Consider the following 115,343-nt stretch of genomic DNA (forward strand, 5'->3'; position numbering starts at 1 on the left):
GCTGGTCCTTGAGCACCTTGAGCACCCGTAGCGCCAGTAGCACCCGCTGGCCCTTGAACACCTTGAGCACCCGTAGCGCCAGTAGCACCTGCTGGTCCTTGAATACCTTGAAGCCCTTGAGGTCCAGTAGCGCCAGTAGCGCCAGTAGCACCAGTAGCACCAGTAGCACCAGTAGCACCAGTAGCACCTGTTGCTCCTCCGCCTCCAAGGCAACCTGATCCGTATTGAACTAGGATAGTTTGGATTTCTGTTATGAGTCTAACTAGTTTGTCGATCGTACAACAATCTACTTTGAATAACTTAGCGATATACAATAAATAATTAAGCAAGCTTTGTAGCTCAACGTATAATGCTCCACATGAGAAAGGTGTTGTTCTTAAAATAGTTAATAAATTAGCAATAATAGAATTTCCAATTTGTTTTTGTGCTGGGGATAAATCTAAGCAATTGAGGAATTTTTGTAAGTTATTTAGGGCAGCGATTAAGTTATCTATATTATTTTGAGAAGGGTTTTGAAAGACAGCTTGAATAGCTTGGCCAAGAGCTTGAAGAAGTCTAACGAATTCTGTAAGTTCGGACTTAGAGATGTTAATATAACTACAAGCTCTTACTTCGCAACAATCATTACCATAAAATACTTTTCCTTTATTTTTATTGTTCATCTTTTCATTCCTTTCTTTCATAGAATCAATAGTCATTACTATATATTAAAATGAAATTTATACTAAATTCGTAATGGACAAACTACCATTTATAAAAAAATAAGGAATTGGCCCACTTAGCAAAAAGTAAGTAAGGTATAGAAGGATTTATATAACGTAAAGAAGAAAAGTTCAACATAAAAAACTGCATGTCAATTGTTGAAGGATTAACAATTGGCATGCAGTTCGTGGATTGGATTTTATTTGTATTGATTTAATCTTTCAAGGGCTGTTTTAGGTAAGATTGGAATTGAAATAGTAAAAGTTGTACCATTTTCATTACTAGTCATTTTTAATGTACCGTTATGATTTTGAATGATTTTTTTCGTTACTGACAAGCCGAGCCCTGTACCGGAATCTTTTGTTGAGAAGAATGGATCAAAGATATATTCTTGAATGGCTCGTGGAATACCAGTTCCATTATCAGTGAAAGTAATACGGACAAAATTATCAAGGCGGTAACTAGCGATTTGTATAGAAAGTTTTTTTTCGCTTTGAGCATCGACAGCGTTCTGGAATAAGTTTAAAAAAACTTGTACAAGTTCATGATGATCAATATGAACTAATATATCATCTAATTCGGTAGAAAAATTATAATCAATTGAAATGTTATGTAAAAAGACTTCACTAGCTAATAACTGTTGAATATACTCACGTAAAAATGTATTAATGGGAAAGGGTTCTCTTTTAAATTCACGTGTTTTTGAAATAGATAAAAATTTTGTAATGATACTATTTGCGCGATCTAATTCAGGAATAAGTAAGTTTTTAAATAGTTCTTTATTAGATGGAGAAACATTTTCTTGTAAAAATTGTAAATATCCTCGTACGGTTGTAAGAGGATTACGTACTTCATGTGCAATACCAGCCGCGATTCGCCCTGCTAACGAAAATTTTTCTGCATCACGTTCTGTATTTAAATAATGAAAGACACTAATAACTCTAAAAATCTCTCCGTTATAATCACGAATAATTCGGTTATTTAAAATGCCATAGTTTTTGTCTAAAACTTCTTCATTGTATATTTCTGTGCCTGTTCTTAATGTTTCTAGAGCTTTAATTTTTTCTTCAGGCAATTTTAGTAATTGTTGAATTGGTTTTCCAATTATATCATTTCGTACTACACCAAAATCATCTGCAGCAGCTTGATTACATAAAGTTATATTTCCTTTATTATCAACAAAGGTTACATGATGTGAAAAAGCATCAAAAATATGAACAAAGTATGTTTCAAGTTGTTTAAATAAAAATAATGAGTCGCAAGTAAGTTGAAAATCGGCCTCTTTATTTTCTTTTTGTATGTTTTGAATGGAATGAGTCGATCTCGTTTTCTTTATTTGTAAACCAATATGTGAATTTTTATATGTGAAATGGTGTGGTAATTGATTTACAAGTTCTTCATAAAAACGTACTTTATTTTCTAGTTCTTCTATTCGTTTTTCATGAGATATAATATCATCGTTTGGAAGCATAAATAACCCCTCAATTTAAAAATTCTTCCATCTAGTATATCATATTTTTATACGGATACTCTTAAAGAAGAGACTACTTAATAAAATTGATTGGTCGAAGTGTTCAGTAATTGAGTAGAATGGATAGAAGGTGAAGTTAAAAAGGGAGGAATATATTTGCTTTTCATTGGAGTAACAGGGTGGGGAGATCATGATTCTTTATATATAGACGCCTATGAAAATAGAAATAAATTACGAACATATAGTGAGTATTTTCCTATTGTAGAAGTGGACAGTTCATTTTATGCGATGCAACCTGCACGAAACTATATAAAATGGGCAATGGAAACACCGAAAGATTTTTCTTTTATAGTAAAAGCATATCAAGGAATGACAGGACATATGAAAGGTGAAATTCCTTTTTCTACGTTCGATGAGATGTTTGATGTATATAAACAATCTATTCTTCCTTTAATTGAAGCTAGTAAATTAAAAACAATTTTATTTCAATATCCGCCATGGTTTGATTGCAAAAAGAAAAATGTAGATTTTCTTCGATATACGAAAGAAAAAATGGAAGGTTTACCATGTGCAATAGAATTTCGAAATCAAACATGGTTTTATCCAGAAATGAGAGATAAGACGTTACAGTTTCTAGAACAGGAGAAATGGATTCATACAATTTGTGATGAACCACAGGCTGGGATAGGTTCTGTGCCACTCGTGTTAGAGGTTACGAATTCAGACATGGCATTAATACGTTTTCACGGTCGAAATGTTCATGGTTGGCTTGATAAAGGGGAAAATTGGAGAGCGGTTCGCTGTTTATATCGCTACAACAATAAAGAACTGGAAGAATGGGTTGAACGATTAGAGCAATTAAAAAAGAAAACAAAGGATATATACGTACTGTTTAACAACAATTCAGGTGGGGATGCAGCAGATAATGCGAAACAGCTTATGAAAATGATGAACATTACATATGGTGAGCCGAAGCCGGAGCAATTAAATTTTTTTGAATGGTAATAAACAAGAAAGGCACTGTACAAACAGGGGGAATGTACAGTGCCTTTCTATATGAAAAAGAGGGGTAACAATGTTACTGAGCGTTTGGTTGATTCATCAATTGTTGGCTTCATAATAAATGATAATGGTTATCATTATCATTGTCAATGGTTTTTCTAAAAATATATAAAAAACTTGTATATTTTAAATAGAGATAAAAAAAGAACAGCGATTAATGCTGTTCTTTTCCATTGACGAATTGTTGTAAATCAAAAGGAGTTATCGCTTGGATAAATTCTTTTGAGATAAGTGTTTGAACGAGAGTGCTCTCAGAGATAGAAGCACCTGTTTTCTTTTCATAAGCTTGTTTTAATAAATCAAGTTTTTCAGCCGTTTCTTTTGGTAATTCAATTGTAAGTGTGTTCATAATTTCTCCCCCTTATTATTAGAGTACCACTACAGTATAGGAGAGACAAGAAAAGAGAATATGAAATATAAAAAAGGTTACCAAATTTTCAAATGGTAACCTTTTTTATGTATAAGAGTTATTAAGCAATACCGATATACTTTAAAGTTTTTGATGGAGTACTGTGATCAAAGAAGTGTTGTAAAAACGCAATATCAACACCTGATTTGTATGCACAATAACCCCAAGTTTTTCGAAGTGTATGTGAGCTAATCCCTTCTAATCCAACTTCTTTTGCAGCTTTGTTTAAAATGTACCATGCATGTTGTCTCGTAATAGATTTTGTTCCTTTTTGAGATTTTAGCAATGGTTCATTACGTTTCCAAGTTTTACGTTCTTTCATGTAGTCTTCGATTGCGTGCTGTAAGTCTTCATTTACAGCAAACCATTTATGTTTCTTCACTTTTTCATTGTAAAATAAAATGGAATGGCGAACATTTTCATTTTCATCGATTACATCACTAACTTTTAATTGTAAGATTTCACTTACTTTTAAGCCAGAATTTACAGCTAATACGAATAATAAGCCATCACGTTTCGAAGATTGTAAAAGTATATTTTTGATAGTTTCTAATTGTTTTTCATTTTGAATAGGTTGTCCTGCTTGTTTCATTTCACGCACTCTCCTCTTTTATATGTGTAAAGGAAAGGATTAACTTGTTTCTTACTATAAAGGGAGAGTGTGAATTTCATGTGAACTCCTAGTGAAATTAAGACAAATTATTTGACTTCTTTTACTTTTTGTAAATTGAAATAGAATACAACACTGTTAGTCGTATTATACACACCGTACTCGGCATGATGAAGGTCTAAAATGTTTTTTACGATAGATAATCCAAGACCGGTACCTCCAGTGTGACGGCTACGTGATGCATCTAGACGATAGAAGCGATCCCAAATTTTTTCAAGACTTTCTTCAGGGATAGGGTTTCCTGTATTTTCGATTTCGACTTTTACGGTATCTTCTGCTTCTATAATGGAGACTTGTATCTTTTCTCCATCTGGCGTATAACGGATTGCATTACTTAGTAAGTTCACAACTACTTGCTCAATGCGACTGCGATTTGCTTTAACAAGTATAGAAGGGTCTGCATCGATGTTCACTTGTAAATGTTTTTCTTCCATGCTAAATAATAATTTTGTGTAGACTTGTTGCGTTAATTCACCGATTGAGAACGTCGTCATATCTAGTTTGTAAGTACCAGATTCCAACTTTGCTAATTCTAACATTTCAACAATCAGCCTGTTCATATTTTCTGTTTCTTCTAAAATAACATCAGTATAATACGAAGTATCCTTACTAACACCATCCTTAATTCCTTCTGCAAAACTTCTAATTACACTTAGCGGTGTTTTTAATTCGTGTGATACGCCAGAAATGAATTCTTTTCTTGTTTTTTCTAATTGACGTTCACGTTCAATATCTTGTTGTAACTTTGTATTAGCAACATTTAATCGATCGATTCGATCTTTTAAATTTACAGATAATGTATTGATACTGCCAGAAAGCCCCCCAATTTCATCGTCAGCTGTAACAGGTAATTTCTCGCTGAAATCAAAATTAGCCATTTTTTTTGTAACACGATTTATTTTAATTAATGGCTTAACAATGATTTTTGAGTAGTAGAAGGATAACAAAATAATTACGAGAAACACGATGATTAAGGCATAGACATAATAATCTTTTAAAACGAGCATTGCTTCATTAACAGGCTGCAAAGATGCTATCGCAAAAGCATATTCTGTAATCCTTCCATTTTCTATAATAGGTTTTACAAAGATACTATTTTTTATATTTTCTCCGCCATCTAATATGAAAGTACTTAATTGGTTCGAGTTAGAAGTGCCCTCTCTAATCATATCTGCAAAATATTGAACGGCTTGTAATGTTTCAATATCATTTGCAAGACGAACCTCAGCTTTGGATGGGAGCTGTAACTTAGTTATAACACCTGTAAAGATGATTCGAGTTGTAGATTTGTATCGGCTTGCAAGTCTGTTCTTAGAAGGGTTACCATTAATTGACTGAAAATCCGAATAGAAATGTTCGTTCTGCCATTGATTATAATTCGTTCCTAATTTTTGTGGTGTGATTATATTATTCTCTTGTACGACTCCATCAACATTGATTATTACATCTTTTTTTAAACCTAAATTTTCGAATTTATTATATTCTTCTGGTGTTAAAAGATTATTGAGTGGAATGGAATACTGTTTATTATTGTTGGGATTAAATACATCGATATAGTAATTGTTATCACTTTTAATAATACCGTTAGAATCCAAAAACTGCATATCTGCATTTGTTTTATCATGAAATTCTTGTTTTAGTTTTCTAACCTGCTCATAACTTTTATCACTTTTATCATAATTATCTACGAATTTTTCAAAAGCAGTTTGGACTGTTTTTACTTTTTTATTAATATAAAATTTCTCTAAAAATAGAGATTGTCCTAGGAAAAAAAGTAGGAATATGATTGTAAATAAAGTGGATGTTAATAAAAATAGTTTAAAGACGATACTTCTGTTTTTCACTGCGTCACCTCTTATGAGAAATACTGTAAATGATTTCTTTATTATAACAAACGTTACAAGAAAGTAGAGGGGAGAAATCTGTCTCTTTATAAAGTAGTTATTTATAAAAAGTCACATAAAAAGAACTCGCCAGACGTATGACAAGTTCTTTAGTGTATTATTGTTGAATTGCTGCATCTAAAGCGATTTCAATCATTTCGTTAAATGTAGTTTGACGCTCTTCAGATGTAGTTTCTTCGCCGGTGAAGATGTGATCGCTAACTGTTAATACAGATAATGCATTTACACCGTATTTTGCTGCTAATGTGTAAAGAGCAGTTGTTTCCATTTCTACTGCTAATACACCGTAATCTCCAAGTTTTTTAACCATGTCCATGCTTTCACGATAAAACACATCTGCTGTTAAAACGTTACCGACACGAACGTGTAATCCTTTTTCAGTTCCAGCATCATAAGCTTTCTTTAAAAGGTCAAAGTTTGCAGCTGGTGCAAAATCAAATCCTGGGAATGTTAAACGGTTCATATTAGAATCAGTACAAGCCGTCATTGCGATAATAACATCACGAACTTTTACATCTTTTTGAATTGCACCGCAAGTTCCAACGCGAATTAAATTTTTAACGCCGTAGCTTTGGATTAATTCGTTTACATAAATAGAAATAGAAGGAACACCCATACCTGTACCTTGAACAGATACACGTTTTCCTTTATAAGTTCCAGTGAAACCTAACATACCACGCACATTATTATAGCAAGTAACGTCCTCTAGAAATGTTTCAGCGATATATTTTGCACGTAATGGATCACCAGGTAATAGAATAGATTCAGCGATTTCGCCTTGTTTTGCTTCGATATGTACACTCATAAAAAAGTCCTCCTTATAATGTATTGATAGAAATCAATATCATTTGCATTATACACTACGAATCCTTTCAATTAAAATCTTTTTATTATTTGTAATATGTACAAAATAGGAGGATTTCATAAATCATAATCTAGAATATATATCTTAAGAAGTTTTGTATGAATAGAGACAATAAAAATGGTAGGTGATGTTTTGAAAAATCTTGTCATTGGGCTTATTGCGTTAGTACTTATTGTGGCAGGAGGATTTTACATAAAAAAATATCAAGAAAACGAAGAGACTGTAGGAGATGTTCAGGAAGTAAAGTGGGATGTTTCAAATGGAAAGGGAAATGAGAAAGTAGATATTGTATTTCAGTTGTTAAACAACAAGAATAATGAAATTCGTGGTGTAAATGATCAAATGAGGGCAGTGATTGTAGATGGACAGTTAAAAAACATACAACAAATTAAACCCACATTTGCAGGGAACGGGTCATATAAGTTATCTTCCAAAATAGCGAAAGACGAAGAATATACAATATTTTTATACGAAGACAAAAATAAGTCCGTAGAGTCATTCGCTAGGAAAGATTTTGGTAGAACGAAAGAGGAGAACAATAAGAAAAAAGTGAAATTTCCAATCGACAGTGTACTTACAAAAAAAATAGGAGAGTATGAAGTTTCTCTTTTATTTGGCGCATTACATCCGAATGAACCAGTTACGTTAACATTTCAGTTTCAAGCGAAAAAGGGTGGAAAATTGAAATTACATTCAGAGAGAGGGGAAGTAGAGTCACTCTATATAGTGGATGAAACGAAGGAGAACTTTTTATACGCTATGCCTGTAGATACGGATGAGCAATTACAATACCGGATTACATTTCCTGCCGAGGGCACGTATAAAATGTGGGGGAATTTCTATATAAATGGTAAGAAGTATGAAAAAGAATTTATTGTACAAGTTCAAAAAAGAAAAAACAGCTAAGAATTTAGCTGTTTTTTCTTTTTCCTATTAATTTTGTTACAGAGAGCATTGTAATTGGTAAAGAATGATTCTTCCTAAATGCTAAATATTTACCGCTCCATGCTGGTTTATATTTTTCTTTAAAATGTCGTAATCCGCTGAAACTATACGTATAGCGAACATTATTAAAGATCGCAGCAGCCACTCGTTCAGACCAGAAAGACTGTGTGGATAAACCAACATTTGAAAGTGGTGCCATACCAATATTAAAGGAGTGGTATTCATTTTCTTTTGCCCACTGGAATAAGTGGATGAAAATTGCGTCCATAATGCCGCTAGGCGCATCTGGGTAATATCGCATTAAATCGACAGATAATGATCCGTTTTGATATACGGGCATGAATGTTGTGAATGCAATGATTTTTCCATCCGCATCAGATAATGTTGCGATAGGAGCGCGACTAATATATTCACGATCGAAGTATCCGAGTGAAAAACCTTTCTCTTTTTTTCCACCAAGCCATGCATCTGAAACTTTTCTTAACTCTTCATATAATTCGTCGGAGAAAGGTGGCTCATGAATAGAGAATGTATAGCCTTCTCTTTCAAAACGGTTGAAAGTAGCTCGCATGCCAGCGCGTTTCTTTCCTGTTATTGTAAAGGTATTTAAATCAACAACAGCTTCTTCACCAAGCTTAAAGAAGTTATAACCAAAATCGTGGTATAAACTCATCCATTTACTTTCAATTTGATAGAATACACAAATGTATCCAAATCGATCAGCCTCAGCTAAAAACTCTTGCAATACAGTACGATAGGAGGAAGGGTCTCCAATTGGATCACCTAGTACAATAAGTCGTTTTCCAGTTATTGAGAAGAGAATGAGTGCTTTTCCATCACTACTGAAAAAGAACTGTTTATCTCCTAAAAAACCTAAATGACTAAGTACATTTCCACCATGTTCATCTAAGAAGTTTTGTAATCGTTTATCATTAGCTGGTTGCCCGGGAAATTCATTTCGATAACGATTTGCAATGAGTGAACCAATTAGTAAAAAAGTAGGAACAAAAAAGGCAGCTGCTAATGCACTTCGTTTCACTTGTGTAATATTACGAACGACAAAATCAGGTTTGAAAGCTTCTTTTGCACCTGCAAATAAAATACCTAAGTTTTTATATAAATATAACGTTACAAGTAGGAATATAAAAACTTTTACGATATCGGAAAGTGAGACTTCCATTTTCTCACGTACAAACCTTTTACGAAGCATATACAATACGGCGAGTACGATTAATAAAATAAAAGTTTCTTCAACATCAATTCCTTTTAGTGTGTTAAAAATAGCCGCTCCAATTAAAGAAACAATCGTCATATAATAAGAACGTTTTGTTCCGTAATATATCCCCCGCGAAAGAATGAGGAGGAGAATACCGAATGTTAGCGATAAGCTAAAAGAAAATTGAATAAGATGTTTTGGAGCTAGAATATGTAAGGCGTGTGCCCGATTTATACTTGTTGGTAGAATGGTTGATAAAATAACCATTAAGCCAGCAAATACTGTTAAAGCAGCAGATGCCCAAGAACCTAACTTTCCTAGAAAGTCACGCTGCAAAGTCCATATAACACCAGTTGTCTCTAATGCAGGCGCAATAAAAGGTTTATCTTCAAACTTTTTAATGGCTACTCCTGTCATTTCAAAAGCTGCAAAAATGAGACCAAGGCAGAAGGGCAAGATGTAATAGACGAGACGATATAATAACATAGCAGGGAGTAAAACACCTGTATCGATGCCGTATTGCCCAAGCCCAGTTAAGAAGACAAGATCAAATGATCCAAGGCCACCAGGAACAAGACTAACGACACCAGCTAAAGCAGCAATAACATATACGCCTAAAAACTTTTGGAATTCGATTTCAATGCCAAATAATAGTAATATGACGTACATAACAATACCAGCAGATACCCATTCGACTAATGAAACTAATGAGTATAAAACAGTTGGGTTTTTCTCCTCTTCTTCTTGTTCCTCTGTTTGCGTCGCTTTTCTATTTTTTAATTTAGAAAATCCGATATATATAGGGACGAAAAGAGCGAAGAAGATAAGAACAGGCCATAGCCATGGTTTTTCATGCAGAATAAATCTCGTGTCTAATATTCCGATAAGACCAAGAAATGAAAGAATGGCTAATCCATTAATAAAGGCAGTTGTCATCCAAGCGATACTTTTAATAAGTTTTCCATTTTCTTTTATATATGGACGATAAAGCATTGTGCGTACGCCGGCCCCAACAAGACCACCAAACCCGATAAATCCATTTAAAGTATTAGCAATCCACGAGATACGGAAAATCTTTTGGACAGGGATATCAGCTTTTAAGTAACGAAGCATAACATAGTCATAAAAGAACATTGTTGATACAGCGAATGCACCAAGTGTAATTGCTAAAAAGACTCCTCCGGTTGGAATGTTTTTAATTGTATCAATCGCTTCTAAAAAAGAAATGCCCGCTAGTTCTTTTTTTGCTTGAAAGAATACAATTGTTAATACAACAAATGGGAAGATAATTTTCCCGATTTGTAAGAAACGTTTCCATGAAAACGACATAAATACAACTCTCCTTGTATAAGAAAACTGAGACAATAATATTATTATGACAAACTTCAAGAAAAATAAAAAGGTAAAATCCTGTATAGGCGAGCTATTTTTTATATAGGTATATTTAAAGGAATATTTTGTTTATCAGAAAATTAAGTTAGAATAAAATGAAAGAAAGGGGAGGGGAGTATATGATTATAAAAAGTTACGTAGGGTATGAGTTAGAAAAAGCGAAACCTAATACATCAGAAGATTTTTTTAACAGATCTGAAGTGACATATATATTAAATGATAAAGAGAAAACTTTTTCGGTTTTATACGTTCGATATTTTGAAGAAGTTTTACAAGAAATTAATCCTTTTGAAGGAAATCCAGTGTATAAAGTAGAAGAACAAAACATATATTTGCGCGATATTGTAGCGATATGTTGTTTAGTGAAAGACAGGGAGCTTCGTGCGCAAAAACGTTTGTATTTAAATAATATGGAAGAATTCCAACAATATTTTGATGAGGGAACGGTGTCGAAAGTACAAGAAATATTAACTGAATTACATAAAAATAAAAGAGTAGAAATAGCGTGAAATGGCAAAGGAGAGAGAAAAAATGTCTAATTTGATGGTTGAAAATCAAACAGAACAAGTTTCTATATTTTTAGAAGATGCTATTAATTTGATAACCAATTATGTGAATTATCATACGTTACCTTCTTTATTAGAGGAAACACCAGCAGGGAATGAGCGATATTATAAAGGGTTATTAGCATCAATGAGACGACTTCTCGTTTTTTGCGAAGAAGGACAGGATGCATGTCTTGTTTTGTTGAATAGTCAGCCATTTCGAAAAACAGCAGCTGAAAAAATTTTATATAAGATTTACCATCAAGTAATTGCAGAGTTTTTTTCACCGAAGAGTGATCATTGGTATGAAAATAGTCGGTCTGCATATACAGGGAAAAATTCTATCGTTTTTCAACAAACACCACCTGTATCTTTAGAGCAAGTGATGAAGAGTTTAGAAGGTAAATTTCAATTGATGCGTGAAGAACTAGAATATTATGAGACCGATTATCAGACAAAGATGTTACACAAATATTGATTGAGGAAAAGAAGCTAAGGTGACTTAGCTTCTTTTCCTTTTGTACAGTTATATAAGGGATTTTCATTGAATATAGTTAAGTGGATAGCATTAGGGAGGTGCAACATGAATCAACCAGGTGTATTTACAGATTACTTTCATGAAGTAGAAAATTGGTGTGAAAGTGTTCTTCACGTATTAGATAGCCGTGCAATGGAAGTGTATGATGTCCATATGCTTGCTTATAAAATTCAGACGTTATTAGAGCGTATGAAAGAGCATGAGTATGAAACAGATGCAGAGTTTATGTATGAAATAAGCGATGATGTAGAACATATTCAGCATCACTTGCAGGAAGTATTTATGCAAGAAGAAGAATATGAATTATATGAAAGAGGGGATAGTGAACGAGCTGTCCCAATTGGAGGACATACACTCCCGCCATTACCTTATCCGTATAATGCATTAGAACCGTATATTTCTAAAGAAATTATGATATTACATCATGATAAACATCATCGGAGTTACGTGGAAGGGTTAAATAAAGCAGAGAAGATGATGGAAGAAGCGAGAAAAACAAATAAATTTGATTTAATTAAGCATTGGGAAAGGGAAGCGGCTTTTCATGGGTCAGGTCATTACTTACACACGATATTTTGGAATAACATGAAAAAAGACGGTGGTGGAAGTCCAAGAGGAGCTTTTTCACAACAAATTGAAAAAGATTTTGGGAGCTTTTTACGTTTTCAAAAACATTTTACAGAAGCGGCCTCTAAAGTAGAAGGTTCAGGCTGGGCAATTCTCGTTTGGGTGCCCCGGTCTGGAAGGTTAGAAATTTTGCAAAGTACACTTCATCAATTATTTACACAATGGGATACGATACCGCTCCTTGTACTAGATGTCTGGGAACATGCGTATTATTTACAATACCAAAATCGAAAAGATGAATATATTAAAAACTGGTGGAATGTTGTAAATTGGCCTGATGTAGAAAAAAGGTTTGAAACTGCGAAACAAATTGAATGGACACCATATTAGACGCAAATTCTCTGCGTCTTTTTTAATGGAAGTAGAAGGAAGATTTCGTTCATATTTTAAAAGGCCAAGCATACACTTGTACAAAAAGTGCCAAAAGGACGTGGGGGGAAATATGAGACGAATTTGTATAATCATTACGCTTCTTATGATGTATGCAAGCGTTATGCCGATTCCTACATATGCAAAGATGAACAGCAATGTCAGTGCTCGAAATGCTGTATTAATGGAGCAACAGTCTGGTCGAGTATTATACGGAAAAGCAGAACATGAGCCTCAAAAAATTGCTAGTATAACAAAAATTATGACCGCTTTGTTAGCTGCTCAATCAGGGAAGATGAAAGAAATGGTATCAGTTAGTAATGAAGCGGTGAGGGTGGAAGGATCGGCAATCTATTTAAAGCCTGGACAAAAAGTGAAGTTAGAAGATTTAGTATACGGACTCATGCTTAGATCTGGTAATGACGCAGCGCAAGTAATTGCTGAAAGTGTGGGTGGGAGTATAGATGGATTCGTATATTTAATGAATCAAAAAGCGAAAGAAATTGGAATGAAAGATACGCACTTCTCAAACCCCCATGGCTTAGATGGAGATGGATCACATTATTCATCGGCTTACGATATGGCATTATTAACGAAATATGCAATGGGAAACGAGACATTTAAGAAAATTTTCGGAACTAAAACGTATAAATCAGATTCTTGGGATTACCCGTGGAAAAATAAACATAAGCTGGTAACGTCTTATTATGAATTTGCAACAGGAGGAAAAACAGGCTTTACGAAGAAAGCTGGGCGAACGCTTGTGACAACGGCATCAAAAGGTGGACTAGATTTAATTGTCGTAACTTTGAGTGCTTCTAGTGATTGGGATGATCATATGAATTTGTTTGATAAAGGTTTTGAACGTTTTAAACAAACGAAAGTTTTAGGACAAGGAGCAATTGCTGAAATAAATGAAAAGAAGTATGCCAACCATGTTTATACGAAAAATAGTTTTTCCGTGCCGTTAACTGAAGAGGAAAGAAAGAACGTATTATTAAAAGTTGAACTCGATAAAAGTATAAAGCTTGAGGATGGAGTAAAGGTTGGAAAGACAGATGTTTATGTTGGCAATGAGAAAGTTGGGGAACGGAATTTATTTTATAGTAAACGGAAGTTAGTAGCTACAACAGGACTTTACTGGAATAATGTGAAAGAAATTTTTTCTTACATGATAGGTGTTGGGAACGATGGTTAATCTCGTATGGGTAGCGATGGCTGTCATTGGGATTGTATACGCCATGATAAATGGAACGATGGAAGAAGTGAATAAAGCTGTATTTGACGGAGCAAAAGATGCGGTAACGATTTGTATAGGACTTATTAGTGTTTTAGTATTTTGGCTCGGTTTAATGAAAATTGCAGAGGAAGCCGGATTGTTAAAAAAATTAGTTACACTTTTTATGCCGATAGTAAAAAGGTTGTTTCCAGAAATACCAAAGGATCATCCGTCCATGGGATTTATTCTATCAAATATGATGGCAAACTTTTTTGGTCTAGGTAATGCAGCAACCCCTCTTGGCATTAAAGCGATGGAACAACTGAAAGAGTTAAATGGAGGAAAGGATTCGGCGAGCCGTTCTATGGTGACGTTTCTAGCATTAAATACATCAGCTATTACATTAATTCCTACGACAGTCATTTCGATTCGAATGACGTATGAATCAGCGAATCCTACTGAAATTGTTGGGGTAACATTTATTGCACAAGTACTTTCTATGATTGGAGCAATTTGGATTGACCGCTATTTTTACCGAAGAAGGAGTAGAAAGGGGCGGAAAAAATGAGTATTGTAAATACAATTTCCTTATGGGTAATCCCTTGTGTAATTGGTTTTATCCTTTTATATGGCACGATAAAGAAAGTGCCGACGTATGAATCGTTCGTTGAGGGAGGAAAAGAAGGGATTCAAATTGCAATTTCTATCTTACCATTTATGGTTGGAATGCTCGTGTCTATTTCTATATTCCGGTCTTCAGGTGCGTTAGACGCAATGATATCGGTAATGAAGCCAATGTTAGATTTAATCCATGTTCCAGCAGAAATTGTACCATTAGCACTTATACGCCCTATTTCAGGCTCTGCTGGTTTAAGTATTACGACCGATTTAATTGCTACATATGGGCCAGATTCTTTTATTGGGAGATTGGCTTCTACGATGCAAGGGAGCACAGATACGACTTTCTATATTTTAACTGTATATTTTGGAGCGGTTGGGATTAGAAAAATGGGGGATGCACTAAAAGTAGGACTTTTTGCAGATTTAATCGGGATTATATGCTCAATTGTATTCGTTTCTTTATTGTTTCAGTAATACTATTCATTTTTTACACTATTTCGCTTATAATACGTATACGACCACTATTAAGGTGTAGAGCTTAATAGTGGTTTTTTTATGTGGTGTTTTTGACAAAATGATGAACTTTTATTGTGAGAAATATGAAAAATATGGACAATAATAAAGGGTAAAAACATGATTTGACCTTTATATGTTTATTATCATCGCAATGTTGTTTAAGTAAGATGAAGCGAATAGCCGTAAAGCGTATGCGGTTGCCAAGTCTTTCTAATGTAAGGTAAGATAAATTCGAGGTGAAAAAAAGAAATGGAACGATTACAAAAAGTGATTGCGCAAGCAGGTATTGCATCGAGAAGAAAGGCTGAGGAATTAATTCAGCAAGGAAAAGTGAAAGTTAATGGGAAAATAGTGAAGGAGTTAGGGACAAAAGTAACTCCTCAAGATAAAGTAGAAGTAAATAACATCCCTCTTGAAAAAGAAGAACCTGTTTATTTTTTACTATATAAACCAACTGGCGTAATTTCAAGTGTATCAGATGATAAAGGAAGAAGTGTTGTAACGGACTTTTTCCCGGAAATTACACAACGTTTATTCCCAATCGGACGCTTAGATTATGATACGTCTGGCGTATTATTAATGACAAACGATGGGGACTTCGCAAACGTATTAATGCATCCTAGATATAAAGTTGAAAAAACGTATGTTGCAAAAATAAAAGGTCCATTAACAGGTGAGAAAATTCGCATGTTAGAACGCGGTGTTACGTTAGAAGACGGTAAAACAGCACCAGCACGTGTGAAAATTATTTCTTGGGACAAGCGTAAAGAGATGGCTATTGTACAATTAACAATTCATGAAGGACGTAATCGTCAAGTACGTCGTATGTTTGAAGCGTTAGACTGTAAAGTAGTGAAATTAAAACGTGAACGTTATGCTTTCTTAGAAGTAGGAAGCCTGCGACCTGGTGATGCGAGAGAATTGACACCACATGAGGTGAAACAATTACGCGCACTTGCTTCTACAAAGCCAAGATAAGCTATAGAGTTAAAAATTCACCAGTGGAGTGCTCTGCTGGTGATTTATTCATACAACATTTACAGAAGATAATACATAACATGTACCGAGGAGAGGTAATATGAAGAAAAATCGCTTATTATTTCGCGTTACTATTCTACTCATTTTATGTGGTGCTGTAGGATTTACCCTTTATCAAGGATTCTTTGCTAATAAAGAGAAAATGCAAATCGGAAAAGAAGCACCTAACTTTGTTGTGACGGATTTAGAAGGGAAGAAAATTGAACTAAAAGATTTAAAGGGAAAAGGTGTATTTTTAAACTTTTGGGGCACGTGGTGTAAACCTTGTGAAAAAGAAATGCCTTATATGAATGAATTATATCCAAAGTATAAAGAAAAAGGCGTTGAAATCATAGCGTTAGATGCAGATGAAACGGATATTGCAGTAAAGAACTTTGTGAACCAATATGGTTTGAAATTCCCAGTTGCCATTGATAAAGGACAAAAGATTATAGGAACATATGGCGTAGGTCCATTACCGACAAGTTTTTTGATTGATAAAGATGGAAAAGTAGTGGAGCAAATTATAGGGGAACAAACGAAAGAACAGTTAGAAGGGTATTTAAAGAAAATTACTCCGTAATAAAGAAAGCCTTTACATAAGAGGTGCGTGTCTGTAGCGCCTCTGGTTTAAAAATTCTGAGTATTGCGGTAACTTGAGGTTAGAATATACAATAGTACATATAGATACAGGGGCGGTGAGAGTGTTGAAAGAAATTAAATGTGAATGTGGACATGTTAATCCGATAGGAACCGTTTTTTGTGAAGCTTGCGGGAAACCATTTGAAAGCAATGAAAATACAAAACTATTGGATATGCGCTATGAGGGGAGTGCACGGAGATCTCTCACGCAGACAAAAACGATAGTCGATAAAATTTGGAGTTTTTTCTCTTCTGTAAAAGTGGGTGTATGGCTAATCGTAATAACTTTAGCTGCATCAGCGATAGGAACTATTTTTCCGCAAGAAATGTACATAACTCCAGGGATTGCACCAGCTGAATATTATAAACAAGAATACGGATTTTTAGGACAATTATACTATCAATTAGGGTTTAATAATTTATACGGTTCATGGTGGTATATGATTTTGATTGCTTCTATCGGTATTTCTCTTGTGATATGTAGTTTAGACCGCGTTATTCCACTTTATAAAGCTTTAAAAAAGCAAGGCGTAAAAAGACATCCTAGCTTTTTAAAGAGACAGAGATTATATGGGACTGGTACACCGCAAGATGGTGACCTGGAAAGAGTGCAAAAGAATTTAAAGAAAAGAAACTATAACGTGAAAGTGGAAGACGGAAACGTTTTAGCAGAAAAGGGACGCTTCTCGCGTTGGGGTCCATATGTGAATCATATCGGTCTTATTATCTTTTTATTCGGTGCGATGCTTCGTTTTTTACCGAGTATGTACGTAGACGAAGCACTTTGGTTACGTGACGGTGAAACGAAAGAAATACCAGGGACGGATGGACAATACTACTTAAAAAACGAAAAATTTATAAAAGAAGTTTATGATAAAAGTAAGGACAAGGAAGTTTTTGAGGAAGCGATTGATCGTGTAGGCGATAAAATGATTGCGAAAAACTTCCAAACGAATGCCGTATTATATAAAGCAGTAGGAGAAAATATAGCAGGACAAAAACCGAAATTAGAAAAAGTAAAAGAAGCGGAAATTCGAGTGAATGAACCACTGAAATTTGATCAATTTGCAGTGTATCAAGTGGATTATAAAGAAAGTGAATTTAAAAGTATGTCCTTTCACTTGCAAAATAAAGAAAATAATCAAAAGTGGGGACCGATTAAAGTAGATTTAACGAACCCTAAGGAAAAATATGATTTAGGAAATAGTTATTCTTTAGAACTATTAAGCTATTTTCCTGATTTTTATTTTGATGAGAATGGAAAACCAAATACAAAAACGAAATTACCAAACAATCCTGCATTTGTATTTAAAATGTTTACACCTGAAACGCCAGATGGTGAAGTGAGTTTTGTTGGTATTCAGCAAAATATAGAACCAGATGGGAATAACAAATATAAAATGTCCTTCGCAGGTGTGGAAATGCAAAATGCAACAGCACTTACTGTAAGAAAAGATTTAACGCTTTGGATTCTCGGCATTGGAGGATTTATATTTATGGTTGGTGTCATTCAAGGTATGTATTGGAATCATCGCCGTATTTGGATACAACGTGTTAATGATGAATGGTGGATTGCAGGGCATACAAATAAAAATTGGTTCGGTTTAAAGAAAGATATTGAAAGAGTAATAGAAGGTACAGCAATTCCACAGCCAAATGATAAAGTAATTGATAAAAAAATTAGTTAAGGTGGGGAAACGATATGGTGCAAATAAGTAGTAACTTTCTCTTTACCGCATTTATTTTATATTTAATTGCGACTCTATTTTTTGGGGGAGCCATTAAAGAAAAGGGTCATAAATGGGCAAATGTAGGAATAACGATTACAATTTTAGGGTTTATAGCACAAACAGTATATTTTGTTACAAGGTGGATTGCATCAGGGCATGCGCCAGTTAGTAACTTTTTTGAATTCGGTACATTTTTCGGCATGATGCTTGTAGGAGCATTTATTGTCATGTATTTTATGTACCGTGTAAGTATAATCGGACTATTTGCATTACCAGTTGCGCTTTTATTAATTGCCTATGCAAGTATGTTTCCGAGGGAAATATCTCCGCTCATTCCATCTTTAAAAAGTAATTGGTTACATATTCACGTGACGACTGCAGCAGCAGGACAAGCAATCTTAGCGATTAGTTTTATTACGGGCGTTATGTATTTATTGAAAAATGTAGATCAATCAACGAGAAGCAAACGTACATTTTGGTTAGAAACGGTCGTATTCACGCTTGTTTGTACGGTTGGGTTTATTGGAGTGACAACGGTATTTTCTAGTATGAAATATGAAGCGAAGTTTCAATGGATTGATAAAAATGAACAACAACTGGAAATGAAGTACAATCTTCCGGCCTTAGTTGGACCGCATGAAGGGAAGTTACTGACAGAAAATAAATTAGAACCGGCAGTTGAAGTTCCAGCGATTGTAAATGCGAAAAAATTAAATACTGTTATTTGGTCAGTGTTAGTAGGAACGTTACTGTATATTGTATTAAGACTTGTTTTACGGAAGCGAGTATCGGCGGCACTTCAGCCGTTAGTAAAGAATACGAATAGTGATCTACTAGATGAAATCGGATATCGATCTATTGCAATTGGATTCCCAGTTTTCACATTAGGTGCATTAATTTTTGCGATGATTTGGGCACAAATAGCGTGGACACGTTTTTGGGGCTGGGATCCAAAAGAGGTTTGGGCACTTATCACTTGGCTCTTTTATGCAGCAGTATTACATTTACGCCTATCAAAAGGATGGCATGGAGAGAAATCAGCTTGGCTTGCAGTAATTGGTTTTGCAATAATTATGTTTAACTTTATTGTAGTAAACTTAATTATTGCCGGTTTACATTCATATGCATAGAGAAATAAAATAGGAGAGTGCATGTCACTTTCCTATTTTATTTTTGTCAACTTTTCTTCTTTTTTGAGAAAAACATGACAAAGTAGCGGTTGATTTTGTAAAATGATGTCGAGGACATTATATGCTGTTCAAAAAAAATACATAGTTTTGGAAAAAAATTGAACAAAATTTATTATTCTTGTGAAGCATAATATGGGAAGTGAAACATTTAGAAGATTGCTTAAATAAACGAGAATAGCGCAACATAATAGTTAAAGAAGGGTAGGTGTGAACCGCTGAGGTGAGAGTGCGCAGCGGGTAGAGATGGAAAATGAATCAAGAATTTTAATTGTAGATGATGAGGATCGCATTCGTCGTTTATTGAAAATGTACTTAGAAAGAGAACAATATACGATTGAAGAAGCAGATAATGGTGATACAGCTTTAGAAATGGCGTTGCAAAATGATTACGATTTAATCTTATTAGATCTTATGATGCCTGGTAAAGATGGCATTGAAGTATGTAAAGGGGTTCGTGAGAAGAAAGCGACACCAATTATTATGCTGACAGCAAAAGGTGAAGAAGTAAATAGAGTACAAGGATTTGAAGTTGGAACAGATGATTATATTGTAAAGCCATTTAGTCCACGTGAGGTCGTACTACGTGTGAAAGCGGTATTACGCCGTGCTGTACCAACAACATTCTTTACACAAGATACAACGACAAAAGATGTTACTGTATTCCCGCACTTAACAATTGATAACGATGCACACCGTGTTACTGCAGATGGTAATGAAGTAAACTTAACGCCGAAAGAATATGAGTTACTATTATTTTTAGCGAAAGCTCCTGATAAAGTATTCGATCGTGAGCAACTGTTAAAAGAAGTATGGCAATATGAATTCTTCGGAGATTTACGTACAGTTGATACACATGTAAAACGTTTACGTGAGAAGTTAAGCAAAAAATCACCAGATGCAGCGAAAATGATTGTTACTGTTTGGGGTGTAGGTTACAAATTTGAGGTTGTGAACGACTGATGCTTTGGAGAAGTGTAGTAGGGAAGTTATGGATGACCATATTACTTCTCGTTTCGTTCGTGCTTGGATTTGTTGCGATTTTACTTTCACAGTTTTTTAGAACATACTATGTTGATATGAGTGAAGCTAGGCTTCAAAAAGTCGCAACAAGTGTTTCAGAGTTAATTGAAGAAGGTGCCGATGTAAAAACGATTGAGAATATCGCTTACAAATTCTCTGATCCACTTTCAAGGATTATTATTGTAGAAGATGGTAAAGAAATTTCTTCTTCACCGAAACAAGAAGGATTAGTCACTCTTACAATGGATGACTTAAAAGAAGATAAAGAATTAGCGGCTGTGTTTACAGACAAAAAAGAAATTAAGAATAACATTAGAAAAGCGTCTAATAGTAGGAAGAATAAAAACACCGAAAATGATATTATGATCGTCGGAAAACCAGTGCAATCAAAAAATCAAAGTGCAGTGTTCGTATATGAATCTTTACAAGTACCGATAAAAGGTATGGAAAGAACGACTGATTTTATTTTCTTATCGGCTGGAATTGCGATTATATTAACAACTTTCTTTGCGTTCTTCTTATCTACTCGAATTACAGCACCACTTCGTAAAATGCGTGAGGTTGCTTTTGAAGTGTCGCGTGGGAAGTTTGATGCGAAAGCTCCTATGGTATCTCAGGATGAGATTGGTGAGCTTGCAACGGCCTTAAATCAAATGGGAAAACAGTTGAAGTTTAATATGAACGCCTTGCAACAAGAGAAAGAACAGTTAGCTAGTATTTTAAGTAGTATGGCAGATGGGGTTATTACATTAAATCAAGAAGGTGAAGTTGTAGTAATCAATCCGCCGGCCGAACATTTCTTACAAGTTTGGCAAGAAGAAAAAGAGATAGAGCTAAGTAAAAAACTACCTTCTGAACTTGTGGAACTATTCCATCTTGTTGTAGAAAGTGAACAACAACAAGTTGTTGAAATTAATTTACAAAAAGGGAACTATGTAGTTCTTATGACGCCGCTTTACAATCAAACGAAAATTCGTGGAGCTGTAGCGGTACTGCGAGATATGACGGAAGAACGCCGTCTTGAAAAGATGCGTCAAGACTTTATTGCGAATGTATCGCATGAACTTCGTACACCAATGGTAATGCTGCAAGGGTATAGTGAAGCGATTTTAGATGATATTGTGCAAACGAAAGAAGAAATTAATGAGTTTGTTCAAATCATTTATGATGAATCCGTTCGTTTAGGTAAACTTGTAAATGAATTATTAGATTTAGCACGCATGGAAAGTGGTAATGTAGAGTTACATATAGGTGAAGTTGATATTCATCCTTTCGTTGAAAAAATAGGTCGTAAATTCCAAGGGATTGCAAAGGATAAAGAGGTCGCGTTAACGGTTGATTTCAAAGATCCAATTGAACAATACCCGTTTGATGCAGATCGTATGGAACAAGTATTGACGAATTTAATTGATAACGCAATACGTCATACAAACGCAGGCGGACATGTAACGCTTGTAATTGATACGAAAAATAATGGCCTCATTTTTGAAGTACAAGATTCGGGTGCAGGCATTCCAGAAGAGGATATTCCATTTTTATTTGATCGTTTCTATAAAGCTGATAAAGCAAGAACACGTGGGAAAAAGGGTGGAACAGGACTCGGGCTTGCGATTGCGAAAAATATTGTGCAAGGCCATGATGGTAAAATTTCTGTATCAAGTGTTGTTGGAGAAGGAACTACATTTTCTGTCTATTTACCGAATCGTATAATTTAGATATGTGTTTTTAAAGTTGATAATGAATAAAGTTCTGCTGTTTTTTATTTTTTTGTAAACTCAATTAAATAAAGAATGGTAGAACTTTTTTCTATGTTGCTCGAATAAAGAATAACAAGAGAGGTGCTGTGAAGAAATGAAATTATATACAAAAACAGGAGATAAAGGAACGACAAGTGTAATAGGCGGTAGGGTTGATAAAGATGATATCCGTGTGGAAGCGTATGGAACAATAGACGAGGCGAATTCTCATATCGGATATGCAATGACTAAGCTTCAAGGCGGGACTTATAGAGATATTTACAATGAGCTCGAAAATATTCAACATGAGCTATTTGATTGCGGAGGAGACTTGGCAATAGTGGAACAAAAAATTCCTTATAAGGTGACAATTGAGATGGTTGAAAGCTTAGAAAGAAAGATTGATTTGTATATAGAAGAAGCCCCGCCATTAGAACGCTTTATTTTGCCAGGAGGTAGCGAGGCGGCGGCTACTATTCATATTGCACGTACTGTTGTAAGGAGAGCAGAACGCTCTATAGTATCATTGCAAAAAGAAGTGAAAATAAATGAAGTTGTCTTAAAGTATGTAAATAGATTATCTGATTATTTGTTTGCAATAGCTCGAGTAATAAATGCTCGATTACAAGTGAAAGATGTGGAGTATAACCGTAGTGCATTAGTTTTTCGTGATAAGAAAGAGAAGGAAGTGGAGTAATTCACTTTCTTTTTTTTTGTATACTTTTTTCTGTAATATACCAAAATAGAGAAGGTATGGTGGTAATTAGAAAACGGAGGATGTATATGAAAGTTTTAAAATGCGGCGTCATGCTATTGAGTATACTGTTTGTATCTCAATTACATGTTTATGCAGAAGAAAATCGATGGACATGGCCTGTTGAAGGTCAGATAAGTGATTATTTTGGGACAAGGCATGGAAAACACTATGGTATTGATGTAGCTGCGCCAATTGGAACGCCTGTGGCAGCTATCCAAGATGGTAAGGTAACGAGGTCTTATTATTCGAGTAGTTATGGAAATGTTGTATTTATTAAACACGGAGAATATGAGGCTGTATATGCACATTTAAATAAGAGATATGTGGGACAAGGAGATTATATTTCAAAAGGAGAAAAAATTGGAGAAGTAGGGAACACGGGAGAATCGCGAGGTGCACACTTACATCTAGAACTTCATCAAGGAAGATGGACGATGGCGAAAAAGAATGCGATGAACCCATTGCTTGTTTTAAGTGAACAAAGAAATGAAGTTGTTTCTTCGTCATTATATGTCGTACAAAAAGGGGATACTTTAGTTAGTATTGCACGGAAATTTAGTATGACACTTAAGGAAATTAAAGAAAAAAATGGATTGCAGCAAGAGCTAATTTATCCTAATCAACAATTATATGTTAAGTAAAGGAAACGTCTCAAAAATTAAACTTTGAACAAATTTATGTTCTTCTTAAATAATGTTCAATGTAAATGAAATTATATGGGCGCTTTTGCTAGAACTATTGAGTGAATCAGAGCATCTATATCTAAAAGAAAACCGTCCCAAAGTTTATTTTGGGACGGCTTCTTTTACCAAAAAATAAAGACACATATAAATCCAGAAATAGCTAAATAGCTATACAAGTAAAAAACTTTTGTTCTTGTTTTCTCTTTTGTTCGAAACAGTACGATAGTCGGTTCAATTAAACCGATTGTCAAACAAAGTAGGCCAAGAAGCATACAACCAATCGAAATAGAATACAGGGCGATTTGTGGTGCTTGAAATGGAATCATCCATTTTAATAAAAATGCAATAAGTGCAGTGTAACAAATACTACCGATGTATTTATTCAGTGGTGTATTAGAACGAAAACCAGGAAGTTTTTTTAAGAAAGAGCGGGAAACAACTTCTGTTTGTAAAGATGTATGCTCTTCAATAATTTTTTGAGCTTCTTTTCCTTTTTGAAAAAGAGATAAGATCCAATTTCGCTCACCCTGAAAAATAAATTGAGAAGTTGTCAAATAGTGATCAATCTTCACTTTATTCCAACTCTTCCACGGATGACGCTCACACAATTTTAATTTACTTTCTGTTTTTTTATCATACTGATAAATACTTATGCCATCTTCATCGAAAGTAGCATAGTATGTCTCATTTGAGAATGTGCCTAAATCAATTGGGCAGTAGAAAAGTAATTCTTTTTTTAAGTAAAAGTATTCTTTTCTTAAGTTTTTTTTCATTGCTTCTCGAATAGAATGTCTCTTTTCTTTTTTCATGACATTTCCTCCATAACTCAGAAAATGTTCTTATCTTAACAATTCAATATCTTATCACTTTTAATTATATATGACTAGGTAATCCAAAAGAGAAATGCCGAATAATAAAAAAATATGGATTGTATTGTAAAATATCTCGCAATTTATTTGTTGTTATGAAAAATAAATAACTAATTTTAAATAAGTTACAATTTTTTAGTTCACAATGTTATGAGGTTGTTGTATAATGAAGGGGAAAATAGAATATCGGTCTATCTTCGGGGCAGGGTGAAAATCCCGACCGGCGGTGATGAACTATTTATGATTTTGTTCTAAGCCCGCGAGCCGTTAAGGCAGGATTTGGTGTGATTCCAAAGCCGACAGTATAGTCTGGATGGGAGAAGATGGAGGTTCAAGCGTTCAAAAAAGATATGGATTTGAACGTCTGTTTGATGTGCCTTAAATTCTCCCTTTGTGTAAAACACAAAGGGTTTTTTCGTTCTATGAAAAAACAGGCATAGCAGAACCTTTCCACTTTCCATGAGATGATCGATGGAAAAGGAGAGAGAAAGATGAAACAAAAAAACAGTGTAGTGCAGATGGTGAGTGTAGCGATGCTAAGTAGTATTGCATATTTACTAATGATGTTGGATTTCCCGTTCCCAGGGCTTCCGCCATTTTTGAAAATTGATTTTAGTGATGTACCAGCTTTAATTGCAGCAATTATCTTTGGACCAGTAGCAGGAGTGATTGTAGAGGCGATAAAGAACATTTTACATTACGGGATTCAAGGGAGTTTAACGGGAGTACCAGTTGGAGAAATTGCAAACTTTATTGCAGGATGTTTATTTATTGGACCAGCAGCTTTCTTATTTAGAAAGTATCGTACTGTGAAGAGTTTAACTACAGGATTAATGCTAGGGACAATTACAATGGCACTTATTATGAGTGTATTAAACTACATCATCATATTCCCGGCTTACACTTGGTTTTTAAATTCACCGGCTATGTCTAGCGAAACCATAAAAACAACGGTTGTAACGGCAATCTTACCATTTAATTTAATTAAAGGGATTGTTGTAACAATTGTATTTGTAGCATTATTCTCACGCCTGAAAGTATGGGTGTTTGCAAAAATGAAAAATGCATAATATATATTAAAACCATTAGTAGTGTGAAACTACTAATGGTTTTTTATTAAGGAAAATAAAATTTAGATACAAAAAATGCCCCTCATCAATATGAGGGGCATTTTTTGAAGTTAATAAAAGACTATTCGAATTTTAAAGCGTCTCCGTCGAATGATTCGTCAGCAACTTTAATTGAGTCAGTTGGACAGCCTTCGAATGCATCCATCATATCTTCAATTAATACATCTGGAATTTCAACGATACCTTGGTTATCATCTAATGTTACAAATGCAATACCTTCATCATCATAGTCATAAATGTCTGGTGCAGCAGCGCCACAAGCACCACATGCAATACAAGTATCTTTATCAACGATTGTATATTTTGCCATCTTTTTTCCCTCCTGATAATATGTATGTGAAAAGCTCGCCATAAAAATTATAACCTTATTGTAAAACGGTTTGTAAAACTTTTCAACATAAAATTATAATGATAATGCTTATCAATTAGAGTGTCAACTTATTTTTGAATTATGTCATAAGATTTTCAAAATACGTAAATATGATTTCGTTTGATACAATAGACTATATACAAGTATATAGTTCTTATATGATAAGTTTAATGAGCGACAGTAGATAGTGTAATTGTACTGAAAAGAATGAAGTTAAGATTGGAAGGTGGAAGCGGTCATGCAAATACAATATACTTTGTTGCATTGTTTAAAACAATTGAATGGTGAGAGAACCGTTTCTTCTATTTATTATTTACTAAAGGGCAAACGTTCTTCGCAAACTTTACAAGATGGAAATATGTTCCGAATTTCATTTTTGTTCGGAATATATAAATCATTGAATAGAAATGACTATGATGGTGAAGTTGCAAAGTTGTTGCAAGCGGATTTTATTCAAGAAATACATGAAAATACATATGTGTTAACACCTACGGGTAAAATGCAGTTACATAAATGGGAGGAAGTTTATGCTTTTCCAGCACATTTGCATGGTTTACATTACGGTGAATTAGGTGAAACATTTTGGAAAAGATTATCATTGATTATTCAAACCATATCCAATTTACAACAGAATAATACGAGGTTTATTCCAATTCAGCAAGATACAGAAATAATGATGTGGGTGAAACGTTTTCTAACAGGAAGGCCATATAAGAGAAGTGAGTTGGCGAGAAAACTATGGACGGAAGTACAGAATCTTTTAGAAAAGAGTAATGCGATAGAAGCGACGATTGTAACATATCGATTAACGGGTTATGAACGTATTGGTTGTACATTGCAACAATTAGCAGAAATTACGAAACAAGATATATTCAGGGTGTATTTTTTATTTTGGGGTACAATGCATTTCTTTATACAAGAAGTTCGTGATAAAGAAAATGAATTTCCACTATTAGCTGAAATTATATCTTATCCAAATGAGAGAGCTGAATTATTTAGTTTATCCACGAAAAAAACATATAATTTTTGGAGGCAAGGACGTTCTTTAGAAGAAATAGCGACGATTCGGAATTTAAAGGTTGCAACGATAGAAGATCATTTTGTTGAAATTGCTTTGCGAGAAAAAGATTTTTCTATTGAAATGTTTATGGAAAAAGAAAAGATAGACAAAGTAATAAAAGTAATTGAAGCATTGCAAACGCGGAAGTTACGTGTTTTGAAACAAGCGGTTGGAGAAGATATTTCTTATTTTGAAGTTCGTCTTGTATTAGCGCGGATGGAGGGTGTAAATGAAACTTGAAGAATATTTATATAAGTGGTTTGGATATTCTGAATTTCGTCCAGGTCAAAAAGGAGTAATTACAGATTTATTAGAAGGAAAAGATGTGATAGCAATGCTTCCGACTGGAAGAGGGAAATCTATGTGCTATCAGTTTCCAGGGCTTATGCGAGAAGGAACAGTGCTTGTTGTATCACCGTTATTATCTTTAATGGAAGATCAAGTGACACAATTAAAGTATGTTGTGAAAAACCGAGTAATAGCATTTAATAGTTTTCGGACATTAAATGAAAAAAGAGAAGCGATGAAAAAATTATCTTCATATAAATTTATTTTTGTTTCACCAGAGATGTTACAGTCGGAGTTATTAATTAGGGAATTGAAGAAAATTCATATTTCATTATTTGTTGTTGATGAGGCTCATTGTATTTCTCAATGGGGTTATGATTTTAGACCGGACTATAAAAGACTAAATGTAGTTATTAAAAATATTGGTTCTCCTACAGTATTAGCATTGACAGCCACAGCGACAAAAGGGGTACTGCAGGATATCGCAGATAGTTTAAATTTAAAGGGTGCTGCGGAACATGTATACTCTATTGACCGTCCTAATATTGCAATGGATGTGCAATTTGTAGAGACGATAGAAGAAAAGAAAGAGACGCTTTTAGAGCAGGTGATGTATTTACAAGGGCCGGGGATTGTATATTGCTCAAGTAGAGCGTGGACAGAAAGGTTAACGGAATACTTGAGAGGGAAAGGTGTTACTGGTGTAGCTTTTTATCATGGTGGTATGGAACATGAAGAGCGTATGTTAATTCAACAGCAGTTTATGAACGATCAATTGCAACTTGTAATATGTACAAGTGCATTTGGTATGGGGGTAAATAAGGCGAATACGCGATATATTATTCATTTTCATTATCCAACTAATATAGCTTCTTACTTACAAGAAATCGGAAGAGCTGGAAGAGATGGCGAACCGAGTATAGCTATTTTATTATGTAGTCCGTTGGATCATGATTTACCAATTTCAATCATTGAGGATGAATTGCCAAGTAAGTCACAAATACAATTTTTATTTTCTTTACTACAAGAAAGAATGTTTCAAACGAAAGAATTACCAATAGAAGATGTAGAAGAAATTTGTTATAATGCAGCAAGATTTAATGAGCAATATTGGCGTTTCGTTCGTTATCATCTCGAACAGGTTGGAATTATACAACAACGAAGATTATTATTAGAAGGTTTGTCAGATGAAATCATGAACCGATTAATAGCTGAAGTAGAAATAAGGTTGCGTAATAAATATAGTGAGCTAGAAAATATGAAGTCATGGATACAAGTTAAAGGATGTAGACGTGAATATGTGCTGCAACAGTTCGGTTATAGGAAAGAGCAAGAGTTAATTAATTGCTGCGATTATTGCGGTATTACAAAAGAAGATTATAAAAAAAGACGAGCGCAACAATCGGATTTCGACTATAATTGGGAAACAGAGTTACAAAAGCTTTTCGGCCTAGAAAAGATGGAGGAATGATGAACATTCAAAGGCATAATGTTGAAGATATGAGTCCGCAGGAAATAAGGCTGAATCTATATATAACACAGTTAATTATTATCGGTATTGGCTGTTTACTGGCATATATATTATTTCAAGATGTAAAAGAAGTCTTTAATTTATGGAAATGGGAACCAGTATCTATACTTATTATAGGTGGTTTGTTAGCGATTGGTATTGTGTTATTAGATTATGTTGCAATGCGAGTGTTTCCGGAGTCTTGGTTTGATGATGGTGGTATTAACGATAAGATGTTTCGAGGAATGTCCGTTCTGCATTTACTCGTTATTACGTTCTTAATTGGTTTTGCAGAAGAGTTTTTATTTAGAGGTGTAGTGCAGACTCATTTTGGAATTGTAATTGCGAGCTTCGTATTTGCAGTGTTACATATTCGTTATATAACAAAGCCATTTTTGTTTTGTTTCGTCTGTTTCATTAGTTTTGTCTTTGGTTATGTATTTGAATGGACAGGAAATTTGTTTATAACAATCTTTGCACACTTTCTTGTTGATTTTATAATGGGACTCCAATTAAGAAAATAAATGGAAGGTGGTGGTGAACAACATGAGGAAACGAATTCCTGATTTTGAAGAGGAATTAGAAGTTGAGCGAGTGGAAGAAAAAGAAAGTTTACCGCCGCGTAGTGAAATTCATAGAAATAAAGAGAAAAAACAAAAGTTTAAAATAAATCACATTTTCGTCCGGGTTTTAACATTTCTATTCATTCTGCTGCCAATTAGTATTTTGTGGTACACGGATAAATATATTCAGGTGAAGGGTGATAGTAATAATGCCGGAAAAAGTGCGTTTGAAGTAATCTTCTTTGATTCAGCTAAATCTGAGTCGCAGAAACAGTCTGAAAAAGTAATAACGCATACTGTGAAAGAGGGAGAAACTTTAGAAAGTATAGCGAAGCAATATTTTTCAGATGGAAATGGAATTGAAGTAATTAAAAAGTATAATAACTTGCAAGAAGATGAAGTGAGTGCAGGTCAAGAATTAAAAATTCCGATAAAAGATAAGTCCACAAAGCAAGAAAGCTAGTGAGTTAAGCGATCACAGTTTGTTATAAAAGCCTAGGATTATCTTTATGAGGAGGGGAGTCAAAAATATGATATGGATTATATTATTCAGTACTCTCATAGGCATGGGGATTTTATTACTTCTTGTGATGTATAAAGAAGCGATGCGTAATAAGGTGTTGGAACATACTTTAGTATTTAAAGAATTTCCGAAAAGTTTTCAAAAAGTAAATGTGTTTTTTATTTCTGATATTCATAGAAGAGTCATTTCGAATTTGTTAATTGAACAAGTAAAAGGAAAAGTAGATATTGTAATTATCGGAGGAGATTTAGCAGAGAAAGGTGTCTCTTTATCAAAAATCTCTGCGAATATTCAAAAGTTAAGAGAGATAGGTCCTGTATATTTTGTGTGGGGAAACAATGATTATGAGATAGAATATCATGAATTAGATGCGTTATTATTAGAAAATAACGTAAAAGTTTTAGATAATACAAGAGTGGTATTTGAGTCTGAATTAGGAGAGAAAATTTGTTTGCTCGGTATCGATGATGTTGGATTGCACCGTGATCGTCTAGATTTGGCATTGGCGGATTGTAAAGAAGATGGTTTTCGTATCCTAGTTAGTCACAACCCTGATATAATAAAAAAAATGTCTGGAAATGAACAGATTTCACTTGTGTTAAGTGGACATACGCATGGAGGACAAATCCGATTATTCCCATCTAAAAAATATTTAAAAGGTGGCGTATATAACCATTTGAATACGATTCTCTTTGTTAGTAATGGGTACGGAACAACATTGATACCACTTCGTTTCCGAGCACCTGCTCAAACACATATCATTACATTGTGCGGAGGGAAATGATGCCAACTCTTAGTGGGAAATATAATATAAAAGCTGTTTCGAATATAATTGGAGTTCAGCCGAGCACGCTTCGTGCATGGGAAAGACGATATCAAATTATTGCCCCAAAGCGAAATCAAGCTGGGCATCGTTTATATACAGAAGAGCATATTCAAATTTTAAAATGGTTAATGGAAAAAGTTTCCTCCGGCATGATGATTGGACAAGCAGTTCAGTTATTAGAAGAGAATCGTTTGCCGAGTACAGTTCAAAAAGAGATACATTTCGATAAAGAAGTTGTTTTAGTGGACGATTTGCTACAAGCTTTGTTAAAATTTGATGAAATTACAATTGCTGCATTATTAAACGAAGCTTTTAGTATATATTCAACAGAAAAGGTTGTTGCCAGTATCGTTCTTCGAGTGACAGACAAATTATTAACGTCAAAAAATAATAATGAGATTTCAATGGTGCAATTCCAATATGCACTATCATTTTTACAAACGCGTCTAGGGATGGTGTATCACAATGCCTCAATGTTTTCCTCTTTACACAAAGTTATTGTGTTAGAAAAGAATGCATTGAAAGGATTTATTTTTTCAACTTATTTACGCTTAAAAGGATATGAGGCGATATATATTAGGACAAGCTTAGCTGAAGATGGTATGTTGTCAGCGGTAGAGGAAATACAGCCGAAATATGTATTTGTATCTTTTGCTGACGAACAAGATATGAAAAAGACGATGAACTTTATAAATTTATTACAAGAAAAAAGGGAATCTCTTTCTGTTGGATTTATCGGAAAGCTAGGCGTTCTAAACCAGTTGGACATTGAAACAATCTTAATTGGTGATACGAAAGAAGAATGGGATGAATGGTTAAAAATATCGGAATAGTTGTTCGAAAAGAACCATCTATTTTCTATTTCATATAATAAAATTAGATGCATTGGTTACGTAGGGAGGGTATGAGATGAGGCTGGAACGATTAAATTACAATAAGATAAAAATTTTTCTAACATTTGATGATTTATCTGAACGAGGATTAACGAAAGAAGATTTATGGAGAAATGCGCCGAAAGTACAGCAATTATTTCGTGATATGATGCAAGAAGCAAATAAGGAATTAGGATTTGAAGCAGATGGTCCGATTGCAGTTGAAGTGTTTTCTCTACAAGCACAAGGGATGGTTGTAATTGTAACGAAAGAAAATCAAGAAATGGATACAGATGATGAGTTCCGTGACGAGTTTATTGAAATGCAAGTGACTCTAGATGAAAGTGAGCATATATTATATGAGTTTGCTACGCTAGATGACGTAATTAACCTGTCGAATCGCTTATATAACCTTGGTGTAACTGGCGGAAAGCTATATACGTGGGATGAGCGCTTCTATCTTTGGGTGGAAGAAGAGGAACAAATTCAATTGTTAAAGGCGGATTTTATAGCTATTTTAGCGGAATACGGTAATCCGTCTACAGCAACCATTTATCGCATCATGGAGTACGGTAAAGAATTAATGGATGTTAACGCGATAGAACAAATACACAATTACTTTGTGAAAAAACAAAACCTCAGCTAATACAACAAAGCTGAGGTTTTGTTTTTATTTGGATAAGGGAAGGGAGGATTGTAAATACTCGAACATACTTTTTGAAAATAAAATATGCAGTTTTATGGGAGTATGGTTGATGAAAATAAAAAACATTTAAATATTTAAGTATTTTACTTTTCTAAAAGTAATAAAAGGACTATAATAATAGTGAAAACGCTTGCAACATAAAATAGTTTGTATATATTTGTTAGCGTTTTCTATTGCATTCCAAATTTAAGGGTGTATACTAGGCAATGAAGGTTTACTAAACAAGTGAAATTACAGGGGGTTTACTTACTATGGTAGCCGAAAAGGGAACTCAAACAAAAACACAACAACAAAGGGAACAACATTTTGAACTATTGAATTCAACACAAATTGTTATTAGTGAAGCGTTAGAAAAATTGGGTTATCCAAACGAAGTATATGAATTATTAAAAGAACCAATTCGTATGATGACAGTGAAAATACCAGTTCGTATGGATGACGGGACTGTTAAAATATTTACAGGATATCGTGCACAACATAATGATGCTGTTGGTCCAACGAAAGGTGGAATTCGCTTCCATCCGAATGTAACAGAAAATGAAGTGAAAGCACTTTCAATCTGGATGAGTTTAAAATGTGGTATTGTTGATTTACCATATGGTGGAGGTAAGGGTGGAATTATCTGTGATCCACGTGAAATGTCATTCCGTGAGTTAGAAAGATTAAGCCGCGGTTATGTACGAGCAATTAGCCAAATCGTAGGTCCGACGAAAGATATTCCAGCTCCAGATGTATTCACAAACTCTCAAATTATGGCATGGATGATGGATGAGTATAGCCGTATTGATGAATTTAATTCACCAGGATTTATTACAGGTAAACCGCTTGTATTAGGTGGATCACATGGACGTGAAACAGCAACAGCGAAAGGTGTAACAATTTGTATTCGCGAAGCTGCGAAAAAACGTGGCATTGATATTAAGGGTGCACGCGTTGTTGTTCAAGGATTCGGTAATGCTGGTAGCTTCTTAGCTAAATTTATGCATGATGCAGGTGCGAAAGTTATTGCAATCTCAGATGCTTACGGCGCGTTACATGATCCAAACGGATTAGATATTGATTATTTATTAGACCGTCGTGATAGCTTCGGTACAGTAACAAAGCTATTTAACAATACAATTTCAAACAAAGAATTGTTAGAGCTTGATTGCGATATTTTAGTTCCAGCTGCAATTGAGAACCAAATTACAGAAGAAAATGCTAATGATATTAAAGCGAAAATCGTTGTTGAAGCTGCAAATGGTCCAACAACATTAGAAGCGACTAAAATTTTAACAGATCGCGGAATTTTACTTGTTCCAGACGTGTTAGCAAGTGCTGGTGGTGTAACAGTATCTTACTTTGAGTGGGTACAAAATAACCAAGGTTACTACTGGACTGAAGAAGAAGTAGAACAACGTTTAGAAAAAGTAATGGTAAGATCATTTGATTCTATTTATGAAACAGCACAAGTTCGTAAAGTGAACATGCGCTTAGCGGCGTACATGGTTGGTGTTCGTAAAATGGCTGAAGCAAGCCGCTTCAGAGGTTGGGTATAAAATATTATATCTTGAGAAAACGTGATTTCCTTTCGAGGAAATCACGTTTTTTTGTTGAAATATTGAATGAGGTATTGTATATGGAGAATGAAATGCTGGAACGAGTAGAACAATTAGAAGAAAAGGTTAAGAGGTTAGAGGGAGAACTTGCAAGAACGATGAAAGCTCGAAAAATAAGTATCGTTCGGATGTTCGGGGAAGCGCTACTGTTTTTGAGATTTGGTGTGGTTGTAGTAGGGTCGATTATTGCCGTTGTAATCTCAATTTTTACTTGGATTGCTGAAAAATAAAATAAAAACAAAAAAGAACGCTTGTTCTATACGAACAAACGTGCTATACTCTCCTTAGATAAACAAAACGGAAATGATTTTAAGGAGAGATAAATGATGAAAATGACAGTAGACCAAAGATTTATGATGCCAGCAGATGTTGTAGAGCGAGTGGAAGTATTACGAAACAAACAAAGCAAGCGTGGCACATTATTACAATCGGTAAATAAATTTTTCGGTTTAGATACGAAAGAAGATTGTGTTTGGTTTTACGGTTTTTATGGAGTGGCTGTAAGTATCTTGTTGTTTATGGTGTTCACTTCAAATATTTTCGATTTTCTCTTCGCGTAAGAAATATGCGATAAGGACATTGTTACCGAATACATATATAAGGAAGTAAGGTAACCTTCTAGAGCGGGAGTTGGTAGCAATGGCAATGTTTCCTATAGAGCGCAACTATATTGGATATGGAAGTTCACGACCAGGGATTCCTCTGACTAAAGTTAGATTTATTGTAAGCCATGATACGGGGAATCCTGGAAGCAATGCGATAGGAAATCGAGATTACTTTAATGAATTACAACCGAAAGCTTCGGCGCATACATTTATAGATGATAAAACAATATTGGAGATTATTCCTATAAATGAAGTTGCGTATCATGTTCGATATGGTGTGCCGACGGATAATGACTTATATGGCTATGACGCGAATAAGGCGGCCATTGGAGTGGAACTTTGTTATGGCGGTGATGTTAACTTTTGGGAAGCATATAATCGTTTTACATGGTATCATGCGTATTTATGCCAAAACTTTGGCTTAAATCCGAAAAAAGATATCGTGTCACATAAAACGCTTGATCCAGCTAGAAAGATTGATCCTGAGAATGTATTAGGGAAACAAGGTATTAAATTTCAGCAGTTTTTAGCAGATGTCTATCGGATGTACGTTTCGTTTAGATGACAAATATATGAAAAATGAATACAATAAAGATAGGTGCCTACTGCTGTAAGTAGGTTTTTTCTTGTTTTTATAAATAGTGTATTGGTAGAAGACTAGGAGTGGACGAGTATGCAGAAAGAAACAGTTATTATAATCGGAGGCGGTCCGTGCGGATTAGCGGCTGCAATTTCGTTGCAAAAGGTTGGGATAAATCCGTTAGTAATTGAAAAAGGAAACATTGTAAATGCCATTTATAATTATCCAACTCATCAAACATTTTTCTCTTCGAGTGAAAAATTAGAAATTGGTGATGTAGCTTTTATTACAGAAAATCGTAAGCCAGTTCGAAATCAAGCGCTTGCGTATTATCGTGAAGTAGTAAAACGTAAATCTGTACGTGTAAATGCTTTTGAGCGAGTGGAGAAAGTTCAAAAAGATGGAGAAGTTTTTCAGGTTGAGACGACAAAGCGTGACGGAAGTAAAGAAATATATATAGCGAAATATATTGTTGTAGCAACTGGATATTATGATAATCCAAATTATATGAATGTTCCAGGTGAGGAATTGAAGAAAGTAGCTCACTATTTTAAAGAGGGGCATCCTTATTTTGATCGAGATGTAGTAGTTATAGGTGGGAAAAACTCGAGTGTAGATGCCGCGTTAGAACTTGTTAAATCTGGTGCACGTGTAACGGTACTGTATCGTGGAAGTGAGTATTCACCAAGCATAAAGCCTTGGATTTTGCCGGAATTTGAGGCGTTAGTACGAAATGGTACAATTCAAATGCATTTTGGGGCTCATGTGAAAGAAATTACTGAGCATACATTAACGTTTACAGTTGATGGTGAAGCTTTTACAATCAAAAACAATTTTGTATTTGCGATGACTGGTTATCATCCTGATCATAGCTTCTTAACGAAGATGGGTGTTCAGATTGATGAAGAAACAGGACGTCCAATTTATACAGAGGATAGAATGGAAACGAATGCTGAAAATATTTTCATTGCAGGTGTCATTGCTGCTGGAAATAATGCAAATGAAATATTTATCGAGAACGGTAGATTTCATGGAGATGCGATTGCGCAAACCATTGCATTAAGAGAAAAATAAAAAGGAGCTGTCGGGAAAACCTCGACAGCTTCTTTTTATTCGTGCATAAACATATTTTGAATGGATTCATGAGAATTTGTATTCTCTAATGCAACAAGCAATTTAATGCGTGCTTTTTGTGCATTTAAGCCGTATGTGAATACAATGCCCATATCTTTTAAGTGTTTACCGCCACCTTCATACGAATATACGTCTTGAACGATACCGTTGAAACAGCGAGAAACTAATACGACAGGAATACCTTTATGTAATAATCTTTCTAGGCTAGGTAGTGTTCTCGGAGGGAGATTACCTTGTCCAAGAGCTTCGATAACAATGCCGTCTACAGGAAGATTTTCGATTGCTGCTAATAATGTATCATCCATGCCAGCATATGCTTTTAGAACAACTACATTTTTAGACACTTTGTTTATCGTATATGTTTCGTGATGTACTAAAGCGTGATGGAAGACAACGCCGCGTTTTGTTACCATTCCAATTGGTCCGTATTGTGGGCTTTGGAATGTTGCGACATTACTTGTATGTGTTTTCGTTACATTTGTAGCGCAATGAATTTCGTCATTTAATACGACTAAAACACCTTTTTCTGCAGCTTCATCACAACTAGCAACTTTTACAGCTGATAAGAAGTTATATAGACCATCAGCACCTAACTCATTGCTAGAGCGCATTGCACCTGTCACTACGATCGGAATAGTTGCTTGTACTGTTAAATCTAAGAAATAAGCTGTTTCTTCTAATGTATCCGTGCCATGCGTAATGACTACGCCATGAATGTTGTCTTGTTTTACTCTTTCATCAATGATGACTTGTAATTGTAACATTTCGCTCGGTGTCATATGAGGAGATGGTAGATGGAACACATCTTCAACGATTAAATCAACATCGCCTTCTAAATCAGGAATGAATTTTAAAAGAGGATTTTTTTCACCTGGTTGTACGACCCCAGTTTCTTTATCTTCCTCCATTGCAATTGTTCCACCTGTGTGTAAAACTAGGATTCTTTTCAATGCTTATACCCCTTTCAAGTAAAAAAATACATTTAGAACATAACATGTTTTGAGTAAATTCGACAATGGAAATGTATAAAAGTATGCCTCGAAAATGACAATAAAATTAACCGCTATATGTACGATGTATAAAATCACGAAACGAAATGGGCAAATATAGTATAGGAGGGAGGGATTGCGGTGAAAAAGATGGAGAGAATTTTTATTCGTATATTAATAATACAATTCATTTGTCTTTCTGTTGTGCAATTGTTATTTATACATAAGTCATCAGTGAAATATTTATCTGAAATTGTTTATTATGAGGGTGTCATGGTAAAAAACAAAATGGAAATCTTGCAGGTGAATAGGTAGTTTTCATTTTCTTCTATGAAGGATTATGCTACAATAATTGAGGATTTAATGACGTGAAGCAAATGAGAAGAAGCAGGGTGAACACCTGCTTTTCGTTTTGTTTTATAAGTGAAAAAATGAGGTGTTACGATGGATAAACGAATTTCAATTGCTATAGATGGTCCAGCAGCTGCTGGGAAAAGTACAGTGGCAAAAGTTGTTGCGAAGGAACTTTCTTACGTTTATATTGATACAGGCGCAATGTACCGTACGCTTACATATGCAGCCCTTGAACAAAAAGTAGACATTGAAAATGAAGAGCAGTTAATGGAAGTTGTAAAGAATGTAAATATTGAGTTTCAGCAAGGAGACAATACACAGCTTGTATTTTTAAATAGACAAGATGTTTCTGAAGTAATTCGTACACCTGATGTGACGAATCGAGTATCTATTGTAGCGAAACATCGCCTTGTTCGTGAAGAAATGGTACGTCGTCAGCAAGAGTTAGCGAAAAAAGGCGGCGTTGTAATGGACGGCCGTGATATTGGTACACATGTATTACCGGATGCTGAAGTGAAAATCTTTATGCTTGCTTCTGTTGAAGAAAGAGCGGAAAGAAGACATTTAGAAAATTTAAATAAAGGTTTCGATTCTAATTTAGAGCAGTTAAAAGAAGAAATTGCTCAGCGTGATAAATTAGATTCAGAACGCGAAGTTTCTCCACTAAAAAAGGCTGATGATGCATTGGAATTAGATACGACTTCTTTATCAATTGAAGAAGTTGTCCAAAAAATTATGAGCATTGTTTCTGGAGTGTTTGCGAAATAAAGAAAGGGGATAATCCTCTTTCTTTTTTTGTTTAAATAGAAATGTAAAGGATACGTGAATTGTGAGTCTCTTTCCTTGACAAATGAGCTGATTTGTAAGAAGTTAGTTAAAGAGGAATAAAACTGTCAGAATATATTCGCTATTATATTTCAAAACATACTTTTTTCAAGCTAGTTTTGCTGTATACTATTTATATAGGTTTAATATATTTTCTTGTGAATGGTATTGAAAAAGAGTATGTGATGAGAAATTCTTAAACGTGCAAATGAAAACTTTGTTTTCATTTCGTATATACATAAAAAATGCTTTGTCAATTCTGTAGGGAGGTATTTCCATGGTAGAGAAAATGAATGAAGAAGTTATGGATTCAAAAGAATTACAAGTTGGTGACGTTGTTACAGGTTCTGTAACGAAGGTTGAAGAGAAACAAGTGCTTGTAAATGTTGGATACAAAACAGATGGCGTAATTCCAATTAGTGAATTAGCTAACGTTCATATTGAAAAAGCAAGCGATGTTGTAGAATTAGATCAAACACTAGAGTTGAAAATTATTAAATTAGAAGAAGATGATCTTGTCTTATCTAAACGTGCTGTTGATGCAGAAAAAGCATGGGTAGAACTACAAGAGAAATTTACTTCTGGTCATGTATTTGATGTTACTGTAAAAGATATTGTGAATGGCGGATTAGTTGTGGACCTTGGTGTTCGCGGTTTTATTCCAGCTTCACTTGTAGAAGTACATTATGTAGAAGACTTTACTGACTATAAAGGTAAAACATTAGCGGTGAAAATTGTTGAATTAGACCGTGAAAAAAATCGTGTAATCCTTTCGCATAAAGCGGTAGTAGAATTAGAACTAGATTCTAAGAAAAAAGAAGCAATTTCTTCATTAAAAGAAGGGGACGTTGTTGAAGGAACAGTGCAACGATTAACTGACTTTGGCGCATTCGTTAACGTTGGTGGAGTGGACGGCTTAGTTCACATTTCACAAATTTCACACGAACGTGTAGAGCAACCTTCTGAAGTGTTGGAGCAAGGTCAAAAAGTTAAGGTAAAGGTGTTATCTGTTGATGCTGATACACAACGTATTTCTTTATCAATTAAAGCAGCTCAACCAGGACCTTGGGAAAACGTTGCTGGCGAAATAAAAGCTGGAGATATTCGTGAGGGAGTAATAAAACGCCTTGTTACATTTGGTGCATTCGTTGAGATTTTACCTGGCGTTGAAGGACTTGTACACGTATCTCAAATTGCAAATCGTCACGTGAAAAATCCGAATGAAGTAGTGGAAATGGGACAAGAAGTAAAAGTGAAAGTACTTGAAGTTCACGTAGCAGAGAAACGTATTTCTTTAAGTATAAAAGAAGCGCTTGAGGAAAATAATGTAACTGAAGATTATAGTCAGTATGAGCCAAATGCTGATTCTGCTACTTTCCAATTAAGTGATATTATTGGTGAACAACTGAAAAAATTAAAGAAATAATGAGGGGTACAAGTGGTAAGGGCAAAACGTAAATTAGATCATATTGAATATGCTCTTTCTACTGGTCAGTCTCGTACGCATGGCTTTCATGATATTGATTTTGTGCATCAAAGCTTGCCAAATTCAAATTATGACACAATAACATGTGAAACAAAAATCGGCGAACTTTCACTAAGTTCGCCGATTTTTATCAATGCGATGACTGGTGGTGGAGGAGAGAAAACGTTACATATTAATGAGCAATTAGCATATGTAGCGAAACATCATAACCTTGCTATGGCTGTAGGTTCGCAAATGGCGGCGTTAAAAGATGAAAGTGAAGTTGCTTCTTATAAGGTGATTAGAAAGGTAAACCCAAATGGTATTTTCTTTGCTAATTTAGGTAGTGAGGCAACTATCGAGCAGGCAGAGCGCGCCGTTGATATGATTGAAGCGAATGCATTGCAAATTCATTTAAATGTCATACAAGAGTTAACGATGCCAGAAGGAGACCGTGATTTTACTGGAGTACTTCAGCGCATTGAGAAAATTGTTTTAAATAGTAAAGTTCCTATCATTGTAAAAGAAGTTGGATTTGGGATGAGTAAGGAAACGATGCAACAGTTAGCGAACGTAGGTGTAACAGCCATTGATATTGGTGGGCAAGGTGGTACGAATTTTGCTGCTGTTGAAAATGAAAGAAGACAGCGAATGCTTTCTTATTTTAATAACTGGGGCATACAAACAGCGACCTCGATTATTGAAGCAACCTCTACAAATAATAACCTCTCTTTTATTGCATCTGGGGGTATACAAACAGCTCTTGACGTAGCGAAAGCAATCGCATTAGGGGCGAATACAACTGCGTTTGCTGGTTACTTTTTACGTATTTTAATGCAAGATGGTATCGAGAAGTTAGTGGATGAAATTGAGCTTCTACATACAGATTTGAAATTTATTATGACAGCTCTTGGTGCGAAGACGATAGAAGAGTTGCAATCTGTACCTCTTGTTGTAAAGGGTGAAACATATCATTGGTTAATGCAACGTGGTATTGATACTGCGCATTATAGTAGGAGATAAAAAATCAACCGTTCGGTTGATTTTTTTGTTCTATTCTTTTTCGTAATATAAAGTGGAGAATGGAACTAGTATTATATGAAAATATCATTTCATGAAAATTACAATTGAAAAAGGGTTGAAAATGTAGATGGTGTGTTGTCGAATTACTGGAGAGAACTTAATTTTTAATGGGAATAGGTGAAGGTAAAAAGAAGTAGTGGAAGGATATAGTGCGCAAAATATTATTTTGATATAAATTTAAAACATTAAAATGATTATGTAAAAGACGGTTTCGTACAATATCGAAACCGTCTTTTTGTATTAATTAGTGCTGGTTTTGTTTTCGAGCCTGTTCTGGTGTATCAAGTCCAGTCGCACCTGGATATTGTAGTGATTGATCACGATCGGATTCAACGCGGCGTGATTCTCGTAGTTTTCGTTCTTGGCGATCTTTACCCATAATGAATAACACCTCCTTGTTAAAAGTGTTGCTGTTATAAGAAAAAACTATGCGTAAATAAAGTGGATTAACTTTCATAAAAAGTTCCCATAATGGAAAACATAGGAGGTGAAGTTGATGGATGGAAGTACTTTTTATTTTGTAGCTTGGATAGGGTGGGTCATCGCAACCTTTTTTATGAAAAAGGACCCTATTCGGTGGAAGTTAGGCGCTTGTATACTGATTTTTATAATTTGCTCTCCGTTACATGTAACGATTGCCTCATTCGTGGTATCGGTAAATGCTCTTCTACTTTGTATTATTTCTTTTATAGGGATCACGCTATATTCTGTCTGGAGAAAATTGTATAGCTTACTTTCGGCACTTATTATCGCAATGTTATATACAAGTTTTCATCTGTTAGAAATATATGATCCGATTTGGATTGTGGTGGATAGAGTGTTTCTGCTAAGTAGTGCTCTTGTGTATGCATCGGTGTTATTGCATGGGGATCGCGTATTACGATTATGTTCCCTATATGTAGGAATGTTACAAGGAGAGTTGCTAGTGACATTTATTTTTAGGAAATTGAATTTTCCATATGATTACGGTAGTTTAGCATTTTTTGATATCGTCGCCGTTTCTACATTATTCATGGCAGTATTGTTTTTGATTGCAAAAGCATCAGTATACAGGGAACAGTTTAAGAGAAAAACAAGTAAAAGAAAGGCGAGGGTAATACATGACTGAATATACACCAGCCATTTTATGCGGCGTAATAGCAGGGACAGTTACAAGGGTGCTAATGCTGCGGACGGATACGCGGCAATATCCGACGAGGCTGCATGGGAAAATCATTCATATTGCAATGGGTTTAATTGCAGCTGCTTTAGGAGCGATTGCAATCCCGTCTATTTTGAAAAAAGATTTTTCTGCCATTACATTTCTTACGTTAGCAGCGACACAATTTCGTGATGTACGTAATATGGAAAGAAATACGCTTCAACAATTAGATGGGTATGAGCTCGTACCGCGTGGAAATACATACATTGAAGGAATTGCATTGGTTTTTGAAAGTCGCAACTATTTGGCAATGTTAACGTCGTTTGCAACGACGTTTGCGTATATAGGGTTCCGTTCATGGATTGCAGGAGTAATTATGGCTATAATTGCATTTTTTATCGCGAAAAAATTAATGTCTGGTAAAAGGCTGCATGATCTTGTTGAAATTGAGCACGTTCCGCTTCGTTTTGAAGGAGCAGGGCTTTATATTGACAATATTTACATTATGAATATTGGATTGCCAGCAAGACAAGAAGAAATTATGAAATATGGTATGGGTTTTATTTTAAAGCCGAAATCAATTGATGCGATGGTTACAATCTCAAATTTAGGGCAACGACAAGCTATTTTACACGATGTTTCAGTAGCGTTAGGGATTTATAGAGATTCTGGTACACCAGCGCTTGTACCGTTAGCAAAGCGTGATTTAGAGGATGGCAGGGTTGGGATTTTTGTCCTGCCGCAAGATCAAGATGCAGAGAAAGCGATAGGTGTCATAGGAAATGTACCAACGTTAGAAAGTGCTGTCCATATGTCATCGGAAGCCCCGAAAGGAAGGGGAGATAAGAGATGATGTTAGAAAGTGTTATTCTGGCAGTTATAACAACGACTCCAGAAAAATTTGCAGGTGGTGCTCCTTTATTCGTTTGCGAATCGACAGAGGAACTAGAATTTGTTGCAAATAATTTAGAGGCAATTTTAGATGGTATTGCACATCGCTTACAAGAGAATGTATATATTATTGTGAAACATTAGCAACGTGTGTTATAATGTGAGGTGTTTTGATACGTTGAGAAATATTCTGGAATGCAAATCCCTTCTTGCACAAAGAAGGGTTTTTTACATAATAAACAGAAGCAAATTGAAAGGATGAAAGTATATGCCGAAACCAGTAATAGCGATAGTAGGTCGCCCGAACGTAGGGAAATCTACTATTTTCAATAGAATTGTTGGAGAAAGAGTTTCAATCGTAGAAGATATTCCAGGTGTAACGCGTGATCGTATTTATAGCGCTGGAGAATGGTTAAATCATGAATTTAACATTATTGATACGGGCGGAATTGATATTGGAGACGAGCCGTTTTTGACACAAATTCGTCAACAAGCTGAAGTAGCAATTGATGAAGCGGATGTTATCATTTTTATGACAAACGGTCGTGACGGTGTAACAGCAGCTGATGAAGAAGTTGCAAAAATTTTATATCGTTCAAATAAACCGGTTGTACTTGCGGTAAATAAAGTGGACAATCCGGAAATGCGCAGTGACATTTATGACTTTTATGCATTAGGATTTGGCGAACCATTCCCAATTTCAGGTACACACGGATTAGGATTAGGTGACTTACTAGACGAAGCTGCACAACATTTCCCAAAGATTGAAGAAGACGGATATGATGAAGACACAATTCGTTTCTCTTTAATTGGACGTCCAAATGTAGGGAAATCATCACTTGTAAATGCTCTTCTTGGTCAAGAGCGTGTAATTGTTAGTAATGTAGCAGGAACAACTCGTGATGCTGTCGATACACCATATAGTAAAGATGGAAAAGATTATGTAATTATTGATACAGCTGGTATGCGTAAAAAAGGAAAAGTGTATGAAAGTACAGAAAAATATAGTGTACTTCGTGCTCTAAGAGCGATTGAACGTTCTGACGTTGTTTTAGTTGTTTTAGATGGTGAAGAAGGAATTATTGAGCAAGATAAAAAAATCGCTGGATATGCTCATGATTCAGGGCGAGCTGTTGTTATCGTTGTAAATAAATGGGATGCAGTGAAAAAAGACGAGAAAACAATGAAAGCATTTGAAGAAAATATCCGTGCTCATTTCCAATTCTTAGAATACGCACCAATTGTTTTCTTATCTGCAAAAACGAGAAAACGTACACAAACATTAATACCGGTTATCGATGAGGTAAATGAAAGTCATAGTATCCGTATTCAAACGAACGTATTAAACGATGTAATTATGGATGCGGTAGCGATGAATCCGACACCAACTCATAATGGTAGCCGTCTGAAAATTTTCTATGCAACACAAGTTGCGGTAAAACCACCAACATTTGTTGTGTTTGTAAACGATCCAGAATTATTGCACTTCTCATATGAGCGTTTCTTAAAGAATCGCTTACGTGAATCATTTGGCTTCGTAGGAACGCCGATTCACATTATCGCTAGAGCAAGAGACTAATGGAGAGGATGTGATTTTATGACAAAAATCACAGTAGTAGGAGCAGGTAGCTGGGGAACAGCGTTAGCGATGGTATTAGCTGACAATGGACATGATGTACGTATTTGGGGGAATCGCCCAGAACTTATGGATGAAATTAATACGAAACATGAGAATAGTCGATATCTCCCAGGCATTACATTGCCAAGCACAATCGTAGCCTACTCTTCTTTAGAAGAAGCATTAGTAGATGTAAATACAGTACTGCTAGTAGTACCAACGAAAGCGTACAGAGATGTATTACAAGAGATGAAAGAAATTGTTACTGAACCAATTACTTGGATTCATGCGAGCAAAGGAATTGAACCTGGTACGTCAAAACGTATTTCGGAAGTGATTGAGGAAGAAATTCCAGAGCACTTAATTAAAGATGTTGTTGTACTGTCTGGACCGAGTCATGCTGAAGAAGTCGGTTTACGACAAGCGACAACAGTTACGTCTGCAGCAAAGCGTATGGAAGCGGCTGAGGAAGTACAAGATTTATTTATGAATAGTTATTTCCGTGTATACACAAATCCAGATATCGTTGGAGTTGAACTTGGTGGTGCGTTAAAAAATATTATCGCATTAGCTGCTGGTATAACTGATGGTCTTGGATTAGGTGATAATGCAAAAGCAGCATTGATGACACGTGGTTTAACAGAGATTGCTCGTTTAGGAAGAAAGATGGGCGGGAATCCGTTAACGTTTGCTGGTCTAACTGGTATGGGAGACTTAATTGTAACTTGTACAAGTGTTCATAGCCGAAATTGGCGAGCTGGAAATATGCTTGGAAAAGGACACTCTTTAGAAGAAGTGTTAGAAAGTATGGGTATGGTCGTGGAAGGTGTAAGAACAACGAAAGCTGCTCATGAATTGGCAGAGAAAATGGAAGTTGAAATGCCGATTACAGCTGCTTTATATGACGTGCTGTTCAATGGGAATAACGTAAAAGATGCGGTAGGCTCATTGATGGGACGTGTTCGAAAACATGAAGTGGAAGCTATACCTGATTTACTGTAAAGAAAAGCGCCAGAAGTACATTTGTACTTCTGGCGCTTTTTTTATTTTTTGGGTCTTTTCACCATTTTTTCATTTTTGCATAGGATGAAGAGTAACTTGAGGAGAGGGTGAAAAGAATGGATAATAACATTTTTAATAATATTGAGAAGGAAGCGAAAGTAAATAAAGAGGATATTTTTAAATTAGCATCATCCGTGCAAAATGCGAATTTACGTGATGAAACTGTACTTCGTCAATTAATTCATCAAGTGGCTCTTATGGCGGGACGTGAAGTGCCGAAAGAGCAAGAGGATCAAATTGTAAAAGCGATTATTAATAATAATATGCCAACAGATTTTGGCTCGTTAAGCAAGATGTTTAAAAAATAAATTATGAGAAACAAAGAGTTTGTAGATTGCATATGATAGCCATGAAAGAATGGGAATAGAGCTGTTTTTGGGCATATTTGGTCAACCGAAGCGAGAGATACAATCGCTTCGGCTTTATTTTTGCCTAGATTGGTGAGAAATGCTGAAAAAACCTATTGATTAAAGTTACATATTCGCAATTTGTAGTAAAATGTTCTTTTTGTATTTGTTTAAAGATTTTAATTTGTTAAAATAGTATAAAAATAGATTAATAAAAAGGGGTGTGTATATGTCAGAAGGGCTTATGAAAATGTGGTTGGCTTTAGGGGCAATTGGATTTATGTTTTTTGCAGTAAGTTTTATTTTATTAAGTAGACATAAAATAAAGAATAAATTTTTGAAAGGGATTACAGCGTTAGTAGCCTACACCCTTATGATTGTGTCAGGAATTGTTATTTTTCTTGTTGTATTTAGTGGACCTGTACAGCAGTAAATGGAATGGTCTCGAAAATACTATATACGGAGCAAGTTATATTAGTATGAAAAGGTGATGCTAGTGAAAAAAGTCTATATTATTTTAATATTTTGTTGTATGAGCCTTTTAACGGGGTGTCTGTATCCGAAAGAAAATATAAAGCAAAATGCGGTTCCTTATGAAGATCAACTACAGGTTGTTCAAAAAGCTGTTGTGACATTTAAGGAGCAAAATGATGGGATATTGCCAATTAAGACGAGGGATATGAGTACACCTATTTATCAAAAGTATCCAATCGATTTTCAACAGATTGCCCCGCGTTACATACAAGAAGCGCCAGGGAATGCGTATGAAAGTGGAGGAGTATATCAATACGTATTAATAGACGTTGAAACAAATCCAACAGTAAAGTTAATTGATGTTAGGATGGCTGAACAAATTCAGGAACTCTCTTTAAAGCTTAGGATGTATCGTGATGAACATCAATATCCACCTTTTAAAAAAGTAATTTCAGATGGTGTATATGAATTGGATTTCAAAAAACTAGGATATAAAGATGTACCACAAGTGACAAGTCCATATTCTGGTAAAGGACTTCCTTTTGTAATTAATGAAAAAGGAGAAGTTTTTGTTGATTATAGAATTGACTTATATGACGCTTTGAAAAAAAATGAAGGGCAGTTTACAGAGGGAGAAGATATTCGAAATATACTTTTGAAAGCTTCCCCGTTTGTACCAGCTTATTCTTTACCGTACACAGTAAAGGACGGAGAACCAATTTTTTTAAAATGATAAGTCATGAACCTTTCTTTTAGTGAATAAGTTCTAGAAGAAAGGTTTTTTATGTTATACAACTTACGATGCAAACAAAAGATATTTTTTAATAGTCATATGAAATTGGACAAAATTATATGATATATTGTCCGAACTTCTAGAATACCATTATATTATATCAGATATTATAGGCAACGTTAGAGAAGGTATTAGTTGACTATAAACGCGGAATTATTCCCAAAAATTTTGAGGGAGGGAATCACTTGGAAAAGGTAGATATTTTTAAAGATATTGCAGAACGAACAGGCGGTGATATTTATTTTGGAGTTGTAGGAGCTGTTCGAACAGGGAAATCAACATTCATTAAAAAATTTATGGAACTTGTAGTTATTCCAAATATTGAGAATGAGTCTGACCGTCAAAGAGCGCAGGATGAATTGCCTCAAAGTGCTGCTGGTCGTACAATTATGACGACGGAACCGAAGTTTGTTCCAAACCAAGCGGTTTCTATCGAAGTAGATGAAGGACTTGAAGTGAATATTCGATTAGTAGATTGTGTTGGATATACGGTTCCTGGAGCGAAGGGCTATGAAGATGAGAATGGCCCGCGCATGATTAATACCCCTTGGTATGAAGAACCTATTCCATTCCATGAAGCTGCAGAAATTGGCACGCGTAAAGTAATTCAAGAACATTCAACAATTGGTGTTGTAATTACAACAGATGGAACAATTGGTGAAATTCCAAGAAGAGATTATATAGAGGCAGAAGAACGCGTTGTAAATGAGTTGAAAGAAGTAGGAAAACCTTTCATTATGATAATTAATACGGTACAGCCGTATCATCCAGATACAGAGCAATTACGCCAAAGTTTATCAGAAGAATATGATATCCCGGTTATTGCAATGAGTGTGGAGAGTTTAAGAGAAACAGATGTATATAATGTACTTCGTGAAGCGTTATTTGAATTCCCTGTATTAGAAGTGAATGTGAACCTTCCAAGCTGGGTAATGGTGCTAAATGAAGGGCATTGGTTGCGTCAAAGTTATCAAGAAGCAGTTCAAGAAACTGTGAAGGATATAAAACGTCTTCGTGATGTGGATCGCGTTGTTTGGCAGTTTAGTCAATATGAATTTATTGATCGAGCGAGCCTAGCTGGCATTGATATGGGGCAAGGTGTGGCGGAGATTGATTTATATGCGCCAGATGAATTATATGATCAGATTTTAAAAGAAGTAGTAGGAGTAGAAATTCGAGGGAAAGATCATTTATTAAAGCTTATGCTCGATTTATCTCATGCGAAAATAGAGTACGATCAAGTGGCGGATGCACTGCGTATGGTTAAGCAAACAGGATATGGTGTAGCAGCGCCTGCATTAGCGGATATGAGCTTAGATGAGCCAGAAATTATTCGTCACGGTTCAAGGTTTGGTGTGAAGTTAAAAGCGGTAGCGCCATCTATTCATATGATTAAAGTAGATGTAGAGTCAACGTTTGAGCCGATTATAGGTACTGAAAAGCAAAGTGAAGAATTAGTTCGTTATTTAATGCAAGATTTTGAAGATGACCCGTTATCAATTTGGAATTCTGATATATTTGGACGTTCACTTAGCTCGATTGTTCGAGAAGGAATTCAGGCAAAATTATCTTTAATGCCAGAAAATGCTAGATATAAATTAAAAGAAACGCTAGAAAGAATTATTAATGAAGGATCTGGCGGATTAATTGCGATTATACTATAATAAAAAATCCCTCTCATTGTAGAGGGATTTTTTATTTTTTTTGATTGTAAAATAGAAAAATAAACAGTCATTATCTAATACATTGTTGTAAATTGTCAAGTTTCATCAGATTTTCACATTTTCAGAGTAACAATTTCCTTAAAAATATTGAATTATAAAGGAGAATCGTATAATATAGGCGTTGATAATGATTTATCTACATCTTTGTAGTATAGAATTTGCAAAAATTGCCTACAAATGAAAGTAAGACTCATTTTATGATCATTATACAGTCTTATCTTTGGGAGGAGGTGAATGGCATGAACAAGACAGATTTAATCAATGCTGTTGCAGAAGCAAGTTCCCTTTCTAAAAAGGACGCAACAAAAGCAGTAGACGCTGTTTTTGATTCTATCTTAGAAGCTTTAAAACAAGGTGATAAAGTACAACTGATCGGATTCGGTAACTTCGAAGTTCGTGAGCGTGCGGCTCGTAAAGGTCGTAACCCACAAACAGGTGAGGAGATTGAAATCGCTGCAAGTAAAGTACCTGCATTCAAACCTGGTAAAGCGTTAAAAGATGCGGTTAAATAATCCTTACATATTAACAGGGAAGAAGAGTTTCCTTTTTGGGAACTCTTCTTTTTGCTTTTAAAAACATAAATATGCTAGAATGTGTTCGTATCACTTTTAGGTTTTCGGGAGGGCTAGCGGATGGCAAAAGTTAATTTAGAACAAATTGAACATGCAGTACGCCTTATTTTAGAGGCGATTGGGGATGACCCAAATCGTGAGGGAGTACTTGATACACCAAAGCGTGTTGCAAAAATGTACGCAGAAGTGTTCTCAGGTATGCATGAAGATCCGAAAGAGCATTTGCATAAAGTATTCGGAGAAGATCACGAAGAGCTTGTACTAGTAAAAGATATACCATTTTATTCGATGTGTGAGCATCATTTAGTTCCATTCTATGGAGTTGCTCACGTTGCATATATTCCGCAAGGTGGAAAGGTGACAGGGTTAAGTAAATTAGCTCGTACTGTAGATACAATTGCACGTCGTCCACAACTGCAAGAACGTATTACATCAACAGTAGCGAACTCTATTATGGAAGTACTAGAGCCTCATGGTGTAATGGTAGTAGTAGAAGCAGAACATATGTGTATGACGATGCGTGGTGTGAAAAAACCAGGTGCGAAAACAGTAACGACAGCAGTACGTGGTGTGCTTGAAAATGATGCTGCAGCACGCAGTGAAATTTTATCGTTTATTAAAACGAAGTAAAGAAAAGCGGGAAACTGCTTTTCTTTTTTTTTTTAGTAAATAAATGATATAGTTTTAACTAGACAGAGTGAGATTAGAAAGATTGCTTACATGAATGGTAGGTGTAGCCAAGTTTTGGTTATAGAAAATAGAGTGTATGTGTTATAATAAGTTTTATGAATTAGAAAACAAGGGTGATTTTTTGTGTGTGACATCTACGGAGGGTATGCGGGTATAAAAGAAAAATTGATGGAGAAATTACGCCATCCTTATTTTATAAACTATATTGAAGAACCATTTATTGATGAAGAAAAGATAGCATTGTTATATGGTGCTTTAAAGAGTGCAAACTTACATATAGAACAAATTGAGCATTACGTAGTAACAATTATGCTTGTACAAATTGCGCTTGATACACATGAAAGGGTATCAAATAAAGTAGGCGAGGAAGAAATTGAATCGCATAAATGTCGTCAATTAACAGTACTTGCAGGCGATTACTATAGTGGACTATATTATTATTTATTGTCTATGAACCGTGATATTGTTTTAATTCGTGCACTTGCTGAAGGAATTAAAGAGATAAATGAACACAAAATTATGTTATACCAAAAAGCGCATGAAACGATGAATGACATAATGAAAAGCATAGTAACGATTGAGTCTGCACTCCTTCAAAAAACATGTGATCATTTTCATTTATCACATTGGAAGCCATTTATCACATACGTATTAGGTGGAAATCGCCTTCAAAAAGAAATTCAATTGTATGCTGATAAACAACATTCACCTGTTTTTCAAGCTATGCAAGATGCTTTAGGGGATAAAGCAGAAGTAGTGATTAATGGTTGGATGAAGGACTTGAGAAAGAAAGAAAAACAATTTTTAGAAAATCACACAGATATAAATAAAATAAATTCTGTGTTAAGGAATAAATAGAAGACATAAGCAATTTTACATTGGAAGAAGGTACGAGCATGCAACAATCAAAAGAAGAAAGAGTACATGACGTATTTGAAAAGATTTCTGATAAATACGATGTGATGAATTCTGTAATTAGTTTTCAAAGACATAAAGCGTGGCGTAAAGAAACGATGCGAATTATGGATGTACAACCAGGCAGTCAAGCGCTTGATGTATGCTGTGGAACCGCGGATTGGACAATTGCGCTAGCTGGAGCCGTAGGTGAACAAGGAAAGGTTGTTGGCTTAGACTTCAGTGAAAATATGTTATCTGTCGGTAAGCAAAAGGTAGAGGCGTTACAATTAAAACAAGTAGAACTTCTACATGGGAATGCAATGGAACTTCCGTTTGAAGATAATACGTTTGATTATGTGACGATTGGGTTTGGTTTACGTAACGTGCCGGATTATATGCACGTATTAAAAGAAATGACGCGTGTAGTAAAACCAGGTGGAAAAGTAATCTGTTTAGAAACATCTCAACCAACAATGATTGGTTTTCGACAAGGGTATATTTTATACTTTAAATATATCATGCCGTTATTTGGAAAGATGTTTGCGAAAAGTTATAAAGAATATTCATGGCTTCAAGAATCTGCTAGTACGTTCCCAGGAATGAAAGAATTGGCTCAAATGTTTGAGCAAGCTGGACTTGAACGTGTGCAAGTGAAACCATTTACTTTTGGGGTAGCAGCGATGCATTTAGGTATTAAACCAGAATCAAAATAGAAAAAAGAAGTTTTAGGTTAAGGTGAACAATATGAAGTTACAACTTATGTACTCTTTTTTACGATCGGATATTAATGTGATAGAAAAAGAATTAAAAAAGACAGTCGCTTCTGAACAGCCATTAGTAGAAGAGGCAGCATTACAGCTTATTGAAGCTGGTGGGAAACGAATTCGTCCTGTATTTGTGTTGCTTGCAGGGAAATTTGGAGATTATAAGTTAGATGCGATTAAGCATGTTGCTGTTGCGTTAGAACTTATTCATATGGCTTCTCTTGTTCACGATGATGTTATTGATGCAGCATTTTTACGACGCGGCAGTGCGACTGTGAATGCGAAATGGGGAGATCGTATTGCGATGTATACAGGGGACTATCTGTTCGCTAAGTCTCTTGAATGTATAACAAATATCGAAATTCCAGAGGCGCATCAAGCGTTATCACATACTATTTTAGAAGTCTGTAAAGGTGAAATTGAACAAATTAAAGATAAATACAATTATGACCAAAATTTAAGAACGTATTTAAGAAGAATAAAGCGAAAAACAGCATTATTAATTGCCGCGAGTTGTCAATTGGGAGCGATTGCTGCTGGTGCTAATCGTGATACGGTAAATCGTCTATTTTGGTATGGGTATTTTGTAGGGATGTCTTATCAAATTATTGATGACATTTTAGACTTCGTTTCCACAGAAGAGAAACTTGGAAAACCTGCTGGCGGAGATTTACTACAAGGGAATATTACACTTCCTGCTTTATATGCGATGGAAGATCCAGTACTTCGTCAGAAAATCACATCTGTACATGAAAATTCAACAGCAAGTGAAATGCAAGAAATTATTGATGCTGTAAAAAATAGTACAGCAATTGATCAAGCATTTGCGTTTAGTGAACGTTATTTACATAAAGCTTTAGAAATAATAAAACCACTTCCACGTGGAAAAGCAAAGTACGCATTACAAAATGTTGCAAAGTATATTGGAAAACGAAAATTTTAATGTTTATTCTAAAAAATAAAATAATCTCTCTATTTCAAAACTATTGCACAATTGTGATAAGGGTGATAATATGTGTGTGGGGATATACAATTACATACATAATTCAGAAGTGGAGAGATTTTTTATGGAAAAAACATTTCTAATGGTAAAACCAGACGGTGTACAACGTGCCTTCATTGGGGAAATTGTAGCTCGTTTTGAGAAAAAAGGCTTTCAATTAGTTGGTGCAAAATTAATGCAAGTCACTCCGGAAATTGCTGGACAACACTACGCTGAGCATAAGGAAAAACCTTTCTTTGGTGAGTTAGTAGAGTTTATTACATCTGGACCTGTATTCGCAATGGTATGGCAAGGTGAAGGTGTAGTAGATACAGCGCGTAACATGATGGGGAAAACAAGACCACATGAAGCAGCTCCTGGAACAATTCGTGGAGATTTCGGTGTAACTGTTGCGAAAAACATTATCCATGGTTCTGATTCTTTAGAAAGCGCAGAGCGTGAGATTGCTATTTTCTTTAAAGAAGAAGAATTAGTTGACTACTCAAAATTAATGAATGAATGGATTTACTAATTATTTTGAAATAATTTGTAAACGCTTTAATCACTGTGATAATAGTAAAAAGTGCAAGGAGAATAGGGGTATTCTTCTTGCACTTTTTTTATTTTCAGTTAGTTACGAAGTTTGAGCTGTTATGATATGTTGATATTTAAATTAGGCCTATCGGAAATATAGAATAAGAAAATGGTCGATTTATGATATAATTTCTTTAATATTTTTAGAATGATAAAAGTTAATATAGTGAGATAAATACATATACGAAAAGAGGAATAACGTATGCGATATATTACAGCTGGTGAATCTCATGGTCCACAACTTACAACGATTATAGAAGGTGTTCCGGCAGGATTGTCTTTAGTAGCAGATGATATAAACGAAGAGTTAGCTAGAAGGCAAAAGGGATATGGGCGCGGTAGACGCATGCAAATTGAAACGGATCAAGTGCAAATTTTAAGTGGTGTTAGACATGGAGAAACATTAGGTTCCCCTATTGCACTTGTTGTTGAAAATCGTGATTTTGCACACTGGACAAAAATTATGGGGGCGGAGCCTTTAACTGAGCAAGAAGAAAAAGAGATGAAAAGGAAAGTGACAAAACCAAGGCCTGGGCATGCTGATTTAAATGGTGCGATTAAATATGGTCATAGAGATATGAGGAATGTACTGGAACGCTCGTCAGCGCGCGAAACGACGGTACGTGTTGCTGCTGGTGCGGTTGCTAAAAAGGTGTTAGCAGAACTTGGTATTAAAGTGGCGGGCCATGTAATTGAAATTGGCGGTGTACAAGCTAAGGAGATTACGTATAGTTCAATTGAAGAATTAAAGAGTATTACAGAAGCATCTTCTGTACGTTGCTTAGATGAAGAAGCTGGTAACCAAATGATGAAAGCGATTGATGATGCGAAAGCAAATGGTGATTCAATTGGTGGAATCGTTGAAGTAATTGTGGAAGGGATGCCAATTGGAGTAGGTAGCTACGTGCATTATGATCGAAAACTGGATGCGAAATTAGCAGCTGCAATTATGAGTATTAATGCTTTTAAAGGTGTCGAGATTGGAATTGGTTTTGAAGCAGCGCATAGACCAGGAAGTGAAGTTCATGATGAAATTCTGTGGGATGAGGAGCATGGATATACACGAAGAACAAATAATGCAGGTGGACTAGAAGGCGGTATGACGACTGGAATGCCAATTGTTGTGCGCGGTGTGATGAAACCGATACCTACACTTTATAAACCTCTTCAAAGTGTAGATATTGATACGAAAGAGCCTTTTACAGCGAGTATTGAACGTTCAGATAGTTGTGCAGTGCCAGCAGCTAGTGTCGTTGCAGAAGCGGTTGTGGCTTGGGAATTAGCGACAGCTTTAATAGAACAATTCGGATTAGATCGTATGGAACTAATTCGTGAAAATATTGAGAAACATAATGAATATGCGAGGGGATTTTAATGGGAAACATACATATTCAAACGAAATCAAAAGAATATGATGTACATGTTGGTAAAGAAGCGTTGTCAAACTTAACAATGATCGTTCAAAATATGCAGCCAGCGGTATCTAACGTAATGATCATTTCAGATGAAGCTGTTGCATCACTACATTTACAGACAGTTATCGATGCATTACAAGTAGAGCAGCACGTGTTTTCGTTTGTTGTACCAAGTGGCGAAAAAGAGAAGTCTTTCGAAAATTTCTATGCGGCTCATACGTCAGCTCTTGAAAATAAATTAGATAGAAATTCTTTAATTCTTGCACTTGGAGGCGGAATGATTGGAGATTTAGCTGGTTTTGTTGCTGCATCGTTTATGCGTGGTATTCGCTTTGTGCAGGTTCCGACAACTTTATTAGCGCACGATAGCGCAGTGGGTGGGAAAGTAGCGATTAACCATCCGTTAGGTAAAAATATGATTGGTGCATTCCATCAGCCAGAAGCAGTTGTATATCATACACCGTTTTTACAGTCTCTTCCTGAAAAAGAGTGGCGTTCAGGTTATGCAGAGGTGATAAAGCATGCTCTTATCGGTGATGTGGAGCTATACCATTGGTTAAAAGAAGAAGTGCAAACATTAGCGGATCTTCATGATGAGAAGTTAATCCATATATTAACGAAGGCGATTCCTGTAAAGGCAAATGTTGTGTCACAAGATGAAACAGAGAAGGGTATACGTGCTCATTTGAACTTTGGACATACGTTAGGACATGCTCTTGAAAAAGAGCTAGGGTATGGAAATATTACTCACGGTGACGGTGTAGCGGTTGGAATGTTATTCGCCATATTTTTAAGTGAGCAAGTGTACAAGGTTGATCTTGCTTATGAAGATATGAAGCAGTGGTTCTTGAAATACGGCTATCCAAAAATGCCAAGAGATTTGAATGTAGAGCGCCTCGTTCAATTGATGAAACAAGATAAGAAAGCAAATGCAGGAGCAATTCATATGGTGCTTATGCAGGAATATGGGGTAGTGAATGTCGTATCTATTTCAGATGAGACTGTTCATATTGCGTTAGAGGCATTTCAAAAAGATATGGTTTAAAATGATAGCGAAGTGCTGTGAAGTGCTCATTTAGAGGTATTCTCGTAATAGTGACGGTTATGACAAAAGATTACAGTAAGGGGCTATAACCGTATTGTAATCAAATTGAATGAAATGACTGGGGGAAGAAAAATGAGAGTGAAAGAGCAATTGTTAACTTTGAGAGCGTATGTGCCTGGGAAAAACATTGAAGAAGTAAAAAGGGAATATGGTTTATCAAAAATTGTGAAATTAGCATCCAACGAAAATCCATTCGGTTGTTCAGCACGTGTGACAGAAGCATTAACTTCTTTAGCGAGCCAATATGCCCTTTATCCAGATGGATATGCCTTTGAACTTCGGACAAAAGTAGCGGAACATTTAGGTGTAAAAGCAGAACAACTACTATTTGGTAGTGGATTAGATGAAGTCATTCAAATGATTAGCCGAGCGTTACTACATGAAGGAACAAACGTTGTAATGGCGAATCCTACGTTTTCACAATATCATCACCATGCTGTTATTGAAGGAGCAGAAGTTCGTGAAGTATCACTTAAAGATGGTATTCACGATTTAGATGCAATGCTAGAGCAAGTAGATGAGAAAACGAAAATTGTATGGATTTGTAATCCGAATAATCCAACAGGTACATATGTTGAGAAACAAAAATTACTTTCATTTTTAGAATCAGTTCCTAAGTCGGCTCTCGTTATTATGGACGAAGCATATTATGAATACGCGGAAGCAGAAGATTATCCGCAAACATTACCACTTCTTGAAAAGTATGAAAATCTTATGGTTTTACGCACGTTTTCAAAAGCATATGGTTTAGCTGCTTTTCGTATTGGATATGTGATTGGGGATGCGAAGTTAATCGGACAGTTAGAAGTAGCTAGGTTACCATTCAATACGTCAACTGTAGCTCAATCTGTAGCACTCGCTGCATTAGAAGATCAAGCCTTTTTACAAGATTGTGTGCAAAAGAATGCTGAAGGTTTAAATCAGTATTATGCATTTTGTAAAGAATATAACGTATTCTATTATCCATCTCAAACAAATTTCATTTTCTTAAAACTTGGTATACCGGGTAATGAAGCTTTCGAACGATTAATGAAAAAAGGATATATCGTTCGTTCTGGTGCTGCATTTGGTATCGATGATGGTATTCGTATTACTGTCGGTTTGAAGGAAGAAAATGATGAAATTATAGAGTTGCTGAAAGAGCTTGTAAATGAGCAAGTACAGAAAGAAGAAACATATTCTTAAGAGATTGTGAAGGCTCCTAGTATAGGAGCCTTTTTTATCGCATTAAAAATAAAGGTTGAAGACTGCTAATTAAGTTGTTCTGTAAACCATAGTTTGTATGGCTCGATAATTAGTGAGAGAAGTTATTTGCACGGTCATAAAAGAAAGCGGTACAATAGAAGATGAGGATAAGGTATCGGTGTCATATTCGAACCGTTTGAACAATTACCTACTCTGTAAGAAGAAGTATAAGAAGATGCATGCTCATTCTAAAGGTTGCGTTCTAACAGTGAGTTGCTTATGATAAAGTGAAACTTTAATCAGTGGGGGGATGTTTATCCCCCGCTGATTATTAGTTGAACCAATCGGGCTTTTACGGGCAGTTGATCCCCCAACTAACTTCTTTGCCTTAGCTGAATTTTGAGGTGGGGGTCTTACTGCCCGTTAATAGCGGGGTAAATGAACAGAAGAGAATATTTTTTAGAATTAAAGGAGACGTTTATGCAAAAGTTTGAACAAGCTGTTTCATATATTGAAAATGGTGAAGCGGAAAAAGGATTACAATTATTAAAAGAACAATTAAAAATTGCGAATGATGAAGAGAAGTATGATATCGCTCGTTACTATCATACGCTTGGATTTACAGATGAGGCATTAGCAATTACTGAAGACTTACGTTTACTGTATCCAGAAGAAAGTGAATTCACTGTATTTTTAGCAGAATTATATATTGATCTAGATAAAGAAGATGAAGCGATTGAAGTGCTTCATGATATTCCAGAAAATGACGATTTATATGTTCAATCGTTATTACTTGTTGCAGATTTATTCCAAATGCAAGGTTTTGATGATGTAGCAGAGCAAAAACTATTAAAGGCGAAAGAAATGATGCCTGATGAACCTGTTATTACGTTTGGGTTAGCAGAATTATATAGTAGTAAAGGTGAAGAACAAAAGGCAATTACTTATTATGAATCGCTATTAGCGGAACATAAAGTAATGGGTGGTGTTGTGATTGCACTTCGCCTCGCAGAAACGTTAAGCGCGATCGGAAACTGGGAAGAAGCGATTTCTTATTATGAAGCAGGCCTAGAGGAACAAAAAGATATTCACTCATTATTTGGATATGCCTTTACATTATACCAAGGTGAAGAATATCAGAGAGCAATTGGTGCTTGGCAAGAACTAAAAGAATTAGACCCTGAGTACGCATCACTGTACATGTATTTAGCGAAAAGCTATGAAAAAGAAGGAATGCTTCAAGAAAGCTATGAAACGCTTCATGAAGGAATTAAAGTAGATGAGCTTTCAGTTCCATTTTATGTAGAGTTAGCGAACATTGCGGCGAAATTAGGAAAAATAGTAGAAGCAGAGGAAGTTCTTCAAAAAGCGCTTGAGTTAGATCCAGGGCATTTAGGTGCAACATTAAAATATGCATATATCTTAAAAGAACAAGAAAAGTACGAAGAGTTAATTGCAATTGTAGAGCGTGCTATTGATAGTGGAGAACCAGATACACAACTACTTTGGGATCTTGCGTATGCAAAAAAACAATTAGAAATGTATTCGGATGCATTAAAACACTATGAAAGTGCATATACTTCTTTTAAGAATCATCCAGACTTCTTAGAAGAGTACGGTTATTTCTTATTGGAAGAAGGAAAACGAAAAGAGGCGAAAGAAGTATTTACCCAGTTATTACAACTAGACCCGACACAAATTCATATTGAAGAGTTGTTATATAATTTAGAGGATTTTTCATAAGTTGGAAGGAAACTGAATGCCGCTTCTTGAATCTAAAAAGAAAAGAGAAAGACAGAGGAGGGACTTAATTGCTATGAATACCCCTGTTTCTGTAAACGAGAAGAAGGATTTTGTAAAATGGTTTTTGAATAATTACCAACTGAAACAGCGTGAATGTGTATGGATTCTGAATTATTTAATGAGTCACGACCAATTGATGCATAAAGTCCACTTCGTAGAGCATGCAAAATATTGTCCGCGTGGCTTAGTAATGTCAGCGAATTGTGTGAAAGACACACCGTTTCACTTTTTTAAACAAAATGTTATGACAACAGATGCTGAAAAATCGTTTCATGATATTCGTTTAAATCGAGATGAGGATATTTATATTCAACTCAACTTTAAATCATCGTTTCAAAATGCGAATTATGTAGCTGTATTAGAAGAAAATCCATATCTACCAAAGCATATTGAAGTAAATGAAAAAGATCGTTTACTTGCAGAAAGGTTTTTGGAAGAAAGTGTATTTTCGTTTAGGAGAGAACGCCTTTTGAAACAAATTGATGAAGCGTTAGATAAGCAAGATAAGGAAGCGTTTCATAGATTAACGGCAGAGTTAAAGACTTTATAGAATTTATTTGGATTAATTAATTTTTACAAATTTCAGACTTTTATTAAGAAAAACTACCTATATTAGGTAGTTTTTCTTTTTTTACCTCTTTTAGTGTGGTTTAATATATATAAAGTGAAAGTTCTGTCATTTGTAAGTGAAGGAGGGAAGGGATTTGAAGTGGATTGTAAAAGATGTAGAACAGTTTGAGCAAGCAAGAGAGTATGTTGATACAGGAGTAATACCGCTGTTATCAATTTCAGCAGCAAAAGAAATGAAAATGATTGTAGAACAAGGTGAATTTATCGAATTATTGAGCACGGAATTGGAAAGAGAGTATAAAGGAAGAGTGCTTTTACTGCCTGCGTTTACGTATTTGGTAGAAAGTCAAAAGAATGAAAAAGGTCGTTTGCAAGAATGGACAAATCATTTACGAAGTGAAGGTTTTAAGCATATTGCTTATGTTACAAGTGATTTTTCATGGAAAGAGGATATGCAAGAGTTACAGGGAGATTTATTTTGGTTTCCTTCATTAGCGTTAGAACAATTTAGTGATCAAGCAAAAAGAGAAGTTATTCATGCGCATATAAAAAATATAATGGTGATGTTGGAAGAGAAATGGGGAAACTCGCAATAAACAGAAAGTTCTTATTATTATGAGTAGTATGATATTGACCTGTGCATGAGCGTATTATATCATGATAGTGTCCTAGTTTTTATTTTTTATATAATTTATCACGAGGGGACAATTTCTGATAGAGGGGGGAAATTTTCGTGAGCGACAAAGAACATCGCGTGTCAAGAAGACAATTTTTAAATTACACACTCACAGGGGTAGGAGGCTTTATGGCTGCCGGTATTTTAATGCCGATGACGCGATTTGCGCTTGATCCGGTGTTAAGAAAAGAAGCGGGAACAGATATGGTTGCTGTTGCGCAAGTAAAGGATATTACAACAGAGCCGAAGCGTTTCGATTTTAAAGTGAAGCAGGTTGATGGTTGGTACAAGTCTGAAGAACCAAAATCGGCTTGGGTTCATAAAGATGAAAGCGGAGACATTGTTGCGTTCTCTCCAGTATGTAAACATTTAGGATGTACAGTTAACTGGAATTCGGACAAAGCACATCCGAATCAATTCTTTTGCCCATGTCACGGGGGGCGTTATACAAAAGATGGGATTAACATTAAAGGTACGCCACCCCTTGCTCCGCTTGATGTGTACGAGTCTAAAGTGAAAGATGGAACGCTGTATCTAGGAAAAGCGAAGCCAAGAGGGGGTGCAAAGTAGATGTTAAATAAAATTTATGATTGGGTGGATGAAAGATTGGATATTACACCAATATGGCGTGATATCGCTGATCATGAAGTACCTGAACATGTAAACCCGGCACATCACTTTTCTGCATTCGTCTATTGCTTTGGAGGACTTACCTTTTTCGTTACTGTAATTCAAATTTTATCTGGAATGTTTTTGACGATGTATTATGTGCCTGATATTAAAAATGCTTGGGAATCAGTTTACTATTTACAAAATGAAGTTGCTTATGGGCAAATTGTTCGTGGTATGCACCACTGGGGTGCTAGTCTCGTAATTGTAATGATGTTTTTACATACACTCAGAGTTTTCTTCCAAGGTGCGTATAAAAAGCCCCGTGAGTTAAACTGGATTGTTGGTGTTCTTATTTTCTTTGTTATGTTAGGTCTTGGTTTTACCGGATATTTATTGCCGTGGGATATGAAAGCTTTATTTGCTACAAAAGTAGGGATTCAAATTGCAGAGCAAACACCGCTCATTGGTCCTTATATTAAAACATTACTCGCTGGTCATTCCGAAATTGTTGGCGCTCAAACATTAACTCGCTTCTTTGCTATTCACGTCTTCTTCTTACCAGCAGCACTTCTAGGTTTAATGGCCTTCCACTTCATCATGATTCGCAAACAAGGTATTTCCGGTCCACTATAAGAGATTGCTAAATTAAAGGGGAAAGAACTAAAGGAGGGAGATTATGCATCGCGGCAAAGGGATGAAGTTTGTAGGAGATTCTCGGGTACCAGTAGCTCGGAAACCAAATATTCCAAAAGACTATTCTGAATACCCAGGGAAAACAGAAGCATTTTGGCCGAACTTCTTGTTAAAAGAATGGATGGTTGGTGCAGTTTTTTTAATCGGTTATTTATGTTTAACAGTGGCGCATCCGTCGCCGCTTGAGAGAATGGCGGACCCAACTGATGCTGGATATATACCACTTCCAGATTGGTATTTCTTATTCTTGTATCAATTATTAAAGTATTCTTATGCTTCCGGTTCATTTACTGTAATTGGAGCATTTATTATGCCAGGGATTGCGTTTGGAGCATTACTGTTAGCTCCATTTCTTGATCGAGGTCCAGAAAGACGTCCATTGAAGCGTCCTGTGGCAACTGGATTTATGCTTTTAGCAATTGCATCGATTATTTTTTTAACTTGGGAATCTGTAGCACACCACGACTGGGAAGCTGCAAAAAAACAAGGAGCAATTGTAAAAACAGCGCCAGTTGATAAAAATGATGATGGCTATAAATTAATGCAAAAAAATACTTGTTTAACATGTCATGGTGACAATTTACAGGGCGGGGCAGCAGCACCGGCACTGCAAAACTTAACTTTAAAGCCAGAAGAAATTGCTAAAATTGCGAAAGAGGGAAAAGGTTCAATGCCTAAAGGTGTATTTAAAGGTACGGATGAGGAACTGAAGAAGCTTTCGGAATTCATTGCAAAGTATAATAAAAAATAATAAAAAGCTGACTACAAAATTTGTAGTCAGCTTTTCTATTTAGTTGGATGAAGTTTGTTATAATAGAGTAGGATTTAATGAATGAATTACTTTGCTTGAAAGGTGTTGGACATACGGATTGGTGTACTTGTATGCAATGTTAAGACAACGCTCGGTATTATTATTTTTATTAATTGTTAACATATTAGGTACAATTTACGGATTTATATGGTACGGAAATCAATTGAAAGAAACGTCACCTATATTTTGGCCGTTTGTACCAGATAGTCCTATGGCGAGTCTCTTTTTTGTCTTTGTTTTAATTGCTTTTTTGGCAAAGAGAAACTGGGGATTAATAGAAGCGTTAGCGATTGTAACTTTAATAAAATATGGTATTTGGGCTGTTGTTGTAAACGGGATTATGATTTACGTAAAAGGGCCTATTGGCCTTATGGGCTACATGTTAATGCTTTCGCACTTTGCGATGGCAGTACAAGGATTTTTATATGCCCCATTTTATCGTATAAAAAAATGGCATTTTATAGTAGCAGCTGTGTGGACGTTGCATAACGATGCAATTGATTATTTATTTTGGCAAATGCCGCGATATGGAATTATGCATTTGTTTGTAGAGGAAATTGGTTATTTTACGTTTTGGTTAAGCATTGCTGTATTATGTATTACATATTATTGTTGTTTAAGTGAGCAAAGGAAACAATTTTCTTTATGATGGTTAGAACATTTTAGGGGGGAGAACATGGAGAAAAATAAGAGTGGTACAAAAATATTGGATCGATTGATTACTTTAGTTGTTTCATATAGCATAGCATTTTCTATTTTTGCACTCTCAACAATGGCAGTTGTATATGGAAAATGGCTGTATTATTTTGAAATTGATTTTTTAAATATTCCTGATTTAGCGGATATGACGAAGGATGAAATTAAAAGAAATTACGATGTGCTTATTACATATTTATCCCCGTTTTATGACGGAGCATTACATTTGCCAACATTAGGTATGTCTACAAATGGCCGTATTCATTTTGTAGATGTTAAAAATATTTTAGTAAACATTCAATATGTGATGTATGCGACAATTATGATTGCAGTGATAGGCGGAATTTATTTATTAAAAAAGAAAAATGAAAAGTTTTTACTGCACGGATCGATTTTAACAATCATTTTTCCGATAGCGCTTATGTTACCAATTGCTATTAATTTTGAAAAGAGTTTTGTATTATTCCATAAGCTTTTATTTAGTAATGATTATTGGGTTTTTGATCCTGAAAAGGATCCAATTATATTAATGTTACCAGAAGAGTTCTTTATGCATGCTGCGTGTGCTATTTTATTATTCATTTTAGGTGGTAGTATACTTTGTTACAGTTTATATAGATATTTCGTAAAAAAGAAAAGGATGTCACAGAAAAAATTCTCTGCTTAAAGAGAATTTTTTTCTTTGTAAAATGATAATATATTTTTCGGTCTAGTTCTGTTCTATTCTTGTCCAAATTAACATATTTTGTACTAGTAGTTATAGGGGGGACCGGGATGAAGAGAACATTAATTGGATTGATAGCATTTCTAATTATAATGTTTCCGTTACGTATATATGCTGAAGAGTGGAATGAGCTAACAGGGTTGTTAGACGATTCGTTACAGTTAGTGAAGCGTAATGAAGATGAAAAAGCGGTACAAGTATTACAACATTTCTCGGAGCAGTTTTTAATAAAGGGGAATGAAAAGAAGCAGGAAGTAACACCAGATCAAGTTAGAGTTATTTCTTTAGCTTACGATAAGGCGCAACAATCGCTCTCTGAAGAAGGTTTAGGTAAGCAAGCTAAAATTGATAATGTGCTGGCATTACAACTTGCTGTTGATGCACAAGTATCGAAATATCAACCACTTTGGATGGAAAGAGAAAGGAAAGTAATGGATGCCTTTTCTCAAATGGAAAAAGCGATGGAAAAAGAAGATGCTGGGCAGTTTCAACAAACGTTAAATACGTTTTTAAATGAATTCAATATTATTTATCCAAGCTTAATGATTGCTTTGCCAGAAAACGAGGTTCAGCGTGTAAATGTTCATTTATCTTATTTAGATGAATTTCGTAACGTTATGTTAAAAACGAAAGGCGGCCAAATGCAATTAGGGATTATTAAAGGGGATTTGCAAAAGATATTTCACACAGTAAAAAAAGATGAAATTGCACCCTCTCTCATTTGGTTTATGACAATTACTGGGGGACTTATTTTATTCACATTAACTTATGTTGGATGGAGAAAGTATAAAGGAGAGAGAGAAAAAAGAAAAAGTAATGTACATTCTAAAAATAGATAATGCAATAAATAAAGATATGGATTGTAAGGTTTATTCATTGACAATAGTGGCAGAAGAAAATAGAATGAGAAGTACTATAATTAAAACTTCAATGGAGGTTCATGATGTTTTATTTAATTTACTTCGCGATCATAATGATCATACCGTTGTATGCACAGTCAAGAGTACGTAGTGCCTATAGCAAGTATTCACAAGTTTATTCAACATCAGGTATGACAGGAGCGGAAGTGGCTCGAAAAATTTTAGATGAAAATGGATTATACAACGTAGCTGTAGAAGAAACACCAGGTCATTTATCAGACCATTATGATCCAACCGCTAAGACGGTTCGATTATCAACAGATAACTATTATGGACATTCAGTTGCTGGTACAGCAGTTGCAGCACACGAAGTAGGACACGCAATTCAAGATGCAAAAGATTATAAATTTATGCGCGTTCGTCATTCGTTAGTGCCAGTTGCAAACTTTGGTTCGAATATGTCTTGGATTTTCGTCCTAATCGGTATATTTGCACAAATGTCTGGTTTGTTGTTATTAGGTATCATTTTAATGGCAGCAGGTGTTGTGTTCCAGCTCGTTACATTGCCAGTTGAGTTTGATGCGTCAAAGCGCGCAATGCAACAAATTGAAGCGCTAGGTATTGTATCAACAGATGAATATGGGCAAGCTCGTAAAGTATTAAATGCGGCAGCATTAACATATGTAGCAGCTGCAGCTGTAGCGGTATTTGAATTATTACGTCTCGTATTAATGTATACTGGTATGCAGCGTAGCGACGACTAAAGACTATCAATTTTGATAGTCTTTTTTTGTTGTATGGATTGAATTATATAATGTATTGCAAATAGAAATAATAGAAGTAATGCGGAAAGGCGGTGGGGGGAAATGAAATATCCAGACCATTTAGTAAAACAAGTGCAAGAGCGCAGTGCTCCTTATCAACTAGAAGGTTTTTTAAGTGGACAAGGTCCTGAAAATCCCAAATTTATGTTATTAGGAGAAGCGCCTGGTGAAACAGAAATTCATAATGGGATTCCGTTTAGCGGGAGGGCGGGGAAACAATTAATGGATTTTTTAGAGCGTATTGATGTTACAAGGGAAGAAGTATATATTACGAGCGCTGTTCGGAGTAGACCTTATAAATGGCGAGAGAAAAAAGAACGAAATGGTGAAGTCATGCAAAAAAAATATAATAGAACGCCAAATCAGGGAGAAATAGTTGCCCATGCGCCTTTGTTAGATTATGAATTAGAGAAAATAAATCCGAAGCTTATCGTCACGCTTGGAAATATCGGTCTTCAACGTTTAACAGGAAAAAATAAAAAAATCACAGATGTACACGGGCAATTATTAAAACAGCCCATTCAAAAATTAAAGGATATGCAAAGTGCAGAGTTTACATGGTCAGAGAAAGAATACGAAGTTTTTCCGACTTTTCATCCAGCTTCCATTTTTTATAATCGGGGTTTATTGGAGCTTATTTATGAGGATTTAGAGAAGCTTAAAAGACTTGTAATAAAAAACTAGAAAAGCTAAGGCGCTTTTCTAGTTACATTTAATTATGTAAAGGGTTTTTATTTTCATCTAACGTAAATCCTTCACCAACTACATCATGTACATCACTTACAGCGACAAAAGCATGAGGATCTACAGAAGTAATGATATTTTTTAATTTCACGATTTCATTTTTAGCAACAACGCAATACAATACGTTACGTTCCACTTTTGTATACGATCCAACAGCTTTTAAAAAGGTTGCTCCGCGCTCCATTTCAGATAAAATTTTGGCAGCAATTTCATCGTTTTTCTCTGAGATAATAGTCGCTCCTTTGGCAGCATAAGCTCCTTCTTGCATAAAATCAATGACTTTAGCACCGATAAAAACAGCAACTAGCGTATACATGCCCTCGCGGTATGATAAATAGGTAAGAATAGAGACGACGATAACGACAGCATCAAACATAAACATTGTTTTCCCCATACTCCAGCCAACATATTTGTGAGCTAGTCGTGCGATAATATCTACACCGCCAGTAGTCCCGCCATATTTAAATATTATTCCAAGGCCGATACCGATAAATGCCCCGGCGAATAAAGCTGCGAGTGTCATATCATTTTGCAAGTTTAAATGTAAGTTGAGTACTTCGTAACGCTGGAAAATCCATAGAAATAAAGATACGCTAAAGGTGCCAATTAATGTATATAAAAATGTCGCTCTGCCAAGTAACTTCCAACCAATAAAAAATATAGGGATATTTAAAATTAAGTTTGAGTAGGAAGGATCAAACTTAAATAAAAAATACAATAATAGTGTAATACCAGTAAACCCACCCTCTGCAAGGTGGTTTTCAATATTAATATTGACAATACCGAAAGAAAATATAGCGGAACCAATTAAAATAAAAACAATATTTCGCATCTTCAATTTTGATGTCATATAGAAATCCCCCTAATTATGTAATGATTGCATTGCTCCGCTGAAACGGTAAAACATAATAATAAGTAATTTCTAGTTGATAGTGAAAATAGTAAGAACCTGCACCAACGGCTGATAGGAGATGAAGCAAAGAAGAGGGGCAAACCAGCCGTAGGAACCCGATTGGTACGGGCTAATCTTTTGCAAAAAACGCAAAAGAAGTTTCACTTTACCCCGTACCAACGGCTGGTAGGAGATAAAGCTCTGAAGAAAGGCGAACCAGCCGTAGGAACCCGATTGGTACGGGCTAATCTTTTGCAAAAAAACGCAAAAGAAGTTTCACTTTACCCCGTACCAACGGCTGGTAGGAGATAAAGCTCTGAAGAAAGGCGAACCAGCCGTAGGAACCCGATTAGTTCAACTAATCTTTTGCAAAAAAACGCAAAAGAAGTTTCACTTTATTATAGTCTATCCAAAAATGGGTGGCAAATAGGTGTTTGGCGGGGAATAATATTTGTCAAATCGCGATGAATTGGCTAACATGAAAGAGGAAGGATTAGAGGTGAATAGTATGGAAGCAAAAACGATGAAAGATATGCAGAAAGAAGTAGATGCATATATTGGTCAGTTTAAAGAAGGTTATTTCAGTCCGCTTGCAATGATGGCTCGTTTAACGGAAGAAATGGGAGAGCTTGCAAGAGAGGTAAATCATTATTATGGTGAGAAACCGAAGAAAACAACTGAAAAAGAAAGAAGTATTGAAGAAGAGCTTGGAGATGTATTATTTGTTATGATTTGTATGGCAAATAGTTTAAATATTGATTTAGAGACAGCACATAACATTGTAATGAATAAATTTAATACACGTGATAAAGATCGCTGGACACGTATTGATGAGGGAGAGAAAGAATAATGAAAGAAATTAAAGTAATTATCGCCGGACCAAGAGGACGTATGGGTCATGAAGCAGTTCTTCTTATGGAAAGAACGGAACATTTTAATTTAGTAGCAGCAGTGGATTATAAGCATGGTGGTGAGAAGATTTCTGATTTACCTGGCATGCCAGCATTACATGCACCGATTTACGCTGATTTACATACTTGTTTAGATGAAGTAGAAGCAGATGTGTTGTTAGATTTAACAACACCAGAAGTGGGGAAACAACACGTTACACTTGCAGTTGAGCGTGGACTTCGTTCGGTTATTGGTACAACTGGATTTACAGAAGAAGAATTGGCACGTTTAACAGAGAATGCAAAAGAAAAAGCAGTAGGAACAATTATTGCTCCAAACTTTGCAATTGGTGCAGTTCTTATGATGAAATTCTCACAAATGGCAGCGAAATATTTCCAAGATGTTGAGGTAATTGAATTACATCATGATCAAAAATTAGACGCACCATCTGGTACAGCTGTAAAAACGGTAGAGTTAATTCGTCAAAATCGTGAATCAAAGCAGCAAGGTCATCCAAATGAAGTAGAGCAACTAGCAGGTGCACGTGGTGCAAATGTAGACGGTATTCACATTCATAGTGTACGTTTGCCAGGGCTTATTGCACACCAAGAAGTAATGTTCGGTGGAGATGGACAAATGTTAACAGTTCGTCATGATTCATTCAATCGTGCATCATTTATGTCAGGTGTAAAACTATCAATTGAGACAGTAATGAACCTTGATCATCTTGTGTACGGTTTAGAAAATATTATCGACTAAAGGGGAGACAACGGATGAAAATTGCCTTAATCGCACATGACAAAAAGAAAAATGATATGGTTTCGTTTGCATACGCATATAAACCAATTTTTGAACAACATGAATTATTTGCAACAGGAACGACAGGGCTTCGTATTATGGAAGCGACTGGATTAGTTGTAACAAGATATCAATCTGGCCCTCTTGGTGGAGATCAAGAAATTGGTGCAATGATTGCAAAGAACGATTTAGATATGGTGATTTTCTTCCGCGATCCATTAACAGCACAGCCGCATGAACCGGATGTGAATGCATTGCTTCGTTTATGTGATGTATATGCGATTCCACTTGCAACGAATATGGCAAGTGCTGAAATGTTAATGCACGCATTAGAGCGAGGAGATTTAGATTATCGTAAGTTAAGAAAATGAGGGGAACAATTATGAGTGGATTACATATATTAGCGTTTGGTGCTCATGCCGATGATGTTGAAATCGGCATGGCTGGTACCATCGCTAAATATACAAAGCAAGGGTATGAAGTAGGTATTTGTGATTTAACAGAAGCTGATCTTTCTTCAAATGGAACGATAGAGTTGAGAAAAGAAGAAGCGAAGGTCGCAGCTCGTATAATGGGAGTAAAAACGAGGCTGAATTTAGCGATGCCAGACCGTGGTTTGTATATGAAAGAAGAGTATATACGTGAAATTGTCAAGGTGATCCGTACATATAAACCAAAACTAGTTTTTGCGCCGTACTATGAAGATCGCCATCCAGATCATGCAAATTGTGCAAAGCTTGTGGAAGAGGCTATTTTTTCAGCAGGAATCCGTAAATATATGCCGGAACTTTCACCACATCGTGTGGAGTCTTTTTATAATTATATGATTAATGGTTTTCATAAACCGAATTTTTGTATAGATATAAGTGAGTACCTCTCTATAAAGGTGGAAGCATTAGAAGCGTATGAAAGTCAGTTTTCAACAGGGAGCGATGGTGTTAAGACACCGTTAACAGAAGGTTACGTTGAAACTGTGATCGCTCGTGAGAAGATGTTTGGAAAAGAAGTTGGAGTCTTGTATGCCGAGGGATTTATGAGTAAGAAACCGGTTTTATTACATGCTGATTTATTAGGGGGATGTAAATGAAATTAAAAATAGGTATTACATGTTATCCTTCTGTAGGTGGTTCTGGAGTTGTTGGAACAGAATTAGGAAAGCAATTGGCGGAACGTGGGCATGAAATTCACTTTATTACATCGGGTTTACCATTCCGGTTAAATAAAGTATATCCAAACATTTATTTTCATGAAGTGACGGTAAATCAATACTCTGTATTTCAATATCCACCATACGATTTAGCGTTAGCAAGTAAAATGGCCGAGGTTGCACAAAGAGAAAACTTAGACATTTTACATGTGCATTACGCAATACCACATGCAATTTGTGCATATTTAGCAAAACAAATGATCGGAGAGCGTATTAAAATTGTTACAACCTTACATGGAACAGATATTACTGTGTTAGGTTCCGACCCTTCGTTAAATAATTTAATTCGTTTTGGTATTGAGCAATCAGATGTTGTCACTGCTGTCTCGCATTCATTAATTAATGAAACACATGAGCTTGTAAAACCAAGTCAAGAAATTCAAACGGTATATAACTTTATAGACGAACGTGTATATTTCAAGCGTAATATGTCTCAATTAAAGAAAGAATATGGTATAAGTGAGAGTGAAAAAGTACTTATTCATATTTCGAATTTCCGTAAAGTGAAACGTGTGCAGGATGTTGTTCAGGCATTTGCTAAAATTGTTAAAGAAGTAGATGCGAAGTTGCTTCTTGTTGGAGACGGACCAGAATTCTGTACGATTTTACAGATAGTGAAAAATTTACATATTGAAGATCGCGTTTTATTCTTAGGGAAGCAAGATAATGTTGCAGAACTACTCGCGATGAGTGATTTAATGTTGCTTCTATCAGAGAAGGAAAGTTTTGGTCTTGTTTTATTAGAAGCAATGGCGTGTGGTGTACCTTGTATCGGAACGCGGGTTGGAGGTATTCCAGAGGTTATTCAACACGGGGAAACAGGATATTTATGTGAAGTTGGCGATACAACAGGAGTGGCAAATCAAGCTATTCAGCTATTAAAGGACGAGGAACTTCACCGTAATATGGGAGAGCGAGCAAGAGAAAGTGTTTATGAGCAATTTCGCTCAGAAAAAATTGTTTCACAATATGAAACGATTTACTATGACGTACTAAGGGATGACAAAAATGGAAAGATTTAAAAAAGCTAGTTCTATTATTGAGACATTAAAGCAACAAGGACATGAGGCTTACTTTGTTGGTGGGAGCGTACGAGATCTTATTATCGATAGGCCGATTGGAGATATTGATATTGCGACATCTGCTCTACCAGAAGAAGTGATGGCTATATTCCCAAGAAATGTTCCTGTTGGTCTTGAGCATGGAACTGTAATTGTTGTAGAAAATGGTGAGCCTTATGAGGTAACTACTTTTCGAACAGAAAGCGAATATGAAGATTTTCGAAGACCTAGTAGTGTTCAATTTGTTCGTTCATTAGAAGAGGATTTAAAACGTCGTGATTTCACGATGAATGCAATTGCTATGACAGAAGAAGGCAAAATGGTTGATTTATTTGCTGGACAGGAAGCCATTCAACAGAGAGAAATTGTGACAGTTGGAAATGCTGCGGATCGTTTTCAAGAAGATGCCCTGCGAATGATGCGTGGTATTCGGTTTGTAAGCACGTTAGGTTTTTCATTAGAAATGAAAACGAAGCAAGCGATTGAAACGCATGGGCATTTGCTAGAACATATAGCAATTGAGCGTATTACAGTAGAGTTTGAGAAACTGTTAACTGGTACATATTGTGTGAAAGGTCTCAAAGAATTAGTAGAGACGAAGCTATTTTCTCATTTGCCATATTTACAAATGTCAGAAGAGAGACTGTTAAAAGCTACGCAGTATAAATGGGATTCTTTCGAAACGGATATTGAGGCGTGGGCATTTTTCTTATATTGTATCGGAGAAGAACATCCATCTGTCTTTTTACGTCAATGGAAGTTTTCGAATAAAAAAATAAAAGATATTGTTGCAGTTTTATTGGCAATTCGTACTAGAAAGGAGAAGGATTGGGATACAGTCCTTCTTTATAAAACGGGAATTCATATCGCTGAAATGGCAGAGAGAGTATATGAAGCGATGATTGAAAGCTATAATCCTACATCTGTTGAACGAGTACAATCAATGTTTCATGCATTGCCAATCCAGGAGCGTCAAGAAATGAATGTGACTGGTAATGATTTATTAAACTGGGCAAACAAAAAGCCTGGTCCGTGGGTTGCTGAAATGCTTCAGAAAATCGAAGAAGCAATCGTACAAGGAAACGTAGTTAATGAGAAAGAGCATATAAGGGAGTGGCTGCAAGGATGCAATCTACTATAAGAAAGCAGTTATTGCAAGTTTTTTCTGAAGCGGATGGCGAGTTTGTATCCGGCCAAACAATTAGTGATAAACTTGGTTGTTCAAGAACTGCTGTGTGGAAACATATGGAGGATCTCCGGAGTGAGGGATATGAACTTGAAGCTGTGCGCCGATTAGGTTACCGAATTGCAAGTAAGCCAGACAAAGTGACTGCTAATGAAATTCAGTTAGGGCTACAAACGAAGCGAATTGGTAGAACAGTGTATTTTGAAGAAACTGTTGAATCAACGCAGCACATTGCAGCAAAACTTGCTTATGAAGGTGCAGAAGAAGGAACTGTCGTTGTAGCAGAAGAACAAACAGCGGGAAGAGGTCGTTTAAGCAGAAAATGGCATTCACCAAAAGGAACAGGGATTTGGATGAGTATTATTTTACGCCCATCAATCCCAGTTCATCATGCACCGCAACTTACTTTGTTAGCGGCTGTTAGTGTTGCACAGGCAATTGAAAAATGTACAGGTGTAAACGTAGGAATAAAATGGCCAAATGATATTTTAATTCAAGGTAAAAAGGCTGTAGGTATATTAACAGAAATGCAAGCGGATCCTGATAAAATTAATGCTGTCATTATGGGCATCGGTATTAATGCGAATCAAAAGCAAGAACATTTTGATGAAGAAATTCAGCACATTGCTACTTCATTAGCGATTGAATCAGGTAAGCCGATTGTTCGTGCAGAACTTATGCAACAAATCTATTTACAACTAGAAAAATTATATGAAGAGTATTTACAAAATGGTTTCTCTGTCATTAAAATTCTTTGGGAAAGTTACGCTGTGAGCATCGGGAAAGAAATTACCGCTCGAACAATGAGAGAGACGATTACGGGTGTAGCAAAAGGAATTACAGAGGATGGTGTATTGCTTCTAGAAGACCATGAAGGAAAAGTACATCATATTCATTCTGCAGATATCGAAATTAAGTAAAAGAAGTTCCTCTTTTGGAACTTCTTTTTATTTCAATAGTTTTGAGGTGAATTTGTAACATGATAATAAATTCTTTTCATCTGCAATTCTCCTTTGTTAAGTGCTTTCTTCAATTAACCTGCATCATTAGTTTAAGGGTTATACTATACAGTTAAATGGATCACAGAAAAAATTAACTTGGACTTTTTTTAACATGCGTTGAAAAACATGTATCTTTTCAGGATTGAATTATCCATAAAAACTGTATAGCATATATACTCTCGTATTAAATTTCATATACCGTAATAAGAATAAAAAATTATTTTTTCAAAAAAATGTAGTAATTCCTTTTTGTAGTTTGCTATAATTAGTTCGAATGTGGGCAGTATCAGAGCGAACTGCACCATGATTCGAAGTCATACGAAAAATAATAACTTGGATTCTGCCTTGATCCAATAACGGACTGGGACAGAGGGATGAATAATGCCGACTAACACACAACCCTTCTGCCCTTTTATGGCCAGAGGGGTTTTTTATATGATTTCGGCCATCTCCTCTCTCCTGCATAAAGGAGGAGTAGTTTTTGAAAACAAAAACAGATTTTTTGAAGATGAAAGAGCAAGGTGAGCCGATTACAATGCTAACGGCGTATGATTATCCATCTGCTAAATTAGCAGAAGAAGCTGAAGTTGATATGATTCTAGTTGGAGATTCTCTTGGAATGGTTGTACTCGGATACGATTCAACAGTACCTGTAACAGTAGAGGATATGATTCATCATACGAAAGCTGTACGCCGTGGAGCGAAAGAGACGTTTATTGTAACTGATATGCCATTTATGTCGTATCACGTATCATTACAAGAAACGATGGTGAATGCACGCCGCATCGTTCAAGAGAGCGGGGCACACGCACTGAAGGTAGAAGGTGCTGGAGAAGTTATATCGACGATTCAATATTTGACGAACGCAGGAATTCCTGTTGTAGCGCATTTAGGTTTAACCCCTCAATCTGTAGGAGTGTTGGGTGGATATAAAGTGCAAGGAAAAGATGCGGAGAGTGCAAAAAAATTAATAGAAGATGCAAAGAAATGTGAAGAAGCTGGTGCAATAGCGCTTGTGTTAGAATGTGTACCAATGCAGCTAGCAGAACTTATTTCAGAGCAACTAACAATACCGACAATTGGGATTGGTGCAGGACAAAAAGTAGATGGGCAAGTGCTTGTTTATCATGATCTTATCTCATACGGCGTAAATCGTGTTCCGAAATTTGTGAAGCAATATACGTCTGTTCAAGAGGAGATTGTACGCGGGATTTCACAATATGTTACTGAAGTAAAGACAAGGAAATTTCCTGAAGAAAAACATTCGTTCACAATGAAAGAGGAAGAATGCTTAGCGTTATACGGAGGAAAACAATAATGAAAATCGTAACTACAGTGCAAGAGATGCAGCAAATTACAAACGAACTTCGTGCAAGTGGAAAGAGTATTGGTTTTGTTCCAACAATGGGTTATTTACATGAAGGCCATGCTACTTTATTACGTAAGGCAAGAGAAGAAAATGAAATTGTAGTTTTAAGTGTATTTGTAAACCCACTACAATTTGGCCCAAATGAAGATTTAGATCGATATCCTCGTGATATTGATAGAGATGAAAATGTAGCAAGAGAAAACGGTGTAGATTATTTATTTTATCCGAGTGTAGAAGAAATGTATCCAGCAGAACAAACGACAACAGTTGAAGTTGTAAAGCGTACCGATGTATTATGTGGCAAACAAAGACCTGGTCATTTTGCTGGTGTTGCAACTGTACTAATGAAACTATTTAATATTACGCTGCCAATGCGTGCTTATTTCGGTATGAAAGATGCTCAACAAGTTGCTGTCATTGAAGGATTTGTAACTGATTTCAATATTCCAGTTACAATCGTACCAGTTGATATTGTAAGGGAAGAAGATGGTTTAGCGAAAAGTTCTCGTAACGTGTACCTATCACAAGATGAACGTGAAGAAGCTCTTCATTTATACCGAAGCCTATGTATAGCGAAAGAAAGAATTGAGGCAGGTGAACGTAATCCGGAAATCATTACAAATCTTGTGAAAGAGTATATTGAGACGCATACGAAAGGCACTGTAGATTATGTGGATTTATATGCATATCCGTCATTAACAATGGTAGAGAAAGTCGAAGGAAGGATCATTTTAGCTATTGCAGTTAAGTTTGAAAATGTAAGATTAATTGACAATATAACATTAACGGTTAAATAAGGGGGAGCATCTATGTTTCGCACAATGATGAGAGCAAAGTTACATCGTGCAACTGTAACGGAGGCAAATTTAAATTATGTAGGTAGTATTACAATTGATGAAGACTTAATGGATGCGGTAAATATTGTAGAAAACGAAAAAGTCCAAATTGTAAATAATAATAATGGTGCTCGCTTAGAGACATACGTTATTAAAGGGGAACGCGGTAGTGGTGTTGTTTGTTTAAACGGTGCTGCGGCAAGGCTTGTACAACCAGGGGACAAAGTAATTATTATTTGTTATGGGCTAGTTACGGAAGAAGAGATTCATAAACAAGAACCAAAAATTGCAGTACTAGACGATAATAATCAAATTATTGAAATGTTAGGTGCTGAAAAAGCGGGTACGATATTATAAGTAGAAAAGCTATCTCCATTGCGGAGATAGCTTTTTTGTGCATCTTTTCATTAAGATGAGATAAAACGTGGTATAGTAACATTATATAAATTATTGTTGTTTGAAAGGTAAGAAATTGAGGTGTTACATATATGAGTAAGCGTTATGTCGTTGTTGATTTAGAGACGACAGGGAACTCCTGGAAAGATGGGAAGGATAAAATTACCCAAATTGCAGCTGTTGTAGTAGAAGATGGAGAGATATTGGAGATTTTTTCGTCTTTTGTTAATCCAAAGAGAGAGATCCCACCATTTATTACAGAATTAACAGGGATTGATGAAAGTCTTGTAAAACAAGCCCCGTTATTTCAAGATGTAGCCCCGATGATTGTTGAGCTATTACAAGGTGCGGCTTTCGTTGCGCATAATGTTCACTTTGATTGGAATTTTTTAAATGAAGAATTAAGGCAAGCTGGATATACAGAAATACATTGTCCGAAAATCGACACGGTTGAATTGGCTCAAATTCTTTTGCCGACAGCCGATAGTTATAAATTACGTGATTTAGCTAAGAAGCATGAACTAGAGCACGATCAACCACATCGTGCGGATAGTGATGCTCTTGCAACAGCGGAATTATTTTTACAATTTTTAAATGAAATTGAAAAGTTACCACTTGTCACGTTGCAATCGCTTTATGAATTAAGCGATGTGTTCCAAAGTGATATAGCTGATGTGCTTTCTGAAAATATTTTAAAGAAAGTAATGCACGGTAAAGAAGATACAGCGGAGTATGAAATACATCGAAATATTGCGCTGAAAAAGCGGAACTATTCCTTAAACCTTGGAGAAACGTGTTCATCAAAGTTTGATGCTTTCTTGAATAAAACGATGGATAAATTGGAATCACATATGCCAAAGTATGAAAGAAGAGAAAGTCAACAATTGATGATGAAAGAGATATATACGGCGTTAAGAGATTCTCGTTTTTCACTAATTGAAGCCGGTACAGGAACAGGAAAGACTCTTGCTTATTTGCTTCCTAGTCTTTATTTTGCAAAGAGAAAAGAAGAACCTGTCATTATAAGTACACAAACGGTACAACTCCAACAACAAATATTAGAAAAAGAAATTCCGTTATTACAAAGAATAATGCCATTTTCATTTGAGGTAGCTCTTCTAAAAGGAAGAAAGCATTATTTATGCTTACATAAATTTGAGTATGCTTTGCAAGAGGAAGAAAAAAATTATGATATGGCACTTACGAAGGCGAAGATTTTAGTTTGGCTATTGCAAACTGAAACAGGTGATCGAGACGAATTAAATATTCCTGAGGGTGGAAAGTTACTTTGGAATCGGATTTGTAGCGATGCGTATAGTCCAGGCGGTATGCAAAGTAATTGGTATAGTCGTTGTTTTTACCAGCGAGCGAAGAATAAAGCTTTATTTGCAGATATCGTTATTACAAATCATGCGTTATTATTTCAAGATTTTTCAAGTGAAGAACCGTTGTTTGCTTCATGCGAACATATTATTTTTGATGAAGCTCACCATATTGAAGAAGCTGCGAGTAGAACATTGGGTGAACAGTTCTCTTGTATGTATTTTCAATTGGTTATATCTCGTCTTGGGACGCTAGAAACAGAAGATGTACTCTCCAAAGTATATAAAATGATGAAAAAATCAGAGCAAGCATCTCGTTCAACTTTCCGTATGATAAGTTATAGTTTGAAGGAACTTAAGTTTGATGCGGATGAACTCTTCCAAATGTTACGTACTTTTATATTTAAACAAACAAAGCAAGAACAAGGAACGAATAATATGCCGCTCATCTATAGGTATAACCCAGAACTAGAAAAAGGTAAGTTGTGGGATAGTATTGTCGAATTAACAAATCGTTTTATATATGAATTAAGAAGGGTAGTAACTGCTCTTGAGAAGCAAGTGAATATATTGCAAAGTAAGTTAGAATGGGAGATGCATGTTGTAACAGGTGAATTTATGCATTTAATTGAGTTGCTGAGAAAGATGGCAGAATCATTACAATTACTCATATTAGAAAAGAATTCGTATGTAACTTGGATGGAGACTGAAACGAAAGGGACGATTCATTCAACAGTTCTATATGCACAGCCTGTTCATATTGGTGAAAGATTTGCGGATGAATTTTTAACAGAAAAAAAGAGTGTTATTTTTACATCTGCAACACTAACAATTAACGATACGTTTGATTATATAAAAGAGGAACTTGGTTTACATGATTTCGCTCCAAATACTTTAAAGGTTCCGTCACCATTTCGTTATGATGAACAGATGAAATTAATGGTTTCAACGGATGTACCTTTTATTAAGCAAGTAAGTAATGAACGATTTATTGAATCTGTATCGGAACATATTGCAAAGATAGCGAAAACCACAAAAGGCAGAATGCTCGTTTTATTCACTTCGTATGAAATGTTAAAAGAAGCGTATGCGAATTTAAAAAATAATGATGAATTAGAGGGTTATTTATTACTCACACAAAGTGTGAATAATAGAAGTAGAAGCCGTTTAATTCGAAAGTTTCAAGAGTTCGACAAATCAATTTTATTAGGGACGAGCAGTTTCTGGGAAGGAATAGATATTCCAGGAGATGCCTTAAGTTGTCTTGTTATAGTCCGTCTACCATTTACACCTCCTCATCAGCCGATGATGGAAGCGAAAGGTGAGTGGCTAAAAAATCAAGGTGAAGATGTATTCGCTAAATTAGCGCTCCCACAAGCAATATTACGTTTCAAACAAGGATTTGGCCGTTTAATTCGAACGAATACAGACACAGGAACGGTAGTAGTGTTAGATCGTCGTTTGACGAGTTCTTCTTATGGAAAACGATTTCTACAATCGATCCCTAACGTACCTCTTTATGAAGGACCATTAGAAGAATTATTAGTACAATTAGAAGAACCACCAAATGAATAAAAATGGAAGAAAAATACGCCTGAAGTATTTATAAACTTCGGGCGTAAAAAATGTGGGTAGGAGGAATTTTATTTTTCTTACTTCTTGTATACAAAATGTGTTGGTTTTCGACTTGAAACCTTTTTTTGCTGTACATGTCCTGCTATAATAGATGGGTGATGAAGCAGGGGTTGTAAAGAATGTACTCTTATTGTAACCGCATTGCGTTCTTCTATAATTAGAAATTTTTGTGTAACGGAGGAGTTTTTTCATGGAGAAGAAAATCGAAGTACTATCAACGACACGTATTAAATATTCGTCTGATTTGTATAAAATTGTTGATAGTTTGAATCGTACGTTAAAAGAGCAGGACCTCATGTTCGGACTAGCATTAGACGAAAAAGATAAAGAAACAGCTGTATTTACGATTTACAGAACGTAGTGATACAATGAAAAAGTGGATCTTTGCAATCATTATTGTTATCGTTGCTAGCGGAATATATGGGGCGTATGTTTATAATAAAGCGATGGGAAAGAAAATTCCCAAAGAGTCGAAATTTGTAGAAATTGCTAAAGAAAAAGCAAAGCTTACAAAGGTCAAATCTGTTGATTATTACAATGGAAAATCTGCATATATAGTCGTGCAAGGTACAGATGAAAAGGGAGAACAACTTATCGTTTGGGTGCCTGAGAAAAAAGGGGATACTGTAGTAAGGAAAAAGAGCGAAGGTATTTCTGAAAAAGAGGCTATACAAAGAACAATAGAGCAAGTCGGCAATGAAAGTAAGGAATCAAAAAGTAAGCCGAAAGAGATTATGAAAGTGAAATTAGGCTTTGAAAATGATGTACCACTATGGGAAGTTACATATATTGATGATGACAATCGTTATAGCTATTACTATCTTGAATTTAAAGATGGAAAATTTTTAAGACGATATAGCATTGAAAAATAGATGTAGGGGGAACTACAAATGAAATTAGCAAAGCGAGTAGCTGCTTTAACACCGTCTTCAACTTTAGAAATTACAGCAAAGGCACAAGCATTAAAAGCAGAAGGTCATGATGTAATTGGATTAGGGGCAGGAGAACCTGACTTTAATACGCCAGAACATATTATGGATGCTGCACATAAAGCGATGTTAGAAGGACATACGAAGTATACACCAACAGGTGGATTACAAGCGTTAAAACAAGAGATTGTGAAGAAGTTTACTCGCGATCAAGGAATTGCGTATGATCCGTCCGAAATTATTGTATGTAACGGCGCAAAGCATGCATTATATACATTATTCCAAGTGTTACTTGATGAAGGAGATGAAGTTATCATCCCAACGCCTTACTGGGTAAGTTATCCTGAGCAAGTAAAGCTCGCTGGAGGTAAGCCAGTTTATGTAGAAGGTCTGGAAGGCAATGAGTACAAAATTACAGCAGAGCAGCTGCGTGAGGCAATTACAGAGAAAACGAAAGCAGTTATTATTAATTCACCGAGCAATCCAACAGGAATGATTTACAGCAAAGAAGAATTACAACAGCTTGGAGAAGTATGTTTAGAACACGATATTTTAATCGTTTCAGATGAAATTTATGAAAAGTTAATTTATGGTGGAGCAGAATATACTTCGGTTGCCCAGCTTTCTAATGCATTAAAAGAACAAACACTTATTATTAATGGTGTATCTAAATCTCATTCTATGACAGGATGGCGTATTGGATATGCAGCAGGGAATAAGCAGCTTATTAAAGCGATGACGAACTTAGCGAGTCATAGTACGTCAAACCCTACTTCAATCGCTCAATACGGCGCAATTGCGGCATATGCAGGCTCACAAGAACCTGTAGAAACAATGCGTCAAGCATTTGAAGAGAGATTAAACATTATTTATGATAAATTAATTCAAATCCCTGGCTTTACTTGCATTAAACCACAAGGTGCATTTTACTTATTCCCTAATGTAAAAGAAGCTGTAGCTTTATCTGGATACGAAAACGTTGATGATTGGGCAAAAGCTTTATTAGAAGAGGAAAAAGTGGCTCTTGTACCAGGTACAGGATTTGGTGCTCCGAATAACGTTCGCTTATCATATGCGACATCTCTTGAACAAGTAGAGAAAGCATTAGAACGCATTCATACGTTTATGAAAAGTAAAGTGCAAGCTTAATTTTATATTTCATTCATGTAATATAAAAAACCTCCCTATTAATGGGGAGGTTTTTTTGACGAATTGTGGCAAAAAGAAATAGCTAAAGGTGTGTTATACTAGAGAGCGAGGTGTTTGGTGATGAAAAAGAAAATAATGTTACAGTGGTTTGAGCAGGGAAGCATTGCAATTCCAAAATTGCTTATGATGCATTATAAAAAATTAGGTTTAAATGAGACGGAATTTATGGTGGTACTTCATGTACACACATTTTTAGAATCAGGTAATTCGTTTCCGACTCCTTCAGAGATTTCTGAACGGATGACGATAACGGAAATGAAATGTATGGAAGTAATTCAAGTATTGATTCAAAAAGGTTTTTTATCACTAGAAGGTGGACAAAGATCAGAAGCGATGATGTGCGAAAGTTATTCTTTACAACCGTTATGGGAAAAAATATTACATTTCTTAATGGATGAATCAATAGAGGAAGAGCAAAAAGAAAAAAAACAGCTGCAAGTAAATTTATATACAGTATTTGAAAAAGAATTTGGAAGACCACTTTCGCCGTTCGAATGTGAAACGTTAGGAATGTGGGAGGACCAAGATCAACATCATCCAAATTTAATTCAAGCGGCTCTTAGAGAAGCTGTAATGAGTGGAAAACTAAATTTCCGATATATTGATCGTATTTTATTTGAGTGGAAAAAGAATGGAATTAAAACGGTAGATCAGGCTCAAAATCAAGGTCAAAAATTTAGAGCGAATCAACAAAGAACACAACAAATGACAAAACAAGAGACGAAATTTACTGGAAAAGTGCCTTTTTATAATTGGTTGGAGCAGTAATATAGGAGGAAAAATATGCTTAACAAAACGCAAATCCGTTATTGTTTAGACACAATGGCGGATATGTATCCAGAAGCACATTGTGAATTGGTTCATGATAATCCATTTGAACTTGTAATCGCGGTGGCGTTATCTGCACAATGTACGGATGTACTTGTAAATAAAGTGACAAGAAATTTATTTCAAAAATATAAAACACCAGAAGATTATTTAAGTGTTTCTCTAGAAGAATTACAACAAGATATACGCTCTATCGGATTGTATAGAAATAAAGCAAAAAACATTCAAAAATTATGCCGAATGTTATTAGATGACTATAATGGAGAAGTACCGAGCGATCGAGATGAACTTACGAAATTACCAGGTGTAGGAAGGAAAACAGCGAATGTTGTAGTTTCCGTAGCGTTTGGAATTCCGGCAATTGCTGTTGATACACATGTGGAGCGAGTGAGTAAACGATTAGCTATGTGTAGATGGAAAGACTCTGTGTTAGAAGTAGAAAAAACATTAATGAAAAAAGTACCGATGGATGAGTGGGGAGTTACACATCATCGTATGATTTTCTTTGGACGTTATCACTGTAAAGCACAACGACCGCAATGTGAGGAGTGCAGACTATTAGAAGTATGTCGTGAAGGAAAGAAGCGAATGAAGGTGAAATAAAGGATGGAGCGAGTTATAGAAATACCGAAAGAATTTCAATGTTTACCATTTTTTGAAGAAAGTGTAAATTTAATTAAGTATCATACAGACAATTCTTTTGAAGAGATAATACAAAATACTTACTTTATATTTGATATTGAAAGACAGTATGAGCCATGGAAGGAAATTGAAAACAGTATTCCAGCGATGTTGAATGTATGGAAAAATAAGCATGAAGACATTGCTATACTGTTTCGAAATAGAAATAAGCAAGAGGCTGAGGGACCAATGATTCTTTTTGCAGCTCACTTGTTATCGGTTGTCTATTGGCTAAATGAACAACCTGTTCATAGTTTGAATGAAATGCAAATAAATACGAATAAATTAAAAGTACAACCTGTTAATTTTATGGAAAGATATTCATTCATTATAAAGAAACCGAGTAATTATCATTCTTATATTCAATTAGCGCAGTTGTATATCGAAATAGAAAAGCTGTATGTAAAGAAAATGATAACAAAAAAGAAGCCCGCTTCTCGTTAAGAGAAACGGACTTCTTTTTTTGTATATTAGGACTCTGTTGTAACAACAGCACCGTCTGCGTGAGGTGTATCTCCTCCGGTATTTTGGTGTTGCTGTTCTTGTTGTTTCTTAGCTTCTTCTTCAGCTTTTTTCTTGGCCTCTTCTTCAGCTTTCTTCTTAGCTTCTTCTTCAGCTTTTTTCTTAGCTTCTTCTTCAGCTTTCCTTCTAGCTTCCTCATCAGCTTTCTTCTGAGCTTCTTCTTGCTGTTTACGTTGTTGTTCTTGTTGCTGTTCTTGTTGTTTTTTAGCCTCTTCTTCAGCCTTTTTCTTAGCTTCGTCTTGTTTTACTTTATCTTCATTAGCCTTTTTCTGGGCTTCTTCATCAGCTTTTTTCTTAGCTTCTTCATCGGCCTTTTTCTTAGCCTCTTCTTCAGCTTTTTTCGCATCTGGAGTTCCGCCAGGCGCAGTGAAGGATGCACCAACTGCTGGGCTTGTGCCAGTGCCTTTTTTCGCTACTACAGAGAAGCTATAAGTAACACCTGGTTTAATACCACCAAGAGTAGCTGTCGTACCACTTACTGATAGGCTGCCACTTGAACCGTCAGTTGCTTTATAGCTGGCTGCATATGCATCAACTTCTGCTGGTCCAGACCAGTTTAGTGTAACTGTGCTAGCGCCATCAAAAGTGACATTCAGACCACTAGGGGCATCTACTTTAATTTGTTTAATTGCATCTTTTTTCGCACCTTTTACATATAATTCTCCGTTTATTTCTTGAACAGAAGAAGGACGTTCAAAGCGTGATTTATCTGTAGCGAATTTGCTCATCATTACTTGGAACATTTGCTGTGCAATTTTAGTATAACGATCACTAATGTAGTTTTCTGGACCGTTCTTTACGTAACCCGTCCATACAGCCATCGTATATTGTGGTGTATATCCAGCGAACCAGCTATCTCTGTTTGCATCAGCTGGAATGCCGTATTTCTTTAAATCTTTTGCATCAAAGTTTTGCGTTCCAGTTTTACCCGCTACGTCAACACCTGAAACATATGCTGTTGGTCCTGTACCACCAGAACCAGGTTTTACTACGTCACGAAGAACGTCAGTTACCATGTAAGCTGTATAGTCTTGCATAGCACGTTGTTCTTTCGGTTTAAAGCTTTTCTTTTTCCCGTCCGGGAAGGTTACTTCTTTTACGAAGTGTGGTTTATTGTAGTTACCACTATTACCAAAGGTTGCATATGCACCTGCTACTGCTAAGGGAGAACTATCGTTACTACCAATTGCAGTAGATTCATGTACTCCATTTTCAAATGTCATGCCTAAACCTTCAGCAAACTCTTTTGATTTATTAAGTCCAACTGTTTGAGCTGTCTTTAAAGCCGGGATGTTTAATGACTTCTTCAATGCTTCACGAAGTGAAACGTCACCTTTAAAACTCCCTGTAGCATTTTTAATCTTTGTGCCATCAGAATAAGTATATTCAGAGTCATTTAATTGATGATAAGTAGACCACTGAAGATTCTCAATCGCTGGACCGTAGTCGAAAATTGGTTTCATTGTTGAACCAACTTGGCGTTTTAAATCAGTTGCCATATTATGACCTTTGAAAGTGGACTTATTTTCTTTACGTCCAGCACCAATTGCTCGAACTTCTCCAGATTGTGTATCCATAAATACGAATGATCCTTGGAATTGATCGTTTGGATACTTAATAAGATTGCCATCCATAATTTTTTCAGCATAATCTTGAGCATCTTGATCAAGTGTTGTATGAATCGTTAAACCATCTGAACCGATATTTACATCAGGATATTCTTTTTCAACTTCTTTTACAACTGCATCTAAAAATGCTTGATACTTCATCTCAGTTATTTCTGAAGACGGTTGAAGGCCCTCTGTTACTGGGATTTTAACTGCATTATTCATTTCTTCTTTTGTTATATAACCATGTCGATTCATTAATGACAATACGACATTACGACGATTTGTTGCTCGTTCAACATTTTCCTTTTTGGTTGGATCATAAATGTTTGGACCTTGGGGTAAACCAGCGAGCATAGCAGCTTCATGTAATTGCAAGTCTTTTAAATCTTTACCATAATATTTTTGCGCTGCTGTCGCAATACCGTATGAACGGTTACCTAAATTAATCTTATTTAAGTACATTTCTAAAATCTCATGTTTAGAGTATTGTTGCTCTAATTTGTAAGATAAGTACCATTCTTGTACTTTTCTCTTAGCGGTTTTATCCATCGTTAGAAAGTAGTTTTTAACGACTTGCTGTGTAATCGTACTACCACCTTGGGAACCGAAACCACCAGTGACATTTTCCATAACTGCTTTTGTAGTTCGTTTAAAATCAATTCCATTATGATCATAGAAACGCGAATCCTCAGTTGCAAGGAATGCATTTTCAACTACTTTTGGAATTTGATCATAAGTAACATGTGTTCGTTTTTCAGCACCGTATTCATAGAAGAAATTTCCGTTTTTATCAAGAAACTTTGTTGATAAAGGATTAACAAGTTTGGATTTGTCTAATTTTGGAGCGTCCTTTACCATAACAAAGAAAGCGGAAACGCCGGCTACAAGACCAACGATACCAAGAAGTAGACAACCTATAAGGAATTTCTTGAAAAAGGAGCCTTTTTTCTTTGGTTTTTCTTCTTTATGTGTTTTTTTCTCTTGATTTTTCACATGATTTCGTTCTGTACGAGAACGATAATTATCTGACATTATACTTTCTCCTACCTTTCATTCTCTCCCCCAAAAGTCGAAAAAAGAGCCTTAGTGATGACTCTATCACGAAAAATAAACCATGTCTAGTACACGGATATAGTCAATCCGAGGGTGATAACCGCATGATAATAAGGATCCATGCTCTTCTATTTCTTCTTTCGTAATCGACTTGCGTCCACCAGTATTTTGACGATTCCAAAATGCAATAATATGTTTTGCATCTAGTAAATAAAATTCATCAAAAAGTGTAAATTTAATAATAACAAATGCAATTCCATTATGAGCAACCACTTGCTTCATATGTTCAATTTGATGAAGGTGGAAGTTTTGAAGTGGGAAACTAGTTTTATTTTTTGTTTCCTTTGCTTCAAAATCGATGTATTTCCCTTTGTATACACCGTTGTAATCTGTTGTAGAAGGTTGTTTAAAATACGCTTCTTTTACCACTGCAGCACTTCGAGCGGGGTAATCTACTTTTACAATTTGAAGAGGTGTAGGCTTTTTATGTACACATGCAATATTATGGGTTAAGTAATATTGATTTGTTTCATTCAATTCCTCTTCAAGGGACATACCTCTATTACTATAAGTATGTGTTTTTATAGGTGTTTTTTGAGGTTGTGAAGCTTGATTATACCTTTTTCCATTTGGGTAACGAATGGTCATAGTGTGTCCACTCCCAACTTGCTAAGAATTACTTACAAAGGTGATTATATCAAAAAATGAAAAAAGATGTGACCTTTTTGATGAAAGGTATGATGACTTATTTATGTTTACATGGAATGATTATATGAAAATTAAACAAAATCGAGAAAAAAAGTTTTGTACAGAGGAAGAAAGAGCAATCATTCGCAATATTAAAAAGAAAACAGAAATAGCTAATGTGGACAATATTTCTCGAACACAATCTTATCAAGAATATTATTTAAGAAATAGTGAAATCAGGTGGGCCTTTTTAGCGAGTATGGTTTCGAGAAATGCGGGCTGGAATATGACTGATTTAGAAGGGAGATATTATGCTACTGTTTTACCTAAAACGGTAAAAAAACATTTATTTATTCTGTACGAACAGGCTAATTGGATTATTTTTTTAGATGCATTTCCACAGCTATTATTGTATGAGGAAAGTAAGAAGAGACGTGCACCTCTCTTTCATTTGTTGCAATATTTCAGCGTATCAATTTTTATGGAAAAAGAATGGCTATTTTTCTGGGAAAGAAGAGATATAAATAGGCTTATGACAGCGCTTATTATAAATGAACAAAATAAAATTCAAAAACCAGTCATTGAGAACACATATTTTAAAAAACATGTATTCCATACTGCACTTTTTAAAGTACAAGAAAGATTTCATATTAGTGCAGTTATCTTCCCAACAATTGAAGGGAGAATGTATGGATTTTCGGTTTATCAATTTGAAACGTTACAACAGCGTATAGAACTAGGAAAAAAATTAGCATGGTTATTGTTTCATCCAATTTATAATGGTTCGTTTTATAAGTTTGCATTGCAAACTACACATACTGGGTCTAGAGAAGATTATGAAGTTTACGCAAAGGAAACTCGAAAGTCTTATACGCCAACACTTAGAGATATTTATCCTGTTATTTTACATGAAGAAATAAAAATGAGAGATTGGTTTTGTGCAAATATGAAAATGAATGTGCTATTTGTACTTGAAGAACCTAAAGGGGAAGTTAATATAACAGAATGGTATAGAAGAAAGAGAGAACAAATCTATAGGCTATCTATCGTAAATCGTTTTGCTAAAAGGATGGATGAGTTCATGATATAATAAAAAAGAAGTCCCGTCTTCCATTTTGAAGACGGGACTTCTTAATTTGAAACAATCCTGCTATGTGTGCTACAACTTTAATCTCAAAACGTAATGCTAGTAGGAGATTAAGGGTGACTTGAAATTTAACTGTTCGTAATAAAGTCTCGCTTTATGTAGCAGGGAAGTTTGGACCATCTAGCTTTGGATTGCCAGTCTCGGGTTTATTTTGTTGTTTGTTTTGGTTTTTCTTTTTTTCATTTTTGTTCTTTGCCATTGTAATACACCTCCTTTTTGTATTGTTACCATTTCTATAAATGACATACGAAATGATTTCTTTGACGAATAACAACTAGTTTTGTCATGTGGGCAGGAGTGGTGAATCATTCGGCGAAAATACATGACAAAGGAAAAGCAAAGAAGGAGGCGTTTTGTATATGGCGATGGTTCAAAAGGAAGATGTAATGAAAAAAATGGATCAAATGTTAAGTTCTCTCGATTTGCTGGAAATGAATATAGGGATTAGAATGAATCATGCATTAAAGGATGCGAGTGAAAAAATATGCAATAAGATAGAAATAACAGAAATGCATATTGAACATATGGAAAATAAATTAGTGCATCACGAAGAGAAAGGGAATTGGGTAAAGACATTTCAAAACGTCGTAGTGAGTGCATAATAAGGTGGGAAAGTAATGAAGAATGAAGCGTTAATACAGTCTTCAGAAAAACTCATGCAGTATAATAATGAAGCGAATGTAAAAAAGAGAGAACTAACCGAATACGACTTTTATAAGGATATGAAACCGTTTGTAGATATGGTAGATGAGGAATTAAAGAAGTGGAAAGAATTAGCTTATACGTGGATTAAAGAAGAAAAGCCAAAATATATACATGTACAGCAAATTGATCAAGTATACGATAATTTACAAACGAATGTGTTACAATGCTTTGTAAATAAAGGTAAAGGTAAACGATTCTTTGAAACACACCAAGCCATTTCGTATACTTTGCAAAATATAGTTGAGCAATGTAAATAACAAGAGGGAGAGCCCTCTTGTTATTTTTATGCTTCTGTCATTGTTGTGGGTTTTGTTGCGCCGTTTATTTCTAATTCTTTTATTAATGTTCGATAATCTGATATGCATATTTTTCCTTCGAGATACCAATGTCTCGCAAAGTCTAATAATTCATTTACATTCTCTGTGCAATACCCCTTTTTTTGAGAAAACGCTTGTTTTAAATCCCCTAATACCATGTTGATTCCTCCCCCATGAGAATCTTCTTCTTCATTATCATAGCATGGAAGGGTTTTCTTTTTTAATTTTTTAAAAATTTAAACTTCCGACAAAAATAGACAGATACTCCATCACACATATTATTTTATAGGTACATATTATATATGTAGAAACTTATGTGAAGGAGGAGAGAATGCATGTTTCAACAACCTAACGTATATCAGCAAACGAATCCATATGTACAGCAAAATATGTACCAATATAATACGGATACATATTTACGGTATAATATGTATCCTTTCGAGCCTTATTATGGAAATCAAAATTATTATCAACCGTTTGAAGTGTCCTTTATGAATCAAGCTCAACAACCACAACAGCAGCAACCTTATGTGAATCAAGCTCAACAACCACAAGCTCAGCAACCATACATGAATCAACAACAGCAGCAGCCTTATATGAATTCGCAATATTATATGCCACCACCACCATCGCCGTATGCTAATCAACAAGCGATGTTTTATCCACCAAAACAACCGTATCCGACGCAGGGTAAGCAAAAGCAACAACAGCCAAGTCAGTTTTCTAGTTTTGTTTCTCAATTTAAAACATCAGATGGTAACTATGATGTAAATAAAATGATGAATACAGCTGGACAAATGATGAATGCGATGAATCAAGTGACAGGTATTGTAAAGCAAGTTGGAGGCTTTTTTGGTAAGTAATGTTGAAGGATTGTCTATAAAAACAATGTAGATGAAATAAAGGACTAGACAAATTTCCTTGTAATAAATGGGTATATATAACAAACGGCTTTCTCTCTTTTCTCATACTGTAAAGTGTAATCAGATTTTTTTTAACGAGAGAGGAGAGAAAAAACTATGCATCATTGTCATCCTTGCTTTGGAGGGCATAAGCCTACAGGACCTATTTGTACGACTGCTCCTGTCATTCATCCGACGAAACAATGCGTAACACACTCTTTTTCAACAACGGTGGTGCCACACATTTTCCCAACACATACAACACATGTACATCATCAACAAATTAAAAACCAAAACTTCTTCCCACAAACAAATTCAAATGTAAATGTTGTGGACCCAATCGACCCAGGATTCGGCGGCGGATGTGGACCGTGTGGTCATGGTCATCATCATCATCATCACCACGGTCATCAAATATCTCCATTTGGGCCGGGACCGAATGTATCACCGTTTGGACCAGGACCAAATGTATCACCGTTTTTACCAAACAATGTATCACCAGTAGGTCCAAATATCGGACCAAACGTTGGTGGAATATTTAAAAAGTAAATGATATGTTAGAACTAGCGAAATGCTAGTTCTTTTTTTGTAATTGGAGTGTTGATATGAAAGTTATTTCAGTAACAGGATATAAGCCATTTGAACTTGGAATATTTAAAAATGATCATCCAGGAGTGGAGTGTATAAAGAAAGCATTACACCGTAAATTACTCACTTTTGTAGAAGATGGTTTAGAGTGGGTTATAATAAGCGGCCAATTAGGTGTAGAATTATGGGCTGCTGAAGTTGTTTTTGAAATGCAAGTAGAATATCCAGATTTAAAATTAGGGGTATTCACTCCGTTTTTAGAACAAGAAGAAAATTGGAAAGAAGATAATCGTGAATATTACGAATTTATTCTTTCTCAAGCAGACCATGTTGATAGTATCACGAAACGGAAGTATGAAAGCCCAGAGCAATTTAAATTAAAAAATCAATTTTTTATTGAAAAAAGTGATGCGCTTTTAGCGGTATACGATGAAGAAAAACCAGGAAGTCCCAAATATATTGTAGAATCAGCAAAGAAAAAAGGGGAAATAGAAAATTATCACAGTTATTTCATTCTTTTTTCTGATTTACAAGATATAATAGAAGAGGAACAGTGGAATAATGCAGAGTAATATGTAATATAGTACTCGTATATATGATTGACAAAAAGCATTGTTTCTGAAAAAATTTAGTTAATGAAAGTTTTGGTAAAAATTTGAGGTGAAGAAAATGATTTCGGATAAAATTAAATTAACAGCGAAAGATATTTTAGAAAAAGAATTTAAAACAGGTATGAGAGGTTATCAGCAAGAAGAAGTAGACAAGTTTCTTGATATGATCATTAAAGACTATGAAGCTTTCCACAAAGAGTTTGAGCAATTAAAGCAACAAAATGCTCGTTTAAAGCGTGAATTAGAGGAACAAAAACTAGCTGTAACGCAAGTTCCACAACAACCTGTACAAACACCAGTTGCACAACCAGTTTATAACAACACGAATACGGATATTTTAAAACGCTTATCTAACTTAGAAAAAGCTGTATTTGGAAGTAAGTTATACGAATGATGTAAGGTGGGAAAAGGTTTAAGCATTTTACATAGAAAAAAACGTTGCAAAATCTTTTTGTTTCCACTATACTAATGGATGTCATAACGTTTGGGTAATCGCTGCAACGCCAACGTTGTAGAGGAAAGTCCATGCTCGCACGGCCTGAGATGGCTGTAGTGTTCGTGCCTAGCCAATTCATAAGCTAGGGTATTCTGGCTGTAAGGCTGGTTTAACGGCAGGGAAAAAACCTAAGTCCTTTCGGATATGGTTTGACTACCTTTAAAGTGCCACAGTGACGAAGTCCTTGAAGAAATGATAGGAGTGGAACGAGGTAAACCCCACGAGCGAGAAACCCAAATAATGGTAGGGGAATCTTTTCCAAGGAAATGAACGATGGGAAAGGACAGGTTTTATAACCTGTAGATAGATGATTGCCACCGGAGTACGAGGCGTGGGCCGTTTGTAGTACAAAGGAACAGAACATGGCTTACAGAACGTTATGAACCAACTATGAAATAACTCAGCTCTCCTTTGTTAGAGGAGGGCTTTTTATTTGTATGAAGTTATAAAGTATGAGTTAAAATGGTTAATGAGAAAAATTTTCGTAAAATGTAATGATTAATAGGACCAATTGCTATTAATTATTGTTTGAATATACATAAGAGGTGAATGCAAATGGGAAAAGTTACTTTAATTGCAACAGCGGCAATGGGTATTGAAGCGTTAGTTGCCCGAGAAGTTCGCGATCTTGGTTATGAATGTCAAGTAGAAAACAGCAAAGTAACATTTGAAGCAGATGAAAAGGCGATTTGTCGCACGAATTTATGGTTACGTACTGCGGACCGTGTAAAAATTAAAGTTGGCGAATTTAAAGCAACAACATTTGATGAGCTATTTGAAAAAACGAAAGCATTAAACTGGGGAGATTATATTCCAGAGAATGGCGAATTCCCTGTTATCGGTAAATCTTTAAAATCTGAATTATTCAGTGTTTCGGATTGCCAACGTATCGTTAAAAAAGCTGTCGTTGAAAAATTAAAAACAACATATAAACGTACAACTTGGTTTGAAGAAGATGGTCCATTATTCCGTATCGAGATTGCAATGCTCAAGGATATTGCAACATTAACAATTGATGCGAGTGGTGTTGGACTTCATAAACGTGGATACCGTATGGATCAAGGGGAAGCTCCGTTAAAAGAAACATTAGCTGCGTCTTTAATTAAATTAACAAACTGGAAGCCAGATCGTCCATTTGTTGATCCATTCTGTGGATCAGGTACAATTCCGATTGAAGCAGCATTAATTGGACAAAACATTGCGCCAGGATTTAACCGTGGTTTCGCATCTGACGAGTGGGGCTGGGTAGGTAAACAAAACTGGCGTGAAGCTCGTCAAGAAGCTGAAGATTTAGCGAACTATGATCAACGATTACAAATCATTGGATCAGATATTGATCATCGTATGATTCGAGTTGCTCAAGATAACGCAGAAGAAGTAGGCTTAGGCGATTTAATTACATTTAAACAAATGCAAGTAAAAGATTTCACAACAAAAGAGGATTATGGCTACGTTGTAACGAATCCTCCATACGGAGAACGTTTAAGTGAAAAAGCACTTGTTGAACAATTGTACAAAGAAATGGGACAAGTATTCCGTCCGTTAGATACATGGTCAGCATATGTATTAACAAGTTACGAAGCATTTGAGAAGTGTTACGGAAAAGATGCATCGAAGAAACGTAAACTATTTAACGGATTTATCCGTACAGATTACTACCAATACTTCGGAAAACGTCCACCGCGTAATTCATAGTATAAAACTCCTCTAGCACGCATATACTGGCTATTATGTAATGCGTAAAGGAGGAACTAATATGGATAGTTTCCAATTATCAATGATTCAAAAAGCTATTCACCGTACGTATGATGAGCTCGGAAAAGAAGTGGATAGCCAAGGTGTGATTGTAGATGAAATACAAAAAGCACAAGAAGAATATTTGTCAGCTCTTTCACATGAAACAGCGATTGATAAACGGTATTTAAAGTCATTAATATAGAAGAAAATTTTCCTTTTTCGAAAGGAAAATTTTTTTTCGTGCATTTCTATGTATTGTAACAGGGGAAAGTGACTGCATACAAATGAGTAGCGGTTGCTATATCTTTTTATAGAAAAACTTTTTGGTTGGAGGCTAAGGATGTTTACTGAGAAGAGATTACCATTTGAAGTAGGAAAACAAGATAATTTTTATGATAAGTTGAATGAGTGGATTGGAGATGTGTTTTACGACATCCTTCCAGAAAAAGGATTTGAAGAGCGTGATGAACAAATTTTTATGGCGTTTCAATTAGAGCGTGCTTTCCAAGAAAAGAAAGTAATGTTCGCAGAAGCGGGTGTAGGAACAGGGAAAACAATTGTATATCTTCTATATGCAATTTGTTATGCGCGTTATACTGGGAAACCAGCTATTATTGCTTGTGCAGATGAAACGTTAATTGAGCAGCTTGTGAAAGAAGAAGGGGACATTGCTAAGTTATCTGAAGCATTAGGGCTATCTGTTGATGTAAGGCTTGCAAAATCAATGGATAATTATTTATGCTTACGTAAACTTGAAGATGTTATGAGTGGACGAGCTCCAGAAGTAATTGAAGACGTATATTACGAGTTACCACAGTTTGTATTCGATCATGGTACGATGCAAAACTTTACGCACTATGGTGACAGAAAAGAATTTCCACTTTTAAATGACGAAGAATGGTCAAAAGTAAATTGGGATTACTTCCAAGATTGCTTTACTTGTGATTCTCGTCATCGTTGTGGACAAACTCTTTCTCGTGAACATTATCGTAAAGCAGCAGATTTAATTATTTGTTCTCAAGATTTCTATATGGATCATATTTGGACGTACGATGCTCGTAAGCGTGAAGGGCAAATTCCGTTATTACCAGAAAGTAGCTGCGTTGTATTCGATGAAGGACATCTTGTAGAATATGCAGCTCAAAAAGCTTTAACATACCGTTTAAAGCAAACGATGATGGAGCAACTATTAACGAGATTATTACAAAATGATATTCGTGAAGAGTTTGCACATTTAGTAGAAGAAACAATTTGGCAAACAGAGCGATTCTTTGATGTGTTACAAGAAAATAAAAAGGAAATTGCCGGTTCGGATCGTTTAGAAATTACTGTGACAGAAAAAGTAACAGCTGAAGCAAAACGACTTTATGCGAAAATTGGTGAAGTCGGTGATGCATTAGTATTTGAAAGTGAAATGCATACAGTAAATACGTATGATTTAAATATCGTTGATGAACATTTAGATGTGTTAGAACATTCACTTCGTCTGTTCATGCACGAGAAAAATGTAATTACATGGGGCGAAGAAGGTGATGGAGCCTTCACGTTAGTCATTATGCCACGTGCAGTTGAAGAAGTGTTACAAGAGAAAGTATTCTCGAAGAAAATCCCGTATATCTTCTCGTCTGCTACATTATCTAATAACGATTCATTCGCGTTTACAGCAAATAGCTTAGGGGTAAAAGATTACTTATCATTCTCAGTTGCCTCACCGTTTGATTATGAGGAGCAAATGGCAGTAAACTTACTATCGCATACGAAAGAAAATGAATGGGAAAGAAAGTGTCAATATACACTTGAAAATATACAAAAAACAAATGGACGTACACTTGTACTATTCCGTACAACGCAAGAGCTTGCAGCGTTTAAAGAATATGTAAGTAAAGAACAAATGTCAGTTCCGTTCCTATATGAAGGGGATCAAGAAATTAGTCAGCTCGTTTCTCGCTTCCAAAATGAAGAAGAGACTGTACTTTGTGCCGTTCATTTATGGGAAGGTTTAGACATTCCTGGTTCATCATTATCACATGTTATCATTTGGTCATTACCATTCCCTCCAAACGATCCGGTGTTTGAAGCGAAGCGTAAACATGTTAATGATCCGTTCTGGGATGTAGATGTACCATATATGATTTTACGTCTTCGTCAAGGCATCGGTCGTTTAATTCGTACGAGTGACGATAAAGGTGCTATTTCAATCTTCTTATCTGATACAGAAGATGAGAAAGTGATAGAAGCGGTGAAAAACGTACTACCGGTAGAAGGTAAAGAATTATAAGGAGAAAGCTTGGCGCTTGCCAAGCTTTTTTTCTATTATAAAAGGAATTTAGATTTTCATGTCGAATTAAGTTTGAGGTAGAAAAGGGAGGTTTTTATACGATGACAGTAGCTACATATGAAGTAGAAAAACAATTTTTAACATATGTGAAGAAGATACAAAATTACGGAGAAGCATTAAGCTTAATGTTTTGGGACTTAAGAACAGGTGCGCCTAAAAAAGGTGTGGACCAGCGTTCAGAAGTAATTGGTATGCTTTCATCAGAAGTGTTTGCTATGTCGACTTCAGATGAGATGGGAAATTATTTAACAGAGCTTGAAGCTTTAATAAGTGAAGACAAACTTTCTGAAACGACGAAGAAAATGGTTGAAGAGTGTCGTAAAGAATATGATAGAAATAAAAAAATTCCACAAGCTGAATATGAAGCGTATGTGAAATTAGAAGCGAAAGCGGAAAGTGTGTGGGAAGAAGCCCGCGAAAAATCTGATTTCGAAATGTTCCGTCCGTATTTAGAACAAATAGTTGAATTTAAAAAGAAATTTATTACATATTGGGGTTACGAAACATACAAATATAATACATTATTAGATATGTATGAGCCGGGTATTACAGTAGAAGTGTTAGATCACGTATTTGGTCAACTTCGTGAGCGTATCGTTCCGCTTGTAAAAGAAATATCGGAGTCACAAAAGAGATTAAAGACAAGTGCTTTATCAGAACATTTTTCAAAAGAAAAACAAAAGAACTTTACATTAGAGCTATTAAAGCAGTTGAATTATGACTTTGAAGCAGGTCGTCTTGATGAAACGGTGCATCCATTCGAGATTACATTAAATAGAGGGGATGTTCGTATTACGACACGCTATGACGAAAAGGATTTCCGTATGGCTGTGTTTGGAACAATTCATGAATGTGGTCATGCTGTATATGAACAAAATATTGCAGGAAAATTTGAAGGTACACCGCTATGTAGTGGAACATCTATGGGTATTCATGAGTCACAATCGTTATTCTTTGAGAACTTTATCGGTCGTAATAAATCATTCTGGAAGAAAAATTATGATTTATTAAAAGAGTATAGCAATGGTCAATTCAATGATATATCAGTAGATGAGTTTTATGATGCGATTAACGAATCGAAGCCATCGTTCATTCGGATAGAAGCAGATGAGCTCACATATCCGCTTCACGTTATGGTTCGTTATGAGCTTGAGAAAGAATTATTTGATGGTACATTACAAGTGAAAGATTTGCCAGCGGCTTGGAATGATAAGATGGAAGCATATTTAGGAATTCGTCCGGAAAACAATGCACAAGGTGTATTGCAAGATGTTCACTGGGCTGGTGGTTCATTTGGATACTTCCCATCTTATGCGCTTGGTTATATGTACGCAGCGCAGTTTAAGCAAAGAATGTTAAAAGATATTCCGAACTTTGATGCATTATTAGAAGAAGGAAACGTAACGCCAATTCGTGAATGGCTAACTGAACATATCCACCAATATGGTAAAACGAAAAAGCCACTTGAAATTTTAGAAGATGTAACAGGCGAAGGGTTAAATGCAAATTACTTAGCAGATTATTTAGAAGCGAAGTATAAAGAAATTTATGAGTTGTAAAAAAAGAGCTGCTTACTTGCAGCTTTTTTTTATAGGGGGATAGAAGATGGTTTATACATATACAGTAATGACGCAAGAAGAGGCGGAAGAGATTGCATATAACTGGCATTATAAAGGGGAATATTCCTTTTACGATATAGAGGCAGATGAAGAAGATTTAGCTGGATTTTTACATGGTGAGAGTAGAGGGAATCATACATTTTCAGTGAAGGAAAATGGCATTCTCGTTGGTTTTTTTACTATTTGTAAAATAAATAATGGAACGGTTGATATAGGTCTTGGAATGAAACCTGATATAACTGGAAATGGATTTGGTTTACAGTTCGTAAATGCTGGACTAGCTTTTATTAAAGAAAAATACGGATGCAATTATATAACGTTATCAGTAGCGACATTTAATAAAAGAGCTATTAAAGTATATAAAAGGGCAGGATTTGAAGCAGTTGGAACGTTTATACAGAAGACGAATGGTAGTTGTTTTGAGTTTTTGAAAATGAATTATATATGTGAAAAATAACAAAAAACAGAAGAGGGTTCTTCTGTTTTTTGCAACTTCATTAACTTTCAGTTGATAGCATGTGTACAGCTATTTCATGCATGTCTTTCAAACCTGACACTTGAGCGTATTCAGCAACAGTAATACTACTCGTTGTTAGAAGTTCGATAATATGTTCATCCATTCTTGACCAAGTTTTACCGCCAGCGTTATCATAAGAGTGAATTAACTTTGTTAGTCCATCCTTTCCAAAGAGTAGATAATGCGATGTGAAATCTATAGATACATCACCTATCCCTACTTCTGTCCAATCGATTAAGCCAGTTACCTTATTTTTATTATCAATCAGGATATGACCTGGATGGATATCCCCATGCTTTACTCCTACGTGAGATGGCCAAAAAGAGTCTTCAGCTAGCCATGCTTGCCAACGATCCCATAAGTTTTGATTGATGTGGTATTGTTCCTTCACTCGATTCATCCTTTGTTTCATAGAAGTTCTTAATTCATTAGCAGTAAGAATTTCAACACCTATACTATTAAATTTTTGCTGAGGTAATGAGTGTAAATTCGCTAAAACTTTTCCTAAGGAAATATAGTATTCAGTTGGTACATCCTTTTCGTTAAAGGTCCATATATAACCTTGTTGTTCTATATCGATAGTAGCGGCAGGAACGCCACTTAGTTGTTTATAAGCAATTAGTTCCTCAGAAAATATAGACCAATCAGGAACTTGGAATTCTGCATGTTTTTTCATGATTTCTAATGCTTCTTTTTCACGTAGAGCATGTCTCATAGATTCTCGTCTACGAGGAATTCGTAGTATCCATTTATCCCCGTTTTGTTCTTTGACGTGTGCTACTTGAAAGTCAACGCCAGATTCATTGATTTCTATTGAATCTTCTAATATATTTAGTCCTTCCTTATTTGCTAATTGTTTCACTTTAAGTGTATTCATTTTGATTTCCTCCAAATGTTTATTTAGATTTCAATGTTTTCATACGTTTTCTGTTACGAATTGTTTCTAACTACATCCATATGATTGAAGTAGCAAGATATAAGGAAATGTAATCATAAAAAAACCACAGACGGGCTTCTGTCTGTGGTTAAGAGTAAACGAGGATATAATGAAAAAACGTCTCTTTTTGTATCAAAAAAATATACGAAAAAAAGACAGATGTATATCTGCCTTTCTTCATATGGAAAGTGTATTCTTCCGTTGAAGATTATTAAAAATGTGCAGACTAATCCCGTTTACTCTGCTTTATGAAAACAGAGCCTTTGAACATATTAAGTTACTTATTGTTCAAAGTTTGCTGACGTAGTCTTCCTGCATGCATCATCTTTAACAATCCTCCTTTTAATAGTATAGTGTTACTATACTTTGTTTATAAGTAAACATCAACAAAAAATACTAGATGTAATATGTAAAAACGAATTAAATAAAAATTTACATTCGGAAAATAGAAGAAATGATGTTAGCTTTTATAATTGGAAGTTTTGGAAGAGGATTTGTATTAGTAGCAAATAGTAAGTTTAGCAAGGAAGGTAGAGGTAAGCATGGTTACAATTAAAACGAAAAATGAAATAGATTTGATGCACGAATCCGGGAAGTTACTTGCTTCATGTCATAGGGAAATTGCAAAAATGATGAAACCAGGTATTACGACAAAAGAAATTAATACGTTTGTTGAAGCATATTTAGAAAAGCATGGTGCAATATCTCAGCAGAAAGGATATAACGGGTATCCATATGCGATATGTGCATCTATAAACGATGAAATGTGCCATGGGTTTCCGGTGGATGTACCTTTAACTGAGGGCGATATTGTAACAATTGACACGGTAGTAAACTTAAATGGTGGTCTTTCAGATTCTGCTTGGACGTATAGAGTTGGAAATGTTTCTGATGAAGCAGAAAAGTTGTTGTTAGTAGCTGAGAATGCTTTGTATAAAGGGATTGATCAGGCGGTAATTGGTAATCATGTAGGAGACATTGGCTATGCAATTGAAAATTATGTAACAAATGAAGGTTTTTCTGTCGCAAGAGACTTTACGGGACATGGAATCGGTAAAGAGATTCATGAAGAACCAGCAATTTTTCATTTTGGGAAACAAGGACAAGGGCCTGAGCTGCAAGAAGGAATGGTAATTACAATTGAGCCAATTGTAAATGTAGGTATGCGATATTCGAAAGTAGATTTAAATGGATGGGCTGCAAGAACGATGGACGGGAAATTATCAGCGCAATATGAGCATACAATTGCGATTACAAAAGATGGGCCAATCGTTTTAACGGCGCTTTGAAATAATATGTAAGAGTTTACAAAACTCGAACGAAAATGATATTTTGATAAAATTTGTACGTGTTTTGTTAATAAATACTTTTCAAAGTATAAAAAGTGCGTTATAATCCATCTATAAAATAAATAGTTAGCTACATTCATATAATCGCGGGGATATGGCCTGCAAGTTTCTACCGAAGTACCGTAAATACTTTGACTATGAGTGAGGACGAATATATTTGCTTGTTTAGCATTCTTTTTTGCGAAACTCCAAAAGCGCGTCTCTCACTTGTAACGAGTGGTGGCGGCTTTTGGAGTTTTTTTATTGCATAAGAGGGGGAACAAACATGAAAGTATTACAAGAAAAGATTTTGAACGAAGGAAAGGTTTTATCTGGTGACGTATTAAAGGTAGATGCTTTTTTAAACCATCAAATTGACCCAGTACTTATGCAAGAAATCGGAAAAGAATTTGCTAAACGTTTTAAAGAAGAGAACATTACAAAGATCGTGACGATTGAATCTTCAGGCATTGCACCAGCTGTTATGGCTGCATTAGAGCTTGGTGTAAAAGTAATTTTTGCAAGAAAACGTAAATCGTTAACGTTACAAGATAATATGTACGTTGCAAACGTATATTCATTTACGAAACAAGAAACGAATGAAATTTCATTATCTCGAAATCATATTGATGAAAGTGATCGCGTTTTAATTATCGATGACTTTTTAGCAAACGGTCAGGCTGCTTTAGGGTTAATGAGTTTAGTAGAGCAAGCAGGAGCCAGTATTGCAGGAATTGGGATTGTTATTGAAAAAGCATTTCAAGATGGAGGAAAGAAGCTTCGTGAACAAGGAGTTCGTGTTGAATCACTAGCAGAAATTGCATCATTTGATAACGGCACAGTTACATTTGTACAGCAAGAAACTGCGGAGGTGAAATAAACGATGAAGCAGCATCCATTTAAAATTGCATCGCTTGGTATGCAGCATATGCTTGCAATGTATGCTGGAGCAATTATCGTTCCGCTTATTGTGGGCGGCGGACTTGGTTTAAATCAAAAAGAGTTAACATATTTAGTCTCAATTGATTTATTAATGTGCGGCGTTGCGACAATTTTACAAGCATTATCAAATCGCTTTTTTGGTATAGGACTTCCCGTTGTACTTGGTTGTACATTTACAGCGGTTGGACCGATGATTGCGATTGGAAAACAATACGGTGTGTCTTCAATTTATGGAGCAATTATTGCTGCTGGGTTATTTGTTGTTATTTTTGCGAAATTATTTGGAAAACTTGTAAAACTGTTTCCACCTGTTGTAACAGGATCTGTAGTTACAGTAATTGGAGTTACACTTGTTCCAGCTGCTATTAATGATATGGCTGGTGGAGTAGGAAGCAAAGATTTCGGAAGTCTTGAAAACTTAGCGTTAGCATTTGGAGTGTTATTATTTATCATCGTTATGTATCGTTTCTTTGATGGATTTATCCGTTCCATTTCTATTCTATTAGGTTTGTTGTTCGGTACTATCGTTGCAGCGTTTATGGGGAAAGTAAGTTTGCAAGCGGTTGGAGAGGCTGATTGGTTCCACGGTATTCAACCATTTTACTTTGGTACACCAACCTTTGAATTAACACCAATTATTACGATGATTCTTGTTGCTTGTGTAGGGATTGTAGAAGCAACGGGTGTATACTTTGCATTATCTGATATTTGCAATAAAAAAATCGGTGAAAAAGAATTAACAAAAGGCTATCGTGCAGAAGGATTAGCGATGGTGTTAGGTGGCATTTTCAACGCATTCCCATATACAACATACTCTCAAAACGTAGGACTTGTTCAATTAACTGGAGTAAGAAATCGCGTTATTATTTACACGTGTGGTGGTATGTTAATCGTTCTTGGTTTCATTCCTAAAATCGCAGCTATTACAACAATTATTCCGAAATCAGTACTGGGTGGTGCGATGTTAGCGATGTTCGGTATGGTTATGGCATATGGTATTAAAATGTTAAGTAGCGTTGATTTTGGTAAACAAGAAAACTTATTAATCGTTGCATGTTCTGTTGGAATTGGGCTTGGCGTAACAGTCGTTCCTACATTATTTTCACAACTTCCAGAAAGCATTCGTATTTTAACAGATAACGGAATTGTACTTGGAAGTGCGTCAGCAGTACTTTTAAATATCGTATTTAATATGGTGCCGCAGCGCAAAGTGAAAGTAGAAGAAGAGCCAGTATCTATGCAAAATGCAGTAAGAGAAGCGTAAAAAAGCAAGGTCTCGTTATGAGACCTTGCTTTTCTTTTTAAGTGGCATCATTTTCCCGTAAGTACCAAGACGCCAAATGTACTCAAGTGGCCCGTATTGGTAATGTGAAAGCCACCAGCGGCTAATAAAGATTTGTAACGTGTAGAAACTAATGCAGAATATTGGTCCAACCCATAATGGAGAAGGATAATCATTTTTAAATAATAGCCCGAATACAAGCAATATAACAATTGTATGCGAGATGTAATTTGTTAATGCCATTCGTCCAACGTATTGGAATGGACGTAATACTGTTTGCCATTTTTCTTTTTGTAATAAACGCATTAACGTGACAATGTAGAAGATGAACAATGTCTTTCCGCTAAACATTGTAAAGACCTGCATATAAATTGGTTCATAAAATGGTTTTGATAAGAAGTAACGGACCATGAAGAACCACATTGGTAATGTTAAAATGAACATAATAATTTGCCATTTTTTAAGCTTTGGATCTAACTCTTTCGCGCGGCGGAAAATATCCTTTTTGCCGGCGTATAAACCAAGTAAAAACAGCCCAACTGTTTCTGGGAGCATGAATACGTTGAGTCCAATTCCATCAGCATAAAATGCATGGAAACGATTTTGGATTTGTGACACCCAGTCTTCAAGTGGCATGATAGGTAAGGAGAATCCTAATTCTGCCTTTGGAACGAATGCAATCATAATACCTACGATTAGCATGAAAAACTGAAAAATACTCAATAAAACGATAGCCCATATTAAAATAGTACGAGGTTCTCTCTTATAAAATAAAAATAAGAAAAATCCAGCAATCGCATAAGTATGTAAAATGTCTCCGTCCCATAAAAGAACATAATGTAAGAAACCGAATAATAATAAAATAAGTAAGCGGCGAACAAATAAAATTTTCGGATGATCTGTTTTCGCTTCAGCACGACTCATAAAAATATAAAAACCTAATCCGAATAAAAACGAAAAAATTGTATAAAATTTCGTTTGAATAAACATATCGTAAAATAGGCGAATGTAGCTGTCTATCCCTTCGTAAATTCCTGAAAGATCACGTGAGTCAACCCCGGCGATAACAGGCCAATTCACAAGAAAAATACCTAGTACAGCTATTCCTCTAATAATATCAATGGAGTGTATCCTCTCGCCTTGTGTGAGATTTTGTGTCATTTTTTTCCTCCTTGTTAAGTAATTCCCTTTTATTATACAAAATGTAAGATGGAGGGGATAGGGGATATTTCCATTTTTTTAAACTGTTAAGTTATGTAGGATGAGATATAATAAGATTGCACAACAAGTTTTAACCTTCTTCAAAACAGGCGGTAAAGCTCCTTCTTATAAGGAGCTTTCTTTATGAAAAGTGTTGATAATGATTCTCTTTAATGATACACTGTATTCAAAAGTGATAATCATTATCAAAAAAAGGTTGGTGCGTAAGTATGGTATATGCATTAGTAGCAGGTACAGTCGCTGTATATGCAGTTATTGCGAAGTATGTTTTAAATGGAGTAGGAACAGCAAAATGAGTGATATGACATAAAATCCCTTTCATTTGTAAAAAGAATGAAAGGGATTTTTTATTTTTAATGAGAATATGCTGAAAATTTAGTATGATAGTAAAGTGAAACTGTAATCATTGGGTAGGTGTAACTCTCACTGGTTATGAGCTCGCAAATAGCGGGGAAAAGTATATACATCTTGGATAAAGGGGAACAAGGGGATGACAAACATAGTACAGACAAACGGTATGAAAAAACTTGTTTGTTTTTATGAAGAGTGGCAAAAACACGGCGATGCAGAGAATAGTTTAAAGTTGTTTGAGGTAATTCAAAAATATAAACAAGAACAGCTTATGATAGCGTTCTGCGGTCACTTCTCTGCAGGGAAATCAACGATGATGAATCATCTATATAAAGCGCAGTTGTTACCGACAAGTCCAATTCCGACAAGCGCTAACGTTGTCAAAATTGAAAAAGGAATGGATCGTGTTGTTGTAACGGTTAAATCTGGAGAGCAGTACGAATATGACGGTGCATATTCAGCAGAAGAATTAAAACAAATTTGTAAAGACGGCGATGAAGTAATTGGTGTTCATATTTATCGAAACGACGCGCCAATTCCTGAAGGGGTTATGTTAGTTGATACACCAGGGATCGATTCAACAGATGATGCCCATCAATTAGCGACAGAATCGACACTTCATCTGGCAGATGTCATTTTTTATATGATGGATTATAATCACGTCCAATCGGAAGTGAATTTACAATTTGTTAAAGAATTGAAACAACGTAATAAAACGGTTTATCTCGTTGTAAATCAAATAGATAAACATAAAGAAAATGAATTATCGTTTGAGAATTATAAAGATAGTGTAAAACAATCATTCTCTAACTGGGATATTGAAGTAGATGGTGTTTATTATACGTCATTACGAATGATGAACCATCCACATAATGAAATTAGAAGCTTAGAAGCGTTAATTACTTCTATTATGAAGGAAAAAGAGCAGTGTGTAAGGACTGGAATGGAGCGAGAAACAGAATATTTAATGGGGGAACATTTCTCGTTTATTGTTTCTGAAAATGAAAAAGCTCTTTTGAAATATGAGGAAGAGTTAGCATCACCACTTTCTATTTCAGAGGTAGTTGAAAAGAAGGAAGAGCTAACGGAAGCGAAAAATCGTGAGGCAAGTAAAGAATCTCATGTGAGAAACGAATTTATAAAAGGTTTACAAGCTATATTAGATAATGCTTATTTAATGCCATTTGAAATGAGAGAATTGGCAAATGCATATTTAGAAACGAAATTAACAAAATTTAAGGTCGGTTTGCTATTTTCGAAAGGAAAGACGGAGCAAGAAAAACAAAGACGTGTAGAGGCGTTTTATTCTGCCCTTCAAAAAACTGTTGAAACGCAACTTGATTTTCATGTGAAGGAATTTATTGTAGCCTTCTTAAAAGAAGAAGGATTGTTCACGGAGGAAATTGGGAAAGACATATATGGGTTAGAAATTGCTTTCGGACCAGAAATGTTGGCCGAAGTAATTAAACAAGGTGCAGGTTTCACAGGTGATTACTTACTTCTTTATACAGCGGATGTAGCGAATGAACTGAAGAAACGTTATTTTATAAAAGTACAGCAAATTTTTGATAAAAGTGCGGTCGTTTTGAAGCAAAAGGTGAGGGAAGCAGTTGCTCGTATTGAAGAAGAGATTGAAACATATACGATGTTGCAAACGGCGAAAGAAACACAATTACAATACAGTAACAATTTGGAGGCATATGAAGACTATTTACGAAATGTTTGGCACGATCATGTTGCTACGCCTGAAGGGTTGCAAATAGATGAGATATTGCAAAGGGAGACACAAATTGTTAGTGAGAAATTTACACTACAAGAACAGGAAATCGTAAACGATAACGTAGCGGTTCATGAGGAAGAGCTAAAAGGAACGGCAGCTTTAAATATTCAACGTATATTAGAGAAAGTGAAAAAAGCCGAAACGATATTAGAGCCATTACCAGCGTTGAAACATGTACAGCAAGAGGTAATAGAGAAAAGAAGACGTGTGGAAACAAAACAATTTACAGTAGCGTTATTCGGGGCATTTAGTGCTGGGAAATCATCATTTGCCAATGCCTTACTCGGTGACAAAGTACTTCCTGTATCACCAAACCCGACGACGGCAACGATTAATCAAATTTTGCCGGTTACAGAGGAAAAACCACATGGAACAGTAATTGTTCAGTTTAAATCAAAGCAAGCGTTATTAGAAGATATGAAAGCTGTTTATAAGCTGTTTCATTATGAGATTGCTACGTTAGATGAAGCGTTAGCACAAATTGATAAAGTTATGAAATATCCTTCACCAACTGGGAAGCAAAAAACAACATTTAGCTTTTTACGAGCGGTACAAAAAGGGTATGATGCAGTTTCTACTTATTTAGGAGAACAAGTACAAGTTACATTAGAAGAGTTCTCTGATTATGTAGCGAATGAAGAGAAATCATGCTTCGTTGAGTATATGGAACTTTATTATGATTGTGCTTTAACAAGGCAGGGAGTAGCGCTTGTAGACACACCTGGAGCGGATTCTATTAATGCTCGCCATACGGATGTTGCATTCCAGTATATTAAAAACGCAGATGCTATTTTATTTGTTACATATTATAACCATGTATTCTCTCGTGCTGACCGTGAATTTTTAATTCAACTTGGTCGTGTAAAGGATACTTTTGCCCTTGATAAAATGTTCTTCTTAATTAATGCGGCGGATTTAGCAGAGTCTGAAGAAGAACTTGAAATGGTAAAAGGTTATATCGCAGATCAGCTACTGCAATACGGTATTAGAAATCCGCGTTTATTTGCAATTTCAAGTTTATGTGCGCTTGAAGAGAAACAAGGAAAGAATGTTGAAAAAGAGAAGTATGGTATTTTACAAAACTCTGGGATTACTAAGTTTGAGGAATCATTTACGTCCTTTATGATGAGAGATTTAATGCTTGTTTCTGTGCATGCTCTATACGGTGCTTTGCAAGGGGCAGATCAGCTTTTAGTAAACATGATAAAGGGTGCAAAGCAGGGGAATGAAGAGAAAGAGAAGCAAACGAAAAAATATGAAGCAGAGCGTGATCAACTACTTCATATCATTTCATCATATAGTGTACTTGCTGAAGAACAGGCGATGCAAAATGAAGTGAAAGAGTTGCTTTATTACGTGCAACAGCGCCTATTCCTACGCTATAACGATGTGTTTACTGAATTTATTAATCCGGCTTCACTTCGAACGGATGGAAATGTGAAAACACAATTGCAACAGTGTGTTATGGAATTAGTAGCATTTATTCAGCATGATTTATTGCAAGAAATGCGTGCGACATCATTACGCCTTGAAAAATGGATAGACGAAGCGATGAAGCGTGCAAAGGACGAAATTGTAGTGAACTGTAAAGTGGAAAATGAATCAATTTCTATGAATGGAACAGTGGAGTATGAATATAAAGATATTACACATAAAGAACCGTTCCCTTCAGTTGAAATAAAAGATTTCAAAAAAGCACTGGCACATTTTAAAAATGAGAAAAGCTTTTTTGAAAAGAATGACAAAGCTTTTATGCAAGAAGACGCTAAATCTGTATTAGAACCGCTCGTATCAAACTATGTAGCTGATGAAAAAGATTTATTTGTTCATCATTATAAGCAAGAGTGGGATATGAAGTGGAACTTATTCCAAAAAGTGATGCAGCAAGATGTGATGAACTATTATGAAAGTATATTGTTTGCATTGGCTGAAACGATCGATGTATCTCTATATGAGCAAAGTAAAGAACAATTGCAAAAGCAGTTAGTAGAGATTGAAAAAGAAATTTATGTTATATAGTCGTTATGAGAAAAAGATTCGTTCAATTTTCTTTTGCAGTACAGTATCTAAAGATTTTACAAATCCAGCAAATTCATCGGTAGAAATCATATGAGTAAGAACGAGTCGTCTGCCATCTGGTGTTTCACCGCATAAGACGAATGAAGAAAATTCATATGTTTTGTTTTCAACTACTAATTTTGGATAGGAATACGTGTCGCTTTTCTTCTTCTTTCCATCAATAGAGATGACGTTGCATTTTTTCTCATTGTTGTCCATGGTGAATCCCTCCTTTCTATTACTTATGGTAGACAAGGAGGGTTTAGAACAATAGAGAAGGGGGAATTTTTTATGTCTGTTGTAATAGAACGTATTCCAAAAGAGGCTATACCGAAGTCTTTATTGCTACTTGCTGATCCAAGTGAACGGCAAATAGCTACATATGTACAAAGAGGATTAACATATGTAGCTAAGCAGGGGGGGAGCGTTATCGGTGTATATGTTCTTTTGGAAACAAGGCCAAAGACGATGGAAATCATGAATATTGCGGTTGCAGAGCATTTACAAGGAAAAGGGATTGGGAAGAAGCTATTAAGGCATGCTGTAGAAACTGCTAAAGGATATGGTATGTCAAAACTTGAAGTTGGTACAGGCAATTCTAGTGTTTCACAACTTGCTTTATATCAAAAATGTGGATTTCGTATTTTTTCTATTGATTTTGATTACTTTTCGAAGCATTATGAAGAAGAGATTATTGAAAATGGGATTGTATGTCGTGATATGATCCGGCTTGCAATGGAATTGAATAAAAACGTATAACTATTTAGGGGGAAGAGAAGATGGAAGTACATAAAGCAATTACAGCACATTCTCGTAAACAAAATGAAAGTGTAAAAGCATGTTTACAATTAGATGCACAGCGTGAAGCAGCTATTGAAGCTGCTGTATCTCTTGCGTCAAATGGGAAAGAATTTTCGGTTGATGTCATTAATGTTGTAACGAAGCAAATTAATGATCTTGCAAAAAATGGTGTTACACTAGAGCGTAAATATGTTACAGAAGAAATGGTTATGGAGTATGTAAGTCGTTTGAAAGAGAAAGAAGGTCGTTAAAGATGATAGTTACAGTCGAATGGTTACGTGAGCATATAGAAGATGAGAATGTCCGTATAATCGATTGTCGTTTTGATTTAGCGAATCCTAATTGGGGTAGAGAAAAGTATGAAGAAGGACATATTCCTCATGCGTTATATTTTGATTTGAATTTAGATTTATCAAGTCCTATAGCAGAACATGGTGGCCGCCATCCTTTACCAAATATTGAGGAGTTTGCAGACAAGCTTTCGGAGGCTGGTATTGATGAACATACGACAGTAATTGCGTATGATAGTCAAGCCGGTGCAAATGCTGCTCGTTTATGGTGGTTATGTAACTATGTAGGACATGAGAAAGTATATATATTAGATGGTGGTTTCCCGGCTTGGAAAGAGAATGGACTACCGACAACAACGGAAATTCCTGTTGTTATACGAAGAACATTCAAAACAAACATACAAGATCATATGCTTGTATCGATGGAAACAGTAAGAGAGAATATCCAGGCAGGTGCAGATGTTACATTAATTGATTCAAGAGAGCCAAAACGTTATGCTGGTGTAGAGGAACTTGTCGATCATAAAGCAGGTCATATTCCGACAGCAGCAAACTATTTTTGGAAGGATGGAATGTTACAATCAGGACAATTTAAGAATGAAGCTGAGCAACAAGAACGATTCCAAAATCTGTCGAAAGATAAGGAAACCATTGTATATTGTGGTTCTGGTGTTACGGCATGTCCAAATATCATTGCGTTAAAATTGGCTGGATTCCAAAATGTTAAATTGTATGTAGGTAGCTGGAGTGATTGGATTTCTTATCCAGAAAATCAAATTGCAAAAGAAGAAGATTAATCACTTGCATGCAAAAATAATTTGTATTAAAATAAGGTCACAAGCAAGAGATTGCTCGAAAAACTTTGTATTTTACACATTAGAAACAATGTGATAATATAACGACAAGTAAATAATACATCCTGCGGTGTGCGTAACTTATTTATGTCTAAAACCGATGTTAGTTATACGGAAGCTCAATATTTAGCGACCATCATCAAGCCTTCCTTGTGGAGGAAGATGTACGGTAACTGTGAGGGCATCCACCTGCGAGTAGCGGGTTTTTGGACATTTACGAGGAGCGGCACGTGCGGGGGTCTTATTTCAACTAACCTTATATCTAATTCCTACGGTGTACGTAGCTTATGCATGTCTTAAACCAATAAGTTTAATATGGAAGTTCAATATTTAAATGTAGCTAACATGCCATCTTTTTAAGAAGGAAGTTACAAACATTTGTGAGAGCATCCACCTGTGAGAGCAGGTTTATGGACATCTAGAGAGAACGGCATATGTGGGGCTATATAAAAACCTTACGTTTTATACGTAAGGTTTTTTTGTTGTATAGATATATCAATATTATCTTGATTCACCTGTGAAGTTTCCGTAATAAATGTAGCACTTTCTGTCTTCATCAATCTCTCTAGAATCCAAGGAGAATTCCATAGACATGCCGTCTCGTTGAATATATATAATATCTGAATGAAGAGATGGTAAAATTTCTTCATAGTTCCATACATCTTGACTATCTACTATGTTTGAACTCGTTTCACTTAGTTCTCTAATTTCAAATCCGATGTGGGAGTATGTAGGGTCTGAAGGGTCATTGGCGAAAACTTCTTTTTGAATATAAATAACTGCTGTTCCGTCTGGATCAACCGAAGTTGCAGTAACAACATAAGTATTTTTCTCTTTAATAAAATATTCACAAGTCATGCGTGCGATAATTTCAGAATTAGAAATATTGGCGTAGTTCCATAAAGCAGGATACCCTTTCGTTTCATCATTAAGTCGATATTCTAAGCGCATTTTATCCCTCTTCTTCCTTTTTCTTCTACTTTATCATGCTATCCTATATAATAGGAATAGAAATTAAAAAGGGGAGTGCGAAAGTGACAAAAACGAAATGGCTAGTAGGTGGTGTCGTAACGTCTTTAATGACTGGCACTTTATTTGGTTGCGCACAAGATCTTCCCCCAAAACCGAATGATAATAGTTGTTCTGATTGGGATTGGGATGATGAACTTGGGGTATGGCAGTGTGATGATAGTAGTTCAGGTTATCGTGGGCATTATTTCTATGGTGGGCGATACTATCAAAATAAATCCTCTTTTAAAAATTCATCGGCGTTTAAATCGTATCAATCGTCTGCTGAATTTAAAGGTGGAATTGGGAGCGGTTCAAAGGGAGGATTTGGGGGCTAAAATATGTCGCAATACATAAGGGATCGAAAAGAGTTTTATTTGAAATATCCAAATTTTTGGTCGGATTTATATGAATGTGAGTATAGTTTGTTTCATGTTTTTTCTATAACAAATCAGACTTTGGAACAATTACGATTGGCGACTGAACGAATGGGAAAAATATTTTTTAAGACTGCTAGACTTTTGCGTAATTTAAGTGACGAACAGCTTCTTGAGCTTGGTTTTCCTCCTGTGAGCTTATCTTTCATTAGAATGAAAGGGCTTTATCCTGAATCTGTAATTTCGCGATTTGATTTTGCTGTAACAGAGGATAACCAAATCAAAATGCTTGAGTTTAATAGTGATACACCAACTTTTATTGTGGAATGTTTTCAAATGAATGGGAAAGTATGTGAAAATCTAGGTTATGATGATCCAAACTCGGATCAAGAACGATTACTATCTTCTGGTGTTACGAAAGCTGTAATGGAAGCGACAAAGGGATTAGACAATCCAAATGTTGTTTTTACAGCACATCATGAACATATTGAGGATTGGAATACGACTATGTATTTGAGTCAGTTATGCCATGTTGAAAATAAAGTAGTGCCAATGTCAGAACTTAGAATTACAAAAGATGCTCTAATCGATAAAGATGGGGCGAAGATTGACGTTTTATATCGCCAAACATATCCGATAGAAGATTTAATTGAGGATCAAGATTCTGAAACAGGAGATTTGGTAGGTGTGGAACTGCTGCAACTTGTAAAAGCCGGAAAGCTTTTTATAATAAATCCTTTGTCAGCATTTTTACTTCAGCCAAAATCAATTCAGTGTCTTATTTGGGGGTTAGCAGAAGAAGAGGCCTTTTATACAAACGAGGAACAACAGTGGATTAAAGAATATATGTTACCTACATATTTAGAACCAGATTTATTTTTAGGAAAAGGTTCTTTCGTTCAAAAACCTTCATTTGGTAGAGAAGGAGATACAATTACGATTCGCGATAAGGATGAAAATATTATGCTTCAAAATGCACATCAAACATATAAAACGTCACTGCCAATATTTCAAAAGTATACAGAACTTCCAGTCGTATTCTTGGAAACAGAAAAAGGGATGGAGAAACTGTCGTATGTGTTTGGTTCTTTTTTAATTGCTGGAAAAGCGAGTAGTATCGGTATTCGCGCGGGAGAAAAGATTACAGGAAATGAATCGTACTATTTACCGGTAGGTATAAAAAGGAGGAGGAAAAATGATTAATTTTTTATTATATTTAGCAGTAACACTCGGACTTTTATGTATTGGTCTGTTCTTGATGGAAGTGACAACGAAAGTTAAGGAATTTAAGTTAATGGCTCAAGGGAATAAGGCGGTAAGCTATGTGCTTGGAGGACGATTACTTGGGTTAGCTATTGTTTTATATTCGACAGCAGCTAATTCAATTTCACTTCTTGATATGATTTCGTGGGGGGCAGTTGGGATTTTGGCTCAAATTATTGTCTTTTATTTAGCTGAGTGGCTTACACCACGCTTTAATATAAACAAAAGTCTCGAAGAAGATAATCAAGCAGTCGGTCTTTTTCTTATGTTTTTATCGCTTTCAATTGGGATTGTAATTGCTGGTTGTATAACTTATTAAAAACTTTACGTTTAAACGTAAAGTTTTTTATTTTATCCCGCTATTTACAGGACAGCCCGATTGGTGAGGGCTAATAAACAGTGGGGATAAACACCCCCCCACTGATTAAAGTTTCACTTTATATATGTTAGTTTGCCATACCTTTTGAAAAAATTGTAGGCTACGGTTGACATCTATTTTAAATAAGAGTAACATTTTCAATGTAATGAAAATAAGTCTCTGTTAGGTGAGGCTCCTGTATAGAGAAATGCTACTGCCCAAAAATGTCGAGAGACGCCAATGGGTCAACAGGAATGATCGAATTAAGGTTTTTCTTAACGTAGCTGGTAATGTACCTATGCTATACAGTGCTAAAACTCGGTGAGGGAGAGGTCCGTAGATTTCTAATCATATTAGAAATCGTTTATTTGTGTATGTAATGGCCGCTACTCTCTTAAGGGTAGGGGTCTTTTTTGTTACCAAGCTATGAGTAATTTCATAGTATAAACTATAAAATTAAACGAGGAGGTGAGGAGCATGTCAAATTCTGACTCGGTTCCGTTACCCATATACTTCAAATCAAAAATATATGATGTAGGCAGGAAACGATTTGTTCCTCCCTCTATATTTATCACGATGTAGCGTTTATAAAGCGCGAGACACTTTCACAGTAAAGTGGATAAATTGAGAAACAAAGCGTTTCTTCCTATGTTGTAAAGGAGGAGACGATAATATGTTATATGCAAACAAAACTGTGGGTAACACGTCATATAAACTAAGTAAAAAATCAATAAAAGAACAAACAATGCTCCAAAAAAATAAAGATTTATTAATTGAAATTGCAACAAGAGATGTCAAATCTGTATTTGCATATTTTAAAACAACAAGAGACGGACTATCAATGAAAGAGGCACAAAAACGTATTCAAGTATATGGCCGAAATGAACTAACTTCCAAAAGAGCACTTCTTACAGAAGTCATGATGAAGCTTGGTGGCATGATTCCAGGTTTTTCAAAACAACGTGTGTGTGATGAATTACAACGTGAAACGATTACTGTATCTAGAGTAGAATGTTCTAGTAGTACAGGGCTAAATAGTGAACTGAAAATGATGGAGATACCAGTGCGAGAACTTGTACCTGGAGATATGATTTTTCTTTCGGCTGGAGATGCTGTGCCAGCTGATGTACGTATTATTTATGCAGATGACTTATTAGTGAATGAGTCTGTGTTAACGGGAAACGAAGCGAATATAGAGAAGTTTGAGAGCTGCTATCACCTTGAACGTAAACGATTTATTCCATTAAAACGGATGAAAGATTATAATCCACTTGAGCTTGAAAATGTATGTTTTAAAGGTTCGTATATCGTTAGTGGAAATGCAAAAGCTGTCGTTGTTTCTACTGGGAAAAATACGTATTCAGGCATATTGCATACTTGTTGTAGTAGAACGTCTTAATGTGTTAATGATGCTAAATATACAAAAACAATGTATAATAGACAAAGTTGAGCAAAAACGTAGAATGGTAATCTATTTATATAACCTTACGTGATAACGTAAGGTTATTATTTTTTTAATAGGAGAGGAATTATGAAAAAAGTATTATTAGTTGATGGTATGGCACTATTATTTCGTGCTTTTTACGCAACAAGTGTCTACGGACAATTTATGAAAAGACAAGATGGAACCCCTACGAACGGGATTCATGGTTATATGAAACACTTATTAACAGCTACGCAAGCGATCGAACCAACACATATCGTTACATGCTGGGATATGGGAAGTACGACATTTAGAACAGAATCGTTCTCGAATTATAAAGCAAATCGTGCAGCGCCACCAGAAGAATTAATTCCTCAATTCGATTTAGTGCAAGAAATGACTGCGAAATTATCCATTCCAGTTATCGGTATGAAAGGCTACGAAGCGGATGATTGTATCGGTACGCTTGCAAAACAATACTGCAATGAAGCTGAAGTTTATATTTTAACAGGTGATACAGATTTACTTCAACTTGTTGATAAGAACGTTACAGTTATGCTTCTGCGTAAAGGAATTGGAAATTACGAATATTACACACCGGAGAAAATCATGGAAGAAAAAGGTGTAGAGCCGTGGCAAATCGTCCATGCAAAAGCTTTCATGGGAGATACAAGTGATAATTATCCAGGTGTAAAAGGTATCGGTGAAAAAACAGCGTATAAGCTTATTCAAGAGCACGGAACAGTATCCGCTGTACTAGAAAATGTAGAATCATTAACAAAAGCGCAGCGTACGAAGATTGAAAGTGATTTAGAGAACTTAAATATTTCGTTACAATTAGCCCAAATTCACTGTGAAGTTCCAATTTCATGTTCACTAGAAGAAGGATTACACACAATGGATGCAGAAAAAATTAGATTTGTTTGTGAAGAAATGAATTGGGGAAGACCTGAAATATTAATAAATATGCTATAAATAGCTTGGAAAGAAGGATGTTGCATAAGTCGAACTTTGACTTGGTAACACCTTCTTTTTGTTTTTGTAAACAGTATTATAGTAAATAAAATTATGTCGAACTCAATTTTAAATATATAAATGTTTCGACAAAATATAATGAAGTAAATTAATTGCAATATAGTTTTAGATAGTCTCTTTTTGCGTGTTCACAAAGTTGTCAGAAAATAAATAGAATTTTCATATGAAGTTCAAATAGAATTCACAACAATCAATTATTATAAGAACACACAGATAATTCTTTATCTTTTATATAAACCATCCCCCAAGGAGGACAATGAAAATGAGAAAAAAAGTGAGAAAATCTTTTAAACAATTATTAATTGAAAATAAACAATCACTATTAAATAATAAAGAAAATATGAAAGAAATTGAAGAGAGAATTGAGAAACGACATGTAGCATATAGTGGTGCCAGTAATTAAATAAAATAAAAAAGATAGCCTATGTAGGCTATCTTTTTTATTTTATATTGAAAAAACGCTATTCAGCTCTTTAATTTTG

General features: G+C 35.4%; 124 protein-coding genes, 3 other RNA genes and 3 riboswitches. Of the genes, 107 read left to right on the forward strand and 20 right to left on the reverse strand.

Features of this window, described 5'->3' with window-relative positions:
- The coding region (locus BAQ53_RS26595; protein ID WP_481747220.1) for a collagen-like protein at positions 1-662 on the reverse strand (662 nt) is incomplete at its 3' end.
- A gap of 239 nt (positions 663-901) precedes the next feature.
- On the reverse strand, positions 902-2,173 hold the full coding sequence (locus BAQ53_RS07080; RefSeq protein WP_208906658.1) for an ATP-binding protein: 1,272 nt from the start codon (positions 2,171-2,173) through the stop codon (positions 902-904).
- A 156-nt stretch (positions 2,174-2,329) separates the two neighbouring features.
- Between BAQ53_RS07080 and BAQ53_RS07085 the strand changes: the two genes are divergently transcribed.
- A complete protein-coding gene (locus BAQ53_RS07085) occupies positions 2,330-3,178 on the forward strand; it encodes a DUF72 domain-containing protein (RefSeq protein WP_208906659.1) in 849 nt (282 codons plus the stop codon).
- A gap of 211 nt (positions 3,179-3,389) precedes the next feature.
- Here BAQ53_RS07085 and BAQ53_RS07090 read toward each other — a convergent pair whose 3' ends face one another.
- From BAQ53_RS07090 to deoD, 4 genes are all read right to left on the reverse strand, one after another.
- On the reverse strand, positions 3,390-3,584 hold the full coding sequence (locus tag BAQ53_RS07090; RefSeq protein ID WP_001094860.1) for a DUF3924 domain-containing protein: 195 nt from the start codon (positions 3,582-3,584) through the stop codon (positions 3,390-3,392).
- A 121-nt stretch (positions 3,585-3,705) separates the two neighbouring features.
- On the reverse strand, positions 3,706-4,236 hold the full coding sequence (locus BAQ53_RS07095) for a tyrosine-type recombinase/integrase (RefSeq protein WP_000806236.1): 531 nt from the start codon (positions 4,234-4,236) through the stop codon (positions 3,706-3,708).
- Positions 4,237-4,343: 107 nt separating this feature from the next.
- Positions 4,344-6,158, reverse strand: a complete 1,815-nt coding sequence (locus BAQ53_RS07100) for a sensor histidine kinase (RefSeq protein ID WP_000797512.1) — start codon at positions 6,156-6,158, stop codon at positions 4,344-4,346.
- 157 nt (positions 6,159-6,315) lie between these two features.
- Entirely contained in the window at positions 6,316-7,023 is a 708-nt protein-coding gene (gene deoD / locus BAQ53_RS07105; RefSeq protein ID WP_000110707.1) for a purine-nucleoside phosphorylase, read from the reverse strand.
- Between the two features lie 177 nt (positions 7,024-7,200).
- Here deoD and BAQ53_RS07110 point away from each other — a divergent pair, with 177 nt between their 5' ends.
- Complete coding sequence (locus tag BAQ53_RS07110) at positions 7,201-7,989, forward strand: DUF8832 domain-containing protein (RefSeq protein WP_000232607.1); 789 nt, start codon at positions 7,201-7,203, stop codon at positions 7,987-7,989.
- Positions 7,990-7,993: 4 nt separating this feature from the next.
- Here BAQ53_RS07110 and mprF read toward each other — a convergent pair whose 3' ends face one another.
- A complete protein-coding gene (gene mprF / locus BAQ53_RS07115; protein WP_000010848.1) occupies positions 7,994-10,573 on the reverse strand; it encodes a bifunctional lysylphosphatidylglycerol flippase/synthetase MprF in 2,580 nt (859 codons plus the stop codon).
- 182 nt (positions 10,574-10,755) lie between these two features.
- Between mprF and BAQ53_RS07120 the strand changes: the two genes are divergently transcribed.
- The 14 genes from BAQ53_RS07120 to BAQ53_RS07185 all read left to right on the forward strand — a co-directional run bounded on the left by BAQ53_RS07120 (position 10,756) and on the right by BAQ53_RS07185 (position 23,804).
- Positions 10,756-11,145 (forward strand): hypothetical protein, encoded by a 390-nt coding sequence (locus BAQ53_RS07120; RefSeq protein ID WP_000584658.1) that lies wholly within the window; start codon positions 10,756-10,758, stop codon positions 11,143-11,145.
- Between the two features lie 22 nt (positions 11,146-11,167).
- A complete protein-coding gene (locus BAQ53_RS07125; protein ID WP_000067558.1) occupies positions 11,168-11,659 on the forward strand; it encodes a YpuI family protein in 492 nt (163 codons plus the stop codon).
- Positions 11,660-11,764: 105 nt separating this feature from the next.
- Positions 11,765-12,676, forward strand: a complete 912-nt coding sequence (locus BAQ53_RS07130) for a superoxide dismutase (protein ID WP_001075447.1) — start codon at positions 11,765-11,767, stop codon at positions 12,674-12,676.
- Between the two features lie 112 nt (positions 12,677-12,788).
- Entirely contained in the window at positions 12,789-13,913 is a 1,125-nt protein-coding gene (locus BAQ53_RS07135) for a D-alanyl-D-alanine carboxypeptidase family protein (protein WP_001252607.1), read from the forward strand.
- Positions 13,906-14,502: a spore maturation protein SpmA gene (gene spmA / locus BAQ53_RS07140; protein WP_000247811.1), complete on the forward strand. Its 597-nt coding sequence runs from the start codon at positions 13,906-13,908 to the stop codon at positions 14,500-14,502. Before BAQ53_RS07135 ends, spmA begins: the two co-directional genes overlap by 8 nt.
- Positions 14,499-15,029 carry a spore maturation protein SpmB gene (spmB, locus tag BAQ53_RS07145; RefSeq protein WP_000029514.1) on the forward strand — a complete coding sequence of 177 codons (531 nt, stop codon included), beginning with the start codon at positions 14,499-14,501 and terminating at the stop codon, positions 15,027-15,029. The genes spmA and spmB overlap by 4 nt, the downstream gene beginning before the upstream one ends.
- A 291-nt stretch (positions 15,030-15,320) precedes the next feature.
- Positions 15,321-16,049, forward strand: coding sequence for a 23S rRNA pseudouridine(2605) synthase RluB (rluB, locus tag BAQ53_RS07150; RefSeq protein ID WP_000440556.1), 729 nt, complete (start codon positions 15,321-15,323; stop codon positions 16,047-16,049).
- A 100-nt stretch (positions 16,050-16,149) separates the two neighbouring features.
- Positions 16,150-16,671: a thiol-disulfide oxidoreductase ResA gene (resA, locus tag BAQ53_RS07155; RefSeq protein ID WP_000742212.1), complete on the forward strand. Its 522-nt coding sequence runs from the start codon at positions 16,150-16,152 to the stop codon at positions 16,669-16,671.
- Positions 16,672-16,792: 121 nt separating this feature from the next.
- Positions 16,793-18,418 carry a cytochrome c biogenesis protein ResB gene (resB, locus tag BAQ53_RS07160; RefSeq protein WP_000910550.1) on the forward strand — a complete coding sequence of 542 codons (1,626 nt, stop codon included), beginning with the start codon at positions 16,793-16,795 and terminating at the stop codon, positions 18,416-18,418.
- A 14-nt stretch (positions 18,419-18,432) separates the two neighbouring features.
- Complete coding sequence (gene resC / locus BAQ53_RS07165; RefSeq protein ID WP_000250081.1) at positions 18,433-19,590, forward strand: cytochrome c biogenesis protein ResC; 1,158 nt, start codon at positions 18,433-18,435, stop codon at positions 19,588-19,590.
- Between the two features lie 303 nt (positions 19,591-19,893).
- Complete coding sequence (gene resD / locus BAQ53_RS07170; RefSeq protein WP_000426861.1) at positions 19,894-20,610, forward strand: DNA-binding response regulator ResD; 717 nt, start codon at positions 19,894-19,896, stop codon at positions 20,608-20,610.
- Positions 20,610-22,385, forward strand: a complete 1,776-nt coding sequence (gene resE / locus BAQ53_RS07175) for a sensor histidine kinase ResE (RefSeq protein WP_208906660.1) — start codon at positions 20,610-20,612, stop codon at positions 22,383-22,385. The genes resD and resE overlap by 1 nt, the downstream gene beginning before the upstream one ends.
- Before the next feature lie 136 nt (positions 22,386-22,521).
- Positions 22,522-23,103 carry a cob(I)yrinic acid a,c-diamide adenosyltransferase gene (locus tag BAQ53_RS07180; protein ID WP_000781272.1) on the forward strand — a complete coding sequence of 194 codons (582 nt, stop codon included), beginning with the start codon at positions 22,522-22,524 and terminating at the stop codon, positions 23,101-23,103.
- Positions 23,104-23,189: 86 nt separating this feature from the next.
- Positions 23,190-23,804 carry a peptidoglycan DD-metalloendopeptidase family protein gene (locus BAQ53_RS07185; protein ID WP_000866118.1) on the forward strand — a complete coding sequence of 205 codons (615 nt, stop codon included), beginning with the start codon at positions 23,190-23,192 and terminating at the stop codon, positions 23,802-23,804.
- Between the two features lie 164 nt (positions 23,805-23,968).
- Here the strand turns inward: BAQ53_RS07185 and BAQ53_RS07190 are convergent, their stop codons facing one another.
- Positions 23,969-24,655, reverse strand: a complete 687-nt coding sequence (locus BAQ53_RS07190; protein WP_000711797.1) for a hypothetical protein — start codon at positions 24,653-24,655, stop codon at positions 23,969-23,971.
- A gap of 249 nt (positions 24,656-24,904) precedes the next feature.
- A riboswitch (FMN riboswitch) is annotated at positions 24,905-25,044 on the forward strand.
- A gap of 162 nt (positions 25,045-25,206) precedes the next feature.
- On the opposite strand from BAQ53_RS07190, the gene BAQ53_RS07195 reads away from it, so the two are divergent.
- Positions 25,207-25,785 (forward strand): ECF transporter S component, encoded by a 579-nt coding sequence (locus BAQ53_RS07195; protein WP_208906661.1) that lies wholly within the window; start codon positions 25,207-25,209, stop codon positions 25,783-25,785.
- Positions 25,786-25,906: 121 nt separating this feature from the next.
- Here the strand turns inward: BAQ53_RS07195 and BAQ53_RS07200 are convergent, their stop codons facing one another.
- On the reverse strand, positions 25,907-26,155 hold the full coding sequence (locus BAQ53_RS07200) for a ferredoxin (protein WP_001151993.1): 249 nt from the start codon (positions 26,153-26,155) through the stop codon (positions 25,907-25,909).
- A gap of 298 nt (positions 26,156-26,453) precedes the next feature.
- Between BAQ53_RS07200 and BAQ53_RS07205 the strand changes: the two genes are divergently transcribed.
- The 12 genes from BAQ53_RS07205 to BAQ53_RS07260 all read left to right on the forward strand — a co-directional run bounded on the left by BAQ53_RS07205 (position 26,454) and on the right by BAQ53_RS07260 (position 36,420).
- Positions 26,454-27,515: a YpbB family protein gene (locus BAQ53_RS07205; RefSeq protein WP_001167007.1), complete on the forward strand. Its 1,062-nt coding sequence runs from the start codon at positions 26,454-26,456 to the stop codon at positions 27,513-27,515.
- Positions 27,505-29,034 (forward strand): ATP-dependent DNA helicase RecQ, encoded by a 1,530-nt coding sequence (gene recQ / locus BAQ53_RS07210; protein ID WP_000762981.1) that lies wholly within the window; start codon positions 27,505-27,507, stop codon positions 29,032-29,034. The genes BAQ53_RS07205 and recQ overlap by 11 nt, the downstream gene beginning before the upstream one ends.
- Positions 29,034-29,597: a CPBP family intramembrane glutamic endopeptidase gene (locus BAQ53_RS07215; RefSeq protein WP_001025780.1), complete on the forward strand. Its 564-nt coding sequence runs from the start codon at positions 29,034-29,036 to the stop codon at positions 29,595-29,597. The genes recQ and BAQ53_RS07215 overlap by 1 nt, the downstream gene beginning before the upstream one ends.
- 22 nt (positions 29,598-29,619) lie before the next feature.
- The gene (locus BAQ53_RS07220; RefSeq protein WP_001231556.1) at positions 29,620-30,099 is read left to right on the forward strand and encodes a LysM peptidoglycan-binding domain-containing protein; all 480 of its coding nucleotides are present in this window, start codon (positions 29,620-29,622) and stop codon (positions 30,097-30,099) included.
- 67 nt (positions 30,100-30,166) lie between these two features.
- Positions 30,167-30,943, forward strand: a complete 777-nt coding sequence (locus BAQ53_RS07225; RefSeq protein WP_000637795.1) for a metallophosphoesterase — start codon at positions 30,167-30,169, stop codon at positions 30,941-30,943.
- On the forward strand, positions 30,943-31,818 hold the full coding sequence (locus BAQ53_RS07230) for a MerR family transcriptional regulator (protein ID WP_046945523.1): 876 nt from the start codon (positions 30,943-30,945) through the stop codon (positions 31,816-31,818). The genes BAQ53_RS07225 and BAQ53_RS07230 overlap by 1 nt, the downstream gene beginning before the upstream one ends.
- A 76-nt stretch (positions 31,819-31,894) precedes the next feature.
- Positions 31,895-32,503 (forward strand): genetic competence negative regulator, encoded by a 609-nt coding sequence (locus tag BAQ53_RS07235; protein WP_001235402.1) that lies wholly within the window; start codon positions 31,895-31,897, stop codon positions 32,501-32,503.
- Between the two features lie 311 nt (positions 32,504-32,814).
- Positions 32,815-34,101 carry an NAD-specific glutamate dehydrogenase gene (gene gudB / locus BAQ53_RS07240; protein ID WP_000225173.1) on the forward strand — a complete coding sequence of 429 codons (1,287 nt, stop codon included), beginning with the start codon at positions 32,815-32,817 and terminating at the stop codon, positions 34,099-34,101.
- 80 nt (positions 34,102-34,181) lie between these two features.
- Positions 34,182-34,391, forward strand: coding sequence for a hypothetical protein (locus BAQ53_RS07245; RefSeq protein WP_000426760.1), 210 nt, complete (start codon positions 34,182-34,184; stop codon positions 34,389-34,391).
- A gap of 93 nt (positions 34,392-34,484) precedes the next feature.
- Positions 34,485-34,721, forward strand: a complete 237-nt coding sequence (locus BAQ53_RS07250) for a DUF3961 domain-containing protein (RefSeq protein ID WP_001983018.1) — start codon at positions 34,485-34,487, stop codon at positions 34,719-34,721.
- 79 nt (positions 34,722-34,800) lie between these two features.
- Positions 34,801-35,331 carry a peptidoglycan recognition protein family protein gene (locus BAQ53_RS07255; RefSeq protein WP_001240655.1) on the forward strand — a complete coding sequence of 177 codons (531 nt, stop codon included), beginning with the start codon at positions 34,801-34,803 and terminating at the stop codon, positions 35,329-35,331.
- A 108-nt stretch (positions 35,332-35,439) separates the two neighbouring features.
- Positions 35,440-36,420 (forward strand): YpdA family putative bacillithiol disulfide reductase, encoded by a 981-nt coding sequence (locus BAQ53_RS07260; protein WP_001168513.1) that lies wholly within the window; start codon positions 35,440-35,442, stop codon positions 36,418-36,420.
- Between the two features lie 35 nt (positions 36,421-36,455).
- On the opposite strand, the gene ansA is transcribed toward BAQ53_RS07260, so the two are convergent.
- Positions 36,456-37,430: an asparaginase gene (gene ansA / locus BAQ53_RS07265; protein WP_208906662.1), complete on the reverse strand. Its 975-nt coding sequence runs from the start codon at positions 37,428-37,430 to the stop codon at positions 36,456-36,458.
- Between the two features lie 180 nt (positions 37,431-37,610).
- Between ansA and BAQ53_RS07270 the strand changes: the two genes are divergently transcribed.
- From BAQ53_RS07270 to BAQ53_RS07285, 4 genes are all read left to right on the forward strand, one after another.
- Positions 37,611-37,784: a YpfB family protein gene (locus BAQ53_RS07270; protein ID WP_000738055.1), complete on the forward strand. Its 174-nt coding sequence runs from the start codon at positions 37,611-37,613 to the stop codon at positions 37,782-37,784.
- Between the two features lie 129 nt (positions 37,785-37,913).
- Positions 37,914-38,591 carry a (d)CMP kinase gene (gene cmk / locus BAQ53_RS07275; RefSeq protein WP_208906663.1) on the forward strand — a complete coding sequence of 226 codons (678 nt, stop codon included), beginning with the start codon at positions 37,914-37,916 and terminating at the stop codon, positions 38,589-38,591.
- 334 nt (positions 38,592-38,925) lie between these two features.
- Entirely contained in the window at positions 38,926-40,074 is a 1,149-nt protein-coding gene (rpsA, locus tag BAQ53_RS07280) for a 30S ribosomal protein S1 (RefSeq protein ID WP_208906664.1), read from the forward strand.
- Between the two features lie 12 nt (positions 40,075-40,086).
- Entirely contained in the window at positions 40,087-41,136 is a 1,050-nt protein-coding gene (locus tag BAQ53_RS07285; RefSeq protein WP_000251039.1) for a type 2 isopentenyl-diphosphate Delta-isomerase, read from the forward strand.
- Positions 41,137-41,440: 304 nt separating this feature from the next.
- On the opposite strand, the gene BAQ53_RS07290 is transcribed toward BAQ53_RS07285, so the two are convergent.
- On the reverse strand, positions 41,441-41,575 hold the full coding sequence (locus BAQ53_RS07290; protein ID WP_000513900.1) for a YpzI family protein: 135 nt from the start codon (positions 41,573-41,575) through the stop codon (positions 41,441-41,443).
- A 117-nt stretch (positions 41,576-41,692) separates the two neighbouring features.
- Between BAQ53_RS07290 and BAQ53_RS07295 the strand changes: the two genes are divergently transcribed.
- From BAQ53_RS07295 to BAQ53_RS07435, 29 genes are all read left to right on the forward strand, one after another.
- Entirely contained in the window at positions 41,693-42,304 is a 612-nt protein-coding gene (locus BAQ53_RS07295; protein ID WP_208906665.1) for a YphA family membrane protein, read from the forward strand.
- The gene (locus BAQ53_RS07300; RefSeq protein ID WP_000141596.1) at positions 42,297-43,190 is read left to right on the forward strand and encodes a YIEGIA family protein; all 894 of its coding nucleotides are present in this window, start codon (positions 42,297-42,299) and stop codon (positions 43,188-43,190) included. Before BAQ53_RS07295 ends, BAQ53_RS07300 begins: the two co-directional genes overlap by 8 nt.
- The gene (locus tag BAQ53_RS07305; RefSeq protein WP_000979059.1) at positions 43,187-43,372 is read left to right on the forward strand and encodes a capping complex subunit for YIEGIA; all 186 of its coding nucleotides are present in this window, start codon (positions 43,187-43,189) and stop codon (positions 43,370-43,372) included. The genes BAQ53_RS07300 and BAQ53_RS07305 overlap by 4 nt, the downstream gene beginning before the upstream one ends.
- Positions 43,373-43,496: 124 nt before the next feature.
- Entirely contained in the window at positions 43,497-44,807 is a 1,311-nt protein-coding gene (gene der, locus BAQ53_RS07310; protein ID WP_001125893.1) for a ribosome biogenesis GTPase Der, read from the forward strand.
- A gap of 18 nt (positions 44,808-44,825) precedes the next feature.
- The gene (locus BAQ53_RS07315) at positions 44,826-45,848 is read left to right on the forward strand and encodes an NAD(P)H-dependent glycerol-3-phosphate dehydrogenase (RefSeq protein WP_000161763.1); all 1,023 of its coding nucleotides are present in this window, start codon (positions 44,826-44,828) and stop codon (positions 45,846-45,848) included.
- A gap of 116 nt (positions 45,849-45,964) precedes the next feature.
- A complete protein-coding gene (locus tag BAQ53_RS07320) occupies positions 45,965-46,216 on the forward strand; it encodes a stage VI sporulation protein F (protein WP_000369754.1) in 252 nt (83 codons plus the stop codon).
- 268 nt (positions 46,217-46,484) lie between these two features.
- Positions 46,485-46,688, forward strand: coding sequence for a DUF2768 domain-containing protein (locus BAQ53_RS07325; RefSeq protein ID WP_001289004.1), 204 nt, complete (start codon positions 46,485-46,487; stop codon positions 46,686-46,688).
- 63 nt (positions 46,689-46,751) lie between these two features.
- Entirely contained in the window at positions 46,752-47,462 is a 711-nt protein-coding gene (locus BAQ53_RS07330; protein WP_000758623.1) for a YphF family lipoprotein, read from the forward strand.
- Between the two features lie 245 nt (positions 47,463-47,707).
- Positions 47,708-49,186 carry a stage IV sporulation protein A gene (spoIVA, locus tag BAQ53_RS07335; RefSeq protein WP_000416519.1) on the forward strand — a complete coding sequence of 493 codons (1,479 nt, stop codon included), beginning with the start codon at positions 47,708-47,710 and terminating at the stop codon, positions 49,184-49,186.
- A gap of 299 nt (positions 49,187-49,485) precedes the next feature.
- A complete protein-coding gene (locus tag BAQ53_RS07340; protein WP_001043860.1) occupies positions 49,486-49,758 on the forward strand; it encodes an HU family DNA-binding protein in 273 nt (90 codons plus the stop codon).
- Between the two features lie 120 nt (positions 49,759-49,878).
- Positions 49,879-50,448: a GTP cyclohydrolase I FolE gene (folE, locus tag BAQ53_RS07345; RefSeq protein ID WP_001151482.1), complete on the forward strand. Its 570-nt coding sequence runs from the start codon at positions 49,879-49,881 to the stop codon at positions 50,446-50,448.
- Positions 50,449-50,631: 183 nt separating this feature from the next.
- Positions 50,632-51,366, forward strand: a complete 735-nt coding sequence (locus tag BAQ53_RS07350; RefSeq protein WP_000332856.1) for a heptaprenyl diphosphate synthase component 1 — start codon at positions 50,632-50,634, stop codon at positions 51,364-51,366.
- 38 nt (positions 51,367-51,404) lie between these two features.
- Positions 51,405-52,118 carry a 2-heptaprenyl-1,4-naphthoquinone methyltransferase gene (gene menG / locus BAQ53_RS07355; protein WP_001187674.1) on the forward strand — a complete coding sequence of 238 codons (714 nt, stop codon included), beginning with the start codon at positions 51,405-51,407 and terminating at the stop codon, positions 52,116-52,118.
- 31 nt (positions 52,119-52,149) lie between these two features.
- Complete coding sequence (hepT, locus tag BAQ53_RS07360; protein ID WP_000776077.1) at positions 52,150-53,112, forward strand: heptaprenyl diphosphate synthase component II; 963 nt, start codon at positions 52,150-52,152, stop codon at positions 53,110-53,112.
- A 124-nt stretch (positions 53,113-53,236) separates the two neighbouring features.
- Positions 53,237-53,683, forward strand: coding sequence for a nucleoside-diphosphate kinase (ndk, locus tag BAQ53_RS07365; protein WP_000415884.1), 447 nt, complete (start codon positions 53,237-53,239; stop codon positions 53,681-53,683).
- Between the two features lie 264 nt (positions 53,684-53,947).
- Positions 53,948-55,120, forward strand: coding sequence for a chorismate synthase (aroC, locus tag BAQ53_RS07370; RefSeq protein WP_001269388.1), 1,173 nt, complete (start codon positions 53,948-53,950; stop codon positions 55,118-55,120).
- Positions 55,120-56,205, forward strand: a complete 1,086-nt coding sequence (aroB, locus tag BAQ53_RS07375) for a 3-dehydroquinate synthase (RefSeq protein WP_000526810.1) — start codon at positions 55,120-55,122, stop codon at positions 56,203-56,205. Before aroC ends, aroB begins: the two co-directional genes overlap by 1 nt.
- A gap of 132 nt (positions 56,206-56,337) precedes the next feature.
- The gene (gene hisC, locus BAQ53_RS07380) at positions 56,338-57,450 is read left to right on the forward strand and encodes a histidinol-phosphate transaminase (RefSeq protein WP_001264025.1); all 1,113 of its coding nucleotides are present in this window, start codon (positions 56,338-56,340) and stop codon (positions 57,448-57,450) included.
- 480 nt (positions 57,451-57,930) lie between these two features.
- Entirely contained in the window at positions 57,931-59,193 is a 1,263-nt protein-coding gene (locus BAQ53_RS07385) for a tetratricopeptide repeat protein (RefSeq protein ID WP_001168671.1), read from the forward strand.
- A 73-nt stretch (positions 59,194-59,266) separates the two neighbouring features.
- Positions 59,267-59,803 carry a ReoY family proteolytic degradation factor gene (locus BAQ53_RS07390; RefSeq protein WP_001095925.1) on the forward strand — a complete coding sequence of 179 codons (537 nt, stop codon included), beginning with the start codon at positions 59,267-59,269 and terminating at the stop codon, positions 59,801-59,803.
- A gap of 154 nt (positions 59,804-59,957) precedes the next feature.
- On the forward strand, positions 59,958-60,419 hold the full coding sequence (locus tag BAQ53_RS07395; protein WP_000871305.1) for a YpiF family protein: 462 nt from the start codon (positions 59,958-59,960) through the stop codon (positions 60,417-60,419).
- A gap of 137 nt (positions 60,420-60,556) precedes the next feature.
- On the forward strand, positions 60,557-61,069 hold the full coding sequence (gene qcrA, locus BAQ53_RS07400; protein ID WP_001280593.1) for a menaquinol-cytochrome c reductase iron-sulfur subunit: 513 nt from the start codon (positions 60,557-60,559) through the stop codon (positions 61,067-61,069).
- Positions 61,070-61,744 (forward strand): menaquinol-cytochrome c reductase cytochrome b subunit, encoded by a 675-nt coding sequence (qcrB, locus tag BAQ53_RS07405; protein WP_000932700.1) that lies wholly within the window; start codon positions 61,070-61,072, stop codon positions 61,742-61,744.
- A 43-nt stretch (positions 61,745-61,787) separates the two neighbouring features.
- A complete protein-coding gene (gene qcrC, locus BAQ53_RS07410; protein ID WP_000554602.1) occupies positions 61,788-62,555 on the forward strand; it encodes a menaquinol-cytochrome c reductase cytochrome b/c subunit in 768 nt (255 codons plus the stop codon).
- 118 nt (positions 62,556-62,673) lie between these two features.
- Positions 62,674-63,264: a lipoprotein heptaprenylglyceryl N-acetyltransferase LhaT gene (gene lhaT, locus BAQ53_RS07415; protein WP_116777454.1), complete on the forward strand. Its 591-nt coding sequence runs from the start codon at positions 62,674-62,676 to the stop codon at positions 63,262-63,264.
- A 27-nt stretch (positions 63,265-63,291) separates the two neighbouring features.
- On the forward strand, positions 63,292-63,978 hold the full coding sequence (gene lit / locus BAQ53_RS07420) for a lipoprotein intramolecular transacylase Lit (protein ID WP_000414380.1): 687 nt from the start codon (positions 63,292-63,294) through the stop codon (positions 63,976-63,978).
- A gap of 107 nt (positions 63,979-64,085) precedes the next feature.
- Positions 64,086-64,874: a sporulation protein YpjB gene (gene ypjB / locus BAQ53_RS07425; RefSeq protein WP_000831584.1), complete on the forward strand. Its 789-nt coding sequence runs from the start codon at positions 64,086-64,088 to the stop codon at positions 64,872-64,874.
- 101 nt (positions 64,875-64,975) lie between these two features.
- Positions 64,976-65,659: a zinc metallopeptidase gene (locus tag BAQ53_RS07430; protein WP_058839490.1), complete on the forward strand. Its 684-nt coding sequence runs from the start codon at positions 64,976-64,978 to the stop codon at positions 65,657-65,659.
- Between the two features lie 102 nt (positions 65,660-65,761).
- Positions 65,762-66,403, forward strand: a complete 642-nt coding sequence (locus BAQ53_RS07435) for a uracil-DNA glycosylase (RefSeq protein ID WP_000876872.1) — start codon at positions 65,762-65,764, stop codon at positions 66,401-66,403.
- Between the two features lie 28 nt (positions 66,404-66,431).
- On the opposite strand, the gene BAQ53_RS07440 is transcribed toward BAQ53_RS07435, so the two are convergent.
- The gene (locus BAQ53_RS07440) at positions 66,432-67,313 is read right to left on the reverse strand and encodes a YitT family protein (RefSeq protein ID WP_000202124.1); all 882 of its coding nucleotides are present in this window, start codon (positions 67,311-67,313) and stop codon (positions 66,432-66,434) included.
- A 550-nt stretch (positions 67,314-67,863) separates the two neighbouring features.
- On the opposite strand from BAQ53_RS07440, the gene BAQ53_RS07445 reads away from it, so the two are divergent.
- The 17 genes from BAQ53_RS07445 (at position 67,864) to BAQ53_RS07525 (ending at position 83,148) form a co-directional block, all read left to right on the forward strand.
- Entirely contained in the window at positions 67,864-68,205 is a 342-nt protein-coding gene (locus tag BAQ53_RS07445; RefSeq protein ID WP_002108639.1) for a nucleotide pyrophosphohydrolase, read from the forward strand.
- Entirely contained in the window at positions 68,205-69,005 is an 801-nt protein-coding gene (gene dapB / locus BAQ53_RS07450) for a dihydrodipicolinate reductase (RefSeq protein ID WP_000658810.1), read from the forward strand. Before BAQ53_RS07445 ends, dapB begins: the two co-directional genes overlap by 1 nt.
- Before the next feature lie 14 nt (positions 69,006-69,019).
- Positions 69,020-69,415: a methylglyoxal synthase gene (gene mgsA, locus BAQ53_RS07455; protein ID WP_000684765.1), complete on the forward strand. Its 396-nt coding sequence runs from the start codon at positions 69,020-69,022 to the stop codon at positions 69,413-69,415.
- 11 nt (positions 69,416-69,426) lie between these two features.
- Positions 69,427-70,131 (forward strand): bacillithiol biosynthesis deacetylase BshB1, encoded by a 705-nt coding sequence (bshB1, locus tag BAQ53_RS07460; RefSeq protein ID WP_000015673.1) that lies wholly within the window; start codon positions 69,427-69,429, stop codon positions 70,129-70,131.
- A complete protein-coding gene (gene bshA, locus BAQ53_RS07465) occupies positions 70,128-71,273 on the forward strand; it encodes an N-acetyl-alpha-D-glucosaminyl L-malate synthase BshA (RefSeq protein WP_208906666.1) in 1,146 nt (381 codons plus the stop codon). The genes bshB1 and bshA overlap by 4 nt, the downstream gene beginning before the upstream one ends.
- Complete coding sequence (locus BAQ53_RS07470) at positions 71,260-72,453, forward strand: CCA tRNA nucleotidyltransferase (RefSeq protein ID WP_089149053.1); 1,194 nt, start codon at positions 71,260-71,262, stop codon at positions 72,451-72,453. Before bshA ends, BAQ53_RS07470 begins: the two co-directional genes overlap by 14 nt.
- A complete protein-coding gene (locus BAQ53_RS07475) occupies positions 72,438-73,418 on the forward strand; it encodes a biotin--[acetyl-CoA-carboxylase] ligase (RefSeq protein ID WP_001192064.1) in 981 nt (326 codons plus the stop codon). Before BAQ53_RS07470 ends, BAQ53_RS07475 begins: the two co-directional genes overlap by 16 nt.
- Positions 73,419-73,980: 562 nt before the next feature.
- Positions 73,981-74,817 (forward strand): 3-methyl-2-oxobutanoate hydroxymethyltransferase, encoded by an 837-nt coding sequence (gene panB, locus BAQ53_RS07480; protein ID WP_000851107.1) that lies wholly within the window; start codon positions 73,981-73,983, stop codon positions 74,815-74,817.
- A complete protein-coding gene (gene panC / locus BAQ53_RS07485; protein ID WP_208906667.1) occupies positions 74,817-75,665 on the forward strand; it encodes a pantoate--beta-alanine ligase in 849 nt (282 codons plus the stop codon). The genes panB and panC overlap by 1 nt, the downstream gene beginning before the upstream one ends.
- A 12-nt stretch (positions 75,666-75,677) precedes the next feature.
- Positions 75,678-76,061, forward strand: a complete 384-nt coding sequence (gene panD, locus BAQ53_RS07490; RefSeq protein WP_000490182.1) for an aspartate 1-decarboxylase — start codon at positions 75,678-75,680, stop codon at positions 76,059-76,061.
- Between the two features lie 131 nt (positions 76,062-76,192).
- A complete protein-coding gene (gene dinG, locus BAQ53_RS07495; protein ID WP_208906668.1) occupies positions 76,193-78,997 on the forward strand; it encodes an ATP-dependent DNA helicase DinG in 2,805 nt (934 codons plus the stop codon).
- A gap of 250 nt (positions 78,998-79,247) precedes the next feature.
- Positions 79,248-79,418 carry a YpmA family protein gene (locus tag BAQ53_RS07500; RefSeq protein WP_000412179.1) on the forward strand — a complete coding sequence of 57 codons (171 nt, stop codon included), beginning with the start codon at positions 79,248-79,250 and terminating at the stop codon, positions 79,416-79,418.
- Between the two features lie 7 nt (positions 79,419-79,425).
- Entirely contained in the window at positions 79,426-79,929 is a 504-nt protein-coding gene (locus BAQ53_RS07505; RefSeq protein WP_000758739.1) for a cell wall elongation regulator TseB-like domain-containing protein, read from the forward strand.
- An 18-nt stretch (positions 79,930-79,947) separates the two neighbouring features.
- Positions 79,948-81,135, forward strand: a complete 1,188-nt coding sequence (gene aspB, locus BAQ53_RS07510; RefSeq protein ID WP_000761568.1) for an aspartate transaminase AspB — start codon at positions 79,948-79,950, stop codon at positions 81,133-81,135.
- A gap of 120 nt (positions 81,136-81,255) precedes the next feature.
- Positions 81,256-81,963 (forward strand): DNA replication protein DnaD, encoded by a 708-nt coding sequence (gene dnaD, locus BAQ53_RS07515; protein WP_000727172.1) that lies wholly within the window; start codon positions 81,256-81,258, stop codon positions 81,961-81,963.
- A 15-nt stretch (positions 81,964-81,978) separates the two neighbouring features.
- On the forward strand, positions 81,979-82,626 hold the full coding sequence (gene nth / locus BAQ53_RS07520; protein ID WP_000933037.1) for an endonuclease III: 648 nt from the start codon (positions 81,979-81,981) through the stop codon (positions 82,624-82,626).
- Between the two features lie 3 nt (positions 82,627-82,629).
- Entirely contained in the window at positions 82,630-83,148 is a 519-nt protein-coding gene (locus tag BAQ53_RS07525; RefSeq protein ID WP_208906669.1) for a YpoC family protein, read from the forward strand.
- A 26-nt stretch (positions 83,149-83,174) separates the two neighbouring features.
- Here the strand turns inward: BAQ53_RS07525 and BAQ53_RS07530 are convergent, their stop codons facing one another.
- Positions 83,175-85,868 (reverse strand): PBP1A family penicillin-binding protein, encoded by a 2,694-nt coding sequence (locus tag BAQ53_RS07530; protein ID WP_001283096.1) that lies wholly within the window; start codon positions 85,866-85,868, stop codon positions 83,175-83,177.
- Positions 85,869-85,934: 66 nt separating this feature from the next.
- Complete coding sequence (gene recU, locus BAQ53_RS07535; RefSeq protein WP_000155598.1) at positions 85,935-86,537, reverse strand: Holliday junction resolvase RecU; 603 nt, start codon at positions 86,535-86,537, stop codon at positions 85,935-85,937.
- Positions 86,538-86,640: 103 nt separating this feature from the next.
- On the opposite strand from recU, the gene BAQ53_RS07540 reads away from it, so the two are divergent.
- Entirely contained in the window at positions 86,641-87,666 is a 1,026-nt protein-coding gene (locus tag BAQ53_RS07540) for a DUF2515 domain-containing protein (RefSeq protein ID WP_000495647.1), read from the forward strand.
- 151 nt (positions 87,667-87,817) lie between these two features.
- Here BAQ53_RS07540 and BAQ53_RS26435 read toward each other — a convergent pair whose 3' ends face one another.
- The gene (locus BAQ53_RS26435; RefSeq protein ID WP_001987054.1) at positions 87,818-87,997 is read right to left on the reverse strand and encodes a hypothetical protein; all 180 of its coding nucleotides are present in this window, start codon (positions 87,995-87,997) and stop codon (positions 87,818-87,820) included.
- An 85-nt stretch (positions 87,998-88,082) separates the two neighbouring features.
- Between BAQ53_RS26435 and BAQ53_RS07545 the strand changes: the two genes are divergently transcribed.
- Both BAQ53_RS07545 and BAQ53_RS07550 read left to right on the forward strand, forming a co-directional pair.
- Positions 88,083-88,325: a hypothetical protein gene (locus tag BAQ53_RS07545; protein WP_001252036.1), complete on the forward strand. Its 243-nt coding sequence runs from the start codon at positions 88,083-88,085 to the stop codon at positions 88,323-88,325.
- A gap of 15 nt (positions 88,326-88,340) precedes the next feature.
- Positions 88,341-88,685, forward strand: coding sequence for a YppE family protein (locus BAQ53_RS07550; protein WP_000786940.1), 345 nt, complete (start codon positions 88,341-88,343; stop codon positions 88,683-88,685).
- Between the two features lie 26 nt (positions 88,686-88,711).
- Here the strand turns inward: BAQ53_RS07550 and BAQ53_RS07555 are convergent, their stop codons facing one another.
- Positions 88,712-88,903 (reverse strand): YppF family protein, encoded by a 192-nt coding sequence (locus tag BAQ53_RS07555; protein ID WP_000242653.1) that lies wholly within the window; start codon positions 88,901-88,903, stop codon positions 88,712-88,714.
- 177 nt (positions 88,904-89,080) lie between these two features.
- On the opposite strand from BAQ53_RS07555, the gene BAQ53_RS07560 reads away from it, so the two are divergent.
- The 10 genes from BAQ53_RS07560 (at position 89,081) to BAQ53_RS07605 (ending at position 97,493) form a co-directional block, all read left to right on the forward strand.
- Positions 89,081-89,608, forward strand: coding sequence for a YppG family protein (locus BAQ53_RS07560; RefSeq protein WP_000487630.1), 528 nt, complete (start codon positions 89,081-89,083; stop codon positions 89,606-89,608).
- Positions 89,609-89,764: 156 nt separating this feature from the next.
- Positions 89,765-90,196, forward strand: a complete 432-nt coding sequence (locus tag BAQ53_RS07565) for a CotD family spore coat protein (RefSeq protein ID WP_000546272.1) — start codon at positions 89,765-89,767, stop codon at positions 90,194-90,196.
- A 56-nt stretch (positions 90,197-90,252) separates the two neighbouring features.
- Positions 90,253-90,807 (forward strand): SLOG family protein, encoded by a 555-nt coding sequence (locus BAQ53_RS07570; protein WP_000864832.1) that lies wholly within the window; start codon positions 90,253-90,255, stop codon positions 90,805-90,807.
- A 97-nt stretch (positions 90,808-90,904) separates the two neighbouring features.
- On the forward strand, positions 90,905-91,240 hold the full coding sequence (gene gpsB / locus BAQ53_RS07575; protein WP_000622431.1) for a cell division regulator GpsB: 336 nt from the start codon (positions 90,905-90,907) through the stop codon (positions 91,238-91,240).
- Positions 91,241-91,326: 86 nt separating this feature from the next.
- Positions 91,327-91,717: RNase P RNA component class B (gene rnpB, locus BAQ53_RS07580), an RNA gene on the forward strand.
- A gap of 180 nt (positions 91,718-91,897) precedes the next feature.
- A complete protein-coding gene (locus tag BAQ53_RS07585) occupies positions 91,898-93,037 on the forward strand; it encodes a THUMP domain-containing class I SAM-dependent RNA methyltransferase (RefSeq protein WP_000521224.1) in 1,140 nt (379 codons plus the stop codon).
- A 61-nt stretch (positions 93,038-93,098) separates the two neighbouring features.
- Positions 93,099-93,281 carry a DUF3921 domain-containing protein gene (locus BAQ53_RS07590; RefSeq protein WP_000376898.1) on the forward strand — a complete coding sequence of 61 codons (183 nt, stop codon included), beginning with the start codon at positions 93,099-93,101 and terminating at the stop codon, positions 93,279-93,281.
- 138 nt (positions 93,282-93,419) lie between these two features.
- Positions 93,420-95,357: an ATP-dependent DNA helicase gene (locus tag BAQ53_RS07595; protein WP_000493698.1), complete on the forward strand. Its 1,938-nt coding sequence runs from the start codon at positions 93,420-93,422 to the stop codon at positions 95,355-95,357.
- Between the two features lie 101 nt (positions 95,358-95,458).
- Complete coding sequence (gene ypwA, locus BAQ53_RS07600; RefSeq protein WP_000215094.1) at positions 95,459-96,976, forward strand: carboxypeptidase; 1,518 nt, start codon at positions 95,459-95,461, stop codon at positions 96,974-96,976.
- Positions 96,977-97,022: 46 nt separating this feature from the next.
- Positions 97,023-97,493 carry a GNAT family N-acetyltransferase gene (locus tag BAQ53_RS07605; protein ID WP_208906670.1) on the forward strand — a complete coding sequence of 157 codons (471 nt, stop codon included), beginning with the start codon at positions 97,023-97,025 and terminating at the stop codon, positions 97,491-97,493.
- A gap of 40 nt (positions 97,494-97,533) precedes the next feature.
- Here BAQ53_RS07605 and mphL read toward each other — a convergent pair whose 3' ends face one another.
- Positions 97,534-98,430, reverse strand: a complete 897-nt coding sequence (gene mphL, locus BAQ53_RS07610) for a macrolide 2'-phosphotransferase MphL (RefSeq protein WP_001094257.1) — start codon at positions 98,428-98,430, stop codon at positions 97,534-97,536.
- Positions 98,431-99,032: 602 nt separating this feature from the next.
- On the opposite strand from mphL, the gene BAQ53_RS07615 reads away from it, so the two are divergent.
- From BAQ53_RS07615 to pbuX, 3 genes are all read left to right on the forward strand, one after another.
- Positions 99,033-99,779, forward strand: a complete 747-nt coding sequence (locus BAQ53_RS07615; protein ID WP_000256351.1) for a type I methionyl aminopeptidase — start codon at positions 99,033-99,035, stop codon at positions 99,777-99,779.
- 116 nt (positions 99,780-99,895) lie between these two features.
- Positions 99,896-99,997: riboswitch (purine riboswitch) on the forward strand.
- A 107-nt stretch (positions 99,998-100,104) separates the two neighbouring features.
- Positions 100,105-100,698, forward strand: coding sequence for a xanthine phosphoribosyltransferase (locus tag BAQ53_RS07620; protein ID WP_000866486.1), 594 nt, complete (start codon positions 100,105-100,107; stop codon positions 100,696-100,698).
- A 3-nt stretch (positions 100,699-100,701) separates the two neighbouring features.
- Positions 100,702-102,024, forward strand: a complete 1,323-nt coding sequence (pbuX, locus tag BAQ53_RS07625; RefSeq protein ID WP_000809234.1) for a xanthine permease PbuX — start codon at positions 100,702-100,704, stop codon at positions 102,022-102,024.
- 15 nt (positions 102,025-102,039) lie between these two features.
- On the opposite strand, the gene BAQ53_RS07630 is transcribed toward pbuX, so the two are convergent.
- Entirely contained in the window at positions 102,040-103,203 is a 1,164-nt protein-coding gene (locus BAQ53_RS07630; RefSeq protein WP_000193187.1) for a DUF418 domain-containing protein, read from the reverse strand.
- 550 nt (positions 103,204-103,753) lie between these two features.
- On the opposite strand from BAQ53_RS07630, the gene BAQ53_RS07635 reads away from it, so the two are divergent.
- Positions 103,754-107,413 carry a dynamin family protein gene (locus tag BAQ53_RS07635; protein ID WP_208906671.1) on the forward strand — a complete coding sequence of 1,220 codons (3,660 nt, stop codon included), beginning with the start codon at positions 103,754-103,756 and terminating at the stop codon, positions 107,411-107,413.
- A gap of 3 nt (positions 107,414-107,416) precedes the next feature.
- Here the strand turns inward: BAQ53_RS07635 and BAQ53_RS07640 are convergent, their stop codons facing one another.
- Complete coding sequence (locus BAQ53_RS07640; RefSeq protein WP_000369740.1) at positions 107,417-107,671, reverse strand: DUF3931 domain-containing protein; 255 nt, start codon at positions 107,669-107,671, stop codon at positions 107,417-107,419.
- A 72-nt stretch (positions 107,672-107,743) separates the two neighbouring features.
- Between BAQ53_RS07640 and BAQ53_RS07645 the strand changes: the two genes are divergently transcribed.
- The 5 genes from BAQ53_RS07645 (at position 107,744) to ssrS (BAQ53_RS07665) (ending at position 109,844) form a co-directional block, all read left to right on the forward strand.
- Positions 107,744-108,211, forward strand: coding sequence for a GNAT family N-acetyltransferase (locus BAQ53_RS07645; RefSeq protein ID WP_000117689.1), 468 nt, complete (start codon positions 107,744-107,746; stop codon positions 108,209-108,211).
- 20 nt (positions 108,212-108,231) lie between these two features.
- Positions 108,232-108,504: a YpbS family protein gene (locus BAQ53_RS07650; RefSeq protein WP_000451815.1), complete on the forward strand. Its 273-nt coding sequence runs from the start codon at positions 108,232-108,234 to the stop codon at positions 108,502-108,504.
- Between the two features lie 2 nt (positions 108,505-108,506).
- Positions 108,507-109,340: a sulfurtransferase gene (locus tag BAQ53_RS07655; RefSeq protein WP_061883943.1), complete on the forward strand. Its 834-nt coding sequence runs from the start codon at positions 108,507-108,509 to the stop codon at positions 109,338-109,340.
- A gap of 116 nt (positions 109,341-109,456) precedes the next feature.
- Positions 109,457-109,639, forward strand: a non-coding RNA gene (gene ssrS, locus BAQ53_RS07660) — 6S RNA.
- Positions 109,640-109,660: 21 nt separating this feature from the next.
- Positions 109,661-109,844, forward strand: a non-coding RNA gene (gene ssrS / locus BAQ53_RS07665) — 6S RNA.
- A gap of 54 nt (positions 109,845-109,898) precedes the next feature.
- Here the strand turns inward: ssrS (BAQ53_RS07665) and BAQ53_RS07670 are convergent.
- Positions 109,899-110,348: a hypothetical protein gene (locus tag BAQ53_RS07670; RefSeq protein WP_001235519.1), complete on the reverse strand. Its 450-nt coding sequence runs from the start codon at positions 110,346-110,348 to the stop codon at positions 109,899-109,901.
- Positions 110,349-110,431: 83 nt separating this feature from the next.
- On the opposite strand from BAQ53_RS07670, the gene BAQ53_RS07675 reads away from it, so the two are divergent.
- The 6 genes from BAQ53_RS07675 (at position 110,432) to BAQ53_RS07700 (ending at position 115,264) form a co-directional block, all read left to right on the forward strand.
- Positions 110,432-110,743 carry a hypothetical protein gene (locus tag BAQ53_RS07675; protein ID WP_000169028.1) on the forward strand — a complete coding sequence of 104 codons (312 nt, stop codon included), beginning with the start codon at positions 110,432-110,434 and terminating at the stop codon, positions 110,741-110,743.
- 3 nt (positions 110,744-110,746) lie between these two features.
- Positions 110,747-111,985: a glutathionylspermidine synthase family protein gene (locus BAQ53_RS07680; protein WP_000084946.1), complete on the forward strand. Its 1,239-nt coding sequence runs from the start codon at positions 110,747-110,749 to the stop codon at positions 111,983-111,985.
- Positions 111,978-112,364: a DUF350 domain-containing protein gene (locus BAQ53_RS07685; protein ID WP_000606857.1), complete on the forward strand. Its 387-nt coding sequence runs from the start codon at positions 111,978-111,980 to the stop codon at positions 112,362-112,364. Before BAQ53_RS07680 ends, BAQ53_RS07685 begins: the two co-directional genes overlap by 8 nt.
- Before the next feature lie 211 nt (positions 112,365-112,575).
- Positions 112,576-112,741, forward strand: a riboswitch (M-box (ykoK) riboswitch).
- Between the two features lie 335 nt (positions 112,742-113,076).
- Positions 113,077-113,802 (forward strand): P-type ATPase actuator domain-containing protein, encoded by a 726-nt coding sequence (locus BAQ53_RS07690; RefSeq protein ID WP_000964954.1) that lies wholly within the window; start codon positions 113,077-113,079, stop codon positions 113,800-113,802.
- Positions 113,803-113,934: 132 nt separating this feature from the next.
- Complete coding sequence (locus tag BAQ53_RS07695) at positions 113,935-114,801, forward strand: 5'-3' exonuclease (RefSeq protein ID WP_000757070.1); 867 nt, start codon at positions 113,935-113,937, stop codon at positions 114,799-114,801.
- 322 nt (positions 114,802-115,123) lie between these two features.
- A complete protein-coding gene (locus BAQ53_RS07700; RefSeq protein ID WP_001228048.1) occupies positions 115,124-115,264 on the forward strand; it encodes an FbpB family small basic protein in 141 nt (46 codons plus the stop codon).
- Positions 115,265-115,343: the final 79 nt, after the last annotated feature.

Origin of the sequence: Bacillus sp. B25(2016b), from assembly GCF_001679765.1 — a bacterium.
GTDB classification, from domain to species: domain Bacteria; phylum Bacillota; class Bacilli; order Bacillales; family Bacillaceae_G; genus Bacillus_A; species Bacillus_A thuringiensis_K.

Excerpts from the sequence above, each read along its gene's own strand:
- ypwA (WP_000215094.1), top strand. The coding sequence starts at position 95,459 with ATGACAGTAGCTACATATGAAGTAGAAAAACAATTTTTAACATATGTG.
- BAQ53_RS07555 (WP_000242653.1), bottom strand. The coding sequence starts at position 88,903 with ATGGTATTAGGGGATTTAAAACAAGCGTTTTCTCAAAAAAAGGGGTAT.
- BAQ53_RS07255 (WP_001240655.1), top strand. The coding sequence starts at position 34,801 with ATGGCAATGTTTCCTATAGAGCGCAACTATATTGGATATGGAAGTTCA.
- BAQ53_RS07685 (WP_000606857.1), top strand. The coding sequence starts at position 111,978 with ATGATTAATTTTTTATTATATTTAGCAGTAACACTCGGACTTTTATGT.
- BAQ53_RS07245 (WP_000426760.1), top strand. The coding sequence starts at position 34,182 with ATGGAGAATGAAATGCTGGAACGAGTAGAACAATTAGAAGAAAAGGTT.
- BAQ53_RS07640 (WP_000369740.1), bottom strand. The coding sequence starts at position 107,671 with ATGGACAACAATGAGAAAAAATGCAACGTCATCTCTATTGATGGAAAG.
- BAQ53_RS07700 (WP_001228048.1), top strand. The coding sequence starts at position 115,124 with ATGAGAAAAAAAGTGAGAAAATCTTTTAAACAATTATTAATTGAAAAT.
- resD (WP_000426861.1), top strand. The coding sequence starts at position 19,894 with ATGGAAAATGAATCAAGAATTTTAATTGTAGATGATGAGGATCGCATT.
- BAQ53_RS07125 (WP_000067558.1), top strand. The coding sequence starts at position 11,168 with ATGTCTAATTTGATGGTTGAAAATCAAACAGAACAAGTTTCTATATTT.
- der (WP_001125893.1), top strand. The coding sequence starts at position 43,497 with ATGCCGAAACCAGTAATAGCGATAGTAGGTCGCCCGAACGTAGGGAAA.
- BAQ53_RS07620 (WP_000866486.1), top strand. The coding sequence starts at position 100,105 with ATGAAAGTATTACAAGAAAAGATTTTGAACGAAGGAAAGGTTTTATCT.
- BAQ53_RS07225 (WP_000637795.1), top strand. The coding sequence starts at position 30,167 with ATGATATGGATTATATTATTCAGTACTCTCATAGGCATGGGGATTTTA.
- cmk (WP_208906663.1), top strand. The coding sequence starts at position 37,914 with ATGGATAAACGAATTTCAATTGCTATAGATGGTCCAGCAGCTGCTGGG.
- BAQ53_RS07200 (WP_001151993.1), bottom strand. The coding sequence starts at position 26,155 with ATGGCAAAATATACAATCGTTGATAAAGATACTTGTATTGCATGTGGT.
- bshA (WP_208906666.1), top strand. The coding sequence starts at position 70,128 with ATGAAATTAAAAATAGGTATTACATGTTATCCTTCTGTAGGTGGTTCT.
- lit (WP_000414380.1), top strand. The coding sequence starts at position 63,292 with ATGGAGAAAAATAAGAGTGGTACAAAAATATTGGATCGATTGATTACT.
- BAQ53_RS07190 (WP_000711797.1), bottom strand. The coding sequence starts at position 24,655 with ATGAAAAAAGAAAAGAGACATTCTATTCGAGAAGCAATGAAAAAAAAC.
- BAQ53_RS07230 (WP_046945523.1), top strand. The coding sequence starts at position 30,943 with ATGCCAACTCTTAGTGGGAAATATAATATAAAAGCTGTTTCGAATATA.
- panD (WP_000490182.1), top strand. The coding sequence starts at position 75,678 with ATGTTTCGCACAATGATGAGAGCAAAGTTACATCGTGCAACTGTAACG.
- BAQ53_RS07235 (WP_001235402.1), top strand. The coding sequence starts at position 31,895 with ATGAGGCTGGAACGATTAAATTACAATAAGATAAAAATTTTTCTAACA.
- BAQ53_RS07440 (WP_000202124.1), bottom strand. The coding sequence starts at position 67,313 with ATGACATCAAAATTGAAGATGCGAAATATTGTTTTTATTTTAATTGGT.
- BAQ53_RS07295 (WP_208906665.1), top strand. The coding sequence starts at position 41,693 with ATGGATGGAAGTACTTTTTATTTTGTAGCTTGGATAGGGTGGGTCATC.
- deoD (WP_000110707.1), bottom strand. The coding sequence starts at position 7,023 with ATGAGTGTACATATCGAAGCAAAACAAGGCGAAATCGCTGAATCTATT.
- panC (WP_208906667.1), top strand. The coding sequence starts at position 74,817 with ATGAAAATCGTAACTACAGTGCAAGAGATGCAGCAAATTACAAACGAA.
- bshB1 (WP_000015673.1), top strand. The coding sequence starts at position 69,427 with ATGAGTGGATTACATATATTAGCGTTTGGTGCTCATGCCGATGATGTT.
- BAQ53_RS07325 (WP_001289004.1), top strand. The coding sequence starts at position 46,485 with ATGTCAGAAGGGCTTATGAAAATGTGGTTGGCTTTAGGGGCAATTGGA.
- BAQ53_RS07680 (WP_000084946.1), top strand. The coding sequence starts at position 110,747 with ATGTCGCAATACATAAGGGATCGAAAAGAGTTTTATTTGAAATATCCA.
- BAQ53_RS07290 (WP_000513900.1), bottom strand. The coding sequence starts at position 41,575 with ATGGGTAAAGATCGCCAAGAACGAAAACTACGAGAATCACGCCGCGTT.
- recU (WP_000155598.1), bottom strand. The coding sequence starts at position 86,537 with ATGACCATTCGTTACCCAAATGGAAAAAGGTATAATCAAGCTTCACAA.
- menG (WP_001187674.1), top strand. The coding sequence starts at position 51,405 with ATGCAACAATCAAAAGAAGAAAGAGTACATGACGTATTTGAAAAGATT.
- pbuX (WP_000809234.1), top strand. The coding sequence starts at position 100,702 with ATGAAGCAGCATCCATTTAAAATTGCATCGCTTGGTATGCAGCATATG.
- BAQ53_RS07650 (WP_000451815.1), top strand. The coding sequence starts at position 108,232 with ATGGAAGTACATAAAGCAATTACAGCACATTCTCGTAAACAAAATGAA.
- gudB (WP_000225173.1), top strand. The coding sequence starts at position 32,815 with ATGGTAGCCGAAAAGGGAACTCAAACAAAAACACAACAACAAAGGGAA.
- recQ (WP_000762981.1), top strand. The coding sequence starts at position 27,505 with ATGAAACTTGAAGAATATTTATATAAGTGGTTTGGATATTCTGAATTT.
- BAQ53_RS07305 (WP_000979059.1), top strand. The coding sequence starts at position 43,187 with ATGATGTTAGAAAGTGTTATTCTGGCAGTTATAACAACGACTCCAGAA.
- gpsB (WP_000622431.1), top strand. The coding sequence starts at position 90,905 with ATGATTTCGGATAAAATTAAATTAACAGCGAAAGATATTTTAGAAAAA.
- BAQ53_RS07135 (WP_001252607.1), top strand. The coding sequence starts at position 12,789 with ATGAGACGAATTTGTATAATCATTACGCTTCTTATGATGTATGCAAGC.
- BAQ53_RS07590 (WP_000376898.1), top strand. The coding sequence starts at position 93,099 with ATGGATAGTTTCCAATTATCAATGATTCAAAAAGCTATTCACCGTACG.
- BAQ53_RS07260 (WP_001168513.1), top strand. The coding sequence starts at position 35,440 with ATGCAGAAAGAAACAGTTATTATAATCGGAGGCGGTCCGTGCGGATTA.
- BAQ53_RS07500 (WP_000412179.1), top strand. The coding sequence starts at position 79,248 with ATGGAGAAGAAAATCGAAGTACTATCAACGACACGTATTAAATATTCG.
- BAQ53_RS07445 (WP_002108639.1), top strand. The coding sequence starts at position 67,864 with ATGGAAGCAAAAACGATGAAAGATATGCAGAAAGAAGTAGATGCATAT.
- BAQ53_RS07560 (WP_000487630.1), top strand. The coding sequence starts at position 89,081 with ATGTTTCAACAACCTAACGTATATCAGCAAACGAATCCATATGTACAG.
- BAQ53_RS07645 (WP_000117689.1), top strand. The coding sequence starts at position 107,744 with ATGTCTGTTGTAATAGAACGTATTCCAAAAGAGGCTATACCGAAGTCT.
- aroB (WP_000526810.1), top strand. The coding sequence starts at position 55,120 with ATGGGAAACATACATATTCAAACGAAATCAAAAGAATATGATGTACAT.
- BAQ53_RS07120 (WP_000584658.1), top strand. The coding sequence starts at position 10,756 with ATGATTATAAAAAGTTACGTAGGGTATGAGTTAGAAAAAGCGAAACCT.
- BAQ53_RS07570 (WP_000864832.1), top strand. The coding sequence starts at position 90,253 with ATGAAAGTTATTTCAGTAACAGGATATAAGCCATTTGAACTTGGAATA.
- BAQ53_RS07340 (WP_001043860.1), top strand. The coding sequence starts at position 49,486 with ATGAACAAGACAGATTTAATCAATGCTGTTGCAGAAGCAAGTTCCCTT.
- folE (WP_001151482.1), top strand. The coding sequence starts at position 49,879 with ATGGCAAAAGTTAATTTAGAACAAATTGAACATGCAGTACGCCTTATT.
- qcrC (WP_000554602.1), top strand. The coding sequence starts at position 61,788 with ATGCATCGCGGCAAAGGGATGAAGTTTGTAGGAGATTCTCGGGTACCA.
- BAQ53_RS07385 (WP_001168671.1), top strand. The coding sequence starts at position 57,931 with ATGCAAAAGTTTGAACAAGCTGTTTCATATATTGAAAATGGTGAAGCG.
- BAQ53_RS07505 (WP_000758739.1), top strand. The coding sequence starts at position 79,426 with ATGAAAAAGTGGATCTTTGCAATCATTATTGTTATCGTTGCTAGCGGA.
- BAQ53_RS07205 (WP_001167007.1), top strand. The coding sequence starts at position 26,454 with ATGCAAATACAATATACTTTGTTGCATTGTTTAAAACAATTGAATGGT.
- BAQ53_RS07180 (WP_000781272.1), top strand. The coding sequence starts at position 22,522 with ATGAAATTATATACAAAAACAGGAGATAAAGGAACGACAAGTGTAATA.
- qcrB (WP_000932700.1), top strand. The coding sequence starts at position 61,070 with ATGTTAAATAAAATTTATGATTGGGTGGATGAAAGATTGGATATTACA.
- dapB (WP_000658810.1), top strand. The coding sequence starts at position 68,205 with ATGAAAGAAATTAAAGTAATTATCGCCGGACCAAGAGGACGTATGGGT.
- mphL (WP_001094257.1), bottom strand. The coding sequence starts at position 98,430 with ATGAATACACTTAAAGTGAAACAATTAGCAAATAAGGAAGGACTAAAT.
- rpsA (WP_208906664.1), top strand. The coding sequence starts at position 38,926 with ATGGTAGAGAAAATGAATGAAGAAGTTATGGATTCAAAAGAATTACAA.
- BAQ53_RS07605 (WP_208906670.1), top strand. The coding sequence starts at position 97,023 with ATGGTTTATACATATACAGTAATGACGCAAGAAGAGGCGGAAGAGATT.
- BAQ53_RS07635 (WP_208906671.1), top strand. The coding sequence starts at position 103,754 with ATGACAAACATAGTACAGACAAACGGTATGAAAAAACTTGTTTGTTTT.
- BAQ53_RS07595 (WP_000493698.1), top strand. The coding sequence starts at position 93,420 with ATGTTTACTGAGAAGAGATTACCATTTGAAGTAGGAAAACAAGATAAT.
- BAQ53_RS07250 (WP_001983018.1), top strand. The coding sequence starts at position 34,485 with ATGATGAAAATGACAGTAGACCAAAGATTTATGATGCCAGCAGATGTT.
- mgsA (WP_000684765.1), top strand. The coding sequence starts at position 69,020 with ATGAAAATTGCCTTAATCGCACATGACAAAAAGAAAAATGATATGGTT.
- resA (WP_000742212.1), top strand. The coding sequence starts at position 16,150 with ATGAAGAAAAATCGCTTATTATTTCGCGTTACTATTCTACTCATTTTA.
- BAQ53_RS07130 (WP_001075447.1), top strand. The coding sequence starts at position 11,765 with ATGAATCAACCAGGTGTATTTACAGATTACTTTCATGAAGTAGAAAAT.
- aroC (WP_001269388.1), top strand. The coding sequence starts at position 53,948 with ATGCGATATATTACAGCTGGTGAATCTCATGGTCCACAACTTACAACG.
- BAQ53_RS07540 (WP_000495647.1), top strand. The coding sequence starts at position 86,641 with ATGTTTACATGGAATGATTATATGAAAATTAAACAAAATCGAGAAAAA.
- BAQ53_RS07315 (WP_000161763.1), top strand. The coding sequence starts at position 44,826 with ATGACAAAAATCACAGTAGTAGGAGCAGGTAGCTGGGGAACAGCGTTA.
- BAQ53_RS07630 (WP_000193187.1), bottom strand. The coding sequence starts at position 103,203 with ATGACACAAAATCTCACACAAGGCGAGAGGATACACTCCATTGATATT.
- BAQ53_RS07670 (WP_001235519.1), bottom strand. The coding sequence starts at position 110,348 with ATGCGCTTAGAATATCGACTTAATGATGAAACGAAAGGGTATCCTGCT.
- BAQ53_RS07430 (WP_058839490.1), top strand. The coding sequence starts at position 64,976 with ATGATGTTTTATTTAATTTACTTCGCGATCATAATGATCATACCGTTG.
- BAQ53_RS07390 (WP_001095925.1), top strand. The coding sequence starts at position 59,267 with ATGAATACCCCTGTTTCTGTAAACGAGAAGAAGGATTTTGTAAAATGG.
- rluB (WP_000440556.1), top strand. The coding sequence starts at position 15,321 with ATGGAACGATTACAAAAAGTGATTGCGCAAGCAGGTATTGCATCGAGA.
- BAQ53_RS07585 (WP_000521224.1), top strand. The coding sequence starts at position 91,898 with ATGGGAAAAGTTACTTTAATTGCAACAGCGGCAATGGGTATTGAAGCG.
- BAQ53_RS07195 (WP_208906661.1), top strand. The coding sequence starts at position 25,207 with ATGAAACAAAAAAACAGTGTAGTGCAGATGGTGAGTGTAGCGATGCTA.
- mprF (WP_000010848.1), bottom strand. The coding sequence starts at position 10,573 with ATGTCGTTTTCATGGAAACGTTTCTTACAAATCGGGAAAATTATCTTC.
- BAQ53_RS07655 (WP_061883943.1), top strand. The coding sequence starts at position 108,507 with ATGATAGTTACAGTCGAATGGTTACGTGAGCATATAGAAGATGAGAAT.
- resC (WP_000250081.1), top strand. The coding sequence starts at position 18,433 with ATGGTGCAAATAAGTAGTAACTTTCTCTTTACCGCATTTATTTTATAT.
- spmB (WP_000029514.1), top strand. The coding sequence starts at position 14,499 with ATGAGTATTGTAAATACAATTTCCTTATGGGTAATCCCTTGTGTAATT.
- BAQ53_RS07320 (WP_000369754.1), top strand. The coding sequence starts at position 45,965 with ATGGATAATAACATTTTTAATAATATTGAGAAGGAAGCGAAAGTAAAT.
- hisC (WP_001264025.1), top strand. The coding sequence starts at position 56,338 with ATGAGAGTGAAAGAGCAATTGTTAACTTTGAGAGCGTATGTGCCTGGG.
- BAQ53_RS07565 (WP_000546272.1), top strand. The coding sequence starts at position 89,765 with ATGCATCATTGTCATCCTTGCTTTGGAGGGCATAAGCCTACAGGACCT.
- BAQ53_RS07525 (WP_208906669.1), top strand. The coding sequence starts at position 82,630 with ATGGAGCGAGTTATAGAAATACCGAAAGAATTTCAATGTTTACCATTT.
- dnaD (WP_000727172.1), top strand. The coding sequence starts at position 81,256 with ATGAAAAAGAAAATAATGTTACAGTGGTTTGAGCAGGGAAGCATTGCA.
- spmA (WP_000247811.1), top strand. The coding sequence starts at position 13,906 with ATGGTTAATCTCGTATGGGTAGCGATGGCTGTCATTGGGATTGTATAC.
- BAQ53_RS07530 (WP_001283096.1), bottom strand. The coding sequence starts at position 85,868 with ATGTCAGATAATTATCGTTCTCGTACAGAACGAAATCATGTGAAAAAT.
- BAQ53_RS07690 (WP_000964954.1), top strand. The coding sequence starts at position 113,077 with ATGTTATATGCAAACAAAACTGTGGGTAACACGTCATATAAACTAAGT.
- BAQ53_RS07300 (WP_000141596.1), top strand. The coding sequence starts at position 42,297 with ATGACTGAATATACACCAGCCATTTTATGCGGCGTAATAGCAGGGACA.
- ndk (WP_000415884.1), top strand. The coding sequence starts at position 53,237 with ATGGAAAAAACATTTCTAATGGTAAAACCAGACGGTGTACAACGTGCC.
- BAQ53_RS07090 (WP_001094860.1), bottom strand. The coding sequence starts at position 3,584 with ATGAACACACTTACAATTGAATTACCAAAAGAAACGGCTGAAAAACTT.
- BAQ53_RS07095 (WP_000806236.1), bottom strand. The coding sequence starts at position 4,236 with ATGAAACAAGCAGGACAACCTATTCAAAATGAAAAACAATTAGAAACT.
- BAQ53_RS07435 (WP_000876872.1), top strand. The coding sequence starts at position 65,762 with ATGAAATATCCAGACCATTTAGTAAAACAAGTGCAAGAGCGCAGTGCT.
- hepT (WP_000776077.1), top strand. The coding sequence starts at position 52,150 with ATGAAGTTACAACTTATGTACTCTTTTTTACGATCGGATATTAATGTG.
- BAQ53_RS07470 (WP_089149053.1), top strand. The coding sequence starts at position 71,260 with ATGGAAAGATTTAAAAAAGCTAGTTCTATTATTGAGACATTAAAGCAA.
- BAQ53_RS07220 (WP_001231556.1), top strand. The coding sequence starts at position 29,620 with ATGAGGAAACGAATTCCTGATTTTGAAGAGGAATTAGAAGTTGAGCGA.
- aspB (WP_000761568.1), top strand. The coding sequence starts at position 79,948 with ATGAAATTAGCAAAGCGAGTAGCTGCTTTAACACCGTCTTCAACTTTA.
- nth (WP_000933037.1), top strand. The coding sequence starts at position 81,979 with ATGCTTAACAAAACGCAAATCCGTTATTGTTTAGACACAATGGCGGAT.
- BAQ53_RS07695 (WP_000757070.1), top strand. The coding sequence starts at position 113,935 with ATGAAAAAAGTATTATTAGTTGATGGTATGGCACTATTATTTCGTGCT.
- ypjB (WP_000831584.1), top strand. The coding sequence starts at position 64,086 with ATGAAGAGAACATTAATTGGATTGATAGCATTTCTAATTATAATGTTT.
- BAQ53_RS07185 (WP_000866118.1), top strand. The coding sequence starts at position 23,190 with ATGAAAGTTTTAAAATGCGGCGTCATGCTATTGAGTATACTGTTTGTA.
- BAQ53_RS07215 (WP_001025780.1), top strand. The coding sequence starts at position 29,034 with ATGAACATTCAAAGGCATAATGTTGAAGATATGAGTCCGCAGGAAATA.
- BAQ53_RS07080 (WP_208906658.1), bottom strand. The coding sequence starts at position 2,173 with ATGCTTCCAAACGATGATATTATATCTCATGAAAAACGAATAGAAGAA.
- BAQ53_RS07110 (WP_000232607.1), top strand. The coding sequence starts at position 7,201 with ATGGTAGGTGATGTTTTGAAAAATCTTGTCATTGGGCTTATTGCGTTA.
- BAQ53_RS07545 (WP_001252036.1), top strand. The coding sequence starts at position 88,083 with ATGGCGATGGTTCAAAAGGAAGATGTAATGAAAAAAATGGATCAAATG.
- dinG (WP_208906668.1), top strand. The coding sequence starts at position 76,193 with ATGAGTAAGCGTTATGTCGTTGTTGATTTAGAGACGACAGGGAACTCC.
- resE (WP_208906660.1), top strand. The coding sequence starts at position 20,610 with ATGCTTTGGAGAAGTGTAGTAGGGAAGTTATGGATGACCATATTACTT.
- BAQ53_RS07615 (WP_000256351.1), top strand. The coding sequence starts at position 99,033 with ATGGTTACAATTAAAACGAAAAATGAAATAGATTTGATGCACGAATCC.
- BAQ53_RS07475 (WP_001192064.1), top strand. The coding sequence starts at position 72,438 with ATGCAATCTACTATAAGAAAGCAGTTATTGCAAGTTTTTTCTGAAGCG.
- BAQ53_RS07550 (WP_000786940.1), top strand. The coding sequence starts at position 88,341 with ATGAAGAATGAAGCGTTAATACAGTCTTCAGAAAAACTCATGCAGTAT.